113 protein-coding genes and 1 tRNA gene (1 of these 114 cut by a window edge) are annotated in these 112,840 nt (G+C 71.7%); 56 read left to right on the top strand and 58 right to left on the bottom strand.

Annotation, left to right across the window (positions count from 1 at the left end):
* Positions 1-167 precede the first annotated feature (167 nt).
* Together ACWEGE_RS30765 and ACWEGE_RS30770 are read right to left on the bottom strand one after the other, a co-directional pair.
* Positions 168-1,487, bottom strand: coding sequence for an MATE family efflux transporter (locus ACWEGE_RS30765; protein WP_449664093.1), 1,320 nt, complete (start codon positions 1,485-1,487; stop codon positions 168-170).
* A gap of 82 nt (positions 1,488-1,569) precedes the next feature.
* Positions 1,570-2,559: a DHH family phosphoesterase gene (locus ACWEGE_RS30770; protein WP_449663943.1), complete on the bottom strand. Its 990-nt coding sequence runs from the start codon at positions 2,557-2,559 to the stop codon at positions 1,570-1,572.
* A gap of 25 nt (positions 2,560-2,584) precedes the next feature.
* On the opposite strand from ACWEGE_RS30770, the gene ACWEGE_RS30775 reads away from it, so the two are divergent.
* Complete coding sequence (locus ACWEGE_RS30775) at positions 2,585-3,616, top strand: TRM11 family SAM-dependent methyltransferase (protein ID WP_449663944.1); 1,032 nt, start codon at positions 2,585-2,587, stop codon at positions 3,614-3,616.
* A 12-nt stretch (positions 3,617-3,628) separates the two neighbouring features.
* Here ACWEGE_RS30775 and ACWEGE_RS30780 read toward each other — a convergent pair whose 3' ends face one another.
* Both ACWEGE_RS30780 and ACWEGE_RS30785 read right to left on the bottom strand, forming a co-directional pair.
* A complete protein-coding gene (locus ACWEGE_RS30780; RefSeq protein WP_449663945.1) occupies positions 3,629-4,774 on the bottom strand; it encodes an SPFH domain-containing protein in 1,146 nt (381 codons plus the stop codon).
* Between the two features lie 17 nt (positions 4,775-4,791).
* Positions 4,792-5,022, bottom strand: a complete 231-nt coding sequence (locus tag ACWEGE_RS30785; protein ID WP_449663946.1) for a hypothetical protein — start codon at positions 5,020-5,022, stop codon at positions 4,792-4,794.
* A 154-nt stretch (positions 5,023-5,176) separates the two neighbouring features.
* Between ACWEGE_RS30785 and ACWEGE_RS30790 the strand changes: the two genes are divergently transcribed.
* From ACWEGE_RS30790 to ACWEGE_RS30800, 3 genes are read left to right on the top strand one after another with little or no spacing between them, the layout of a single operon-like run.
* A complete protein-coding gene (locus tag ACWEGE_RS30790) occupies positions 5,177-5,716 on the top strand; it encodes a TetR/AcrR family transcriptional regulator (RefSeq protein WP_449663947.1) in 540 nt (179 codons plus the stop codon).
* Positions 5,713-6,330: a class I SAM-dependent methyltransferase gene (locus tag ACWEGE_RS30795; RefSeq protein WP_449663948.1), complete on the top strand. Its 618-nt coding sequence runs from the start codon at positions 5,713-5,715 to the stop codon at positions 6,328-6,330. Before ACWEGE_RS30790 ends, ACWEGE_RS30795 begins: the two co-directional genes overlap by 4 nt.
* A gap of 25 nt (positions 6,331-6,355) precedes the next feature.
* The gene (locus ACWEGE_RS30800; protein WP_449663949.1) at positions 6,356-7,438 is read left to right on the top strand and encodes a hypothetical protein; all 1,083 of its coding nucleotides are present in this window, start codon (positions 6,356-6,358) and stop codon (positions 7,436-7,438) included.
* Position 7,439: 1 nt separating this feature from the next.
* On the opposite strand, the gene ACWEGE_RS30805 is transcribed toward ACWEGE_RS30800, so the two are convergent.
* From ACWEGE_RS30805 to rimP, 7 genes are all read right to left on the bottom strand, one after another.
* Positions 7,440-8,258 (bottom strand): alpha/beta hydrolase, encoded by an 819-nt coding sequence (locus ACWEGE_RS30805; RefSeq protein ID WP_449663950.1) that lies wholly within the window; start codon positions 8,256-8,258, stop codon positions 7,440-7,442.
* 3 nt (positions 8,259-8,261) lie between these two features.
* Positions 8,262-8,753 (bottom strand): 30S ribosome-binding factor RbfA, encoded by a 492-nt coding sequence (gene rbfA / locus ACWEGE_RS30810; RefSeq protein WP_449663951.1) that lies wholly within the window; start codon positions 8,751-8,753, stop codon positions 8,262-8,264.
* A 19-nt stretch (positions 8,754-8,772) separates the two neighbouring features.
* The gene (locus ACWEGE_RS30815; RefSeq protein ID WP_003083991.1) at positions 8,773-9,066 is read right to left on the bottom strand and encodes a DUF503 domain-containing protein; all 294 of its coding nucleotides are present in this window, start codon (positions 9,064-9,066) and stop codon (positions 8,773-8,775) included.
* 73 nt (positions 9,067-9,139) lie between these two features.
* Positions 9,140-12,154: a translation initiation factor IF-2 gene (infB, locus tag ACWEGE_RS30820; RefSeq protein ID WP_449663952.1), complete on the bottom strand. Its 3,015-nt coding sequence runs from the start codon at positions 12,152-12,154 to the stop codon at positions 9,140-9,142.
* Positions 12,155-12,232: 78 nt separating this feature from the next.
* Positions 12,233-12,562, bottom strand: coding sequence for a YlxR family protein (locus ACWEGE_RS30825; RefSeq protein WP_449663953.1), 330 nt, complete (start codon positions 12,560-12,562; stop codon positions 12,233-12,235).
* Between the two features lie 77 nt (positions 12,563-12,639).
* On the bottom strand, positions 12,640-13,686 hold the full coding sequence (gene nusA / locus ACWEGE_RS30830) for a transcription termination factor NusA (protein ID WP_043785288.1): 1,047 nt from the start codon (positions 13,684-13,686) through the stop codon (positions 12,640-12,642).
* Complete coding sequence (gene rimP, locus ACWEGE_RS30835; protein WP_449663954.1) at positions 13,683-14,216, bottom strand: ribosome maturation factor RimP; 534 nt, start codon at positions 14,214-14,216, stop codon at positions 13,683-13,685. Before rimP ends, nusA begins: the two co-directional genes overlap by 4 nt.
* A gap of 118 nt (positions 14,217-14,334) precedes the next feature.
* Between rimP and ACWEGE_RS30840 the strand changes: the two genes are divergently transcribed.
* Positions 14,335-15,270 (top strand): ferritin-like domain-containing protein, encoded by a 936-nt coding sequence (locus tag ACWEGE_RS30840; protein ID WP_449663955.1) that lies wholly within the window; start codon positions 14,335-14,337, stop codon positions 15,268-15,270.
* A gap of 161 nt (positions 15,271-15,431) precedes the next feature.
* Here ACWEGE_RS30840 and ACWEGE_RS30845 read toward each other — a convergent pair whose 3' ends face one another.
* From ACWEGE_RS30845 to ACWEGE_RS30865, 5 genes are all read right to left on the bottom strand, one after another.
* Entirely contained in the window at positions 15,432-16,028 is a 597-nt protein-coding gene (locus ACWEGE_RS30845; protein ID WP_449664094.1) for a hypothetical protein, read from the bottom strand.
* A 112-nt stretch (positions 16,029-16,140) separates the two neighbouring features.
* A complete protein-coding gene (locus tag ACWEGE_RS30850; protein ID WP_449663956.1) occupies positions 16,141-17,154 on the bottom strand; it encodes an aminotransferase class V-fold PLP-dependent enzyme in 1,014 nt (337 codons plus the stop codon).
* Between the two features lie 42 nt (positions 17,155-17,196).
* Positions 17,197-17,961: an isocitrate lyase/PEP mutase family protein gene (locus ACWEGE_RS30855; protein WP_449663957.1), complete on the bottom strand. Its 765-nt coding sequence runs from the start codon at positions 17,959-17,961 to the stop codon at positions 17,197-17,199.
* Between the two features lie 9 nt (positions 17,962-17,970).
* Entirely contained in the window at positions 17,971-19,365 is a 1,395-nt protein-coding gene (locus tag ACWEGE_RS30860) for a PH domain-containing protein (RefSeq protein WP_449664095.1), read from the bottom strand.
* A gap of 140 nt (positions 19,366-19,505) precedes the next feature.
* Positions 19,506-20,003: a PH domain-containing protein gene (locus ACWEGE_RS30865; protein ID WP_449663958.1), complete on the bottom strand. Its 498-nt coding sequence runs from the start codon at positions 20,001-20,003 to the stop codon at positions 19,506-19,508.
* Positions 20,004-20,104: 101 nt separating this feature from the next.
* Here ACWEGE_RS30865 and ACWEGE_RS30870 point away from each other — a divergent pair, with 101 nt between their 5' ends.
* A complete protein-coding gene (locus ACWEGE_RS30870) occupies positions 20,105-20,701 on the top strand; it encodes a TetR/AcrR family transcriptional regulator (protein ID WP_449663959.1) in 597 nt (198 codons plus the stop codon).
* 139 nt (positions 20,702-20,840) lie between these two features.
* On the opposite strand, the gene ACWEGE_RS30875 is transcribed toward ACWEGE_RS30870, so the two are convergent.
* Positions 20,841-21,494: a GOLPH3/VPS74 family protein gene (locus ACWEGE_RS30875; RefSeq protein WP_449663960.1), complete on the bottom strand. Its 654-nt coding sequence runs from the start codon at positions 21,492-21,494 to the stop codon at positions 20,841-20,843.
* Between the two features lie 169 nt (positions 21,495-21,663).
* On the opposite strand from ACWEGE_RS30875, the gene ACWEGE_RS30880 reads away from it, so the two are divergent.
* Both ACWEGE_RS30880 and ACWEGE_RS30885 read left to right on the top strand, forming a co-directional pair.
* A complete protein-coding gene (locus tag ACWEGE_RS30880; protein ID WP_449663961.1) occupies positions 21,664-22,899 on the top strand; it encodes a sensor histidine kinase in 1,236 nt (411 codons plus the stop codon).
* Positions 22,874-23,524, top strand: coding sequence for a response regulator (locus ACWEGE_RS30885; protein WP_449663962.1), 651 nt, complete (start codon positions 22,874-22,876; stop codon positions 23,522-23,524). The genes ACWEGE_RS30880 and ACWEGE_RS30885 overlap by 26 nt, the downstream gene beginning before the upstream one ends.
* Here the strand turns inward: ACWEGE_RS30885 and ACWEGE_RS30890 are convergent.
* The 3 genes from ACWEGE_RS30890 to ACWEGE_RS30900 all read right to left on the bottom strand — a co-directional run bounded on the left by ACWEGE_RS30890 (position 23,521) and on the right by ACWEGE_RS30900 (position 25,139).
* Positions 23,521-24,228 carry a M50 family metallopeptidase gene (locus tag ACWEGE_RS30890; protein WP_449663963.1) on the bottom strand — a complete coding sequence of 236 codons (708 nt, stop codon included), beginning with the start codon at positions 24,226-24,228 and terminating at the stop codon, positions 23,521-23,523. The genes ACWEGE_RS30885 and ACWEGE_RS30890 overlap by 4 nt on opposite strands.
* 75 nt (positions 24,229-24,303) lie before the next feature.
* Positions 24,304-24,675 carry a winged helix-turn-helix transcriptional regulator gene (locus ACWEGE_RS30895; protein ID WP_449663964.1) on the bottom strand — a complete coding sequence of 124 codons (372 nt, stop codon included), beginning with the start codon at positions 24,673-24,675 and terminating at the stop codon, positions 24,304-24,306.
* Between the two features lie 38 nt (positions 24,676-24,713).
* Entirely contained in the window at positions 24,714-25,139 is a 426-nt protein-coding gene (locus ACWEGE_RS30900; protein WP_449663965.1) for an SRPBCC family protein, read from the bottom strand.
* Between the two features lie 23 nt (positions 25,140-25,162).
* On the opposite strand from ACWEGE_RS30900, the gene ACWEGE_RS30905 reads away from it, so the two are divergent.
* The 12 genes from ACWEGE_RS30905 (at position 25,163) to ACWEGE_RS30960 (ending at position 36,307) form a co-directional block, all read left to right on the top strand.
* The gene (locus ACWEGE_RS30905) at positions 25,163-25,693 is read left to right on the top strand and encodes a TetR/AcrR family transcriptional regulator (protein ID WP_449663966.1); all 531 of its coding nucleotides are present in this window, start codon (positions 25,163-25,165) and stop codon (positions 25,691-25,693) included.
* A 12-nt stretch (positions 25,694-25,705) separates the two neighbouring features.
* The gene (locus ACWEGE_RS30910; RefSeq protein WP_449663967.1) at positions 25,706-27,451 is read left to right on the top strand and encodes a CocE/NonD family hydrolase; all 1,746 of its coding nucleotides are present in this window, start codon (positions 25,706-25,708) and stop codon (positions 27,449-27,451) included.
* Positions 27,452-27,520: 69 nt separating this feature from the next.
* Positions 27,521-27,919 carry a hypothetical protein gene (locus tag ACWEGE_RS30915; protein WP_449663968.1) on the top strand — a complete coding sequence of 133 codons (399 nt, stop codon included), beginning with the start codon at positions 27,521-27,523 and terminating at the stop codon, positions 27,917-27,919.
* On the top strand, positions 27,916-28,116 hold the full coding sequence (locus ACWEGE_RS30920) for a hypothetical protein (RefSeq protein WP_449663969.1): 201 nt from the start codon (positions 27,916-27,918) through the stop codon (positions 28,114-28,116). Before ACWEGE_RS30915 ends, ACWEGE_RS30920 begins: the two co-directional genes overlap by 4 nt.
* 45 nt (positions 28,117-28,161) lie before the next feature.
* Entirely contained in the window at positions 28,162-28,848 is a 687-nt protein-coding gene (locus ACWEGE_RS30925; protein ID WP_449663970.1) for a response regulator, read from the top strand.
* Positions 28,845-30,203, top strand: a complete 1,359-nt coding sequence (locus ACWEGE_RS30930; protein WP_449663971.1) for a sensor histidine kinase — start codon at positions 28,845-28,847, stop codon at positions 30,201-30,203. The genes ACWEGE_RS30925 and ACWEGE_RS30930 overlap by 4 nt, the downstream gene beginning before the upstream one ends.
* Before the next feature lie 339 nt (positions 30,204-30,542).
* Positions 30,543-31,448 carry a LysR family transcriptional regulator gene (locus tag ACWEGE_RS30935; protein ID WP_449663972.1) on the top strand — a complete coding sequence of 302 codons (906 nt, stop codon included), beginning with the start codon at positions 30,543-30,545 and terminating at the stop codon, positions 31,446-31,448.
* Positions 31,449-31,566: 118 nt separating this feature from the next.
* Positions 31,567-32,703 carry a CaiB/BaiF CoA transferase family protein gene (locus ACWEGE_RS30940; RefSeq protein WP_449663973.1) on the top strand — a complete coding sequence of 379 codons (1,137 nt, stop codon included), beginning with the start codon at positions 31,567-31,569 and terminating at the stop codon, positions 32,701-32,703.
* 14 nt (positions 32,704-32,717) lie between these two features.
* Positions 32,718-33,461 carry a crotonase/enoyl-CoA hydratase family protein gene (locus ACWEGE_RS30945; protein WP_449663974.1) on the top strand — a complete coding sequence of 248 codons (744 nt, stop codon included), beginning with the start codon at positions 32,718-32,720 and terminating at the stop codon, positions 33,459-33,461.
* Positions 33,458-34,204 (top strand): acetoacetate decarboxylase, encoded by a 747-nt coding sequence (locus ACWEGE_RS30950; protein WP_449663975.1) that lies wholly within the window; start codon positions 33,458-33,460, stop codon positions 34,202-34,204. Before ACWEGE_RS30945 ends, ACWEGE_RS30950 begins: the two co-directional genes overlap by 4 nt.
* Positions 34,201-35,109, top strand: coding sequence for a 3-hydroxyacyl-CoA dehydrogenase NAD-binding domain-containing protein (locus ACWEGE_RS30955; protein WP_449663976.1), 909 nt, complete (start codon positions 34,201-34,203; stop codon positions 35,107-35,109). Before ACWEGE_RS30950 ends, ACWEGE_RS30955 begins: the two co-directional genes overlap by 4 nt.
* Position 35,110: 1 nt before the next feature.
* Positions 35,111-36,307, top strand: a complete 1,197-nt coding sequence (locus tag ACWEGE_RS30960) for an acyl-CoA dehydrogenase family protein (RefSeq protein WP_449663977.1) — start codon at positions 35,111-35,113, stop codon at positions 36,305-36,307.
* Between the two features lie 4 nt (positions 36,308-36,311).
* On the opposite strand, the gene ACWEGE_RS30965 is transcribed toward ACWEGE_RS30960, so the two are convergent.
* Both ACWEGE_RS30965 and ACWEGE_RS30970 read right to left on the bottom strand, forming a co-directional pair.
* A complete protein-coding gene (locus tag ACWEGE_RS30965; protein WP_449663978.1) occupies positions 36,312-37,532 on the bottom strand; it encodes an LCP family protein in 1,221 nt (406 codons plus the stop codon).
* A 206-nt stretch (positions 37,533-37,738) separates the two neighbouring features.
* Complete coding sequence (locus tag ACWEGE_RS30970; RefSeq protein WP_449663979.1) at positions 37,739-38,482, bottom strand: SDR family NAD(P)-dependent oxidoreductase; 744 nt, start codon at positions 38,480-38,482, stop codon at positions 37,739-37,741.
* Between the two features lie 103 nt (positions 38,483-38,585).
* On the opposite strand from ACWEGE_RS30970, the gene ACWEGE_RS30975 reads away from it, so the two are divergent.
* A complete protein-coding gene (locus ACWEGE_RS30975; protein ID WP_449663980.1) occupies positions 38,586-39,569 on the top strand; it encodes an RNA polymerase subunit sigma-70 in 984 nt (327 codons plus the stop codon).
* A 176-nt stretch (positions 39,570-39,745) separates the two neighbouring features.
* Here ACWEGE_RS30975 and ACWEGE_RS30980 read toward each other — a convergent pair whose 3' ends face one another.
* Positions 39,746-40,009: a WhiB family transcriptional regulator gene (locus ACWEGE_RS30980; protein WP_449663981.1), complete on the bottom strand. Its 264-nt coding sequence runs from the start codon at positions 40,007-40,009 to the stop codon at positions 39,746-39,748.
* A 524-nt stretch (positions 40,010-40,533) separates the two neighbouring features.
* Between ACWEGE_RS30980 and ACWEGE_RS30985 the strand changes: the two genes are divergently transcribed.
* Both ACWEGE_RS30985 and shbA read left to right on the top strand, forming a co-directional pair.
* Positions 40,534-41,022 (top strand): RNA polymerase sigma factor, encoded by a 489-nt coding sequence (locus tag ACWEGE_RS30985; RefSeq protein ID WP_449663982.1) that lies wholly within the window; start codon positions 40,534-40,536, stop codon positions 41,020-41,022.
* Between the two features lie 146 nt (positions 41,023-41,168).
* Positions 41,169-41,765: an RNA polymerase sigma factor ShbA gene (gene shbA / locus ACWEGE_RS30990; RefSeq protein WP_449664096.1), complete on the top strand. Its 597-nt coding sequence runs from the start codon at positions 41,169-41,171 to the stop codon at positions 41,763-41,765.
* On the opposite strand, the gene ACWEGE_RS30995 is transcribed toward shbA, so the two are convergent.
* Positions 41,762-42,595, bottom strand: coding sequence for a LysR substrate-binding domain-containing protein (locus ACWEGE_RS30995; RefSeq protein ID WP_449663983.1), 834 nt, complete (start codon positions 42,593-42,595; stop codon positions 41,762-41,764). The genes shbA and ACWEGE_RS30995 overlap by 4 nt on opposite strands.
* A gap of 96 nt (positions 42,596-42,691) precedes the next feature.
* Here ACWEGE_RS30995 and ACWEGE_RS31000 point away from each other — a divergent pair, with 96 nt between their 5' ends.
* Positions 42,692-43,666 carry a bile acid:sodium symporter family protein gene (locus ACWEGE_RS31000; protein ID WP_449663984.1) on the top strand — a complete coding sequence of 325 codons (975 nt, stop codon included), beginning with the start codon at positions 42,692-42,694 and terminating at the stop codon, positions 43,664-43,666.
* Positions 43,667-43,917: 251 nt separating this feature from the next.
* Positions 43,918-44,250 carry a dihydrofolate reductase family protein gene (locus ACWEGE_RS31005; protein ID WP_449663985.1) on the top strand — a complete coding sequence of 111 codons (333 nt, stop codon included), beginning with the start codon at positions 43,918-43,920 and terminating at the stop codon, positions 44,248-44,250.
* Between the two features lie 16 nt (positions 44,251-44,266).
* On the opposite strand, the gene ACWEGE_RS31010 is transcribed toward ACWEGE_RS31005, so the two are convergent.
* The 3 genes from ACWEGE_RS31010 to ACWEGE_RS31020 all read right to left on the bottom strand — a co-directional run bounded on the left by ACWEGE_RS31010 (position 44,267) and on the right by ACWEGE_RS31020 (position 46,546).
* Positions 44,267-45,085, bottom strand: a complete 819-nt coding sequence (locus tag ACWEGE_RS31010; protein WP_449663986.1) for a hypothetical protein — start codon at positions 45,083-45,085, stop codon at positions 44,267-44,269.
* Between the two features lie 5 nt (positions 45,086-45,090).
* On the bottom strand, positions 45,091-46,086 hold the full coding sequence (locus ACWEGE_RS31015) for a phage baseplate protein (protein WP_449663987.1): 996 nt from the start codon (positions 46,084-46,086) through the stop codon (positions 45,091-45,093).
* Positions 46,087-46,276: 190 nt separating this feature from the next.
* On the bottom strand, positions 46,277-46,546 hold the full coding sequence (locus ACWEGE_RS31020; protein ID WP_449663988.1) for a hypothetical protein: 270 nt from the start codon (positions 46,544-46,546) through the stop codon (positions 46,277-46,279).
* Positions 46,547-46,731: 185 nt separating this feature from the next.
* Between ACWEGE_RS31020 and ACWEGE_RS31025 the strand changes: the two genes are divergently transcribed.
* Positions 46,732-46,805: transfer RNA gene (locus ACWEGE_RS31025), tRNA-Ile, on the top strand.
* 250 nt (positions 46,806-47,055) lie between these two features.
* Here the strand turns inward: ACWEGE_RS31025 and ACWEGE_RS31030 are convergent.
* The 6 genes from ACWEGE_RS31030 to ACWEGE_RS31055 form a co-directional block, all read right to left on the bottom strand.
* A complete protein-coding gene (locus tag ACWEGE_RS31030) occupies positions 47,056-48,966 on the bottom strand; it encodes a multicopper oxidase family protein (protein ID WP_449663989.1) in 1,911 nt (636 codons plus the stop codon).
* A 5-nt stretch (positions 48,967-48,971) separates the two neighbouring features.
* Complete coding sequence (locus tag ACWEGE_RS31035) at positions 48,972-50,183, bottom strand: cytochrome P450 (protein WP_449663990.1); 1,212 nt, start codon at positions 50,181-50,183, stop codon at positions 48,972-48,974.
* A gap of 208 nt (positions 50,184-50,391) precedes the next feature.
* Complete coding sequence (locus ACWEGE_RS31040; protein WP_449663991.1) at positions 50,392-51,279, bottom strand: NAD(P)H-binding protein; 888 nt, start codon at positions 51,277-51,279, stop codon at positions 50,392-50,394.
* Between the two features lie 129 nt (positions 51,280-51,408).
* Positions 51,409-52,008 carry a dihydrofolate reductase family protein gene (locus tag ACWEGE_RS31045; RefSeq protein WP_449663992.1) on the bottom strand — a complete coding sequence of 200 codons (600 nt, stop codon included), beginning with the start codon at positions 52,006-52,008 and terminating at the stop codon, positions 51,409-51,411.
* Positions 52,005-52,805 carry a metalloregulator ArsR/SmtB family transcription factor gene (locus ACWEGE_RS31050; RefSeq protein ID WP_449663993.1) on the bottom strand — a complete coding sequence of 267 codons (801 nt, stop codon included), beginning with the start codon at positions 52,803-52,805 and terminating at the stop codon, positions 52,005-52,007. The genes ACWEGE_RS31045 and ACWEGE_RS31050 overlap by 4 nt, the downstream gene beginning before the upstream one ends.
* Positions 52,806-52,838: 33 nt before the next feature.
* Positions 52,839-53,810 carry a hypothetical protein gene (locus ACWEGE_RS31055; protein ID WP_449663994.1) on the bottom strand — a complete coding sequence of 324 codons (972 nt, stop codon included), beginning with the start codon at positions 53,808-53,810 and terminating at the stop codon, positions 52,839-52,841.
* A gap of 187 nt (positions 53,811-53,997) precedes the next feature.
* Between ACWEGE_RS31055 and ACWEGE_RS31060 the strand changes: the two genes are divergently transcribed.
* Positions 53,998-54,957 (top strand): hypothetical protein, encoded by a 960-nt coding sequence (locus ACWEGE_RS31060; protein ID WP_449663995.1) that lies wholly within the window; start codon positions 53,998-54,000, stop codon positions 54,955-54,957.
* Positions 54,958-55,040: 83 nt separating this feature from the next.
* On the opposite strand, the gene ACWEGE_RS31065 is transcribed toward ACWEGE_RS31060, so the two are convergent.
* Positions 55,041-58,013, bottom strand: coding sequence for a BTAD domain-containing putative transcriptional regulator (locus ACWEGE_RS31065; protein WP_449663996.1), 2,973 nt, complete (start codon positions 58,011-58,013; stop codon positions 55,041-55,043).
* Between the two features lie 236 nt (positions 58,014-58,249).
* Here ACWEGE_RS31065 and ACWEGE_RS31070 point away from each other — a divergent pair, with 236 nt between their 5' ends.
* Positions 58,250-59,047 carry an SdrD B-like domain-containing protein gene (locus tag ACWEGE_RS31070; RefSeq protein WP_449663997.1) on the top strand — a complete coding sequence of 266 codons (798 nt, stop codon included), beginning with the start codon at positions 58,250-58,252 and terminating at the stop codon, positions 59,045-59,047.
* Between the two features lie 72 nt (positions 59,048-59,119).
* Here the strand turns inward: ACWEGE_RS31070 and ACWEGE_RS31075 are convergent, their stop codons facing one another.
* Together ACWEGE_RS31075 and ACWEGE_RS31080 are read right to left on the bottom strand one after the other, a co-directional pair.
* Positions 59,120-59,287 (bottom strand): hypothetical protein, encoded by a 168-nt coding sequence (locus tag ACWEGE_RS31075; RefSeq protein ID WP_449663998.1) that lies wholly within the window; start codon positions 59,285-59,287, stop codon positions 59,120-59,122.
* 55 nt (positions 59,288-59,342) lie between these two features.
* Entirely contained in the window at positions 59,343-59,858 is a 516-nt protein-coding gene (locus ACWEGE_RS31080; protein ID WP_449663999.1) for a hypothetical protein, read from the bottom strand.
* 203 nt (positions 59,859-60,061) lie between these two features.
* Here ACWEGE_RS31080 and ACWEGE_RS31085 point away from each other — a divergent pair, with 203 nt between their 5' ends.
* Complete coding sequence (locus ACWEGE_RS31085) at positions 60,062-60,343, top strand: isoamylase (protein ID WP_449664000.1); 282 nt, start codon at positions 60,062-60,064, stop codon at positions 60,341-60,343.
* Between the two features lie 3 nt (positions 60,344-60,346).
* Here the strand turns inward: ACWEGE_RS31085 and ACWEGE_RS31090 are convergent, their stop codons facing one another.
* On the bottom strand, positions 60,347-61,039 hold the full coding sequence (locus tag ACWEGE_RS31090) for a LysR substrate-binding domain-containing protein (protein WP_449664001.1): 693 nt from the start codon (positions 61,037-61,039) through the stop codon (positions 60,347-60,349).
* A gap of 42 nt (positions 61,040-61,081) precedes the next feature.
* On the opposite strand from ACWEGE_RS31090, the gene ACWEGE_RS31095 reads away from it, so the two are divergent.
* The 3 genes from ACWEGE_RS31095 (at position 61,082) to ACWEGE_RS31105 (ending at position 63,998) form a co-directional block, all read left to right on the top strand.
* Positions 61,082-61,453: a DUF5997 family protein gene (locus ACWEGE_RS31095; protein WP_449664002.1), complete on the top strand. Its 372-nt coding sequence runs from the start codon at positions 61,082-61,084 to the stop codon at positions 61,451-61,453.
* Positions 61,450-62,649, top strand: coding sequence for a kynureninase (locus ACWEGE_RS31100; RefSeq protein ID WP_449664097.1), 1,200 nt, complete (start codon positions 61,450-61,452; stop codon positions 62,647-62,649). The genes ACWEGE_RS31095 and ACWEGE_RS31100 overlap by 4 nt, the downstream gene beginning before the upstream one ends.
* A gap of 71 nt (positions 62,650-62,720) precedes the next feature.
* Positions 62,721-63,998 (top strand): haloalkane dehalogenase, encoded by a 1,278-nt coding sequence (locus tag ACWEGE_RS31105; RefSeq protein WP_449664003.1) that lies wholly within the window; start codon positions 62,721-62,723, stop codon positions 63,996-63,998.
* On the opposite strand, the gene ACWEGE_RS31110 is transcribed toward ACWEGE_RS31105, so the two are convergent.
* On the bottom strand, positions 63,995-64,621 hold the full coding sequence (locus ACWEGE_RS31110; RefSeq protein WP_449664004.1) for a TetR family transcriptional regulator: 627 nt from the start codon (positions 64,619-64,621) through the stop codon (positions 63,995-63,997). The genes ACWEGE_RS31105 and ACWEGE_RS31110 overlap by 4 nt on opposite strands.
* 1 nt (position 64,622) lies before the next feature.
* On the bottom strand, positions 64,623-66,026 hold the full coding sequence (locus tag ACWEGE_RS31115) for a fatty acid desaturase (protein ID WP_449664005.1): 1,404 nt from the start codon (positions 66,024-66,026) through the stop codon (positions 64,623-64,625).
* Positions 66,027-66,547: 521 nt separating this feature from the next.
* Between ACWEGE_RS31115 and ACWEGE_RS31120 the strand changes: the two genes are divergently transcribed.
* The 7 genes from ACWEGE_RS31120 (at position 66,548) to ACWEGE_RS31150 (ending at position 73,097) form a co-directional block, all read left to right on the top strand.
* The gene (locus ACWEGE_RS31120) at positions 66,548-68,947 is read left to right on the top strand and encodes a nitrate- and nitrite sensing domain-containing protein (RefSeq protein ID WP_449664006.1); all 2,400 of its coding nucleotides are present in this window, start codon (positions 66,548-66,550) and stop codon (positions 68,945-68,947) included.
* Between the two features lie 53 nt (positions 68,948-69,000).
* On the top strand, positions 69,001-69,426 hold the full coding sequence (locus ACWEGE_RS31125) for a roadblock/LC7 domain-containing protein (RefSeq protein ID WP_086851216.1): 426 nt from the start codon (positions 69,001-69,003) through the stop codon (positions 69,424-69,426).
* Positions 69,423-69,794 (top strand): DUF742 domain-containing protein, encoded by a 372-nt coding sequence (locus ACWEGE_RS31130; protein WP_449664007.1) that lies wholly within the window; start codon positions 69,423-69,425, stop codon positions 69,792-69,794. The genes ACWEGE_RS31125 and ACWEGE_RS31130 overlap by 4 nt, the downstream gene beginning before the upstream one ends.
* 16 nt (positions 69,795-69,810) lie before the next feature.
* The gene (locus tag ACWEGE_RS31135) at positions 69,811-70,365 is read left to right on the top strand and encodes a GTP-binding protein (RefSeq protein WP_449664008.1); all 555 of its coding nucleotides are present in this window, start codon (positions 69,811-69,813) and stop codon (positions 70,363-70,365) included.
* Between the two features lie 162 nt (positions 70,366-70,527).
* On the top strand, positions 70,528-71,628 hold the full coding sequence (locus ACWEGE_RS31140) for a hypothetical protein (RefSeq protein WP_449664009.1): 1,101 nt from the start codon (positions 70,528-70,530) through the stop codon (positions 71,626-71,628).
* A gap of 21 nt (positions 71,629-71,649) precedes the next feature.
* Positions 71,650-72,279 (top strand): hypothetical protein, encoded by a 630-nt coding sequence (locus ACWEGE_RS31145; RefSeq protein WP_449664010.1) that lies wholly within the window; start codon positions 71,650-71,652, stop codon positions 72,277-72,279.
* On the top strand, positions 72,276-73,097 hold the full coding sequence (locus ACWEGE_RS31150) for a hypothetical protein (RefSeq protein WP_449664011.1): 822 nt from the start codon (positions 72,276-72,278) through the stop codon (positions 73,095-73,097). The genes ACWEGE_RS31145 and ACWEGE_RS31150 overlap by 4 nt, the downstream gene beginning before the upstream one ends.
* Positions 73,098-73,141: 44 nt before the next feature.
* On the opposite strand, the gene ACWEGE_RS31155 is transcribed toward ACWEGE_RS31150, so the two are convergent.
* The 3 genes from ACWEGE_RS31155 to ACWEGE_RS31165 all read right to left on the bottom strand — a co-directional run bounded on the left by ACWEGE_RS31155 (position 73,142) and on the right by ACWEGE_RS31165 (position 76,242).
* A complete protein-coding gene (locus tag ACWEGE_RS31155) occupies positions 73,142-74,839 on the bottom strand; it encodes an SdrD B-like domain-containing protein (RefSeq protein WP_449664012.1) in 1,698 nt (565 codons plus the stop codon).
* 138 nt (positions 74,840-74,977) lie between these two features.
* The gene (locus tag ACWEGE_RS31160; RefSeq protein WP_449664013.1) at positions 74,978-75,850 is read right to left on the bottom strand and encodes an RNA polymerase sigma-70 factor; all 873 of its coding nucleotides are present in this window, start codon (positions 75,848-75,850) and stop codon (positions 74,978-74,980) included.
* 14 nt (positions 75,851-75,864) lie between these two features.
* On the bottom strand, positions 75,865-76,242 hold the full coding sequence (locus tag ACWEGE_RS31165; RefSeq protein WP_449664014.1) for a DoxX family protein: 378 nt from the start codon (positions 76,240-76,242) through the stop codon (positions 75,865-75,867).
* A 100-nt stretch (positions 76,243-76,342) separates the two neighbouring features.
* Here ACWEGE_RS31165 and ACWEGE_RS31170 point away from each other — a divergent pair, with 100 nt between their 5' ends.
* From ACWEGE_RS31170 to ACWEGE_RS31185, 4 genes are all read left to right on the top strand, one after another.
* Entirely contained in the window at positions 76,343-76,900 is a 558-nt protein-coding gene (locus ACWEGE_RS31170; RefSeq protein ID WP_449664015.1) for a TetR/AcrR family transcriptional regulator, read from the top strand.
* A gap of 13 nt (positions 76,901-76,913) precedes the next feature.
* Entirely contained in the window at positions 76,914-77,642 is a 729-nt protein-coding gene (locus tag ACWEGE_RS31175; protein ID WP_449664016.1) for a cupin domain-containing protein, read from the top strand.
* Between the two features lie 266 nt (positions 77,643-77,908).
* Positions 77,909-79,678, top strand: coding sequence for a DUF1996 domain-containing protein (locus ACWEGE_RS31180; protein ID WP_449664017.1), 1,770 nt, complete (start codon positions 77,909-77,911; stop codon positions 79,676-79,678).
* 51 nt (positions 79,679-79,729) lie between these two features.
* Positions 79,730-81,193 carry a family 43 glycosylhydrolase gene (locus tag ACWEGE_RS31185; protein WP_449664018.1) on the top strand — a complete coding sequence of 488 codons (1,464 nt, stop codon included), beginning with the start codon at positions 79,730-79,732 and terminating at the stop codon, positions 81,191-81,193.
* Between the two features lie 19 nt (positions 81,194-81,212).
* Here the strand turns inward: ACWEGE_RS31185 and ACWEGE_RS31190 are convergent, their stop codons facing one another.
* The 3 genes from ACWEGE_RS31190 to ACWEGE_RS31200 form a co-directional block, all read right to left on the bottom strand.
* Positions 81,213-82,427 carry an RNA polymerase sigma factor gene (locus tag ACWEGE_RS31190; RefSeq protein ID WP_449664019.1) on the bottom strand — a complete coding sequence of 405 codons (1,215 nt, stop codon included), beginning with the start codon at positions 82,425-82,427 and terminating at the stop codon, positions 81,213-81,215.
* Positions 82,428-82,447: 20 nt separating this feature from the next.
* Entirely contained in the window at positions 82,448-82,810 is a 363-nt protein-coding gene (locus tag ACWEGE_RS31195) for a YciI family protein (protein ID WP_449664020.1), read from the bottom strand.
* Between the two features lie 166 nt (positions 82,811-82,976).
* Positions 82,977-83,864 (bottom strand): hypothetical protein, encoded by an 888-nt coding sequence (locus ACWEGE_RS31200; RefSeq protein ID WP_449664021.1) that lies wholly within the window; start codon positions 83,862-83,864, stop codon positions 82,977-82,979.
* 152 nt (positions 83,865-84,016) lie between these two features.
* Here ACWEGE_RS31200 and ACWEGE_RS31205 point away from each other — a divergent pair, with 152 nt between their 5' ends.
* Both ACWEGE_RS31205 and ACWEGE_RS31210 read left to right on the top strand, forming a co-directional pair.
* Positions 84,017-84,514 (top strand): SigE family RNA polymerase sigma factor, encoded by a 498-nt coding sequence (locus ACWEGE_RS31205; protein ID WP_449664022.1) that lies wholly within the window; start codon positions 84,017-84,019, stop codon positions 84,512-84,514.
* Between the two features lie 130 nt (positions 84,515-84,644).
* Positions 84,645-87,458, top strand: coding sequence for an nSTAND1 domain-containing NTPase (locus ACWEGE_RS31210; RefSeq protein ID WP_449664023.1), 2,814 nt, complete (start codon positions 84,645-84,647; stop codon positions 87,456-87,458).
* A 22-nt stretch (positions 87,459-87,480) separates the two neighbouring features.
* Here the strand turns inward: ACWEGE_RS31210 and ACWEGE_RS31215 are convergent, their stop codons facing one another.
* Genes ACWEGE_RS31215 through ACWEGE_RS31225 form a run of 3 tightly spaced genes read right to left on the bottom strand, consistent with a single transcriptional unit; the run spans position 87,481 to position 90,631 of the window.
* The gene (locus ACWEGE_RS31215) at positions 87,481-88,155 is read right to left on the bottom strand and encodes a hypothetical protein (RefSeq protein WP_449664024.1); all 675 of its coding nucleotides are present in this window, start codon (positions 88,153-88,155) and stop codon (positions 87,481-87,483) included.
* Positions 88,152-88,970, bottom strand: coding sequence for a 5'-methylthioadenosine/S-adenosylhomocysteine nucleosidase family protein (locus tag ACWEGE_RS31220; RefSeq protein WP_449664025.1), 819 nt, complete (start codon positions 88,968-88,970; stop codon positions 88,152-88,154). Before ACWEGE_RS31220 ends, ACWEGE_RS31215 begins: the two co-directional genes overlap by 4 nt.
* Positions 88,967-90,631, bottom strand: coding sequence for a hypothetical protein (locus ACWEGE_RS31225; protein ID WP_449664026.1), 1,665 nt, complete (start codon positions 90,629-90,631; stop codon positions 88,967-88,969). The genes ACWEGE_RS31220 and ACWEGE_RS31225 overlap by 4 nt, the downstream gene beginning before the upstream one ends.
* A gap of 87 nt (positions 90,632-90,718) precedes the next feature.
* Here ACWEGE_RS31225 and ACWEGE_RS31230 point away from each other — a divergent pair, with 87 nt between their 5' ends.
* From ACWEGE_RS31230 to ACWEGE_RS31245, 4 genes are all read left to right on the top strand, one after another.
* Positions 90,719-91,435: an NUDIX domain-containing protein gene (locus ACWEGE_RS31230; protein ID WP_449664027.1), complete on the top strand. Its 717-nt coding sequence runs from the start codon at positions 90,719-90,721 to the stop codon at positions 91,433-91,435.
* Between the two features lie 269 nt (positions 91,436-91,704).
* A complete protein-coding gene (locus ACWEGE_RS31235; protein WP_449664028.1) occupies positions 91,705-92,742 on the top strand; it encodes a pentapeptide repeat-containing protein in 1,038 nt (345 codons plus the stop codon).
* Between the two features lie 505 nt (positions 92,743-93,247).
* Positions 93,248-96,541 (top strand): hypothetical protein, encoded by a 3,294-nt coding sequence (locus ACWEGE_RS31240; protein WP_449664029.1) that lies wholly within the window; start codon positions 93,248-93,250, stop codon positions 96,539-96,541.
* 96 nt (positions 96,542-96,637) lie between these two features.
* Complete coding sequence (locus ACWEGE_RS31245; RefSeq protein ID WP_449664030.1) at positions 96,638-97,840, top strand: cytochrome P450; 1,203 nt, start codon at positions 96,638-96,640, stop codon at positions 97,838-97,840.
* A gap of 16 nt (positions 97,841-97,856) precedes the next feature.
* Here the strand turns inward: ACWEGE_RS31245 and ACWEGE_RS31250 are convergent, their stop codons facing one another.
* The gene (locus ACWEGE_RS31250; protein ID WP_449664031.1) at positions 97,857-98,480 is read right to left on the bottom strand and encodes a nucleoside deaminase; all 624 of its coding nucleotides are present in this window, start codon (positions 98,478-98,480) and stop codon (positions 97,857-97,859) included.
* 151 nt (positions 98,481-98,631) lie between these two features.
* Between ACWEGE_RS31250 and ACWEGE_RS31255 the strand changes: the two genes are divergently transcribed.
* The gene (locus tag ACWEGE_RS31255) at positions 98,632-99,375 is read left to right on the top strand and encodes a class I SAM-dependent methyltransferase (RefSeq protein WP_449664032.1); all 744 of its coding nucleotides are present in this window, start codon (positions 98,632-98,634) and stop codon (positions 99,373-99,375) included.
* Between the two features lie 70 nt (positions 99,376-99,445).
* Here the strand turns inward: ACWEGE_RS31255 and ACWEGE_RS31260 are convergent, their stop codons facing one another.
* From ACWEGE_RS31260 to ACWEGE_RS31275, 4 genes are all read right to left on the bottom strand, one after another.
* Entirely contained in the window at positions 99,446-100,486 is a 1,041-nt protein-coding gene (locus tag ACWEGE_RS31260; RefSeq protein ID WP_449664033.1) for a hypothetical protein, read from the bottom strand.
* A complete protein-coding gene (locus ACWEGE_RS31265) occupies positions 100,486-100,986 on the bottom strand; it encodes a SigE family RNA polymerase sigma factor (RefSeq protein WP_449664034.1) in 501 nt (166 codons plus the stop codon). Before ACWEGE_RS31265 ends, ACWEGE_RS31260 begins: the two co-directional genes overlap by 1 nt.
* Before the next feature lie 105 nt (positions 100,987-101,091).
* Positions 101,092-102,255 carry a hypothetical protein gene (locus tag ACWEGE_RS31270; protein WP_449664035.1) on the bottom strand — a complete coding sequence of 388 codons (1,164 nt, stop codon included), beginning with the start codon at positions 102,253-102,255 and terminating at the stop codon, positions 101,092-101,094.
* Positions 102,256-102,294: 39 nt separating this feature from the next.
* On the bottom strand, positions 102,295-102,894 hold the full coding sequence (locus tag ACWEGE_RS31275) for a TetR/AcrR family transcriptional regulator (protein ID WP_449664036.1): 600 nt from the start codon (positions 102,892-102,894) through the stop codon (positions 102,295-102,297).
* A 108-nt stretch (positions 102,895-103,002) separates the two neighbouring features.
* On the opposite strand from ACWEGE_RS31275, the gene ACWEGE_RS31280 reads away from it, so the two are divergent.
* On the top strand, positions 103,003-103,431 hold the full coding sequence (locus ACWEGE_RS31280; protein ID WP_449664037.1) for an iron chaperone: 429 nt from the start codon (positions 103,003-103,005) through the stop codon (positions 103,429-103,431).
* A gap of 135 nt (positions 103,432-103,566) precedes the next feature.
* Positions 103,567-104,253 (top strand): signal peptidase II, encoded by a 687-nt coding sequence (locus ACWEGE_RS31285; protein ID WP_449664038.1) that lies wholly within the window; start codon positions 103,567-103,569, stop codon positions 104,251-104,253.
* 172 nt (positions 104,254-104,425) lie between these two features.
* Here the strand turns inward: ACWEGE_RS31285 and ACWEGE_RS31290 are convergent, their stop codons facing one another.
* Positions 104,426-105,391 (bottom strand): Lrp/AsnC family transcriptional regulator, encoded by a 966-nt coding sequence (locus ACWEGE_RS31290; RefSeq protein WP_449664039.1) that lies wholly within the window; start codon positions 105,389-105,391, stop codon positions 104,426-104,428.
* Positions 105,392-105,504: 113 nt separating this feature from the next.
* On the opposite strand from ACWEGE_RS31290, the gene ACWEGE_RS31295 reads away from it, so the two are divergent.
* Entirely contained in the window at positions 105,505-106,944 is a 1,440-nt protein-coding gene (locus tag ACWEGE_RS31295; RefSeq protein ID WP_449664040.1) for an FAD-dependent monooxygenase, read from the top strand.
* Between the two features lie 55 nt (positions 106,945-106,999).
* On the opposite strand, the gene ACWEGE_RS31300 is transcribed toward ACWEGE_RS31295, so the two are convergent.
* A complete protein-coding gene (locus tag ACWEGE_RS31300) occupies positions 107,000-107,395 on the bottom strand; it encodes an Imm7 family immunity protein (RefSeq protein ID WP_449664041.1) in 396 nt (131 codons plus the stop codon).
* A gap of 113 nt (positions 107,396-107,508) precedes the next feature.
* Entirely contained in the window at positions 107,509-108,024 is a 516-nt protein-coding gene (locus ACWEGE_RS31305) for a hypothetical protein (protein WP_449664042.1), read from the bottom strand.
* 337 nt (positions 108,025-108,361) lie between these two features.
* On the opposite strand from ACWEGE_RS31305, the gene ACWEGE_RS31310 reads away from it, so the two are divergent.
* Positions 108,362-109,204 carry a phosphotransferase family protein gene (locus tag ACWEGE_RS31310; protein WP_449664098.1) on the top strand — a complete coding sequence of 281 codons (843 nt, stop codon included), beginning with the start codon at positions 108,362-108,364 and terminating at the stop codon, positions 109,202-109,204.
* 158 nt (positions 109,205-109,362) lie between these two features.
* On the top strand, positions 109,363-109,932 hold the full coding sequence (locus ACWEGE_RS31315) for a hypothetical protein (RefSeq protein ID WP_449664043.1): 570 nt from the start codon (positions 109,363-109,365) through the stop codon (positions 109,930-109,932).
* Between the two features lie 116 nt (positions 109,933-110,048).
* Here ACWEGE_RS31315 and ACWEGE_RS31320 read toward each other — a convergent pair whose 3' ends face one another.
* A complete protein-coding gene (locus ACWEGE_RS31320) occupies positions 110,049-111,068 on the bottom strand; it encodes an SHOCT domain-containing protein (RefSeq protein ID WP_449664044.1) in 1,020 nt (339 codons plus the stop codon).
* Positions 111,069-111,619: 551 nt separating this feature from the next.
* Positions 111,620-112,459, bottom strand: coding sequence for an SDR family oxidoreductase (locus ACWEGE_RS31325; protein ID WP_449664045.1), 840 nt, complete (start codon positions 112,457-112,459; stop codon positions 111,620-111,622).
* A gap of 188 nt (positions 112,460-112,647) precedes the next feature.
* Between ACWEGE_RS31325 and ACWEGE_RS31330 the strand changes: the two genes are divergently transcribed.
* On the top strand, positions 112,648-112,840 hold the 5' portion of the coding sequence (locus ACWEGE_RS31330) for a winged helix-turn-helix transcriptional regulator (RefSeq protein ID WP_449664046.1). 89 nt of this gene lie beyond the right edge of the window; the window shows 193 of its 282 coding nt (coding positions 1-193); it begins with the start codon at positions 112,648-112,650; its stop codon lies off the right edge, out of view.

The following is a 112,840-nucleotide window of genomic DNA, read 5'->3' on the forward strand; positions in this document are numbered from 1 at the left end:
TGTTCACCTGGCTGCGCTACTACAACCACCACCGACTGCACTCCACAGTCGGCCACCACACCCCAACCGAAACCCGAACCAACCACTACGCTCAAACCTCAGCTGCCTAAAACCCCGTGTCCGCCTCACCGGGGCAACTCCACACGGGTGATTCCCGTTGGCGCACGTCACGTGGGGCGGGTGGCGCCGGTCACCGCCCAGTTTCCGGAACGCCAGCGGGCCAGGACCGCGGCCAGGCGCAGGAGCATGAAGAGGGAGAGGCCGGTCCAGATGCCCGTGAGGCCCCAGCCGAAGCCGAGGGACGCCCAGATCAGCGGGAGGAAGCCCAACGCCGCGCTGCCGAGCGTCGCGTTGCGGAGGAAGGCTGCGTCGCCCGCTCCCAGCAGGACGCCGTCCAGGGCGAAGACCACGCCCGCGATCGGCTGCAACGCCACGAAGAACCACCACGCGTGCGGGATCTCCGCCAGCACGCCCGGGTCGGACGTGAACGCGTGCGGCAGCACCCACGACAGCGCCGCGAACAGCACACCGAGGAAGCAGCCCATCAGCAGGCCGTACCCGGTGATCTGCGACGCCACCCCGCGCGCCTGCCGGGCCGAGTTCGCCCCCAGGGCCGCCCCGACCAGCGACTGCGCGGCGATCGCCACCGAGTCCAGCACCAGCGCCAGGAACGTCCACAGCTGCAGCACCACCTGGTGGGCCCCGACCGCCTCGGTCGACGTCCGGGCCGCGACGGCCGCCGCCGAGACGAAGCACGCCTGGAACGCCAGGCTGCGCAGCACCAGGTCGCGGCCCAGGCCGAGCTGGGCGCGCATCACCTTGAAGTCCGGCCGCAGCCCGGCCTTCTCCTTCACCAGCGCCCAGAAGAACAACGACGCCGAGATCACCTGCGCGGCGACGTTCGCGATCGCCGAACCCTCCAGCCCCAGCCCGGCCCAGTAGACGAGGACCGGGCACAGCACGGCCGAGATCCCGTTGCCCGCCAGCACGTACCGCAACGGCTTCGCGGCGTCCTGCACCCCGCGCATCCAGCCGTTGCCCGCCATGGTGACCAGGATCAGCGGCGCCCCGAACAGGGCGATCCGCAGCCAGGACACCGCGGCGGACGCGATCTCGTCGCTGCCCGAAAGCACCCGCGCGATCGGCCAGGCCAGGAGTTGCCCCGCGGCCAGCACGACGAGCCCGACGAACACCGCCAGCCACGTCGCCTGCACGCCTTCGCGCACCGCGTCGGCCCGGCGGCCGGCGCCGTGCAGCCGGGCGGTGCGGGACGTCGTGCCGTAGGACAGGAACGTCAGCTGGCTCGACACCTGGGCCAGCACGACGCCGCCGAGCGCGAGCCCGGCCAGCGACAGCGCGTCGAGGTGACCGACCACCGCGGTGTCGACCAGCACGTACAGCGGCTCGGCGGCCAGCACCCCCAGCGCGGGCACGGCCAGGCCCAGCACGCGCTTCGCCGGGACCCGCTCGGTCTCCTCCACATTCACCACGAACCGGACTCTAACCGCCGCCACCGACAGTTCTGACCGGCGGGAACCCGGGAACTTTCCGGCCCCGCCCTCCGACGCGCTACAACAGCGGCGCCCGCTCCAAGGCGTCGCGCAGGCCGGCGACGACGTCCGGAGCCGAGCCCGCGATGGTGCAGCCCGCGGCCTGCCGGTGCCCGCCGCCGCCAAACTCCGCCGCCACCGCCGAGACGTCGATCCCGGTGCTGCGCAACGAGATCTGCCACTGCCCGGGCTGCGCCGGGTCCTGTTTGAGCACCGCCGCGACGGCCGCCTCGCGCACCGAGCGGACGACGTCGATGACCGACTCGACCTCCTCGCCGCGCACCGTCCGCGCGGCTTCGGCGGACACCACCGCGTACACGAAACCCCGGCCCTGCGCGGCTTCCGGCTCCAGCCGGGCCTCGCGCAGCACCGCCGACAGCATCGGCAGCCACGAGAACGGGCGCTCGTCGACGATCCGGCGCACGATCGCCTCCGCGTCGGCGCCCGCTTCCAGCAGCCGGGCCGCCATCCGGTGCGTCTCCGGGCTCGCCCGGCGGAACCCGCTCGTGTCGGTGACGATCCCCGCGTACAGCCCGCGCGCGATCGGCTCGTCCAGCTCGGTGCCCAGTGCCTCCAGGACCCGGAAGACGAGCACCGCGCTGGCCTCGGCGCGCTCGTCGACGACGTGGCAGGTGCCGTAGAAGGTGTTCGTCGCGTGGTGGTCGATCACCAGCACCGCCCCGGCGAGCTCGACGCGCCCGGCGAGCCGGCCCAGCCGCTTCGGCGTCGGCGTGTCGACGCAGACGAGCAGGCCGTCGGCGTCCGGGAGGGCGTCCGGGTGCGTCAGCAGGCCGTCTTCGTCGAGCCAGCGGAGCGTCTCCGGGGCCTCGTCGGGCTCGCCGAAGGAGACACGCACCTTCGCGCCGCGCCGGAGCAGCGCCCGGCCGAGGGCGAGGGCGCTGCCCAGCGCGTCCGCGTCCGGCCGCACGTGGCCGAGGATCGTCACGTCGCCGGCCGCCGCGAGCAGGGCCGCCGCGTCCCGGATGTCCTGCGCCGAAGTAGGGGTCACAGTGCGTCACGCTACGCTCTGCGGGATGCCTGAGTACGCGATGCTGGTCTACCCGTCGGCCAACCGGGTCTACGCCGCCTCCTCCCCCGCGCTGCTGCGCGCCGAGCTGGCGGTGTTCGGCGCGGGCCTGGCGGCCGAGCTGTCCGCGATCGAGGAGGTCGAGCTCGGTGGCGTCGGTTACGTCCGGTTCACCAGCTCGGCGCCGCTCGGCGAGGCCGATCTCGCGCTCCTGTCGAACGTCTCGTCGTTGTACGCGCTGTTCGAGCTGGGTGACGGCGTCCTCCGCCCGGTGCCCGTGACACCGCTGGCCAAGGCCGACTCGGACCTGCTGACCATCCAGAAGTACGCGGGCAAGACGAACGAGCTGTTCACCAAGCTGCTGGTGAACGTGACGCTGCTGGCGACGGCGGACCCGTTCTCGGACCGGCCGAAGTACCTGCTCGACCCGCTGTGCGGCCGCGGCACCACGCTGAACCAGGCGATGATGTACGGCCTGCACGCGACCGGCCTGGACGTCGACGCGAAGGACTTCGAGGCGTACGAGGCGTTCATCAAGACCTGGCTGCGGAACAAGCGCGTGAAGCACACTGCCGAGTCGGGCCAGCTGCGGCGCAACAAGGTCCGCCTCGGCCGCCGGCTCGACATCGAGTACGCGTTCGGCAAGGAAGCGTACAAAGCGGGCGACACGCGCAAGCTGACCTACTTCAACGCCGACACGCTGACGACCGACGAGGTGCTGCGGGCGAACTCCTGCGACGTGATCGTCACCGACGCGCCGTACGGCGTCCAGCACGGGAGCCACCGCGAGGCGGGGTTGCAGCGCAGCCCGCGCGACCTGCTCGCGGCGGCCGTTCCGGTGTGGACCCGGGTGCTGAAGCCCGGCGGCGCGCTCGGGATCTCCTGGAACACGACCGTGCTGCCGCGGGAGGAGCTGGTCGCGGTGCTCCGGAAGGCCGGGCTGGACGTCCGCGAAGGCGGGCCGTGGGAGGAGTTCGCCCACCGCGTCGACCAGGCCATCCTGCGCGACCTGGTCGTCGCGGCGAAACCGGCGTCCTGAGCCGGCACCGCCCTACTGGGTGAGCTCCGCCGGGGCCTGACCGTTCTCCACCGGCGCCACCGCGGGAGCGGGCGAGGGCGGCGTGCTCAGGCCGCGCTTCACCGAGTCCAGAATGGACAGTCCCTGGCCGACGAGCCCGGCGGCCATCTCGCCGAGGCCGTCGGCACCGTTGAGGATGTTGACGTTCGCCCCCGACAGGCCCCGGCCGGCTTCCTTGACGATCTGCGGCAGCTGGTCGATCAGCATCCGGTCGAGCGCGACCCGGTTGTGCGACGCGGCCGCCTCTGCCTGGATGCGCATCTTCTCCGCCTCGGCGACCGCCAGGATGCGGATCCGCTCGGCCTCGGCGTCGGCCGGCTTGATCACCTCGGCGACCAGCTGCTGCTGCCGCAGCTCGGCTTCGCGCTGGGCCAGCTCGGTCCGCGCGTCGATGACCTCCTGCTGCGCCTTCGCCTGCGCGAGCGGGCCGGCCTGGGCGGCCTCGGCCTGCGCCGCTTCGACCTCGGCGCGGTACTGCGCCTGCACGATCGACGTCTGCCGGGCGTACTCGGCCTGCGTCCGCTGCGACTTCTGCTCGGCTTCGGCCGCGGTCTGGTTCGCCACGGCCTGGGCGATCTGCGCGTCCCGCTGGATGGCGGCGTTGTGCGGCGCGGCCATCGCGGCGATGTAGCCGAGCTTCATGTCGTCGATCGACTGGATCTGCAGCGCGTCGACGGTCAGGCCGATCTTCGCCATCTCCACCGCCGAGCCGTCCAGCACCTCGGTGGCGAGCTTCTGCCGCTCGGTGATGATCTCCTCGACGGTCATCGACCCGATGATGGACCGCAGGTGCCCGGCGAAGATCCGGCCGGTCAGCACGGACATCTGGTCCTGGTCGGAGAGGAACCGCTGGCCGGCGTTGACGATGCTTTCGGTGTCGTTGCCGACCTTGAACGCGATCACCGCCCGCACCGTCAGGGCGATGGCCTGCTTGGTCACGCACACTTCGGTCACCTCCGCCTCGCACATGGCGAGGGTGAGGAACCGGACTTTCCGGAAAACCGGCATGACGAACGCACCGTGGCCGGTGACGACCCGGAACGGCGACGCGCCCTTGCTGCTCTTGCCCCCGGAGATCAGCATCGCCTCGTTGGGAGCGGGCACGCGGTAACCGAACATCGGCTGTCCTTTGGAAATCACTCAGAAATGGGATCCGAGGCGTCCCACGCCACGACGTCGACCGTGCGCCGTCCCCGGGATTCCACGACCAGGACGGTCGTGCCCTTCGGCAGCTCCGTGTCGGACCAGGCAAGGAAGGTTTCCAGGCCACCCCTGATCCTGATCAGCACCTCCCCGGGGCCCCGCTGCCCGCGGGTGCCGACCAGGAGGACTCCGGTGCGGCCGGACGGGGAGAGATCGGAGTGCACGGTGCCGACCTCCCCTCGGTGGCCGTCTCGGTGCGGGGTGACCCCCGCCACCCACCATTGTGCTCCCGGCGGACGCGCGAAGCGGGCACTGTGAGGTTCCGATCAGGAGGCAACCAGGCGGGCCGCTCAGGCGTACGCGGCTATACTCCGGTTCGTGAGCGTCGAGCAGCGTCCCCTGCGTGCGGACGCCCGGCGCAACCGGGAAGCGCTCGTCGCGGCGGCGCGGGAAGTCTTCGGCGCCAAGGGGGTCGACGCCCCGCTCGACGAGATCGCCCGGCGCGCCGAGGTCGCGATCGGCACCCTCTACAACCGGTTCCCGACGCGGGCCGACCTCGTCGAGGCCGCGTTCCTGCCGGCGCTGCAGGAAGCCGAGGCCGTGCTCGAGGAGGCCCTCGCGTGCGAGGACCCGTGGGCCGGTTTCGTCCTGTTCGTCGAGCGTTCGGTGCGGATGCAGGTCTCCGACCGCGGCTTCACCGAGGTGTGCTCGCGGACGTTCGACCCGGCGTCCGGGCTGGAAAAAGCCAAGCAGGCCAACGGTTCCCGGATGCAGCGGGTGGTCTCGCGCGCCCAGGACGCGGGCGTGCTGCGCCCGGACTTCGCGCTCGTGGACTTCGCGGTGGTGTTCGCGGCGGCCGCGGCGGCACAGGACTGGCGGCACGGGATCGCCCTGGTGCTCGACGGTCTGCGCCCGTGAGCTGGCTCGCCGACACGGCCACCTCCTACGACACGGTGGCTTCGAGCTACGCCGAGTTCGTGGCCGACGCACTCGAGAAGCAGCCGTACATGCGGGCGGCACTGGCGTTGTTCGCGGCGGAGGTCGACGGCCCGGCGGTCGACGTCGGCTGCGGGCCCGGGCAGTTCACGGCGCACCTGGCTTCGCTGGGCGTCGACGCGTCCGGCATCGACCTGTCACCCGAAATGGTGAACCTGGCCCGGCGCGCCCACCCGGAACTGCGGTTCGAGGTGGGGTCGATGACGGACCTCCCGCTCGGCGACGCGTCCATGGCGGGGGTGCTGGCGTTCTGGTCGCTGATCCACGTCCCGGACGAGGCGGTGCCGGTCGCGCTGGGCCACTTCCACCGCGTGCTGCGGCCGGGTGGCCTGCTGGTGATCGGCTACCACGTCGGCGTGGGGACGCGGCGGAAGACCTCGGGCTACGGCGGGCACCCGATGCGGGTCGACGTCCACCTGCGGCAGCCGTGGTGGCTGGCGCGGCGGGTGCGGGAGGCCGGGTTCACCGTGGACGCGGAGTGGCTGCTGAACCCCGGGGCCGAGGTCGCCCAGGCGATTCTCTTCGCTTCACGCTGAGTCGTTGGTGAGTTACGCTCCATCCATGAAGATGGGGGTTTTCCGCCGGTTCGGCGTGTTCGTGACTGTTGTCCTCTCGACGCTGGTGTTCTGCGCGTCCGCCGCGCACGCCGCGCCGACGCCGCTGGGCAAGCAGAACTGGGTGGTCAGCGTCGCCGGGTTCACCGACGCCGTCGGCAGCAACTACCTGCGGCTCGGCTACCTGGTGTTCGACCCGTCGAGCAACGCCGTCCAGCACAACTTCTGGACCTGGAGCCAGCGTGACTACCCCGTCCCGGTGAGCAGCGGGGACGTCTACTACTGCGGCGAGTTCCAGCCGGGCACCAACCCGCGTAACAACTGCCCGATCAAGACCGCGCCCGGGTTCACCGGCGACCCGAACGGCCACTTCACCGGCACGTACAACTACGACTCGACGTCCGGCCAGGTGGCGATCACCTGGACGAGCAGCACGATCAACGGCTCGACGACCGCGGTGAACCTCGGCGAGACCTGGGCGGTGTCGGAGCTGCACCCGGGCCTGGGCCGGATGCAGCTGGTCGGCGACACGTACTCGATCACCGGTGGTTACGCCTACGGCAGCAACGCCTCGCTGGCCCAGACCAGCAAGGCGTCGATGAGCACGCTCCGGGCGACGCAGCGTTCGTACGTGTACGAGGCGCAGAGCTGGAACAACAAGAAGATCACCACCGTGGCCCGCGGGTCGGCGGGCAGCTTCACCGTGGGCCCCACGTGGAACGCCTGCACGGACGGTTCGTGCCTCGGGTACGTCCAGAAGAAAGCGGGCTGCGACGCGGCGTCCTGCTGCGGAACACCGAGCACCCCCGGCTACGCGGCGTGCGTGCAGAAGCTGGCCGACACGGGCGACCGCCGGTTCTACTACCTGACCGGCGACTTCGGCGGCCGGCGCAACAGCTACGAGTTCTGGTGCGAGTGCCTGTCTTACGACGGGTGCTACCTGCTGAACAGCCACGTGCGGCCGATGCTGCAGGTGATCGACGACTCGGGGACGTTCCAGGGCTGGGTGGGTGCCGAGGTCAGCCCTGACCGGAGCGGGACCCGGACGCAGGAGGGTGAGTACTACGGGGCGTTCGCGATGGTCGCTTAGGTCACGACAGGCGCTCCCCCACGAACTTCACGATCTCCGGCAGTGCTCCCCGCCAGTACTCGTCGTCGTGCTTGCCCGGCGAGAAGCGGGACACCTGCGGGTTCACGGCCTTCACCAGCTTGCGGTCCGCACCCAGGAACGGGTCCGACTCGCCGCACCACACGCCGAGGCCGGTGGGGCGCAGCTCTGCCGTGTGCAGCAAGGGCTCGGAGTCCCGCCAGTTCGCCTCGTCCGCGAACACCTTGCGGCTGCGGGCGTCCGGCCAGCTGACGAACAACGCCGCGCTCGCCGTGGCCACCGCCTTCAGGTCCGGGTGCGCCCGGGCGAACCGCAACGCTCCGAAGCCGCCCATCGAAATGCCGAACACCGCCGACGGCGGGCGCAGGTCGCGGGCCGCCAGCCAGGCCGGGACTTCGTCGGTGAGCATGCGCTGCGGGTCGTCCGGGCCGTCGGTTTTCACCCAGTAGTGGTCGCCGTCGAGGGCCGCGATGGCGAAGGGCGGGGTTCCGGCGCGGACCGCCGCCGTCAGGACGTCGGGGACACCGAGGGAGAGGAACGTCCGGGCCCGGGCGCCGCGGCCGTGCAGGGCCAGGCACACCGGCAACCCCGCGGCCGGCACCCCGGACGGGGTGATCAGCACCAGGTCGACGTCGGTGCCGCGGGCCGCCGAGCGCATGCGCTGGACCGTGACCGGCTCGGTCACGCCCGACGGCCGGGTCGGCGCGGGTACCGGAGGGGGTCCGGGCGGAGGCTCGGACGGCGAGCAGCCCGCCAGCAGCGCCAAGGCACTGCCGGCGAGCAAGCCGCGGCGGGAGAGCACGGGTCAGCCCCGGCTCTCCTCCTCCGCGAACTCGTCGTCTGCGGAGTCTTCGGCGTCTTCGGCTTCGCGAGGGGCCTTGTACGGGTCGGCGTCGCCCGCGTGCTGGGCGCCCGTCGCGCGGCGGGCGACCTCGGCGTCGGCCTCACGGGCCTTGGCCAGCAGGTCCTCGATCCGCTTCGACTCCTCGGGAATCGTGTCGGCGACGAAGGTCAGCGTCGGGGTGTAGCGGACGCCGGTGCCCTGCCCGACCTTCGTGCGCAGCACACCGCGCGCCGATTCGAGCGCGGCCGCCGCGCCGGCGAAGTCCGGGACGGAGTCCAGCTTCTCGCCGAGGACCGTGTAGTACACCGTGGCGTCGTGCAGGTCGCCGGTGACCTTCGTGTCCGTGATGGTCACGTAGTCCAGCCGGGGGTCCTTGACCTCGTGTTCGATCGCGGACGCCACGATCTGCGAGATCCGCTTCGCGAGCTTGCGAGCCCGAGCCGGATCAGCCATGTCGTTCTCCTAGGAAGATCTAATCGTCTGGACCGAGCAGCCGGCGGCGGGCGGAGAGCAGTTCGAACTCCGGCCGGCTCGCCACGTACCGCTCACACGAGTCGAGCACGTCCCGGACGTGCTCGCCACCTTCGGCCACCACGGCCACCCCGATGAGGGTCCGGCGGTGCAGGTCGGTGTGCCCGGCTTCGGCCACCGATACGGCGAAGCGCTTGCGCACCTCGGCCAGCACCGGACGGACCACGGATCGCTTCTGCTTCAGCGAATGGACGTCGCCGAGCAGGATGTCGAGCTCGAGAGCTCCGACGAACATAGGCAAATTTTGGTGTGTAGTAGGGAAGCGCCGGGTGCGCGCGGGGTTTCCCGCACGCACCCGGCCCCGAACATCAGGAACGCGGCTTCTCGCGCTGCTCGTACGTCTCGATGATGTCGTCGACCTTGATGTCGCCGTACGAACCGAGCGTCAGACCGCACTCGTAGCCCTCGCGGACCTCGACCACGTCGTCCTTGAACCGCCGCAGCGAGCTGATCGGCAGGTTCTCCGCCACGACGGTGCCGTCGCGGAGCAGACGGGCCCGGGCGTTGCGCCGGATCTCGCCGGACATGACCAGGCAACCCGCGATCGTGCCGATCTTGGAGGACTTGAAGACCTCGCGGACCTCCGCGCGGCCCAGCTCGACCTCTTCGTACTCCGGCTTGAGCATGCCCTTGAGGGCCTGCTCGATCTCGTCGATCGCCTGGTAGATGACCGTGTAGTACCGGACGTCGACGCCCTCGCGGGTGGCCCGCTCGGTCGCCTTGCCCTGGGCGCGGACGTTGAACCCGAGGACGATCGCGTCGGACGCGGTCGCCAGGTCGATGTCCGACTCGGTCACGCCACCGACACCGCGGTGGACCACGTTCAGCTCGACCTCGTCGCCGACGTCCAGCTGGAGCAGCGAGGCTTCGAGGGCCTCGACCGTACCCGAGTTGTCACCCTTGATGATCAGGTTGAGGCTGTTCGTCTCCTTCAAGGCGGAGTCGAGGTCCTCGAGGCTGACCCGCTTGCGGCGCGACGCGTTGAGCGCGTTGCGCGTGCGAGCCGACCGGCGCTCGGCGATCTGCCGGGCGACGCGGTCCTCGTCGACCACCAGGAAGGTGTCACCCGCGCCCGGCACCGACGTGAAGCCGATGACCTGGACGGGCCGCGACGGCAGCGCCTCGGTGACGTCGACGTTGTGCTCGTCGACCATCCGGCGGACGCGGCCGTAGGCGTCACCCGCCACGACCGAGTCACCGACGCGCAGCGTGCCGCGCTGGACCAGGACGGTGGCCACCGGGCCGCGGCCGCGGTCGAGGTGCGCCTCGATCGCGACACCCTGGGCCTCCATGTCCGGGTTGGCCCGGAGGTCCAGAGCGGCGTCGGCGGTCAGCAGGATCGCCTCGAGCAGGCCGTCGATGTTGATGTTCTGCCGCGCGGAGATCTCGACGAACATCGTGTCGCCGCCGTACTCCTCGGCGACCAGGCCGTACTCGGTCAGCTGCTGCCGGATCTTGTCCGGGTTCGCGCCTTCCTTGTCGATCTTGTTGATCGCGACCACGATCGGGGCCTTGGCGGCCTGCGCGTGGTTGATCGCCTCGACCGTCTGCGGCATCACACCGTCGTCGGCCGCCACCACGATCACCGCGATGTCGGTCGAGTTCGCACCACGGGCACGCATGGCGGTGAACGCCTCGTGACCCGGGGTGTCGATGAAGGTGATCAGCCGCGGGTTGCCGTCGAGCTCGGTCTCGATCTGGTACGCACCGATGTGCTGCGTGATGCCGCCGGCCTCGCTCTCGCGGACCTTCGTCTTCCGGATCGTGTCGAGCAGGCGGGTCTTACCGTGGTCGACGTGACCCATGATGGTCACGACGGGCGGCCGGACCTGCAGGTCCTCTTCCTCGCCGGAGTCTTCGCCATACGTGATGTCGAAGGTCTCCAGGAGTTCGCGGTCCTCCTCCTCGGGGCTGACGACCTGAACGTTGTAGTTCATTTCGCCGCCGAGCAGCTCGAGGATGTCGTCCGACACGGACTGCGTCGCGGTGACCATCTCGCCGAGGTGGAAGAGCACCTGCACCAGCGAAGCCGGGTTGGCGTCGATCTTCTCGGCGAAGTCGGTCAGCGAGGCACCGCGCGGCAGCCGGATCGTCTCGCCCTGGCCCTTGGGCAGGCGGACGCCGCCGACGCTGGGCGCCTGCATGTTGTCCATGTACTCCTGGCGCTTCTGCCGCTTCGACTTGCGGCCCTTGCGCGAGGGACCACCGGGACGCCCGAAGGCACCCGCGGTACCGCCACGGCCACCGGGGCCGCCACGACCGCCGCCGCCACCGCGGAAGCCGCCGCCACCGGCCGGGGCGCCGCCCCCACCGGGACCGCCGCCACCCGGGCGGAAGCCGCCGCCACCGCCGCCGCCACCGGGGCCGCCGCGGAAGCCACCGCCGCCGCCACCGCCACCGGGACCGCCGCGGAAACCGCCGCCGCCACCGGGACGACCGCCGCCGCCGGGGCCGCCACGGGCACCGCCACCGGGGCCACCGCGGGCGCCGCCACCGGGACCGGCGGGACGCTGCGTGCGGCCCGGCATCATGCCGGGGTTCGGCCGCGGGGGCATGTTGCCCGGGCTCGGCCGGTTGCCACCGGCGCCACCGCCCGGCCGCGGGGCCGGACGGTCACCGCCGGCGCCACCGCCGGGACGCGGGGGCCGGTTGTCGCCGCCCTGGCCGCCACCGGGGCGCGGAGCCTGCGGACGCGGGGCCGGGGCGCCGGAACCGACGCCGAACGGGTTGTTGCCGACGCGCGGGGTGCGCGGGCCGGGCTTGGGACCGCCGGGCTTGGGGCCCTGCGGCTTCGGCGGGACGACCGAACCGGTGCCGCCCGAGGAGGACACAGGGGGCGTGGCCGGGGTGTCCTGCTTGGGAGCGGCGGGCGCGTCCGCTTTCGCGGCCGGGACCTGCTGCTGGGGTGCGGGCGCAGCGGGCTGCTGACGCGGGCCGGGCCGCGGACCGGGGCGCTGCCCCGGGGTGGCCGGCTTCGCCGCCGCGGGCGCCTGCTGCTGGGGTGCCGCCGGAGCCGACGTAGCCGACACAGCCGGAGCGGGCGCCGCCTGGGCCGCCGGAGCCTGCTGGGCAGGCGCGGGGGGCTTCGGGGCGGCGGGCCCGGGCTTGGCGGCCGGCGGGCCGGGGCGCGCCGACGGGCCGGGGGTGGGCTTCTTGGCGCCCTTGGGCGCATACGCGTCGCGGAGACGACGGGCGACGGGCGCCTCGACCGTGGACGACGCGGACTTGACGAACTCGCCCTGTTCCTTCAACTTCGCGAGCACGTCCTTGCTGGTGATGCCGAGCTCCTTCGCGAGCTCGTGTACGCGGGCCTTGCCTGGCACAACTCTCCTCATCTAGGGGAGGCCAGGCGGAAAACCCGCTGACCTCGTCCTTATTGTCTGACGCTCATGGCTTCAGCTTCACGGCTGACTCATGACGGGTCGACCTGCTTCCTTGCTTCCTCGCGACCCCGGGGACGTCCCGGGTTCGTGGTGCTGGGTTCGTGGTGCTTCAGTGCGCCCGACGTACTCGCGGACCTCGCGGGCGTCGAGCGCCCCGGGAGCCCGCAGGGCCCTCGGGAAAGCTCGCCGCCGCTCGGCCTTGGCCAGGCAGTCCGGGTCGGGGTGCAGCCAAGCCCCCCGGCCCGGCAGCCGCCGACGCTCGTCGACGACCACCCGCCCGGCCACCGCGACCACGCGCAGCAGCTCACCGATCAATGCCCGCCGCTTGCAGCCGACACAAGTCCGCACCGGGGAATTCCGGTGGGGCTGGTGCTCGGCTACCCGCCGCGGGCTTCGAACCACTCCTGAGTCTAGCGCTTCGACCTTCACTCAGCCGAACCGGTTGTCGCGGCGGGCCGCGGCGGACGGGCGTGGTCTTGATCACCCTCGTCGTCCGCCGGTGCGGCGTCGCTGCGGATGTCGATCCGCCAGCCGGTCAGGCGGGCGGCGAGGCGGGCGTTCTGGCCCTCCTTGCCGATCGCCAGCGACAGCTGGAAGTCCGGCACCACGACACGGGCGGTCTTCGCCCGCTCGTCCACGACTCGTACCGAAACAACCTTCGCGGGCGAGAGGGCATTCCCGACGAACCGAGCGGGATCCTCGGAGTAGTCGATGATGTCGATCTTCTCGCCGGCCAGCTCGCTCATCACGTTGCGCACCCGCGCGCCGACCGGGCCGATGCAGGCACCCTTGGCGTTGACGCCCGGCACGGTGGACTTGACCGCGATCTTCGTGCGGTGCCCGGGCTCGCGCGCCACGGCGGCGATCTCGACCGTGCCGTCGGCGATCTCCGGCACCTCGAGCGCGAACAGCTTGCGCACCAGGTTCGGGTGCGAGCGCGAGAGCGTGATCTGCGGGCCGCGGTTGCTGCGCGAGACCGTGACCACGTACGCCTTGATCCGGCTGCCGTGCTCGTAGGACTCCCCGGCGACCTGCTCGCCGGAGGGCAGCACGCCCTCGGTGTCACCCACCTGGACGACGACCATGCCGCGCGCGTTCGCCCGGGCGTCGCGCTGGATGACGCCGGCGACGATCTCGCCCTCCTTGGTGGAGAACTCGCCGAAGGTCTTCTCGTGCTCGGCGTCGCGCAGCCGCTGCAGGATGACCTGGCGCGCGGTGGTGGCGGCGATCCGGCCGAAGCCCTCCGGGGTGTCGTCCCACTCCTCGTCGACCTGGCCGTCGTGGGTCAGCGTGTGCGCGAGCACGCGCACCAGGCCCGTCTTGCGGTCGATGTCGATGCGGGCGTGCGGCTGGTGGCCCTCGGTGTGCTTGTACGCGGTGAGCAAGGCCGTCTCGATGGCCTCGATCACCGTTTCGAAGGGGATGTCCTTGTCCCGTTCGATCGCCCGCAGCGCGGCGATGTCGACGTTCACTTCGACCCCTTCTCCGTCTCGGCCGCGATCAAGCCGGACGCGTCGTCTTCGAGCAGTTTCAGGTCCTCGGCGGGCGGCTGCTTGAACTCGATCTCCACGACCGCCTTCGCCACGTCGGCGTAGCGGACGTCGCGGATCTTGCCGCCTTCGAGGACGCGGGCAGCGTGCTCGCCCGCGTGGCCGACCCGGCCGATGAAGGCCGCGCCGTCGGCCGGGGTGACCTTGACCAACCGGAACCGCGCGCGCCGCCAGTGCCGCTGCTGGGTGAGCGGGCGGTCGAGCCCCGGCGAGGTGACCTCCAGCGTGTAGGCGCTCGCCAGCACGTGGTCGTTCTCGTCGAGCGCCGCCGAGACCTTGCGGCTGACCTCGGCGACCTCGTCCAGCCCGACACCGTCGTCGGCGTCGACGACGACCTTGACCAGCTGCCGCCGGCCGGCCTGCTGCACCTCGAACGAATCGAGGTCGAAACCCGCGGCGGTGACGGCTTCGGCCACTATCGGCTGAAGCCGGCTGGCGAGTTCTCCTGGCACGTGGGGGTCTCCTTGCTCGGGCTGGGTGGTCGGGTCGGTGGTGGACCAGCTTATCCGGTCGCCCGCTCACCCCGCGCGAGCGGCGGGGCCGCCCCGGGGCCTGGCAGGATGGGGCGGCGTGACCGGAAGACCGACCGAGCTGACCCGTCGTACCGCCCTCCGCGCGGGGGCGCTGGCCGCGCTGGCCGTCCCCCTCGCCGCCTGCGGGCCCGGCTACGACGAAAGCCCCGACCCGCTGCAGCCGCTGCTGGCCGCCGCCCAGGCCGACGCCGACGCGGCACGAGCGCTGGCCAAGGGCGCGGACGCCGACGTCGCCGGCCAGCTGGCCGATGCGCGCGCGGCACACGCGGCCGCCCTCAAGTCCGAAGTGGACCGCTTGAACCGGCCCAAGCCGACACCGGCACCGGCGCCGCCTGCCCCTGCGGCGCTGGGCGGCCTGAAGGAGCGGCTGGCGACGGCGCGCAAGCAGGCCGAAGACCTCGTCGGCGGGTTGCCGCGCTACCGCGCCGGGCTGGTCGCCGCGGTGGCGGCGGGCTGCGCGGCGCTGCAGCGCACCGCCCCGGCGCTGGGTCCGGGCGAGGACGCCCCGAAGGTGGGCACCGCCCCGGCCGGCGCGGTGCCGCCGGAGGCGGTGGACCCGCTGCAGGTGGCGCTGGCGGCCGAGCACGCGGCCGTGTGGGTGTACGGACTGGTCAGCGCGTTCCTGCCGGGCGAATTCGGCGACGCGGAGAAGAGCGGCGCGGCCGAACACGCCCTGCGCCGCGACTACCTGCAGACGACGCTCTCGGCGGCCGGGGCGACCCCGGTGGCACCCGAGGCGGCGTACGTGCCGAAGAACCCGGTGACGGACGCGAAGTCGGCGTCCCAGGTGGTGGCGACGGCCGAAGCGGACTGCGCGGCGGCGTGGCTCGCGGTGATCGACCACACCGACGACGCGGGCCTGCGGACCACGGCGCTGCACGCGTTGGTCGCGGCTTCGCGGCGAGGCACGCCGTGGCGCTCCGAGGCCGGCGCGAAGCCGGTCGCGATCGCGATGCCCGGCCAGTCGAGCTGACCCCGGCTCAAGCGCCCCAAGGCGGCCTTGGTTGCGTCCAGCGCACCGACGGCCGCCTTGGGCGCTCCATCCATGCCCCCACCACCACCCTCAATGGAGGCGCTTCGCGCCGCAGTGCTGGTTCAACGCACCGAAGACCACATCGGGGCGCTTGGGGCGGGTCAGGGGTGGAGGTCGGCCGAGAGGCGGAGCGCGTCGTCGGCGATCGACTCGATCAGGTCCTTGTCCTGGTGCTTGGCGTAGAAGTCGGCCAGCACGATCGTCGTGTCCGTGCCCTCGACCTTCGACGCGTACGCCGCGTCATCGCTGCTCACGCTCGGGGCGCCGGCGCCGGTGAACGTCTTGTCCTTCACCATGTCGGTGACGTTGCCGGTGCCGTCCTTCTCGGTCAGCGCCTTGAGCGCCTTCGCCTTCGCCGAGTCCGGCATGCCGACCACCACCACGGACACCAGTGCCTTCGCCCCGCCCGACTCCGTCGTGTACAGCGCGCGGACCAGCGACCGGCACGGGTTGTCCTGGAAGAACTCCTTGGTCTTGGTGTAGGACTTCGCGACGCAGTCGTCGGACTTCTCCGGCCCGGCGACCTTGGTGAACTTGAACTGCCCGGTGTTCTGCGCCGGGGGCTGCGCGACCGGCTTGTCCGGGGTCGAGTCGTGCCGGATCAGGAACCACAGCAGCCCGGAGACGACGGCGATCGCGACCAGTCCGGCGCCCTTGAGGAGCACGGACCGGTTGTCGCGAGCCGGCGGTCCCGGCACGGGCGGGCGGGGCTGCGGGGGCACCGCGCCCAGCGGGGCCGTGTCGGACGGGCCTGGGGTGAAATGCGCACCAACCACGGGTGCATACGGTAGTTCACCCTCCCCCGGCGGTTCACTCGAATGCGGGTAAGAGGCGTTCGACGTCGTCAAGCGTGTTGTAGAGGTGGAAGCCCACCCGCACCCGGCCGCCGCGGACGCTCGACACGACGCCCGCCGCGGCCACCCGCTCCGGGTCCGCGTCGAGCGCCACGATCGCGGTGCCGCGCGGCGGCCGCCCGAGCTTCTCCAGCAACGTGTCGGCGAGGCCGGTGTCGTGCGCCCGGACCTGGGCGAGGTCCAGGCCGGCGAAGTACTCCAGTGCCACGGCGGAGCCGACCTGGGCCAGCCAGACGGGTGAGAGGTCGAACGCGCGGGCGTCCGCGGCCAGGCGCAGCGGGAGGCCGTAGACGGTGGCCCACGGGTCCTCCCCCGCGTACCAGTTCGCCGCGACCGCGCGGGTGCGCTCCTGGGCGTCCGGCCGCACCGCGAGCCACGCGCTGCCGCGCGGCGCGCAGAGCCACTTGTAGCCCGCCCCGGCCACCCAGTCCGCCCAGCCGAGGTCCAGCGGCAGCCAGCCGACCGCCTGGGTCGCGTCGAGCAGCACGGCCGCCCCGGCGGCTTCGGCCGCGGCCCGCAGCGCCGGGAGGTCGGCGATCCGGCCGTCGGCGGACTGGACGACGCTCACCGCGACGACGTCGTGGCCCTCGACCCGCGACGGCAGCACGTCCAGGGGCACCTCGGTCACGGTGACACCGGGGTTCGCCGCGAAGGGGAAGGTCACGCTGGTGAAGTCGCCTTCCGCGGCGAGCACGCGCGTGCCGGCGGGCAGCGCGGCGGCGACGTTCGCGACGAGCTGCGAGACCGACGCACCGCTCGCGACGCGCCCGGGTTCGACGCCGACCAGCCGCGCGAACGCGGCCCGCGCCCGCGAGACGTACTCGTCGAACTCCCCCGGCCGGGTCGCCCCGGTCCGCCACCGTTCCACCGAGCCGGCCACGGCTTCGGCCACCGGTGCGGGCGGGACGCCCACGCTGGGCGTGTTCAGGTATCCGGGCGGGGCGGCGAACTCGGTTCCGAAGGCACGCATGCCCCCGAGCCAAGCAGATCGGGCCGGGCCGGCTCACCCGATTTACGGCAGCAGCGCCGTGACGTCGGCGTAGGAGGGCGGCGTCAGCGGCAGGTCACGGCCGTCGCGCACGGCCAGCGCGGTCGCGGTCGCGGCGGCGAGCGCCACCCGGTACGGCAGCGACCCCAGGCTGACCCGCGCGACGCCCAGCTCCGCCAGCCCGGCCAGGGTGCCCTTCCCGGGCAGGAACAGCAGGTTGAGCGGCACGCCGACGGCGACGATCCGCTCGACGCCGTCCGGCTCGGCGAGACCGGGCACGAAGACGCCGTCCGCGCCCGCCGCCGCGTACGCCCGCACCCGCCGTTCGGCTTCGGCGAGCGAGCGGTCGCCCGACCAGTGCGTGTCGGTCCGGGCGTTGACGAACAGGCCGGGCACCCGGTCCTTCACCGCCGTGACCAGGGCGCACTGGACGTCGACCGGGGCGAGCGAGCCGTCGGCCCGGCCGTCTTCGAGGTTGACGCCCACCGCGCCCGCGCCGGCCAGCTCGGCCGCGAGATCGGCGACGGCGGCCGGGTCCGCGCTGAAGCCGTCGGCGACGTCGACGCTGACGAGCACGTCCAGCCGCGCCAGGCGGGTGGCGAGTGCGACGGTCGCGTCGCGCGTCGACGGGGCGCCGTCGGGCTCCCCCGCCGCCGCGGAGACGCCGAGGCTGGTCGTGCCCAGTGCGCGGAAGCCCTGCGCGGCGAGGAAGGCGCCGACGCCGAACTCCCACGCGTTGGGCAGCAGCAGCGGCGAGCCGGGGACGTGCAGGGCACGGAATTCGTCCATGGTCCGAACCTAGGCCCGCGACGCTTCGGCGGGCACCGAAGCGAACTGCGCCAGCACACCCGGGACGGCTTCGACCGCGAACGCGAGCCCCTCGGCGGCATCGGCGTCGCGGACCGCGTAGGCGCCGGAGCCCGCCGCGGTGGTCGCGGTGAACGTCGCGAGACCGCGGCGGCGCTGGAACACCGACTGCTTCACGGTCCAGCCGATCACCCCGTCCCGGCTCAGCACGGCCGTGCTCCGCCGGACCGAGCCCGCGCGCGTCACCAGGTGGCGGCCGCGCAGGCCGTGCCCGAGGCCGCGGTAGGCGTCGAGGGCGAGCAGGACCGCGACCGGCAGCGCGACGACGGCAAGGGCCGCGGCGAGCACCAGCAGGACGTCGGTGAGCAGCGCGCCGAGCAGCACCAGGACGAGCACCGGCGTGAGCGCGGTGAGCAGGGCCCACCGCAGGCGTCGTCCGCGGGCGGCCACCGGGTGCGGCGTCAGCCCGGCCGTTTCGACGCGCTCGCCCAGCACCTGCGCGGCGACGTTGTGGGCGACGGCTTTCGGCGCCGCGGGCAGCAGGGTCTTGGCCTCGGTCTTGTCGTCCTCGCGCCGCAGGCCGGTGGCGATGGCGTCCACGCGGGCGGCACCGGCGAGCCGGACGCCGAGCGGCTCCACCAGTTCGACGCCGCGCAGGCGCCGTTCCTCGACGGTGGTCGACCGGGTGGTGAACAGCCCGCGGCGGACGCGCAGGGTGCCGCCCGGTTCGCGGTCGAGCCGGTAGTGCCACCACATTTCGGCGAACAGGCCGACGGCACCGGCCACGCCGGCGACCACCGCCAGGACGAGCAGGAGCAGGATGCTCACGGCGAGCGGCAGGTCGCCGAAGAGGTGGAGCAGCCACTTCAGCAGCCCGCCGCCGGCACCGAACCAGTCCGCGATCTTGAACAGTGTGCCGAAGGCGGCAAACCCGAGCGCCGGCGCGACGAACGAGACCGGGGCGTAACGGATCCACCGTGGGTCGAGTGTCGCGAGTGGACCGTCTTGGATGGACGGTTCCGGGAGCCGGTGCAGGAGCTCGGCGCGCAGGGCTTCGGCGTCCGCCCTGGCGAGCGGGGACAGGGCGATCCGGTCGTGCTGCCCGGTGCCGATGGACAGCGCGGCGACGCCGAACGCGCGGTGCAGCGGGTTGGCCGTCAGGTCGACGGTGCGGATCCGGTCGCGCGGCAGGGATTTGCGCGTGTGGACGACGAAGCGGAATTCGATCTCGAGGCGTTCCGCCGTGCAGCGGAAGCGGGTGTGGCGCCAGCGGACGTACTCGGCGAGCACGCCCGCGCCGACGAGGAGCGCGGCGGCCGGGACGAGCCAGAGGGCCCGGGTGCCGATGGCGACCGGGGTGCCGGCGGAGACGGCGACGCCGGCCATGAGGATCGCCGCGACGCCGATCGCGCGCCGGTCCAGGCGTCGCCAGCCGGCCGCGGCGGGACTGCGCCGGTCCTCGACCGCCCGGGCGTGCGGTTCGCGGGAGCCGGTTTCGCCACCCGGGACGTGCGCGCCGCCGCCGGTCACGTCGCGTCCCCGGGCGTGGCGCCCGTGCGTTCGGTCAGCTGTTCGGCCACGTCGGCCGCGACCTGCGCGTCGAGGCCGGTGAGCCGGACCGCGCCGCGGGCCGAGGCCGTCGTCACCGTGACCGTCGCGAGGCCGAAGCGCTGCTGGAGCGGGCCGCGCAGGGTGTCGACCGTCTGGACGCGCGACAGCGGCGCCACCCGCCACTCCTGCCACAGGAATCCCGAGCGCGCGTACACCGCCGTGTCCGTCACCTCCCAGCGGTGCAGGCCGAACCACCACCGCGGCAGGACCGCGCACCACGCGGCACCGAGCACGGCGAGCACGGCCGCCGGGACCAGCAGCCAGCACGCGGCCGGCGGGATCAGCAGGCCGAGGACGGCGAGCACGAGCACCGCGGGCCCGAACGTCAGCGCTCCTTGCGTGCGCCACCAGGCGATCGCGCGGCGGTCGAGTGCGTGGCGCGGCGGCCGCAGCCGCGGTTTTCCGGTCTCCACCGGACCCCCCAGGTCGTTCTCCGGTTGTTTTACAATGCGGTCGCATCGTAACGGCGAAGCTCCCGTTTTCGCAATGCGATCGCATGACAACAGGAGCGGACGTGCCCAAACAGGTGGACCACGAGCAGCGCCGGGTGCAGATCGCCGAGGCGCTGCAACGGCTGACCACGCGCGCCGGGCTGGAAGGCGTCAGCCTCCGCCAGGTCGCGGCCGAGGCGGGCATGTCCATGGGCTCGGTGCAGCACTACTTCAGGACCAAGGACGAAATGCTGAAGTACGCCCTCGAGCACCGCCACCGGCTGCGCAGCGAGCGGATCACCGCGAAGGTCCTGGCCGCGGGCCCGCCGACACCGCGGTCGATCCTCCGCGCGTGCCTGGTGGAGATCCTGCCGCGCGACCCCGACAGCGAGGCCGACTTCCTCATCGGCGTCGCGTACTTCATCCGCGCGGTGGCGGACCCGGCGATGGCGAAGGCCTTCGGCGAAGGCATGCCGGAACTCCTGGACTTCTTCGCCGGCCAGGTCCGCCAGGCCCAGGAGGCGGGCGACGTCGCCGCCTCGGCCGACCCGGCCACCGAAGCCGCCCTGCTGTGGGCGATCGCGGACTCTCAGGGCTCGGAAATCCTGATGGGCCACCGCACCCCGGCCGAAGCCATCGCCACCGTCGACTACTACCTGAACCGCCTCTTCACCCCCTGACGTCGTGTCGTCCCCCCAATCACGCGTGCCGGCTCCTCAATCACGCGGGTCGACCCTCCGGACCCGAACCGGGCGGGTGGGAAGGGTCGACACGCGTGATCCCGGGGTCGGCACGCGTGATCAGGAGGTCGACACGGCGTCAGCCGCCACCACCGCCGGAGGCCGCGGCGATGCGGGCCGTGCGGGCGGCGCGGAGTTCGCGGGTCACCTTGCGCACGGCCGGGGCCGCGGCGCCCGCCTGCTCGTCCAGCCGCGCGAGCCGGTCGCGGTGGCGGCGGCGCTCACCCCGCGAGAGCACCGCCGCCGGCTCGACCGCCGCGACCAGCGACGTCAGCGCCGCGACGTCCGCGGGCACCGGCGCGTCCCCCCGCACGGCCGCCCGCACCTCGTCGCGGAGCGCGGCCGCCACCGCGGGCTCGCGGACCTCCGGACGGCGGCGCGGGAACAGCCCCAGCACCCGGGACGTCCGCAGCGCGATCACGCCCGCCGCGTCGAGCTGGGCCTCCAGCGACTGCAGCGTCCCGCCGGCGCCACGACGCACCCGGGCACGCCACGCCGGGTGCGGGTCGGCGGCGAGCTCGGCGAGCAGGTCGTCGAGCACCAGGTGGCCGGTGCCGCCGTCGCCGGTCACCGCCGGACGGCCGCCGTCGTCGACGACCCGGCCGCGCAGCACCAGGTCCGTCAGCGCCGCCGCGCGGACCAGCAAGGCCACCCGCTCGCGGTCCGGCAGCCGGTCGCGTGCGGTGTCGCACGCCAGCAGGTAGGCCCGGGCGGGCAAGGACAGCTCGCTCATCTCACATCCGTCCCTCGTCGTGTGTCCCCAGTCCACCGGTTCCCCGGGCACCGGCGATACCGGACGACGAAGGTGATCGCGGCGACGAACGTTGCGCACCGGCACGACCGGGCGCAACCAAAGTTGCGCATCCGGGGCGGCGGCCCGCGCCGGCGGTTACCGTGACCGCGTGACCACCGCCCGGGGGCCGTTGTGGCCGAGCCGCACCGACGGCTTCTGGCTGTTCCTGCCGGCGGTCGTGTTCACCGGGCTCAACGTCCTCTACCAGGTCCTCGGCGACCGGACCACCGGCGTGCTCGGCCCCGCCGCCGGACTGGTGCTACAGGTGGTCTGCGACCTGTCGCTGGTGCTGCTGTTCCGGTTCCCGGCACTGGTGGCCGGGCTCGTCACGGCGGCGGCGTTCGCGATGCTCGCCTCCGACCTGTTCGCCCCCGGCCTGCTGGTGCCGGTGAACCCGATCGCGCTGACGACCGTGCCGACCATCACCCCGGTGGTGCTGGCCCAGCTGGTGCGGGTGCTGGACCGGCGGACCGTCCTGTGGCTGGCCGGGATCCTCGCGGTCGTGGCCATGCGGCCGTGGGCGCCGAGCTGGGCCGTCACGCCGTTCGGGCTGCTCAGCACCGCACTGCCGGTCGCGATCACGCTCTACGTCGAGGCGCGCAAGCAGCTGCTCCAGTCCCTGCGCGACCGGGCGGAACGCGCCGAACGCGAGCAGCACCTCCTGGCCGAGCAGGCCCGGGCGGCGGAACGGCGGCGGCTCGCCGGCGAGATGCACGACGTCGTCACGCACCGGCTCAGCCTGATGGTGCTGCACGCCGGCGCGCTCGGCGTGACGTCGGCCGACCCGGCCGCGCGCACGGCGGCCGAGGACATCCGCCGGGAAGGCGCGCTGGCCCTGGACGAACTGCGCGACCTGGTCGGCGTCCTGCGCAACGGCGCCGAGACCGGGCCCCGGACGCTCAGCCCGGCCGAGCCCGGCGACCCGGCGCGGCTGGTCGAGGAGTCGCGGTCGGTCGGGGTGGCGACCGGCCTCGTGGTGGACGGCGACCCGGCGCAGGTGTCGCCGACGGTCGCGCGCACCGCGTACCGGCTCGTGCAGGAGGCGCTGACGAACGTGCGCAAGCACGCGCCGGGCGCGTCCGCGGCGGTGTCGCTGCGCTACCACCCGGGTGGCCTGGACGTCTCGGTGACCAGCACGGCGGCCACGCGCCCGGTCGACCCGGCGCTGGCGGGCAGCGGGTCCGGCGCCGGGCTGGCCGGGCTGCGGCAGCGCGTCGAACTGGTCGGCGGGCGCTTCGACGCGGGCCCGCGACCCGGCGGCGGGTTCGGGGTCGGTGCGATACTGCCCGCCTACGTCCCGACGGCGGAAGGCACGCACTGTGATCCCGGTGCTCGTGGTCGATGACGAGCCGATGGTGTGCGCGCACCTGCGCACGATCCTGGGCTCGGCGGACGACATCGAGGTCGTCGCCCAGGCCGGCGACGGCGCCGAAGCCGTCGAGGCCGTGGTCCGGCACCGGCCGCGGGTGGTGCTGATGGACCTGCGGATGCCGGGCGTCGACGGGTTGACGGCGATCGCGCGCATCACGGCAATGCCGGACCCGCCGGCGGTGGTGGCGCTGACGACGTTCGACGCGGACACCTACGTGATCCGGGCGCTGCGCGCGGGCGCCGCGGGCTTCCTGGTGAAGTCGACGCCCCCGGAGGACCTGATCGGCCTGGTCCGCGTGGCGGCGGACGGCCACACGGTGCTGTCGCCCTCGGCCGCGCGCCGGCTGGTGGCGTTGTCTTCGGACGGCCGCGAACGCGGCGAAGACGCGCGACGGCGCATCACGGGTCTCACCGAACGCGAGCGGGACGTGCTGGCCTGCCTGGGCGGCGGACTGTCCAATGCGGACATAGCGGCGCGGCTGCACCTGGCCGAGGCGACGGTGAAGAGCTACGTCTCGCGGATGCTCGTGAAGCTGGACTGCGCGAACCGGACGCAGGCCGGGCTGCTGGCCCACGAGGCGGGATTGGTGCCGCGCTAGGCGAACAGCAGCGGGACGGCGTGCCACAACGCCCAGCCGTTGAGCACGAACCACCCGACGATCCACAGGGGTGAGGGCATTTTCGTCCGCTTGGCCAGCGCTGCCGCGTCGTCCAACTGGCCGGCGAACCCGTTGTGGCGCCGGTTCAGGACGAGGATCTGCACGCCGCCGAGCTCACTGATCAGCAGCAGCCACGCTTCGGCGTACGCGATGGCGGTGCGCAGCCACCCCGGGGCGTAGCGCAGAGCGGACCACACGACCGCCCCCACCGCGACGAGGACGACGAGGGTGAGCAGATCCCGCGTGAACAGCAGGATGAACACCAGCGCGGCGAGGGTCAGGACGAGCACCGCCGACACATGGCCGCGGTGCAGCAGCGCGGCCGCCCCCAGCCCGGCCAGCGGCGGCATCGCGTACCCGGCGGCGGTGGCCAGGACGTCGCCGAGCGCCGAGTCGGGCTTTTGGTGGGTGGCACCGCCACCGGTGCCGGCGATGGCGACGCGGGAGACGTCGCCGCCGGTCAGCAGGCTCACCGCGGCGTGGCCGCCTTCGTGGAAGATGGCGGCCAGGACGTTCCCCGTGCGCAAGAGACTGCGCCGTCCGTTGGGTGCCGTGGTGAGCGCGGTCAGCGACACCGCGAAGGCGAACAACGCGGTGAGGACAACGACTCCCCAGCCCGGCGCCGGGACGGTCTCGTTGAGCACCGCGACAGTGTCCCTGCGGGCGGGACGAACGAACCCGTACCGGGACGGATTGTCCAGGAGCTGTCCAGTGGGCGGCTACGCGGACGCGGGCGTGTGCTCCGCGTCGTAGGCGTCCCGGGCCTCCTGGACCGAGGACATGTGCTGCCGGGCCCAGCGGTCGAGCATGTCCAGCGGCTCGGACAGGTTGCGGCCCAGGGACGTCAGCTCGTACTCGACCTTCGGCGGGATCGTCGGGTACGCCGTGCGGGTGAGGATGCCGTCGCGGACCAGGCTGCGCAGCGTCTGCGTCAGGACCTTCTGGGAGATCCCGTCCACGCGGCGGCCGATCTCGGTGAACCGCAGCGGGCCGCCGGAGAGCGCGCCGACGATGAGCACCGTCCACTGGTCGCCGATCCGGTCGAGCAGCTGGCGGGTCGGGCAGTTGCGGTCGTACGGATCGGGCCCCACGGCGTCTCCTCACTCTCCCGGGGAGAGTAACACGCCGATCAGGCGGTGACACCGGCCAGTCCGGCGGCCACCCGCTTGATGAAGGCGCCGAGGAACCACCGGTAGAACCAGCCCGTGCCGGGGATCTTCGGCGTGAACGTCGAGTGCCAGTGGATGTCCGTACCGCCGTCGCGCGGGGCGAGATCGACGTAGGCGACGTAGTCCCGCAGCGGCAGGCCGTGCTCCAGCGCGTAGCCGAACCGGCGGCCCGGCTCGAGCGCCACGATCCGTTCGTACGAGCGCACGCCGTTGGTCTTGAACAACCGGACCGCGCCGAGCCCCTCCGGCTCGCCTTCCCCTTCGCGGACCAGCTCGAACGACCCCAGCGGCGACCACTCCGGCCAGCTCGCGCCGTCCCGCAGCAGCGCGTACAGATCGGCGGCCGAAGCGGCCGAGGAGGCGTGCACCGAGATTCTTTGTACCATTTGGTACGTGTACCATCCGGTACATGATCGGCACAAGCCCGCGCGCCAAGCTGCTCGACGCGGCGATCGACCACATCGCCCACCACGGCGGCGCGGACCGGAGCCTGCGGGCGCTGGCCGCGGACCTCGGCACCAGCCACCGCATGCTGATCTACCACTTCGGGTCGAAGGAAGGCCTGCTCACGGCGGTGGCGCGGGAGGTGGAAGCCCGCCAGCGCGCCGCGCTCGCCGACCTCGATCCGGTGGACTTCTGGCGCCGGCTCTCCGACGACGACCTGCGCGCCAACGAAAAGCTGTTCTTCCAGCTCTACGGCCAGGCCCTCGGTGGCGCCCCGGGCACGGCGGAGTTCCTCGACGGCGTGATCGACGACTGGCTCGGCCCCATCGAAGCCCGGCTCGCCCGGCTCGGCGTCCCGGAGGCCGACCGGCCCGCCCACGCCCGGCTCGGGCTCGCCGTGACCCGCGGGCTGCTGCTCGACCTCGTCACGACCGGCGACCGCGAAGCCGTCGACGCCGCGATGGAGAAGTTCTTGGCGATGTACGAAAAAACGTGATCCCCTGTCCGGATGCGACTGATACTGGGGTTCTTGGCCGCTCTGCTCACGACCGCGGGGCTCGCAGCCCCGGCCGCCGCCGCGGAAAGCCGGCCGGTCTATTCCTACGCCGACGCGATCCGTGAGACGGCGTGGGTGGAAACCGGCACGGACAACGACCACGACGGCAAGCCCGACCGGATCGCCGCCGACGTCATCCGGCCCGACGCGCGCGTGCGGGTGCCGGTGATCCTCGACGTCAGCCCGTACTACGCGTGCTGCGGCCGCGGTAACGAGCAGCAAAAGAAGACGTACGCGCCGGACGGCACACCGCAGCAGTTCCCGCTGTTCTACGACAACTACTTCGTGCCGCGCGGCTACGCCGTCGTACTGGCCGACGTCGGCGGGACGAACCGGTCGTCCGGCTGCTTCGACGACGTCGGCTCCGGCAACGCGGTCGTGAACTGGCTGAACGGGCGGGCGAAGGCCTTCGACGCCCCCGACGGCGGGCGTCCGGTGACCGCGGGCTGGGCCACCGGGGACGTCGGCGCGATCGGCAAGTCGCAGGACGGCGCCACCGCGATCGGGATGGCCGCCTCGGGCGTCGCCGGGCTGAAGACCATCGTGCCGATCGAAGGCGTGGCGGACAACTACGCCCAGCTCGTCGCGAACGGCGCGCCACTGGCCACGCCGGAGAACACCGGGTCGGCCTTCACCTACAACGAGCGCGCCGCCGAGCTGTGCCAGCCGTTCGAAGCGGACGTCAAGGCGCGCGCGGGCACGAACGGGGACTACAACGACTACTGGCGGAGCGTGCACTATGTCCCGCGCCCCGGACAGGCGAGCGTGCTCATCGCGCAGGGTTTCGGGGACTGGGTCGTCGCGCCGAACCAGTTCGCCGGCTACTGGGCCGCGCTCGGCCGGGCCGGCGTCCCGCGCAAGGCGTGGCTGAGCCAGGCCGGCCACACCGACCCCTTCGACCTGCAGCGGGCGCAGTGGGTCGAGACGCTGCACCGCTGGTTCGACCGCTGGCTGCTCGGGCTGCGCAACGGCGTCGAGCGGGAGCCCGCCGTGCACCTCGAAACCGCGCCGGACCGCTGGACCGACGTCCGGAGCTGGCCGCCCGCCACGCTGCCGGCGACTTTCCGCCCGTCGGCCGACGGCACGTTGGGGCCGACCGGGTCCGGCACGGCGGCCGTCGTCGACGACCCCGGCGTCAGCCGCGAGCAGTGGGCGGCCGGGGTGTCGGCCGCGAAGTTCACCGGTCCCGTCCTCCCCGCGCCGGTGCGGCTCGCCGGGTCGCCATCGGTGACGATCACCGCGTCGTCGGACCAGGCCGCCGCCCGGGTCGGCGTCGCGCTCGTCGACTACGGGCCGGCCGACCTGCGCAACACCGCGGAGTACGGCAGCGGCGTGCGCAACCTCGCGACACGGTCGTGCTGGGGCGCCAGTGCCGAGGGCGACAGCGCGTGCTTCCTCGACACGGCCGCCGACGTCGTGCCGGTCGACCACCGGATCGTCGCGGCCGGCTGGGCCGACCTCGGGCACCACGCGTCGCTGCGGCACGGCGAACCGCTGGTCCCCGGTCGGGCGTACTCGATGACGTTCGACCTCACCGCGCTCGACCACGTCGTCCCGGCCGGGCACCGGCTCGGGCTGCTCCTCGGCGGCACCGACGGGCTGCTGTTCGACCCGGCGCTGCCGCGCCTCGGCGACACGCTGACGTTCGACCTCGCGCGAACGTCGGTCACCGTCGGCCTTACAAAGCCCGAACACTAGGCGGACGACCTCCGAACACCGCCCGGCCAGAGTTCTCCTCGTACCCCCGAACGGATACGAGGAGAGAAGATGCGAGGAACCACCTGGACGCGGCTGGCGCTGGCGGGCGGCGCGAGCGCGGTCTGCCTGCTGGTGGCGGCGCCGCTGGCTTCGGCCGAGACGCCGACGCCGGTGGCACCGATCACGCTCAGCCCCGAGGAGTCGCAGCAGGTCTGCTCGGACTGGGTGCCGAAGCTGCAGAAGAAGGCCGACAACCTGAAGAAGCGGATCAACGGCGGCGCCGAGGTCAAGGGCTCGGTGGCCAACCTCAAGGCGCGCGCGGCCGACCAGCGGGCGGCCGGGCACACCGCCCGTGCCGACCAGCTGGACCAGCGCGCCACCAAGCGGCAGGGCCGCATCGGCGAGCTGGACGCGGCCAAGCAGAAGCTCGACGCCTTCGCGTCCGCGCACTGCAAGCCGGCCAAGTGAGGGGCGCGCGGATCGCGGCAGCGGTCGGGGCCGCCGCGCTCATCGCGCTCGGCTGCTCGGGCTGCCGCGACAACCTGATGGGCTCGCCTTCGGACAGCGCGCCGTCGTCGTCGGTTTCGCCGTCCGGCGAGCTGAGCGGGATCGAGTCGACGCTGAACGGCATCGAGTCGGACATGAACAGCGATGGCTCGCCCTGACCGGCTAGCGTCTCCCCGTCAGTGACGGTGGAGACGGGAGCAGGCATGGGGTCACCGGGACGCGGCCTCGTCCTCGTGGTCGAGGACGAGGCCGCGATCGCCGAGCTGGCGGCGCTCTACCTCAAGCGCGACGGCTTCGGCGTGCACGTCGAGGCCGACGGCGGCCGGGCGCTGGACGCGGTGCGGCGCCTCAAGCCGGTGGCGATCGTGCTCGACATCGGACTGTCCGGAATGGACGGTATCGAGATCTGCAAGGCGCTGCGCGCGGCCGGTGACTGGACGCCGGTGCTGTTCGTCACCGCCCGTGACGACGAGCTCGACCGCCTGCTCGGCCTGGAGATCGGCGCGGACGACTACCTCACCAAGCCGTTCAGCCCGCGCGAGCTGGCGGCCCGGGTGCGGACGGTGCTGCGCCGGGCCTCCGGGGCGACACCGGTCGCCTCGGTGCTGACCGTCGGCGGGGCGCGGGTGGACCTCACCAGCCGCCGCGCCTGGGCGGGCGACGTCGAAATCTCCCTGACGTCGACGGAGTTCGACCTGCTGACGCACCTGCTCCGGCACCCGGGGCAGGTGCTTTCGCGCGACCAGCTGCTGAGCGCGGTCTGGGGGTACGCCGCGGCGGCGGGGACGCGCACGGTGGACGTCCACGTGGCTCAGCTGCGGGCGAAGCTCGGCGCGTCGAGTCCGATCCGGACGGTGCGGGGCATCGGGTACGCGGCGGATCCGGCATGAAGTTCCGGGGCTCGCTGGCCGGGCGGATCACGCTGGTGTGCCTGGCCGTCGCGGGCGTCGCGGTGATCGTGGCGGGGCTGGTCGCGTCCCGGCTGATCCGGACGACGGCGGACAACGTGCTGCAGTCGTCGCTGTCCGCGCAGGCCGACGTCATGGCGTCGCAACTGGACGAAACGGGCATCGGCAACCGGCTGGGGGCCGGCAAGGTGGCCGACGTCGTGCGCGGGCAGGGCATCTCGGTGGTGGTCCGCCGGGCGGGCGGGCAGCCGCTCGGGGACGGTGTCGCGGTGCAGGCCGCCGTCAAGGCCGGTCTCGGGTCCGACAAGTCGCAGCGCGTCACGGTCGCGGGGGCGCAGTACCTGGTCGAGACGCGGGTGGTCGGTACGCGCGGGGCGGCGTTCGCGCTGGTCCTGCCCGCGCGGAACGCTCAGGCGACGCAGCGGGCGCTGGTGCGCAACATCCTCTTGGCGCTCGGCATCGGGCTGCTGGTGGCGGCGGTCGCGGGCTTCGTCTCGGGCCGGCTGCTGGGCCGCCCGCTGCGCCGGGCCGCGCTGGCCGCGGGCTCGCTGCGGGCGGGGCGGCGGGACGTGCGGGTGCCGGTGCAGGGGCCGCGCGAGGTGGCGGAGGTGGCCGGGTCGCTGAACTCGCTGGCCGACGCGCTGGCCGTCAGCGAGGCGCGGCAGCGGGAGTTCCTGCTGTCGGTGTCCCACGAGCTGCGGACCCCGCTGACGGCGGTGACCGGCTTCGCCGAGGCGATCGCGGACGGCGTCGCCTCGGGCTCCGACGCGGTCCGGGCCGGCCAGACGATCCAGCGGGAGGCGGCGCGGCTTTCGCGGCTGGTCGAGGACCTGCTGGAGCTGGCCCGCCTGGGCGCGGACGAGTTCCGGCTGGACATGGCTCCGCTGGACCTGGCTTCTTTGGTGCGCGACTGTGCGGAGGTGTGGGCCCTGCGGTGCGCGCGGGAGGAGGTTTCGCTTTCCGTCTCCGCGCCGCCTTCGCCGGTGCTGGTGCTGGCGGACGCGCGCCGGCTGCGTCAGGTGGTCGACGGGCTGGCGGAGAACGCCCTGCGCGTCACCCCTTCGGGGGCGCCGATGGTGTTCGCGCTCGTCGTGTCCGGTTCGTCGGCTTCGCTGGCGGTCCGCGACGGCGGGCCTGGCCTGGCGCCGGAGGACTACCCGGTGGCGTTCGAGCGCGGGGTCTTGAACGCGCGCTACCGCGACCGCCGTCCGGTCGGCTCGGGCATCGGCCTCGCGTTGGTCCACGCCCTGGTCACCCGCATGGGCGGCACCCTCACCGCCGGCCCGGCCCCCGAGGGCGGCGCCGCCTTCACCCTCACCCTCCCCCTCACCCCCTGACCCGTGTCGCCCCTCCAATCACGCGAGATCGCTCCCCAATCACGCGAGATGCGCCCCGGATCACACCGACCGACCCTCCAGGCACGCGAGTCGTCCATCTGAGTACGCGAGTCGTCCGTCCAGGTACGCGAGTTCGCCGGTCCGGTACACGGGACTCGCGTGATCGGAGACGGAACTCACGTGATTGGGCGCGTAACTCGCGTGATTGGAGGGGCATCTCGCGTGATTGAGGGGGCATCACTCGTGATTGGAGGGACGACACTCGTACCTGGAGGGACGACTCTCGTACCTGGATGGACGACTCGCGTGTCTGGAGGGTCGGGTGGTTAGGGTCGGGGGATGGAGATGTTGCACCTGCGGTACTTCGTCGCGGTTGCCGAGGAACTGAACTTTTCCGCGGCCGCGCGGAAGCTGCACATGGCCGCCTCTCCGCTCAGCCAGCGGATCAAGGACCTCGAGCACGAGCTGGGGCAGCAGCTGTTCGACCGGAGCACCCACCACGTCACGCTCACCGAAGCCGGGGCTGCGCTGCTGCCGCTTGCGCGGGACGTCCTCGAGCAGGTCAGCGCCATCCCGTGGAAGCTCAAAGAGGCGGCGAAGCCGCAGCGCAGCACCCTTTTCCTCGGCATGCCCGCCGGGGTGCACCCCGATCTGCGGGAACGCGTCAACGCCCTCGCCGAGCGGGTCAAGGACCAGTACGAGCTCAAGCGCTGGCCCGGCACCAGCGCCGATCTCGTGCAGGGCGTGCACGACGGGAAACTGGCCCTCACCCTCGCCCGGCTGCCGGTCACCGATCCGGCGCTGGAGCAGCTGCCCGTGATGACCGAACGGCTCGGTGCCGTCGTGCCCGCCGACCTGTTCGCCGGGCGGGACTCCGTGAGCCTGGCCGAGCTCACCGAATTCCCGTACGTCGCCTCACCAGGCGAAATCGTCCCCGCCTATTTCGAACAGCTCGATCACCAATTGAACGAGCTCGGCGTCAAGAAACGCATTCGATTGACCAACACCGGGTACGGCGGGACGTCCGAAATCATCTCCAGCGGCGAGGCCTTCTCCATTTCCATGCTCGACGCCAAGAGCCCGATGCACGGCTACCGGCTCGACAACGTCACCGTGCTCCCCTTCACGGATTTCCGCCCCCAGCTGGACACCGGCCTCCTCTGGCGCCGCGACCGCGTCGATGGCGACCTGAAAAAGCTCGTCGACGCCGCAAAAGCGATCTTCGCCGAACCGCTCAGCAGCTAGAACAATGGTATGACCACCAGAGTCATACCATTGTTCGCATCATGATCATTCCCTTTCCAGCCGGACGCGCCTACGTTCGCAAGTAGAGCGAAACAGCAAGGCGCGAAAGGACGGAAAGATGACGACCGGACCTCTGGACGGCGTGCGCGTGATCGATCTCTCGACCGTGGTCATGGGCCCGTACGCGGCCCAGATCCTCGGCGACCTGGGCGCCGACGTGATCAAGATCGAGTCCCCCGCCGACACCGTGCGGGTGGGCGAGTACCGCACCACGCCGGGCATGACCGCGCTGAACCTCAACGTCAACCGCAACAAGCGCAGCGTGGCCCTCAACCTCAAGGACGAGACCGAGCGCGAGCAGGCGCTGAAGCTGATCGACACCGCCGACGTGCTGATCACCAACATGCGCCCCGGCGCGCTGGCCCGCCTCGGCCTGAACTACGCCGACGTCGCCGCGCGCAACCCGCGGCTGGTCTACGCCCACGCGCAGGGCTTCCGCGGCGACTCCCCGCAGGCAGGCAACGCCGCCTACGACGAGACCGTGCAGGCCTCCTCCGGCCTGGTCGACGTGGCCAACCGGGCCCTGGGCGAGCCGGTCTACCTGCCGACGATCATCGGCGACAAGGTGTCGTCGCTGACCATCGCCTACAGCGTGCTCGCCGCGCTGGTCCACCGGGACAAGACCGGGCAGGGCCAGCAGATCGAGATCCCGATGACCGACACGCTGATCGCGTTCAACCTGGTCGAGCACCTCGCCGGCCACACCTTCGAGCCGGCCGAAAGCCCCACCGGGTTCGCGCTGTCGATGACGAAGGGCCACGCGGCGGTCCGCACCAAGGACGGCCTCGCCTGCGTCATCCCCTACAACCCGCAGAACTTCCGCGACTTCTTCGCCGCGGCCGAGCGCCCCGACCTCGCCGCGGACCCGCGCGTGAACGGCGACGCCATCAACCGGGCCGACAACGAGTGGCTGACCGAGCAGATCGCCGCGTGCGCCCCGGCGCTGACCACCGAGGAGTGGGCCGAAGTCTGCGCGAAGCACAGCATCCCGATGGCCCCGGTGCTCGAGCTGGACCGCGCCCACGAAGACCCGTACGTCCGCGACGGCCACCTGCTCGACACCGTCGAGCACCCGAGCGAGGGCACCATCCGCACGGTCGGCATCCCGGTGAAGTTCTCCGCGACGCCCGGCTCGATCCGCCGCCTGGCCCCGCTGGCCGGCCAGGACACCGCCGAAGTCCTCGCGGAACTCTGAAAGAAGCGAAAGTCATGAGTGAAGTACGCACCGAACGGATCGGCAGCACCCTGCTGATCACGATCGACCGCCCGCAGGCCCGCAACGCGGTCAACGCCGCCGTCGCGACCCAGCTGGCCGCCGCCCTCGACGAACTCGAGAGCGACCCCACGCTCCGGGCCGGCGTCCTCACCGGCGCCGAGAACACCTTCAGCGCCGGGATGGACCTCAAAGCCGCCCTCAAGGGTGAGTCGCCGGAAATCCCCGGGCGCGGGTTCGGCGGCCTGACCGACGCCGAACTCGCCAAGCCGCTGATCGCCGCCGTCGAAGGGTTCGCCATGGGCGGCGGGTTCGAACTCGCGCTGGGCTGCGACCTGATCGTCGCCGCCGAAGACGCGACGTTCGGCCTCCCCGAGGTCAAGCGCGGCCTGATCGCCGCCGGTGGCGGGGTGATCCGGCTGCCCCAGCGGATCCCGCACCACCTGGCGATGGAGTTCCTGCTCACCGGCGAGCCCGTCACCGGCCGCCGCGCCGGCGAGCTGGGCCTGGTCAACCGCGTGACCGCGCCCGGTGACGCCGCCGCCGTCGCGGTCGGCCTGGCCGAGAAGCTCGCGGAGAACGCGCCGCTCGCGCTCACCGCCGTGAAGAAGATTGTGCGGGCCGCGGATCCGAAAGCCGTGCAGCGCGAGGAAATCAAGAAGCTGATGCAGTCGAACGACGTCCGCGAGGGCATGACCGCCTTCGCCGAGCGCCGCATTCCGAAGTGGACAGGCGAATGAAGATCGAAGAAGTCCGCCGGCACGTGACGACCCCGCTGACCGCCCCGGCGTTCGCGCCCGTGGTCCCGAGGTTCACCGACCGCGAGTACCTCAACATCGTCTACCGCACCGACGCCGACGCCCTGCGCGCAGTCGTCCCGGAGCCGCTGCGGGTCGAGGAACCGCTGGTGCGCTTCGAGGTCATGAAGATGGGCGACGTCTCCGGCTACGGCCCGTACACCGAGTCCGGCCAGGCGATCGAGGTCAGCTTCGACGGCGAGCGCGGCGAGTACCTGCACGCGATGTACCTCGACAACTTCCCGGCGACGGCGTCCGGCCGCGAGGTCAGCGCCTACCCGAAGACCGTCGGGTCGCCGAAGCTCTATGTCGACAACGGCGTCCTCGTCGGCACCCTGGACCACGGGACCCTCCGGGTGGCGACCGCGACCATGGGCTACAAGCACCACGAGCTGGACGCACGCGAGGCCGAGCGCCAGATCACCGTGCCGACGTTCATGCTCAAGACGATCCCGGGCTACGACGGCGCCCCGCGGGTGCAGGAGCTGGTCCGCACCGAGATCACCGACGTGGTGGTCAAGGAGGCCTACACCGGCCCCGCCCGGCTCCAGCTGTTCCAGCACGTCCTGGCCCCGCTGGCCGACCTGCCCGTGCTGGAGGTCGTCTCCGCGAGCCACCTCCGCACCGACCTGACCCTCGCCCCGGTCAAGCCGGTCTTCGACTACCTGAAGGGAGCCCAGCGATGAAGAACGCGGCAGTCATCGGTGCCGGCACCATCGGCCTGTCCTGGACGGCGCTGTTCGCCCACCACGGCCTGACCGTCCGGGTCACCGACCCCCGCCCTGACCTCGCCGAGGCCGTCTCGCAGGCACTGGCCCGGTTCGCCCCGCACCTCGGCACCACGGCCGACGAGCTGGCGAGCCGCGTCCACATCGCCGCCGACGTCACCGAAGCCGTGCGGGACGCGGACGTGGTGCAGGAGAACGGGCCGGAGAACGTCGAGTTCAAAAAGGACCTGTTCCGGCAGCTCGTCGAGGAGGCGCCCGCGCACGCGCTGCTGCTGAGCTCGTCGAGCGCCATCCCCTCCACGGCCTTCACCGGGGAGCTGGGAGACGCGAGCCGGGTCCTCATCGGACACCCGTTCAACCCGCCGCACCTGATCCCTTTGGTCGAGGTCGTCCCCGGCGAGCGCACCAGCGACGAGTCCGTGCAGCTGGCCGTCGATTTCTACACCTCACTCGGCCGCACCCCGGTCGTGGAGCGCAAGGAGATCCCCGGTTTCGTCGGCAACCGGCTGCAGAACGCGCTCAGCCGCGAGGCGATCTACCTCGTCGAGCAGGGTGTCGTGACGCCGGAGGACCTCGACAAGGTGATGACGAATTCGCTCGGGATCCGCTGGGCCACGGTCGGGCCGTTCCTCGGCTCGCACCTCGGTGGCGGCCCCGGCGGCTACCGGCACATGGCCGAGCACATCGGCAAGTCCATGAAGAAGATGTGGGCCGAGCTGGGCACCCCCAGCCAGCGCCCCGAAGAGCAGGAACAGCTCATCGAAGCTGTCGAAAAGGCTTACGGCTCCTCCACGTACTCGGAACTCGCCGAGACGCGCGACCGCAAGCAGCTCGCCGTCCTGTCCGCAGTGGAGGAGAACTGACATGTCCGTGGAAGCACTCGAAGGCCAGCTGACCGCCGACTTCTACAACTACGAGACGCTGCTGGGCGACGAGGAGCGCAAGCTGCTCGTGAAGGCGCGCGAGTTCATGACGAACGACGTCAAGCCGCTGGTGAACGAGAACTGGGAGGCCGGCACCTTCCCGAAGGAGCTCATCGGGATGTTCCGCGAGAGCGGTCTCGCCGGCCTGCCCTACGAGGGTTACGGCGAGCACAGGCCGGCGGTCAGCCACCTGCTCACCGGCATGATGGCGATGGAGATGAGCCGCACGGACGCTTCGGTGGCCACGTTCTTCGGCGTCCACAACGGACTCGCGATGTACTCCATCCACAGTGGAGGGAGCCAGGAGCAGCGCGACCGCTGGCTGCCGGAGATGGCCGCGATGGACAAGATCGGCGCGTTCGCGATGACCGAGCCGCTCGGTGGCTCGGACGTCGCGGGCGGCATGCGCACCACCGCAAAGCGTGACGGGAACAGCTGGGTCCTCAACGGCGCCAAGAAGTGGATCGGCAACGCGACCTTCGCCGACTACGTCGTGGTGTGGGCCCGTGACCTCGACGACAACCACGTGAAGGGCTTCGTCGTCGAGAAGGGCACGCCGGGCTTCGTGGCGGAAAAGATCCAGGGCAAGACGGCCTTCCGGATCGTCGAAAACGCCGAAATCACCCTGACCGACGTGCGCGTCCCGGAGGAGAACCGCCTGCAGGGCATCAACTCCTTCCGCGACGTCGCCGAGATCCTGCGTGCCACCCGCGGCGGCGTGGCCTGGCAGGCGCTGGGCGTGATGGTGGGCGCCTACGAGCTCGCGCTGGACTACGCCAAGGAGCGCAGGCAGTTCGGCCGTCCGATCGCCCGCTTCCAGCTGGTGCAGGACCTGCTCGTGAAGAGCCTCGGCAACATCACCGCCTCCTGGGGCATGCTGGTGCAGCTGGCCCGTCTGCAGGACGCGGGGATCTTCCGGGACGAGCACTCGTCGCTGGCCAAGGCGTTCGTCACCGCGCGGATGCGCGAGGTCGTCGCCTGGAGCCGGGAGATCTTCGGCGGCAACGGGATCGTGCTCGAATACGACGTCGCGCGGTTCTTCGCCGACGCCGAGGCGATCTACTCCTTCGAGGGCACGCGCGAGATGAACACCCTGATCGTCGGCAAGGCGATCACGGGACAGTCCGCGTTCGTGTGACCGGCTAGTTCACGCAGCCGGCGGCCGTACTGGTCGCCGGCTGCTTCGGGTTCGGCGCGGTGTTCGACGCAGTGTCCGGCGTCCTCGTGCCGGTGGCGGCCACCGGCTTCACGCCGCCGGTCGGGTCGTCGCCCGAAGCCTGCACGGCCGCGGTGCTGATCGCCGTGCGGACGAACTGCTGGACCTGCGCCGGGTCGACCTTGACCGCGTCGCCGTCGGACGGCGTGGCCAGCGAGAGGCTCAGCACCGGGATGGTGGCGAACGCGATCGCGCCCGAGGTCATCCCCCGCAGCTGCTGCGCGAAGCTCAGGATGTCCCAGCCCTTGTCCAGCACCACCGCGCCCTGCACCGCGCTGACCAGCGAACCGAGCTTCGCCGGGTCGGTGAACGTGCCCGCGCTCAGCACCTTCTTCGCCATCCCCGACAGGAACGCCTGCTGCCGGGCGATGCGGTCGAGGTCGCCGTTGGTCAGCCCGTGGCGCTGGCGGACGAAGGCGAGCGCCTGGGCACCCGAGAGCGTCTGCGGGCCGGCCGCGAAGTCCGCACCGGAGTAGCTGTCGTGCACCGGCGCCTTGAGGCAGACCTCGACGCCACCGACAGCCTGCGACAGCGCGTCGAAACCGGCGAGGTTGATCGCCGCGTAGTGGTTGATCGTCAGCCCGGTGAACATCTCCACCGTCTGGATCGCCGTCTTCGCGCCCGCCTCGTTCGCCGCCACCTCCAGCTGCGCGCCGGAAAGCCCCTGAGCGCGCAAACCGGACATCGCGGCGTTCTTGCCGCGGCTGTAGGCCGAGTTGATCTTGTGCTTGCCGTAGCCGCCCGCGATGTCCACATAGGAATCACGCGGGATCGAGATCGCGGTGGCCGCGGCGCCGCCCGCCGGGATGTGCACGACGATCATCGTGTCGGTGGTGTCGCCGCCGTCTTCGCCGCTCCCGGCGTGCAGCGCGTCGAGCACGTTCTGCGGCAACGGGTTGCCGTACGTGTCGGTCCGCGCGTCGATCCCGACGAGCAGGATGTTCTGGGCGACCTTCAGCGGCTCGCCGGGCGGGGTGTCTTCGGTGTCGATCTGCGCGGCCGGCGGGATGACGTCGGCGGTGACGATGCCGTCGTCGAGCGAGCTCAGCTGCGTCCACAGGTAGCCGGTGGCGCCGAGCACCACCGTCGAGACGACGCCGAGCGTGACCCGGCGGCCGATCCGGTGCCCCCGCGACGACAACAGCACGGCTTTCCCCTTGCTTCCCTGTGGTTCCCCTGCTTCGAGGATCACCGCGTTAGCTGGGAATCAGCTGAGAAAGTTGTTGAAAGCTTGTGACGCTGCCCGATCGGCCGAGCGAAATCCGGCCCATCGGCCGGTTTCTGCCACGCAGGGTAGGGATCTGCGTACGGGAAAGCGCTGTGGCACCGGCCACAGCGGCCCGGGCTATCGCGTCACCGCGGCAGCTTGCGCCAGATCGCCCGCGGCAGAAGGCGCATTCCGAAGAAGACCGGCCGGAGCATTCCGGGCACCCAGACGACCCCGCGGCCCCGGCGCAGCGCCGCGACCGTCGCCTCGGCGACCTGATCCGGGGTGCTGGAGAACGGCGCGGGCGTCATGCCTTCGGTCATCCGGCCGATCACGAAGCCGGGCCGGACGAGCAGGAGGTGGACGCCGGAGCCGTGCAGCGCGTCGGCGAGGCCGCTCGCGAAGCCGTCGAGGCCGGCCTTGGCCGAACCGTAGACGTAGTTGGCGCGTCGCACGCGCATCCCGGCCACCGACGAGAACACGACGAGCCGGCCGTGTCCCTGCGCGCGCAGCAGGTTCGCGGCGTGGGTGAGCACGCCGACCTGGGCGACGTAGTCGGTGTGCACGATCGCGGCGGCGTGGGCCGCGTCGCGCTCCGCGAGCTCCTGGTCGCCGAGGATGCCGAAGGCGAGCACGACGGTCTCGAGCGGGCCGTGCTCGGCCGCCACCTTCTCCAGGAACGGGCCGTGCGCGGCGAGGTCGTCGGCGTCGAAGTCCGCGGTCTCGACCGTCTCGGCGCCGGCCTCGCGCAAGGTGGCGACCTCCGCGGTCAGGTCCGTGCCCGGCCGGGCGGCCAGCACGAACCGCCGCACGTCGCCGCTGACCAGGCGTTTTGCCACGGCCAGGCCGATCTCGCTGCGTCCGCCGAGGACCAGAACCGTTCCGCTCATGACCGCACTTTCGTTCGGGGGTTCCGGGTGGCGGCGCCCCCGGCCCGGGGCGAGGCCCCGGTTTCGCCACAGTCTTCCAGTCCGGGTGCGCTAGCGTGCGGGGGTGGGTCACGCGGGCGACTTCGAGACGGTGGTCGAACGGCACCGCCGGGAGATCCAGGTGCACTGCTACCGGATGCTCGGCTCACTGGCCGACGCCGAAGACCTCACGCAGGAGACGTTCCTGCGCGCTTGGAAGGCCCGGGACGGGTTCGAGGGCCGGGCGAGCGTGCGCACCTGGCTCTACCGGATCGCGACGAACGCCTGCCTCGACGTCCTCGCCCGCCGTCCGCGGCGCGTGCTGCCCGACCAGCTCGGCCCGGCCGGGGAGCCGGCCGGCCCGATCGAGGCCGCCGACCTGCCGTGGCTCGAGCCGTACCCGGACCGGCTGCTCGACAGCGCGGCTCCCGACAACGCCGTCGTCGAGCGGGAGACCATCGAGCTGGCCTACCTCGCCGCCGTCCAGTACCTGCCGCCGCGCCAGCGGGCGGTGCTGGTCCTGCGGGACGTGCTCGGCTGGCCGGCCAAGGAGACGGCGGCGGCGCTGGAGACGAGCGTGGCGTCGGCGAACAGCGCGCTCCAGCGGGCGCGGGCGACGCTGCGTGAGCGGTTGCCCGCCCGGCGTGCAGAGTGGACGGTCGGCGCCTCGACGGCCGAGGAAACGGCGCTGCTGAAGCGGTTCATCGCCGCGTACGAAGCCGGCGACCCGGCCGCGGTCGCCCGGCTGCTGCACGAAGACGCCCAGGCGATCATGCCGCCGTACACGCTGTGGTTCGGCAGCCGCGCTTCGATCGTCCGGGCGCTCTCGCTTTCGCTGGACCCGGCGTCGCCGGAGTGCGTCGGACGGTTCCGGATGGTGCCGGTGCACGCCAACCGCCAGCCCGCTGTGGCGACCTACCTGAAGCGCCAAGGAGAGCACGATCACCGGTGGTTCGGGGTCACCTTGCTCACCGTGGAGGCCGGGTCGATCACGGCGATGGCCGCGTTCGAGTCGGCCACGGCGGCGGCGTTCGCGCTGCCGGAGACCTGGCCGGGAGGCCCGCGATGACCACGGGCCGCCGGGAACGATGCAAAACGGCGCATAGTTTTCGCGCGGTGAAAAAAAGCCCGGGTGGGTGATTCACAGGGAATCACCCACCCGGGCGCGCACACGGCCGGAATCGGATTTCTTCCGTATTCGGTGGTGCTGCTCGAGGCCGCCGGGGAGAGGTCACCGGCAGGCGGTCAGGCCACTCGGTGCCGCTCCGGCGCGGTGCGGACCAGCCGGCGGCGTTCGTCCGCGGTGGTGCCGCCGAAGACGCCGTGGTCAAGGCCGTTGTCGAGCGCGTAGCCGAGGCATTCGGCGCGCACGGGGCAGCGCGCGCACACGGCCTTCGCCTGTGCCGTCTGCCGGGCGCCGGGGCCCATCTCGGAGATCGGGAAGAACAGTTCCGGGTCCTCGTCCTTGCAGGCCGCGAGTTCCGCCCAGCCCGTCATCGTGGCTTCCATTTCCTTCGTTCACCTCCTTCTCGCTACTTCTTACTGCTTCCCATTGTTGGGGCGCGTCAACCGACTTAACTCCGGCGGGCGCGCGAGCGCATCCGCCTGGGTCAAGGGGGTTTTGGCTTCGGTCCCCGGCTCACCCTCCGGGCAACCAAGACTGCAACACATGAGAGTACGCCTTTCTTCCGGGGATCTCGATGTCGATCACGTCACCCGATCGGCGAACCCCGCGGGCCGCCGGACGGCTCCGGGCCGGCCGCAACCGGTCCGCTTCTGCTGTCCGATGCGGGTTTCCGCCTCGGTCGTGATCGAAACGCGGCAGTCGGTGCCGGGCCGGCCGCGTGTCCGGAACCCGCCGTTCGCGGACTTCGGCGTCGCCGGGCGCGGAGCCGGCCACGCTCGTTGGTCACGAGCCGTCACCGAGGCAACGCGGTCCATTACTCCCATCGAGCAGTCTTGACCCAATCGTTACACGTAGCGGGCGGCTCAGCGCACCTGTCCTGTTGAGGGCGAGGGGTGGTGGGGTTGCCGTGTGCGGTCACGACGAGTTCGACGCGTTCTTCCGCGCCGACTTCCCGGCGCTCGTGGCGTTCCTCTGCAAGGCCGGGTTCGAGGTCGAGACCGCGCGCGACGTCGCCGCCGAGGCGATGCTGCACGCGCTGGAGGCGTGGCCGGTCGCCGGGGACCCGCGCGCGTGGGTGCGCCGGGTCGCCGGGCGGCTGATCGAGGCCCCGGGCGACGCGCGTGCGGACTGGACCCTGGCGGGCGACCCGCGGGCCGACGAGGAGCTCACCGGGCTGGTCGAGCAGCACGCGGGGCTCATCGAGCTGCTCGCCGCGCTGCCGGGCAAGCAGCGGATGGTGCTGGCGTGGTCGCTCGACGGGTTCGCGCCGTCCCAGATCGCGGAGGCGCTGCGGATCGCTCCCGCGACCGTCCGGTCCACCCTCCGCCACGTGCGGGAACGCCTCCGGCGACTCCGGGCCGTCCGGCCCGGTGACCAGCGGGACAGGGAAAGGTGAGGGAGATGCCGGCAACCGAGTACGGGGATCGGGTGATCACCGAGCAGCTGCGGGAGTCCAACGCCGCGCTGCACGACTCGCTGCGCGCCGGGCTCGACGTGGAGGGCGCCCTGCTGCGGGTGCGCAGCCGGGCGCTGGTCCGGCAGATCGCCGCGACGCAGCCTGCCGAAGCCTTCCCGCCGCACTGGCGGCGCCACGACGAGCCGGTCGCCGCCGCGACCGCCGGCGACGACGCCGCGACCGCGCGCCTGCTCGCGACCATCCGGCCGCTGGTGGTCCGCTACTGCCGGGCCCGCGTCGGCCGCCACGAGCGGTCGTTCGCTTCGGCGGACGACGTCGCCCAGGAGGTCTGCCTCGCCGTGCTCACCGCGCTGCCGTCCTACCACGACCAGGGCCGCCCGTTCCTGGCGTTCGTCTACGGCATCGCCCAGCACAAGGTGGCCGACGCCCACCGGGCCGCGGCCCGCAACCGCAGCGACCCGGTGCCGGAGGTGCCGGACGGCGTGAGCGAAACGGCCGGCCCGGAGCAGCGGGCCCTGCGGTTCGAGCTGAACGAGCGGCTGTCCCGGCTGCTGGACGTGCTGCCGGCGAAGCAGCGGGAGATCGTCGTGCTGCGGGTGGTGGTCGGGTTGTCGGCGGAGGAGACGGCCTCGGCGGTCGGCTCGACGCCCGGGGCGGTCCGGGTCGCCCAGCACCGCGCGCTGGGCCGCCTGCGCCGGCTGCTCACCGGGGAAGAGGCTTAGCGCCGGACCCGCTCCAGGACGAACTCCGCCAGCGCCGCCGCCGGGCCCTCGATCGACTCGCGGGCCAGCAGCATGAACTCGATGTCGCCCGGCTCCGGCAGGCCGTCGAGCTCGATCAGGTCGGCCGGCACCAGGCTGCGCGCGTGCAGGGTCACCCCCAGGCCGGCCGCCGCCGCGGCGCGCAGGCCCGTCAGGCTCGACGTCTGGCACGCCGCGCGCCACTCCAGACCCGCGCGTTCGAGGCACTCCACCGCCAGCTGCCGCGTGATCGACGGCATCGGGTACTGCACCAGCGGCACCGGACGGCCGGGCTCCAGCACCGTGGCGGCCGAGCCGATCCAGACCAGCGGCTCGCGCCAGAGCAGCCGGCCGTGGTGCGCGCCCGGGCGGCGCTTGCCCAGCACCAGGTCGAGCCGGCCGGAGCGCAGCCGCTGCGTCAGGACGTCCGACAGCTCGACCGTGAGCTCGACGTCCACGAGCGGGTGACTGCGGCGCAGCCGGTGCAGGATCTCCGGCAGCTCCCCGAGCGCGAAGTCCTCGGAGACGCCGAAGCGCACGCGGCCACGCAGTTCGGCACCGCGGAAGTGCCGCTCGGCGCGCTCTTCGGTGTCGACGACGGTCTGCGCGAAGCCGAGCATCGCCTGCCCGCGCTCGGTGAGCTCCACCGTGTGGGTGTCGCGGGCGAACAGCAGGCCGCCGGCGTCGCGCTCCAGCCTTCGCACGTGCTGGCTGACGGTCGGCTGGCCGACCCCGAGCCGCCGCGCGGCCGCGGTGAAGCTGCGCGTCTCGGCGACGGCGAGGAACGAACGGCACAGGCGCGGGTCCAGCACCCGGTCAGCTTATCGCGATTCGCGATGACAGTCAGTCCGGTCATCGGGGTTCACAATGAGCGCGCGGGCACCGAGAATGGCCGTGGAAGGAGATCCATGTCCCGCTTGCGTCTCGACCCCTTCGTCCTCGCCATCCTCGCCACCGTCGGAGTGGCCACCCTGCTGCCCGCGTCGGGCGCGGTGGCCGGCGGCTTCGGCGTCGCCACCACGATCGCCGTCGGCCTGCTGTTCTTCCTGTACGGCGCCCGGCTGTCGACGCAGGAAGCCCTCGAAGGGCTGCGGCACTGGCGGCTGCACGCGGTGGTGCTCGCGGCGACGTTCGTCCTGTTCCCGCTGCTCGGGCTCGCGCTGTTCCTGCTCCCCGCCTCGGTGCTGCCGGCCCCGCTGGCGGCGGGGGTGCTGTTCCTGGCGGTGCTGCCCTCGACGGTCCAGTCGTCGATCGCGTTCACCTCGATCGCCCGCGGCAACGTGGCGGCGGCGATCTGCAGCGCGTCCCTGTCCAACCTGGCGGGCATCGTGCTGACGCCGCTGCTGGTCGCCCTGCTGTTGGCCGGGGAGGGCGCGGGGGTCGACGGGTCGGCGGTGCTCGGGATCGTGCTGCAGCTGCTCGCGCCGTTCGTGGCGGGCCAGCTGGCCCGCCGCTGGATCGGCGGCTGGATCACCCGCCACGCGGCGCCGCTGAGGCTGGTCGACCGCGGTTCGATCCTGCTGGTGGTGTACACGGCGTTCAGCGCGGGCATGACCGAGGGCATCTGGCACCGGCTCGACCTGGGACACCTCCTGGTGCTGGTCGTGGTGTGCGGCGCGCTGCTCGCGGCGGTGCTGGGCGCGACGGGGTGGGGCGCCCGCGTGCTGGGCTTCGCCCGCGCGGACCGGATCACCATCGTGTTCTGCGGGTCGAAGAAGAGCCTGGCCAGCGGCCTCCCGATGGCGACGGTGCTGTTCGGGCACGCCCAGGTGGGGCTGATCGTGCTGCCGCTGATGCTGTTCCACCAGCTCCAGCTGATCGTCTGCGCCACCTTGGCCCGGCGCTACGCGGCCGAAGAAGACCGGGAGCTCGTGCCGGCCTGACCGATGAGTTTTCCGGACCGGTCCGGTCGGTACGGGTGACGTCCCCGACCGGAAGGCGGCCCCATGGCCAAGCTCCTCTACCACATCACGATGTCCCTCGACGGCTTCGTCGCCGGTCCCGCCGACGACATGACGTGGCTCGCCGGCGTGGGTGCCGGGCCGAACCCGGTCGTCGAGCGGGTGATCGGCGGGATCGGTGCGGTGGTGATGGGCCACCGCACCTCGCCCCGGCGACCGCCGCGGAGGGCCGCGTGTACGGCGGCCGCTGGCAGGGCCCGATCTTCGTGGTCACCCGCGACGCCGCGCCGTCGGACGGGTTCACCCTGGTCGAGGAGCTGACCGACGCCGTGTCGGCCGCCTCGGCCGCCGCCGGCGACGGTTACGTCGCGGTGCTCGGCGCCGCGACCGCGCGGCGGTGCCTCGACGCCGGATTGCTCGACGAGGTGCTGGTCCACGTGGCACCGGTCCTGCTCGGCGACGGCGTCCGGCTGTTCGACCACCCCGGCGGGACCCGGGTGCGGCTGGAGCCCCTGGAGCTGAGCCACGCCGGGCCCGTCGCCAACCTCTGGTACCGGGTCGGGTGAAGTCCGGAGTGGACGGTCAGGAACACCGGCCGGCGAGCCACTTCCGGTAGTCGGCCGTCCAGCTGGTCGCCACCCGCTTCGGAGCCGTCGCCAGGTTCGCCTGCCAGCTCGCCGCGTTCCCGCTCCACGACGGCGGCGGCTCCTCCCACTTCACCGTGTCCGGCCACGACGGACCGCCGCCCAGCACGGCCGGGAACGTCCCCGCCGCCACGCGGGACTTCAGCGCCGCGGCGATGTCCGGGTCGTGCGAGTACACCGTGATCGCCTGCTGCTGGTAGCGCTCGCGCACCGGGTCGGTGATCTCGCTCCACGCCTTCGCCCTCACCGCCGCGGAACCGTCGATCAGGAACACCTTCGTCTCGGGCTTGACCTCCAGCTCGGCGTACGCCCCCTTGGCCGCGACGTGGTCCAGCCACTGCCGCAGCGAGTAGACCCCTTCCCCCTGGTAGGGGCCCCACTGCAGGGTCCGGCCCTCCAGCTTGTCGCTGCCCGAGGACCAGTAGACGTCGGTGATGTTCTTCTTGACGCCGGTCAGCCCGTGCGTCGACGTGTTGTGCCACATCACCGCCTTGCCGCTGACCGTCCCGTCCGAGCCCACCGCGACCTTGGTCAGCTGGACGTCGGCCTCGAACCCGCCGGCGCCCTGGCCGATCAGCGCGTCGACCGCCTTGACGTTGTTCGGCGCGCGCAGCTGGTCGCGGTCCCACGGGTTCGCACCCGTCGGGTAGCCGCCGTGGCTGACGATCACCGGGCAGGCCGGCAGCGCCTGCGCGGCGACGCCGGTGAAGGAAGCCGCCGCGAGAGCGCCGGCGAAGAGTGCGGTAGCCGGTTTCACGCCGCTCACCCCACCAGGACGTTCTTGTAGAAGAGGTTGGCGTAGCGGTTGACGTTGTCCATGCTGCTGCGCGAACCGAAGCCGAGGAACAGGCGGGTCTCGCCGTCGGCCGTGCGGTAGACGGCCAGGCCCTCGGGTTCGCGGTAGACGAGCGTCGAGCCGGCCCGGGTGAGGTCGCGGTCCTGCACCGTTCCCGTGTTCATGTCGATGCGCGTCACGTAGGAGTCGATGTCGGCGGCGTCGGCGTGGCCCGATCCGTCCAATGTGTACAGGCTGCTGCCGAGGATCGTGTAGCCCTGGAAAACGACGCTCTTCGTGCTCAACGCGGGTTGGGGAAAGTGCACCAGCGGCTTCGAGAAGTCGCCGGCGGCGGCACTCGCGAGCGGGAACACGCTGTACCACATCTGGCCGCCTTCGCTGCGGCGCACGGCGATCCGCTGGTACACCGGGTCGGTCGCGCAGGTGATCGTCTTGCTCCCGGTGAGGAACTTCTTCACCGACGGCGTACCGCCGTTGACGAACTTGAAGCGCGCCAGCGCGGTGCCGCGGGCGTCGGTGGTCGTGCCGTCGGCGTCGCACTCCATCCAGATGTAGGACGCGGTCCCGACCGGCTCCACACCGATCGACACGCCGTGCCCGGCGTGGGCCACGTGCATCGAACCGAGCACTTCGCCGGAGAAGCCGAGCTGGTTGATGCAGAGGTCGTCGCCGGAGGTGCCGTTCTGCGCCTGGACGACGAAGAGGCGCCGGTTCACGTTGTCGAAGGCGAAACCCTGCATCACGTGGTGCGACTCGTGCAGCATCTTGCTGCGGAACAGGTCCGTGGACGGCTGGGTGATGTCGATGTGGGGCGACACCGGGATGCCGTCGCCCTCGGCCGCGGCGGTGCCGGTGAGCAGGGCACCGGTCCCGACCGCGACGGCGGCCGCCGCTCCGGCGCGGAACAGCGAGCGCCGGGAAAGCGCTCTCGCGGTGATGCACTGGACGGGGTTCTGCGACACGGGCTCGCCTCCTGGTTCGAACGTCGGCGAGAGCCTCCATCGAGCGCGTACAGGCGCCGTACAAGGCGGATACACGGGTAACGGCGCCGGCCCGCCAGGCCCGTGCTCCCGCCGGCGTCGATTTCCCGACGTCCACCCCCGGAAACCGAGCGAAATCCGCGTCTTCAGCCCGGCCCGCCGGGGCTTTCCGTCACCGCGGGCGGGGCGACGGCTTGTTTTCCAGCTCTTCCGCGAAAATCGCGTCGACGCGCGAACCCGCCCGCCGCAACGCCCGCACGACCACGCGGACCAGATAGCCGAGAGCGAACAAGAGCAGCAGCGCCAAGCCGATGACCCCGGGATTCGCCACGACGACCTCCCGGTACTCGTGTGCGAGGTAACCCAGACCGGCCCCCGCGGCGAACGCGTCCAGCAACGCCAGCCAGGCTGCCCGGCAACGGGACGGGGTGGCAGCGCCCATGCTTCCTCCCGCCGTTCCGGTCAGCGGTGACGCCCTTGCAACCTAGACGAGCCTGCGCCGGTCGGTGGCCACTTCAACCTGTTTGGCCTACCGGATCTCCCCGGATGGCCGCTGTGATAACTTGAAGCGAACTGAGTGTTCTGTGCACATGCAAACCCTCGGGTGCCTGTGCACGCCGTGCTGAGGGGGCGGTAGCTCAGTTGGTTAGAGCAGGGGACTCATAATCCCTTGGCCGCGGGTTCGAGCCCCGCCCGCCCCACCCGAGCGAGTGGGAGAGGTGTGCCCGCGGAAAGCGCGGGCCCTTCTCGCTCGTTCGTGTTTTCTGGGGGTGCAACCCCCAGACCCCGCCCGGCGGGCTCCGCCCCCGGACCCCCGTCGTGGTTGCCTTGCGCTTGGACGTGCCGGTTGGTGGTGGGTGAGGGCACCTCGTTGGGAAGACCCGTTGCTCAGGGCCGGGGGGCAGTTGTGCGCTGCCCCGAGGGCGTTGATCGGTGGCCGTTGGCTGTTGGTCAATGGGGGTTGTGGGTGGGGTGGTGTGTGGTTCCCGGGGGTTTGTGGAAGCGGCTTATCTGCGGGGGGTGGACCACGAACGGGCGCATCATGCCCTCGTCCTCGTGGTCCAGGATGTGGCAGTGGTACATGAACTGCCCCGTCGCGTCCTCGAAACGGCCGGCGATGCGCAGCCACTCCCCCGCCCACACCGTGAACGTGTCCTTCCAGCCCTCCTCGTGCTTCTCGATCGGCGGACCGTCCCCCGGCGCGGGCAGGGGGCGGGACGTGCCGCCCGCCGCGATGTCGAACGCCGTCACGTCCGGGAACCTGCGCCTGGTCAACAGCTGGAAACGCGCCATGTGGACGTGCATCGGATGCGGTGCCCCGCCCAGCAGGAGCAGGTTCCACACCACCCAGCGACCCCGGTCGACGAAGATCGACGTCGCGTCGTCGAACAGACGGGCCACCCTGCGGAACGTCCGCACCCGCCCGGTCGCCGGATCGGTCAGCTGCAGGACACCCTCCTCCGGCAACCGCGCAGGCACCCCCGCCGGATCCGTGATCTCCTTCAGCTCCCACATTTCCGGATGCGGCCGGCCCGCCACCCCCGGCGGGGTCGACACCACGAACACCTCGTCGTGCTCCGCCGGCACCTGCTCCACCCGGACGTACGAAGCCGACAACCGGGCCGGCAACCGGAACGGTTCGGGACGACGACGGCTCTCGACGCGGAACTCCATGATGTCCGGCTCGACCGACGCCCCCGTGTTCACCAGCCGCAGCCGCTGCCCCGCGAACCGGCCGAAGTCCACCATCAGATCGGCCCGCTCGGCAGGCGCCAGCGTCAGCCCGCCCGCCGGTACCGCCGCCGGCGCGGGCAGCAGACCCGCGTCCGTGCCGGCGATCCGCACCGCGTCGTTGTGCACGACACCCGCTTCGTCGACCAGGTCGAGCCGGAAGAACCGGCCGTTCGCCGTGTTCAGCACCCGGAAGCGGTACCAGCGCGCGTCGACGTCCAGGTGCGGCCAGACACCGCCGTTGACCAGCGTGAACGGCCCGGTGACCGGCGCGGTCGTGCCGGACGCGGGCAGGTACTGGAACTTGAACAGCAACCGCCCGGTGAGCGCCCCCGTCGCCGGGTCGGTGTCGAAGTTGCGGTCGGCCAGGACCAGCGGGATTTCGTGGTCGCCACCGGGCAACCGCAGCCGGTCCTCCTCCTCGTCCCGGACCAGGTACAGCCCGGCGAGTCCGGAGTGGACGGTGAAGCGCGTGACGGCCATCGCGTGGTCGTGGTACCAGAGCGCGGCGGCGGCCTGGCGGTTCGGGTACTCGGCGAGCTGCGCGTGCCCCGGCGAGATCCCGTTGTGCGCCCAGCCGTCGTTGCCCGCGTTCGTCAGCGCGCCGTGCAGGTGCACGACGTTCCACGGCGGCAGCTCGGCGACGCCCTCGACCAGCTCCACCCCGGCGGGCAGGCTGCCGTCCGCGGCGCGGTAGCCGGGCCGGTTCGCCGGCGTCGGCACCTCGTACGGGGCCCGCACCGCGACCAGCGGGACCGTGCCCGTCAGCTCGTTGGCCCACGCGACCCGCAGCCGCTGGTGAGCACGCACCTCGATGGTCGGCCCGGGGAAGTGGCCGTCGTAGGTCCACAGCGTCGTCTCCGGCAGCTGGGAGTGCAGCCGCGCCCGCGCGGTGGTCATCGTGACGGTGAGCTCGCCCCGGTACCCCCGCGAATGCGCCCGGAGCACCGGCGGGATCCGCAACGGGTCGAGGAACTTGGTGAGCCCGAAGTTCGGCGCCGCAGGCCCGCCGGTCGCCGCCGACGCCGTGCGGGAGACCTCGGGACCGAGCAGGTTCACCCCCGCCACGACGCCCGCGGAGCCGAGCGCCGCGGCGGCGAGGAAGGTGCGCCGGTCGACGGAGTCGTCCACTTCCCCTACCAGGCAACCGGAAGCTCGGTCAGCACCTGGAACCCCGCGGTGGGGTTGAACGGGATCTCCTCCGCCGGGACCGCGAGCCGCAGACCGGGCAGGCGCTCCAGCAGCGTCCCGAGAGCGATCTCCATCGTGACCCGCGCGAGGTTCTGCCCGAGGCACTGGTGGGCGCCGAACCCGAACGAAACGTGGTCCCGGGCCGTGGTGCGGTGCCAGCCGAGGGAGTCCGGTTCCTCGTGGACGTCCTCGTCGCGGTTGATCAGCGAGGTGATGAAGAAGACGCCGTCGCCCTTGCGGATGGTGGTGCCCTCCACCTCGATGTCGGCGACGGCCAGCCGGGACACACCGTCCGGAATGGACAGTACGCGCAGCAGCTCGTCCACCGCGGTGGGCAGCAGCGACGGGTCGGCGCGCAGCTCGGCGAGCCGTTCGGGGTGCTGCAGCAGGACGAACGTGCTGAGCGAGATCATCGTCCCGGTCGTGCCGTGTCCCCCGGCCACCTGCAGGACCAGCGTCGACACCAGCTCTTCGCCGGCCTCGCCCCCGGTGCCGCGTTCGGCGGCGTTCTCGACGAGGTCGTCGAGAACGCTGTCGCCGGGGTTGCGCCGGCTCCGGGCGATCAGGTCGGCCATGTAGGCCATGAGCTCGTCGTAGGCCGCGTTGGCGTCCGGGCCGGCCGCGAGCTGGTGCGACTTCTCCTCGAAGTATTCGTGATCGCCGTCCGGGATGCCCATCAGGCGGTACAGCACGGTCACCGGCACCGGCCCGGCGAACGCCGGGATCAGGTCCGCGGGCGGCCCGGCCGCGACCAGCTCGGCCAGCTGCCGGTCGACGATCTCCTGGATCTTCGGGCGCAGGGCGTTGACCCGCCGGGTCGTGAAGCTCGGGATGAGCAGCTTGCGCCGGGCGTTGTGCACCGCGCCGTCGACCCCGACCAGCGCGGTGACGACCTTCATCACCTTCTGCTGGACGTCGCCGACCGTCGCGGCGATGCTCGCGAACATCATGGGCCACGCCGGATTGGTGCGGTCACTGGAGATCCGGGGGTCGATCAGCAGCCGCCGGGCCACGTCCCGGCTGGTGATCGCCCAGACGCGGCGGCCGTCGTAGAGCGCGACCTGGGCGAGCGGCTTCTGCGCGGCCAGCGGGAGGTAGGCCGGTGCCGGCCGGTAGGGACAGGTGCGGTCCTGGGGGAACACAACGGTTTCGGTCATGCGGGCACCTCCGGGCACGGGGAATACCGGCGATCCGCACGGCGCGCGGGGCGCGCTCGGTGCGGCTCGGATCCGGAACGTTAGCCAAGCGCCGGCCGGCCGCGCATCCCCTCACTTGGTATTCCTCGACGTCCCCGCGCCCCCGGCCCGGCGCGCAGCAAAAACCCCGCCGCCCCAAGGGAGGCGGCGGGGTGCGGTGCGCGTGGCGCTAGTTCGTGAAGTCCGCCTTGTGGTCCTCCGCCCACTCGGCGAAGGTGCGCGCCGGCTTGCCCAGCACCTTCTCGACCGTGTAGTCGATCTCCTCGGGCCCGTCGAGAGCTTCTTCGTAGTAGCGGATCCTCGTCTCGATGATGCTCGACGCGTCTGCGCGGCCGACCGTCCCCTCCTCGACCAGTTCTTCGAACCGCCCGCCGATCCGCGCCCGGAAGTCGGCCCGGGCGGCGTCGCCGGTGAGGTCCTCGAAGGGCAGCTCACGGCCGATCGCGCGGCCGATCAGGGCGAGCTGCTCGGCTTGGGTGATGCTTTCCCCGCCGGTGATGTGGTATTTCGCCCCGGCGTGGCCCTCCTGCAGCAGCGCGGTCGTGCTCACCTCGGCGATGTCCCGTTCGTGGATCGAGGACAGGTAGGAGTGCGCGTAGAGGATCGGCACCGGCTCGCCCCTCTTGACGAACTCGGCCCACTGCAAGGAGTTGACGGCGAACGCGCCCGGCCGCACGAACGTCCACGCCAGCCCGGACCGCTCGATCGCCGCTTCTTCGGCCAGGTGCCACCGCGCGATCCAGTGGTCCGGATCGCGCCCGGCGGCAGCCAGCGAGGACAGCAGGACGACGTGCCGGACACCGGCGGCCTTCGCGGCCTCGAGCACCCCTTCGACCCCGGACGGCTGGGTGTACAGGAAGAGTTTCTCCACGCCCCGCAGCGCCTGCCGGAACGTTTCCGGCTCGGCGAGGTCCGCCCGGCGGACGTCGACCTCCGGCGGCAGGTCGAGGGCGTCCGGGTCGCGCGAGGTCGCGCGGACGTCGGCACCCCCGCGCAGCAACAGGTCCACGACGTTGCGGCCGACGTTGCCGGTCGCACCGGTCACCAGGATCGTCATCTGTTTTCCCCAGTCGGCTAGGCTGATACGGGCCCTGCGTCCACTGTGGACACTGGCGGGCGCCGCCTCCGGTGAGCAAGTATCAGCCAGCCTCCGGAACCCGTCAACCAGCACCTACTGCCGCGCAGGTCAGCGCACGCGGTCGTAGACCACCGCCGTCTCGCCCAGCTCGCCGGTCTCGTGGCAGGTGAGCCGCCACCGCGACGACGGCAGCCCGTCTTCGAACAGCCGGGGCCCGCCGCCGGCGATTTCGGGGCAGACCATGAGGTACAGGCGGTCGAGCAGGTCCGCCGCGAGCAGCGGTTTGATGACGCTCGCGCTGCTGTTGACGAGGATGTCGCCCCCGGCCGCGGCCTTCAGCTCGGCGACGACGTCCGCGGCCGGCGCGTTCACCAGCCGAGTGCGCTCCCACGGGGCTTCGGCCAGCGTGGTGGAGAAGACCACCTTTTCCGCTTCCACCAGCCACTTCGCGTAGCCGCGGTCCCGCGGGTCGGCGGTCTCGTCGGCGGCGACGGCAGGCCAGAACCCGAGGAAGCCCTCCGCGTTGCGCCTGCCGAGCACCGCCGTCGTCGCTGCCTCCCAGATCCTCGTCAGGTGGCGCCGCGCGACTTCGGTGGTGGCGTACGGGAGGATCGCGCCCATGTCGGCGGGCCCGGCGGGGCCGTGGTAGCGCCCGTCGAGGGTGAGGCTCAGGTTCGCGGTCACCCGGCGGCCGGTCGGCTCGGTCACGGTGTTCGGTCCTTTCGTTCGGAGAGCACGTCGGTGAGGTGGTCGAGCACCTGGCCCCAGCCGGTTTCGATGCCGGCGACGAAGGGGACGGCGCCGACGGTGGTCGCGGTGATGCGCAGCCCCAGCCGCAGCCGGGTGCCGCCCGCGTCCGGGTGCAGCTCGAGGTCGTAGTGGCCGGTGAAGGAGGCGGGACCGGTCACCGCGAGGTCGAACGCGAGCCGGGCGGGCTCGTCCGCGACGCGCACCCGGCCTTCGGCGAGGTACTCGGCGTCGGCGTCGCGGTAGCCGAGCACGACCCGGCCGCCCGGCCGCGGTTCGAGGGCGCAGGCGGTGACGGTCATCGACGGCGGAACCCACCAGGACGCCAGCAGGCCGGGGTCCGTCCAGTGCCGCCAGACCGCGCCGGCCGTCGCGGGCAGCAGGCGGTCGAAGGCGAACCTGCGCCCGTCCGCCCAGCGGTCCCGGTCCGCGACCGCGGCATCCGCCTCGATGGTCGCGCGGTACCGGGCGACGGCGGCCCGCTCCTGCGCGTGCGCCTCGACGGCGCCGGCCAGCTCCCGCAGCCGCCCGGCGAGCGCGGCCAGGGGTTCGGCTTCGAGGGCGTGGACGCGCCGCTGCCCCAGCGGGAAGACGGTGACCAGGCCGGCGCGGGCGAGGGTCTGCAGGTGCTTGGTGGTCTGCGGCTGCCGCAGCCCGGTCAGTTCGGCCAGCTCCCCGACCGATCGGGGGCGCTCGGCGAGGAGTTCGACGATGCGCCACCGCGCGGCGTCCCCCAGTGCTGCGGCGATCCGGTCCATGGCGGCCAGTATTCACACAGGAGAATATTCACGTCAACGAATATCTTCGCCGGGGAGCCAGCGCAGCCCGTAGGCGTACCCCAGCTGCGGCGCGGCGAACTCCTGCGCCACCTCGCACGCGCCGTCCAGCGGCAGCGGCTCGCCGGGCTGGGGCGGGTCGGCGAGCACCGAGGGCGGGACGCGGTCCAGCCGCCACACCACCCGCGGCGGCTTCCGCGGGTCGAAGCGGACGCGCACCTCGAACGACTCGCACGTCACCAACGGCACGAACACGTACGACGGCCGGGTCGGGAGGCCGTCGCGGATGCGGTACACCAGCGAATACGTGTGGGTGTCGCCGCGGTCGAGGGCGTGGGGCAGCTCGAGCAGCCAGCGGAAGTGCCGCTGGCCCTCCCGGGTGCCGTCGCTGATCCGGACGCCGTGCCGGGCGTCCGCGGCGACGTCGCGCTCGCCGTCGCGGCCGTCCTCGGTGCGCGGCACCGTGAACTGCGCGGAGATCCGGCCGAGGGCGTCGCGGGTGGCCACGATCAGGCGTTCCTCGGTCACCTCCGGCTCGGCGGTGTCGAGCCGGACGAGCACCTTGAGCCGCTTGACGAACCAGCCCTCGTCGGGGTCGGGCGCGCCGGCGGCGGGCCGCCTGCCGGCTTCGATCTCCGCGGCGAGCCGGGCGAACGACCGGTCGACGCGGCGGCGGGCGGTGCGCTCCGAGACGCGCAGCTGATCCGCGAGGACGCCGATCCGGTCACTCAGCAGGGCGTGCTGCGCGCCGGGGGCGATGCCCAGGGCGACGTTGACCGCCAGCCTGTCTTCGTCCGGGAATTCCGCGATCGCGACCGAAATCGCTTCGCGCAGAACGCGGCGCGCATCGCGATCGCTGGTCGTCCGGTGGATTTCGCACCAGCCGGAAACGAGCGGCCCGAGCCGGCTGCGCAACCGGTCGGCTTCCAATCCCCAGCCGCGCCGCAACGTGGTGAGCTCGCGGAGCAGCCCGTCCTCCTGTGCCATGGGATTTCCATTGTGCCATGCGGACTTCCCGGCGATCGGCGGCACCGGCTGCGCCGATCAGGTGATTCCGGAGTGGCCAGGGATTGGCCAGTTCGCGGCGATTTCGGCCCGCGCGTGACCTTTTCCGCTTCGCCGGCTGCCCGACCATTTCCCCGTCGACTTCCGGCGTCGGCATCGGGGAGGAAGGGTGCTCGACACTACCGGGCCGGCCGAGGTCGCCGGCGTCCGGCGGCTCGCCCGCGACGGCCTGCTCGCCGGCTCGGCGGCGGCCGCGCGGCCCCGCGCACTCGCCCGCCTGCGCGGCGGGGTCTACACCGTGGCGTGGCCGCTGGTCTTCACGCGGATCACCAGGCCGCTGGAACACCGGCGCCGCCACGCGGACTGCGCCCGCGGGCTCGAATGGCTGCGCCCCGACTGCCTCGACCGCTTCCACGACGACGTCGAGGCGGTGGTGGACCACGCGCTGCGGCGTGCGACCGGGCCGATCGAGAACCTCGAGGGCTGGCTGGCGACCCGGCTCACCCCGGCCACGGTCGACGCGCACCGGCGCCGCCGCGGCGAACTCGGGGCGCTGCAGCGGCCGCGCCTCCCGGCGTGGCTGGCCGAGGCGCTCGACGGCGATCCGTGGCTGTGCGACCTGGCGGTGCAGATCCTGATCTGGGTCGGTGTCCCGGCGACGGCCGGCGCCGAGCTGTGGCCCCTGGACGGCTGGGCGGCGCGGCGCACCGAGATCACGGGCGAGCCACCGGCCGGCCGCGACCCGCTCGACCGCGAGGTCGACCGGGTGCTGGCCGCGATGCGCACCCGGCCGGCGTGGTACGCCGAGCACGTCGAGCGCCCGCTGGGGCACAAGCAGGCCCCGGTCGCCCCGATGCCGGCCGAGCTCCCGGCGCTCGAGCTGGTCGCCGAGCACGAGCTGGCGGACGCGCGGCTGGCGGGACTGGCCGAGCAGGCCCTGCTGGCGATCGAGGCGAAACTGGACCGGGGCGAAACGCCCGCCGCGGCGGTGACGACGGTGGTCCGCACGGTGTTCGGCGAGCACGCACCGGCCGGCCCGGCCGGCGACGACTGGCTGGCGGCGGCGCTGGCGGACCAGGAGCGCGTGGCGGAGATCGTGGCCACGGTCCTGGCGATCCTGGACCGCTGACCCACCCGCCTCCGCACGGCTCCCGGCGACCGCCCCAAGGTGGCCTTCGGTGCGTCAGACGCACCCAAGGTGGCCTTGGGGCGCTACCGGACCCGCCGGGGTTGCTTCGGCGCGGCCGGGAGCGGCAGCGGTTCGCCGGCCTCGCGGCAGCCGTACCGCACGAACAGCGCCTGCGCCTGGTCGCGCAGCTCGGTGGCGCGGTGTCCGTTCCCGGACAACGCCGCCGCGGTCGCCAGGTCGCGGAGGGTCCTCGCCTGCCAGACCGGCAGGCCCAGCGCGTGCCACCACTCCAGCGACCGCTGCAGGTGCACGGACGCCGCCGCCGGCTCGCCGCCCGCGAGGTCGAGCTCGCCGAGGGTGCGCAGGACCAGCGCCTGGCCGAAGCCGTCCTGGAGTTCGTTGCACGTGCTCAGGGCCTCGTCGAGCGAAGCACGGACCTCCTCGCCCCGGCCCTGCCGGATCCGCACCTTCGCCAGCGCCTGGTCGGCGTAGGCGACGACGAGCCTGCTGCCGACGATCCGCAGTTCGTCCGCCGCCCGGGCGCAGCAGTCGGCGGCTTCGTCGAGCCGGCCCGCCGCGCGGTGGATGATGCCGATCGACCGCAGGGCCAGTGCCGCGCCGCGGCGGTTGCCCGACGCGCGCCAGTACGCCAGCGCCTTGGCCACGGACTCCGCCGCGTGGCCGAGGTCGCCGGCTTCGGTGAGGATCATGCCGAGGTTGTGCTCGGCCCGGGCGAGCTCCTCGTCGGTCCCTTCGCGCCGCAACACCGGGACCGCTTCGGTCAACGCCTGCTCGGCCTCGGCGAACGAGCCGCGTTCGCGCAGCACGAAGCTCAGGCTCAGCCAGGTCCGGGCCCGGCCGAGGCGGTCGCCGACGGTCGCGTACGCGGCGAGCGCCTGGTGGTAGTACGCCAGCGACTCGTCGAACCGGTCCTGCTCGAAGTAGAGCGTCGCGATCCCGTGCAGCACCAGCCCTTCGGCCGCGCGGTCACCCGCCCGCCGGGCCGCGGCCAGCGCGGCGGTGTGCGTGCGCCGCCACTGGCCGAACTGGTTGCGGGCGGCGAAGGTCGAGGCGGACAACGCCGAAGCCAGCTCGGCCGCGGTGGCCACCAGGTCCAGTTCGCCGGTCCGTTCGACCACGCCGACCAGCAGCTCCTCCTCGGTCTCGAACCAGGCTTCCGGATCGGCGCGGAGGCCGTCGAGCGTGGCCTGGTCCAGCCGTCCCGACCCCGCCGGCGGGGGTGTCCGGCCGGACGCGTGCCGGACCAGGTGCAGCGCGTCGGTGCCCACGCGCTCCAGCGCCGCGCGGATCTCTTCGGCGGTCTCCTCGGCTTCGCACAGCTCAACGGCGTACGCCATGGTCAAGTCGTGGATGCGGTACCGGCCCAGCCCGGTGACGTCGGTGCCGGCGGGGTCGAGCAGCTGCGCGTCGACCAGCCTTTCGACCACGTCCTCGGCTTCGGCGACGGGTACGTCCAGCAGCGGGGCCGCCAGCCAGCCGGCGAACTCCTGGACACCGGTCAGGCCCAGGCGGCGCAGCGCGGTGCGCTCCGGCTCGCCGAGGCCGTCGTAGCTCACCGCGAGACTGCCCCTGACCTCCAGGTCGCCGAGGACGAGTTCGTTGAGCAGCCGCTGCTTCCGGCCCAGCCGCTGCGCCAGGCGGGCCACCGGCCACTCCGGCCGGGCGGCCAGCCGGGCACCGGCGATGCGGACCGCCAGCGGCAGGTGCCCGCACAGCCGCACGATCTCCAGCGCGGCACCGGGTTCGGCCGCCAGCCTCGGCCCGACCAGCCCGGCCAGCAGTTCGAGGGTCTCCGCCTCGGGCAGTTCGGGCAGGTCGAGCAGCGTGACGCCCTCCAGCGCGGCCGGCCGGACCCGGCTGGTGACCAGCACCGCGCAGCCGGCACCCGCGGGCAGCAACGGCCGGATCTGCTTCTCGCCTGCCGCGTCGTCGAGCACCACGAGCACCCGCCGGTCGGCGAGCAGGGACCGGTACAGGTCGACGCGCTCCGCCGTCCCGCCGGGGATCGCCGCGTCGGCCACCCCGAGCGCCCGCAGGAACCGGGCGAGCACCTCGGCCGGGTCGGCGGGCGCCGGCTGGTTGCCGTGGAGGGTGGCGTAGAGCTGCCCGTCGGGGAACTGCTCGCGGATCAGGTGGGCGATGTGCACGGCGAGGGTGGTCTTGCCCGACCCCGGCTTGCCGGAGACGGCGCAGACCCGGGCGGCCGAACCGGCCGGGCGCAGCCCCTTCAGCACGAGGTCGATCTCCTCGCGCCGGCCGGTGAAGTCCGGGATGGTGGCGGGCAGCAGGCTCGGCGTCGGTGCCGCGACCGGTGCCGCCGCTTCGCCGCCGGGTTCGGCGAGCACCGTCTGGAAGGCCGCCTGCAGCTGGGGTCCCGGTTCCACGCCGAGTTCGTCGTCGAGCAGCCGGCGTGCTTCGTGGAAGGTGGCCAGCGCGTCGGCCTGCCGGCCCGCCTGGTGCAGCGCCAGCACCAGCTTGGCGCGCAACGGTTCGCGCAGCGGGTGTTCGGCGGCCAGCGCGGTCAGCTCGCCGGCCAGTGCGCCGCCGCGGCCGAGCTCGAAGTCCGCCTCCAGCCGTGCTTCCACCGCGGACAGCCGGGCCTCGGCCAGCTTCGTCCGTTCCCGCTCGGCCCATTCACCTTCGGCTCCGCCGAGCGGCGGCCCGCTCCACAGGGCGAGTGCCTCGGCCAACGTCTCCGCAGCCACCTGCGCGTCACCGGCCGCGAGCGCTCGACGGCCCGCGCCCACCGCCCGCTCGAACCGGACCAGGTCGATCGACTCGGGGGCGACGTCGAGGATGTAACCCGGCGCCTGTCTTCGCAGGGCGTCGTCCCGGTCGCCGAGCATCCGGCGCAGCGTGGAGACGTACGTGTGGACGACCGAACGAGCGCTGTTCGGCGGGTTTTCGCCCCACAGCGCGGCGAGCAGGGTGTCGACGGACACCACGCGCCCGGCGTTGACCAGCAGCACCGCCAGCAGCGTGCGCGGCTTCGGGCCGCCGAGCGGGACCTGTTCGCCCGCAACGAGTACCGCCATCGAGCCCAGCAACCGGAATTCCACGTTCGCCCCCACAGTCCGGAAAACCCTCCCTACAGACGGAAAGCGCGCGGTGCCGTTGTCCCCATCATCCCCGCCGTGACGATCCTGTGATCCTCCCGCACACGGCGGCCTCCAGAAAAGCTCAAAAGCCACCTGGAGGTTCCCTGGAGACCCGCCCGGCAGAGTTCTGGTTGTCGCAAGCAGCAGAACGAATCCCGAGGGGGAACACCGCAATGAAGAACATCGCTCGCCTGACCGCTCTCGCTCTCGCCGTCGCCGCGCCGCTCGTGCTCGCCGGCCCGGCGCACGCCGCCGACACCGGCTCCATCTCCGGCGACGTGTGGCTCGACAGCAACAGCAACGGCCTGCGGGAGGTGGGTGAGCCGGCGATCGCGGGCCACTACATGCTGCTCGAGGGCACCAACACCGTGGTGCAGACGGACGCCAAGGGCCAGTACGAGTTCAAGAACCTCCCGCCGGGCAGCTACTCGGTGAAGTCGACCGACCGCGCCGGCTTCGGTCAGGGCTGGACGACGGTGGGTGGCGACTCGGAGTTCGCCGGAGCCGACGGCAGGCACTGGGACCCGGTGGTCCTGACCGCCGGCCGGCGAGTGACGCACCTGGACAGCGGGTTCGCCACCGCCAAGGTCGACTACCGGGCCGGCCAGATCATCATCAGCAACCCGGCCCCGAAGGTCGGCGACGTGATCGACGTCATCGGTTCCGCGGTCCCGGTCGGCAACGTCTACGACCAGTTCGGCGGCCAGCTTTCGCTGCCGGACGGCCTGCGCGTCGTCGAGCGCCTCGGCGGCATGCCGAAGTACTACGCGACCGAGCCGGCCGGCAAGGTCACCGGGTTCTTCTACGACCGTCGTCACCCGGGTGCGTACGAGTTCGTCGGTGCGCGGGTGGTCGTCGAGAAGCCGCTGTCCGCCGCCGAGATCAAGATGACCGCGTGGAAGGGCCTGTTCGGAAGCACCGACCCCGACCTGGCCAACGACGTCCTCACGACGACGCTGACCACCAGCTGACCCAGCCGGGGGCAGGGGGGCAGGAGGGCCCGATTCCCGGGGGGAGGGAATCGGGCCTTCCTCGTGCGCCCGTCAGCCGTCCTCGACCGAACGGCGGCGGGCCTCGAACACCGCTGTCAGCACCTCGGGTGCGCAGCCCGCGGCTCGCGCCCGCCGTCCCGCCGCCGTCAGCTCGGCCAGCAGGAGGTCGCGCACGGCCGCGCGGGTTGCCTCCGGGAGTCTCGAACACGGGTCGGTCACCCTCTGCTCCTCTCTCCCTCCCCCCGACGCAGCCTTCACCTGACGGACACGCACCTCAGCGCCACCACGGCGGCGGGGGCACCGGAAGCCGCAGGGGGCAGCCGGTGTGGCGGCCCGTCCAGCAGTCGGCCAGCCAGCGGGTCAGCGCCACCGGGCCGAGCAGGCTGTCCTCCCACACCGGTGTCAGCTCGCCCGCCCGGCGCAGCACGCCTTCGGCCGTGCCGCAGAACGAGACCACCGCCGCGATCGCCGCGTCGGCGCGCTCGCCCGGCCAGGCGACCGCGGCTCCCGGCAGCCGGGCCGGGATGGCCAGGCCGGTGCCGATGGTGCAGTTCCGCGCCAGCTGCACGGCGAGATCGAACTCGACCGCTTCGGCGTGACGCTGTCTCGCCCGCCAGCGGGGCGATGCGGCCGCGGCGTACAGCCCGGCCAGGCGGGCGGCGACCAGCCCGTCCCACACCGTCAGGAGCACCGCTCGCGTGTCGGCCGGATGGGCGTCGGCGAGCTCGTGGGTGACGGCGCTGAGCCAGGCACACGGGTCCTTGACTTGACGATCAGCGGCGACGGTCACGGCAGTCAGTTTCCCACCGCCACGCGGAAGCAACCCCGAGATGATCATGGTTCACCCGAGCATCACCCGGTCAGTGGCGGGCCGTTGAGCGGCGCCGTAACCCAATCGGGCACTGGGCGTGACCAAATCGTCACAGCTGTGCGATCATGTCCGCGCTCAGTGCCGAGCACGCCCCGAACCCGTTCCCGCGAAAGGTCTCCTGAGTGATCAAGATCAGCAAGAGCCGGGCCGGCACCCAGCGCGTCACCTTCAGCCTCCCGATCGGCGCGCCGCCCGGCCGGGTGAGCGTCGTGGGCTCGTTCAACGACTGGACCCCCGGCCGCCACCACCTCACGCCGCGGTCGAACGGCCGCCGGTCGGCGTCGGTGGACGTGGCACCGGGCACCGTCCTGCAGTTCCGCTACCTCGGCGAGGGCGGCCACTGGTTCGACGACCCCGACCTGCCCGACCGCGCCGACGGCAACTGCGTCTGCTCGGCGTCGTGACGCTCAGCCCCGGCGGCGCCGCTTCCCGGCGCCCCCGGTGCGCCGGGCCGGTTTCGCCGCGGCGGGCTTGCGCTCCGGGCGCTTGCGCTCCGCCGGCGCCGGCGGGCGCCCGCGCGTGCTGTTCACCGTCCGGCCGCGGACGATCCCGATGAACTGCTCCATCAGGTCGCTCGTCTCCTCCTCCAGCCACGACAGCGCCACGCTCGACTGCGGCGCGTCCGCGACCGGCCGGTAGGTGAGGTCGCGGCGGTGGTGCAGCCGGGCCAGCGACTGCGGGACGACGAGCACCCCGACCCCGGCCGCGACGAGCTCGATCGCGTCCGCCGTCGTCTCGGGCCGCGACACCGCCGGGCGGCCGGGCCGGGCCGCCCACTCCAGCGTGTCGTCGAGCGGGTGCAGCACGACCTCCTCCGCCAGATCCACGGTGGACACTTCGTCGGCCGCCGCGATCAGGTGGTCCTTGGGCACCACGACGACCGTCGTCTCGGTGTAGAGCGGGATCGCGTGCAGGCCGTCCCGGTCGATCGGCGACCGCAGCAGCGCGGCGTCGGCGTCCCGGGCGCGCAGCAGCCCGGTGGCGTCGGCGGCGGCGACCGGGACGAGGGTCAGCGGCACCTCCGGCACCCGCTCGCCCCAGGTCCGCACCCACTTGGCGGGCGTCGCCCCCGGGACGTACGCGAGCTTGAAAGAGGTCACCGGGTCAGGTTACCGGGAGTGACGCTGGCTACCCTGGACGGCATGACGTCGCACAAGACCGCCCAGACGATGAAGCCCGCGACGGCGGCGAAGAAGCTGGGCGTGTACCTCGAAGCCACCCCCGCGGAGTTCCGGGAGGGCGTCGTGACGCGCGACGAGCTCAACGCGCTGCAGGCCGACCCGCCGGAGTGGCTGCGCGAGCTGCGCCGCACCGGCCCCCACCCGCGGCCGGTGGTCGCGGCGAAGCTGGGCGTCTCCATCGGCGGCCTCACCCGCGGCGGCATCACCGAGCCGCTCACCACCGAGCAGATCGACGAGCTGAAGGCGGAAAGCCCGGACTGGCTGGTGCGAGAGCGCGCGACACAGGCCGAGGTGCGCAAGGAAGCCGTACGGGTGAAGGAAAAGCACCGCTGAGCGCCGCCGACATCTCGCCCGAGGAGGCGGACCGCCTCGACGCCGCGGACGAACTCGCCGGCTTCCGTGAGCGGTTCGTGCCGATCACCGATCCGGGTGTCGTCGCCTACCTCGACGGGAACTCGCTCGGCCGTCCGCTGCGGGCCACCGCGCGGCGGCTGCAGGAGCTCGTCGCCCACGAGTGGGGTGCGCGGCTCATCCGGTCCTGGGACGAACGCTGGCTCACGCTGCCCGAAGAGATCGGGGACGAGCTCGGCCGCGTCGCGCTCGGGGCCGCGCCGGGGCAGACCATCGTCGCCGACTCGACGTCGGTGTGCCTCTACAAGGCGCTGCGGGCCGCCGTCGCGCTGCGGCCCGGGCGCGACGAGATCGTCACCGACCGCGCGAACTTCCCCACCGACCGGTTCCTCGTCGAGAGCGTCGCCGCCGAACTCGGGCTCACCGTGCGGTGGGCCGAAGGCGACGACGTCGCCGCGGTCACCGGGCCGCGGACCGCGGTGGTCACGCTGTCCCATGTGGACTACCGGACGGCCGCGATCACCGATCTGGCCGCCGTCACGCGGACGGTGCACGAGCGTGGCGGGCTCGTCGTCTGGGACCTCTGCCACAGCGTCGGTTCGCTCCCGGTCGAGCTGGACGCCGCCGAAGCCGACTTCGCCGTCGGCTGCACGTACAAGTTCCTCAACGCCGGGCCCGGCGCACCCGCCTTCCTCTACGTCAACGCGCGCCACCACGCGGTGTTCGGCCAGCCGATCACCGGCTGGATGGGCGCGGCCGACACCTTCGGCATGGCCGCGGAGTACGTGCCGGCCCCCGGTATCCGGCGGGCGCTGTCCGGCACGCCGCCGGTGCTCGGCATGGCAGGCGTCCAGGAAGGCGTGGCGCTGCTGGCGGAAGCGGGCATCGACCGGGTGCGGGCCAAGGCCGTCGCACTCGGCCGGTGGGTGATCGCCCTGGCCGACGCGTGGCTCGTCCCGCTCGGGTTCACGGTCGCTTCGCCGCGCGAGGACGACCGCCGGGGCGGCCACGTCACCCTCCGCCACCCGGACGCTGAACGGCTCGCGCGCGTCCTGATCGAGCACGGCGTGCTCATCGACTTCCGCCGCCCCGACGGCATCCGCATCGGCTTGAGCCCGCTCACCACCGGCTTCGCCGAGGTCCGGCGGGCGATGGAGCGCATCCGCGAGCTCGCCTGAGACACATCGCCCGGCGCCGGGCCTCTCCCAAATAGTAGCCATGTACTTAGTAGCCATGTATAGTATCTGGCATGAGCACTCCCGGCCACCTCGTCTGGCGCCTCTCCACGAAGTGGCGGGTCGCCGTGGACCGCGCCCTCGCCCCGATCGGGCTGACGCACGCGCAGTACGTCTTCCTGTCCTCGCTCTCCGGCCTGGAGCGCGCCGGAGCGAGCCCGAGCCAGCGCGAACTGGCCGACCACACCGGCCTGGAAGCGCTCTACGTCTCCAAGCTCGCCCGCACGCTCGACGCCGACGGGCTCGTCGAGCGCACCCGCGACCCGGCCGACACCCGGACCGTCCGGCTGCGCCTGACCACCCGCGGGCGCGAGGTGACCGAGCCGGCCATCGCCACCGTGGCCGAGCTGCTCGACCGGCTCCTCGCCCCGCTCGGCGGCCGGGCCGGCGAGCGCACCACGGCGCTGGCGCGTGAGCTCACCCTGCTGCTCGAAACTCCGCTTGAGTCCGAAAGGACAGTCATGTTGCACCACGAGGAAACCGGTTCCGGCACCCCGATCGTCTTCCTGCACGGCAACCCCGGCTCGTCGCACGGCTGGCGGCACGTCCTCCCGCACGTCGGCGGCGGACGGCTGCTGGCCCCCGACCTGATCGGGATGGGCCGCTCGCCCAAGCCGGACATCGCGTACACCTTCGCCGACCACGCCCGCCACCTCGACGCCTGGTTCGACGCGCTCGGCCTGGACGACGTCGTCCTCGTCGGGCACGACTGGGGTGGCGCGCTCGCCTTCGACTGGGCGGCGCGCAACCCCGGCCGGGTGCGCGGGCTCGCCTTCTTCGAGACCATCGTGAAACCCATGGCCTGGGCCGACCTGACCCCGCAGGCGGCCGAGCGCTCGCGGAAGATCCGCACGCCGGGGGTCGGCGAGGACCTGGTGCTGACGCAGGACCTGTTCATCCGCCAGGCGTTCACCGGCGGCGTGCGCACCCCGGTCGCCGACGACGACCTGGCCGCCTACCTGGCCCCGTTCCCGACGCCGGAAAGCCGCCGCCCGGTGCTGGCCTGGGCCCGCCAGCTGCCCCTCGGCGGCGACCCGGCCGAGCTGGTCGAGCGCATCGAGGCCTACGACGAGTGGCTGGCCGCCAGTGAGCGCACCCCGAAGCTGCTCATGACGTTCGAAGGGTCACCGACGCTGCTCATCAGCGAGAAGACGGCGCAGTGGTGCGGCGAGCACATCACCGCGCTCGAGATCGTCGCGTGCGGGGAAGCCGGGCACCACGCGCAGGAGGACCGGCCGAAGGAGATCGCGGCGGAAATCGCGGCGTGGCTGGACCGGCACGGGCTGCGCTAGGTGTGCCGCAGCGGCGGGCTCGCCGACACCCCCAGCACCCGCCCGGCCACCCACGCCAGGGCGTCCGCGGTCCGGGCGGGGGTGTCCGACGGCTGCATGACGTGGCTGAGGACCGTGCGGACGACCAGGTCGATCACCACCGTGACCTGCTCGTCCGCCAGCGGGGGCCGGTACGCCGCCACGCGGACGGCCAGCATCGCCTTCGCCTGGGTGAGCAGCGCGTCCGCGTCGGTGGTCAGCAACGGGAGGAGCTCGGGGGCGGTGCCGTGCGTCGCGGAGGCGATCGCGCGCAGCAGCGTGTTGTCGTCCGCAAGCTCCAGGACCCCGCGGACGGCGTCGTAGATCGCCTCGACCAGGTCGTCCGGGTGGCGGTCGAAGGCCGTGCCGACGACCGAGAGGAACCGGTCGAGCTCGTGCGCGACCATCGCCTCGGCCAGCGCGGCCTTGGAACCGATCTCGTTGTACACGGTCTGGCGGCTGACGCCGGCCAGCTCGGCCAGCCGGGCCATCGTGACCGCCTGCCAGCCGGACCGCGCGGTCAGCTCGATCGCCGCGGCGATGATCGGCCGCCGGTGCTGACCACCTTCCGGCGGCACCGGAACCGCGCTGCTCATGATCGGCATTCTAGGCCGGGCCCACCCGGTCCGGGGCGACGAAGTCGACCTTCTCGCGCACGCCGCAGTCCGGGCAGCACCAGGAGTCCGGGATCGCCCCCCACGGCGTGCCGGCCGGGAAGCCCTCCCGCGGGTCGCCGCGCCGCTCGTCGTAGACGTACCCGCAGCCGGGGCACCGGCCGCCCGCCGTGGCGTCGCCGTGGGTGTCGGCGAGCTCGGGTGCGGCCGCCGTGACGCGGGTTCCGTAGCGCGCCAGGACCTTCGCCCGCTTGCCCGGCTGGATGTTGGCGCGCGAGATGTCCCCGCCGTAGTGCGCCAGCACCCGCGGGTCCATCACCCGGCGCCAGAGCGGCGGGACGAGCGCCAGCACGATCATCCCGGCGTAGCCGGTGGGCAGCACCGGCGACTCGGCGAAGTCGCGCAGCGTCTGGTACCGGCGGGTCGGGTTGGCGTGGTGGTCGCTGTGCCGCTGCAGGTGGTAGAGCAGGACGTTGGTGGCGATGTTGTTGGAGTTCCAGCTGTGGCTGGGGTCCACGCGCTCGTACCGGCGCCGGCCGGGCGCACCCACCCGCTGCCGCAGCATGCCGTAGTGCTCCATGTAGTTGACGACCTCCAGCAGCGAAAACCCGACGACGGCCTGGATCACGAGGTAGGGCAGGATGCCCGCGCCGAGCCAGGCGACCATCGCCGCCCACAGCACCGCGGACATCAGCCAGGCGTTGAGCACGTCGTTGCCGAGCCGGTAGGGGTGGCGGTTCCGGCGGGCGTAGCGCTTGCGCTCCAGCCGCCACGCCGACTTGAGCGAGCCGAACACCGTGCGCGGCCAGAAGCGGTAGAAGCTTTCGCCGACGCGGCTGCTCGCCGGGTCCTCCGGTGTCGCCACGCGGACGTGGTGGCCGCGGTTGTGCTCGATGTAGAAGTGCCCGTAGCAGCTCTGCGCCAGCGCGATCTTCGACAGCCAGCGTTCGTGGCTCTCCTTCTTGTGCCCCAGTTCGTGCGCGGTGTTGATGCCGATCCCGCCGATGCACCCGATGGAAACGGCGAGCCCGATCTTGTCCGCCACGCCGAGCTCGCCCCGCGCGATCAGCCAGCACGCCGCCACGAAGCCGAGGTACTGGACGGGCAGGAAGGCGAAGGTGATCCAGCGGTAGTAGCGGTCGTTCTCCAGCCGCGCGATGACGTCGTCGGGCGGATTGCTCCGGTCCAGCCCGGCGACGAGGTCGATGAGCGGCACGACCACGAGGATCACGACCGGCCCGATCCAGAACCAGCCGCCCCACCCGGTGGCGGCGTGCAGCCCGATGGCGAGGAACGCCAGGGACGGCACGACCAGGCCGATCAGCCACAGGTACCGCTTGCGGTCGCGCCACACCTCGGTCGAGCCGGCGGGCAGGGTCCCGGTCGCTTCGCTCATCACACCCTCCTTGGCGGACTGCGTTGACAGGAGGTTAGTCGATGTCCAGGTTGTTTGACAATAGATCATCCAATGTAAAGCTACCGAGCGTTGCGGCCACCCCGCTCCAGCCGCGCGAGCCCGGTCGCCGGGAGTACTTCCAGGCAGCGGCCGTTCCCCTTCTTCCCTCGCCGCGAACCACCGCACACACCGATCCGGCGGAATTCACTTTCACCCGTTCGGCCCAGTGATCGACAGCTCGAATTAACCTCCAGCGCCGGTACCAGAGCAAATGCCGGTAATCGCCTCGGCGCACACGGTAAACACCGTTCGCCACCAGCCGGACGAGTGTCCGAAAGCCGGGTCGCGCCGAACGGGTGTCAGAGGTTCGTGGTAAAAAACGGACCCTGATCGATTCCGCGGCAACACGGAGGGTGAGGCGAAGACGGGTGACGGCGGCCGCTGTGTCCCATCGTCGTGTCCGCTTCCTCGTCCGAGTCCCCATTCCTCGCCGACCGTCACTCAGGAGTTCGTGAACCGCCGTGCTGAACAAAGACCCCCGGGACGAGTCGGACAAGCCGTACGACAAGTCGATCCGCAAAAGGCTGACCAGGACCGTTCTCATTCCCAGCGTCACGTTGCTGGTGCTGTGGATCGCGGTCTCGTCCTACTTCCTCTTCAACGGCGTTTACGTCCGGTTGGTCGCGGCTTCCGTGCGCGAAGTCTCGATCCCCGCCGCGACCGCGCTGGCCGAGTTCCAGAAGGAACGCCAGACCGCGCTGCAGTACCTCGACGACCCGGCGCTGGGCCCGGCCCGGCTCCAGCAGCAGCAGAAGGCCACCGACGAAAAGCTCTCGACGCTGAAGGACGCGTTCGCCGCGACCATCTCGAACGCGCCGGACGAGATCGCGTCCAAGGTGAACGCGCTGAAGGCCCAGTTCGACCAGCTGCCCGTGCTGCGCTCGCAGATCAGCTTCCGCAGCATCGACCGCGCGCAGGTCAACTCCTACTACAACGGCGTGATGGACACCGCGTCCAACCTCTTCGACACCCAGGCCCGGATCGTCCCCGACTCCGAAGCCGCCACCGGCGGCATCACGGCGACCTCGGTCTTCCGCGCCGGCGACATGATGTCGCGTGAGACATCGCTGGTCTCGACGGCCTTCTCCGCCGGCACGTTCGCGCCCGGCGACTTCGCCCAGTTCGCGCAGCTGTCCGGGCTCTACCGGACGCAGCTGGCGCAGGTCGCGCCGTTCCTCGACCCGGGCGTCCGCCAGAAGTACCAGGCACTGACCACCAGCACGGCCTGGCGCCAGCTGGCGACCGCCGAAGAGGCGCTCGTCAAGCACGGCCCGTGGTCGGCCGGGGAGCAGAAGTCGGTGCCGGTGTCCGAAACGGACTGGGAGAACGCCACGACGCAGGTCGCCCAGAGCCTGAACGACCTCGCGATCACCCAGGCGGACAAGGTTTCGGCCGCCGCGATCGACGCCGGCGACGCCCAGCTGCGCAACGTCATCATCGGCAGCATCGTGGCCCTGCTCGCGTCGCTGGCGGCGATCATCGTCGCGGTCCGGGTGTCCCGCTCGCTCGTCGACCGCGCACTGATGACGCGTCTCGCCCGGCTGCGCAACGACTCGCTCGACCTCGCCCGCAACCGGCTGCCGGACATCGTGGAGCGGCTGAAGAGCGGCGAAGCCGTCGACCTGAAGGAAGAGCTCCCCCGGCTCGACCACGGCCGCGACGAGATCGGGCAGGTGGCCGAGGCGTTCAACGTCGCCCAGCTGACCGCGGTCAACGCCGCGGCGAGCGAGGCCAAGGCCCGCAGCGGTGTGCACAACGTGTTCCTCGGCATCGCGCACCGCAACCAGGTCCTGGTCCACCAGCAGCTGCAGATCCTCGACGAGATGGAAGCGCGCGAGGACGACTCGACGCAGCTGGCGGCGTTGTTCCAGCTCGACCACCTCGCCGCCCGCGCCCGCCGCACCACCGAAAACCTGATCATCCTGGGCGGCAAGCAGCCCGGCCGCCGCTGGCGCAAGCCGGTCGCGCTGATGGAGGTCCTGCGCGCCGCCGTCTCGGAAACCGAGCAGTACGCGCGGGTCCAGGTCGAGCAGGTGGCCGACGTCGCCATCGTCGGCGCCGCGGTGGCCGACACGATCCACCTGGTCGCCGAGCTGGTCGACAACGCGACGTCGTTCTCGCCGCCCGGCTCGCCAGTCGAGGTGACCAGCCGGATGGTCGCGCGCGGCGTCGTCGTCGACGTCTCGGACCAAGGGCTCGGCATGAAGGACGGCGTCCGCGAGTGGGCGAACGCGATGATGGCCGAAGCACCCGAGTTCGACGCGATGGCGCTGCGGGCCGACTCCAGCCTCGGCCTGTTCGTGGTCGCCCGGCTGGCGGCTCGGCTCGGCATCACCGTGACCTTCGACCCGTCCCGCTACGGCGGCCTGCGCGCCACCGTCCTCATCCCCACCCAGCACCTGGCCGGCGAGCACGCCGACCAGGCCGGGGAAACGACCTCACCGGCGGAGACCACCGCGGTCCTCGCCCCGGTGGGCGCCCCGGCGCCGCAGGCGGCAGAAAGCTCGCTCCGCACGATGGACACGCCCAGCTCGTTCAGCGGTCAGATCCCGATGAAGCGAGACACCAAGCCGAGGCCGTACCCGGCACGTGCCCTCACCCCGCCCGATGCCCTGCCCTCCGTGCCGGCGGCGGCGCCGGAGACGGCGGTCGTCACCCCGGCAACGGACGTGCGGCCGACCGACGACCGGCCCCGGCTGCCCCGGCGCGAGCCGCAGCAGAACCTCGTCGCCCAGCTCGAGAACGAACCCGACGACAGCGCCGACGAAGTCGTGGCGCCGGGGGAAGGCACCGCGCGCACGCTCGCGGCGTTCCACAAGGGCACCCGCCGCGGGCGCGGCGGACCGGACGACGACTCGTAGTCCCCGGCACACACACGAAAAGTCCACACAGGAAAGTCAGGGTCTGAAGTCGAATGAACGAGTACGGGAACCCCAAACCCGATCTCAACTGGCTGCTCGACGACATGGTGAACCGCGTGGTCGGCGCGCAGAACGCCATCGTGCTCTCCGCCGACGGGCTGCTGATCGGCAAGTCGGCCGGGATGAGTAAGGACGACTCGGACCAGCTTTCGGCCATCGCCTCCAGCCTGCAGAGCCTCGCCAAGGGGGTGAGCAAGCAGTTCAACCGCGGCCCGGTGCTGCAGAACATGATCGAGATGGAACGCGGCTACCTGTTCGTCTCGGCGGCCGGGCAGGGTGCCTGCCTCGCCGTGCTGGCCGCGGACAACGTCGACGTCGAGATGATCGCCTACGAGATGAGCCGGCTCGTCAAGCGCGTCGGTGACTACATGGCGTCCGCGCCGCGGGAAGCGGCGTCGGTGCTGCGGGAGGCCACATGAGTGCCGAAGACGGCTGGTACGACGAGGCCGCCGGGCCACTGGTCCGGCCGTACACGATCACCAGCGGCCGGACACCGGCCGGTACCGCGCGGCTGGACCTGTCGACGCAGGTGATGACCCTGCGCTCGGAGCAGGAGCCGGCCGGGCTGGGGCCGGAGCACGTGGCGATCGTGCAGCTGTGCCGCCACCCGGTGTCCGTCGCCGAGATCGCCGTCTACGTGAAGATCCCGCTGGGGGTCGTGCGCGTGCTCGTCGGCGACCTGATCGAACGCGGCCTCGTCATCACGCGGTCCCCTGCCCACCACCCGGCGCAGTCGCCGGACCTCGAAACACTCCAGGCGGTTCTCGATGGCCTCATCAAGTACTGACGGCACGGGGGCGGACATGGTCCCCACGCCGGTCAAGATCATCATCGCGGGCGGTTTCGGCGCGGGGAAGACCACGATGGTCGGTTCGGTCAGCGAGATCCCGCCGCTGACCACCGAAGAGGTGCTCACCGAGGCGAGCGCCGGCGTCGACGACCTGTCCGGCGTCGAGCGGAAGACGACCACCACGGTCGCGCTGGACTTCGGCCGGATCACCATCTCGCCGCGGCACGTGCTGTACCTGTTCGGGACACCGGGCCAGGCGCGCTTCTGGTTCATGTGGGACGACCTCGCCCGCGGGGCGATCGGGACGGTCGTGCTGGTCGACACCCGGCGGCTGGAGACCAGCTTCGCCGCGATCGACTTCTTCGAGCGCCGGAAGATCCCGTTCGTCGTCGCGGTGAACTGCTTCGACAACGCGCCGCGCTACACCGCCGAAGAGATCCGCGAAGCCCTGGTCGTCCCGGACCGTGTGCCCATCGTCATGTGTGACGCACGCGACCGTGACTCCAGCAAGCTCGCGCTGATCCGGTTGGTCAAGCACGCGATGACGGTGGTGCCCGCGCGGGTCTGAGACCTGCGCGTTGTCCGCTTTTGTCTCCTCTGGACACCGCCGGTGTCCGTTGTGGCCCTCCGTGGCCGCAACGGTCACCGGCGTACCCACATGGCCCAATTGACTGGACCACCCGGGTGCAGCCTTTTAGTTGAGCATGCATCCAACTGATAGCATCCGATCGTGACGAGTCGGGTGCCGGAGTTTCCTGAATATATAAGGGAAAACTATCCGGCTCAGGGTCGTCTCTTCGGCGACTTCCTGGGTGGGCTGTGGTCCACCGCGTGCGAAGCGCTGGAGATCCCCCTGGAGCAGTCCGTCCGGACCACCCGGATGCTGCGCTCCCTGCTGCCGCCGTGGGCGCACGAACGGATCGGCCCGGTCCCCGCCCAGCCGTCCTATGTGGCGGACGACGGCTTCCCGGCCGAGATGTCGGTCAACTGGTCCGGGGCGCGGCCGGAGCTGCGCATCCTGTTCGACAGCCTCGGCCACGACGTGGTTTGGCCTGGTGAGAGCGTTTTCCGCACCCGGCGCCTCGACCACGTCCGCGAAACTTTCACCCCGCGCGCGGGCCGGCCGTCGCCGGCGCCGCTGTGGCATTCGATCGCCTGGCGGCCACCGTCCGGAGTGGTCCACAAGACGTACTTCGGCCTGTACTCGTGGCCGCACACGCACCGCGAAGCCGCGGTGGCCGAAGCGATGGCGCGGCTCGGCCTGGCCGAAGCCTGGGCCGACACCCGCCGTCGCGTCGAAACCGTCGAAGGCGATCGCGAGATCGAGTTCTTCGCCGTCGACCTGACCGACGACGCGCAGGCCCGCGTGAAAATCTACTACCGCAACCACGATGCGAACCTCGCCGAGGTCGAGCGCGTCGCCGCGGTTGCGCTCCACCACGACTCCCGCCAGGCGCAAGCCGCCTACCGGACGCTGGCCGGCGCGGACGCCGAAGCCGGGGAAGCGGCGTTGAGCTGCCTGGCGTTCCGGTCCGGCCTGGACCGTGCCGCCGAGTCCACGACGTACCTGCGGCTGCCCGCCCTCGTGCCCGACGACGGCGAAGCGGTGGAGCGCACGGCCGCGCTGCTGCACGACCAGGGCGTCGACCCCGGCCGGTTCCGCGCCCTCGCCGCCGCGCTGGTGCCCGGGCCGCTGAGCGGCAGCCGCGGCGTGCTGGAGCTGGTGAGCTTCCGCGCCGCGGGCCGGCCGGGCGACGTCACCACCTACTTCCGGTTCCCGGTCTTCGACCGGCCGCCGCCCGCCCCCCTTTCGCCGGTCGATCTCGGATGAACCACCGTTAAGGAGCAGAACGTGACCGAGCAGGACGTCGAGCGCGTGGCCCGCCACAACGAGCAGCGGCAACGGGAGTACGAGGCGTCGGACCTGATCCGGCTGCTGACCGACGAGCACACCACGGTGGAGACGAAGAAGGCGGTGCTCACCTACCTGCAGCCGTGGTCGAACGCCTTCCAGCGGATGATCAGCGCCCGGGTGACCTTCGAGAGCGACCCGGAACTGCGCGCACTCGCTTGTGAGCACCAGGCCGAAGAGGTCGGGCACGACAAGATCCTCGCCCGCAGCCGCGCGGACGACCGGGAGCTGGTCTGGGACCCGGTGATCGAGATGGGCGCGTCCTGGTTCGTCGACCAGTTCGCGATCCTGCCCGGGGTGCAGCGCGCGGTACTGGCCCACCTCGCCCTCGAGGCGGGCAGCCTGGTGTTCAGCCAGGCGGGCACGAAGGCGTTCCCCGACGACGAATACTTCGAGCTGCACGACGAAGCGGACGTCGAGCACCTCGAGATGGGCTACGACGTGCTGCGGCGGCGCGACGACTGGACGCCGGAAGCGGCGATCACGGTGCTGGACCGGGCGTGGCAGGTGATCGGGGTGGTTTCCGACCGCATCGCCGAGTGCGCCCGCCGCGATACCGTGGCGGCATGACGACCACCGAACCGGCCGCCGCGGCCAGGGAAATCGCTTTCGAGGCCGCCGGTGCGTACCAGGAAGCCTTGGGAGAGCGGCTGATCGGCGCGTACCTGCTGGGCAGCCTGGCGTACGGCGGCTACTCAGCGGCGGCCAGCGACATCGACCTGGCCCTGGTGCTCACCGCCGTCGACGACGGCACGCGCTCGTCGGTCGAGCGCACGACGGCGGCTCTGCAGGAACGAGGCCCGTTGCACCGCAAGCTTTCGGTGTTCTGGGCCTCGTTGCCGGCGTTGCGCGAAGGCCGTGAAGACGGCCGTTTCCCGGCGCTCGACCGCCTGCAGCTGGCCGACGAGGGCCGGGTGCTGGCCGGTTCGGACGTCCGCGCGGAGGTCGCCCGCCCGGAGGCCGCCGAACTGTTGCTGGAGAGCGCGCGCTTCGCGATCGCGGTGCTGGCCACGGACGAGGTGACGGCCGAGTTCCGCACGCCGAAACGCCTGCTGGTGGACAAGGTGTGGTTCACGAAGGCGGTGCTGTTCCCGGTCCGGTTCGGCTATTCGGGCACGACCCCGACGGGCCGGGCGGCGAACAACGACGAAGCGATCGAGTGGTACCTGGCGCAGCCGGACGCCCCCGCGGCGTCGTTGGTCCGGCTGGCCCGGCGCGTCCGGGCGGGACACCCGCTGGAGCCGGCCGAAGCGGAGCCGGAACTGGCGGCGGGGCTGATCCCGCTGTACCGGTACTACATCGAGGCGGAGACCCGGCGGCTGCGGGAGACCGGGGCGCCGCAGGACCTGGTCGACGCGTTCGCCGGCTGGGACGAGCGGCTGGGCTGAGGTACTCCCGGCGGCGTGCGGGGAAGCACACCGCCGGGACCTCATCAGTGGATCTGGACGTTCCCGCCGTCGAGCGTCTGGCCGTTGCCGGCCGCGTAGCCGGTGGCCAGCAGCAGTTCGAACCGGTCCGCTCGCCCGGGTTCACCGGCGTCCACGAGGTGGAGCCGGAAGCCCGTGGTCACCCCGTTCAGCACGGCGTGCCCGAACACGTAGGCGTCCGGTCCGGAGACCGAGATCCCGGTGATGTCCGAGGTGTGCAGGTCGATCCCGTTGCCGTGGTCGTTGTACTCGAGCGTGCCGCGCGGGCCTTCCTTGCGCTGCATGAACTCGAAGCCCGCGGTGGCGGTGCCCCCGGGCACGAGGATCCGGACCCCGCCGGTGATCTTGCCCGGCTGCGAGGTGACGAACGGCGGTGCGACCGCGGTCGTTGCGCACTCGGCGACCGTGACCGTCTTGACGATGGCGAACTTCCCGTCCAGCGACGTGAGGTCCGCGTCGGTGGTGAAGACGCCGTCCGGCAGGACCAGCGTGACCCGGTAGGTGCCGGGCAGCAGCCCGCCGACGGTTGCGCTGCCCGAAGCCGTACGCGGGGCCGGCGGGTCGTTCGCGAGAACACCCGGAACGGCGACCTCGTCGACCCGGGTGGTCACCCCGTCCGGAGCGGTCACCGCGATCGAGCCGAGGCAGACGTTGCCGAAGTCGACGCCCCCGGTGACCTGGCCGCTGGTGACGGTCACGGTCGTGCTCCCCGAGGCGGGCGTGGTCCGGCGCCAGCCGGCCTGGTCCCGCTCGCGGACGGTGTAGGTGCCCGGGCGCAGGCCGGAGAAGGCGTACCCGCCGTCGGTTCCGGTGACCGCGGAGGCGCCGTTGTCGAGGTCGAAGGTCCAGTTCGCCAGTCCGGGGTCACCGGCCCCGCTGCCGTCGGCGCCGTGGTCGTCGAACTTCCGGCCGCCGATCGTCGCCGGCCGGTAGTTCCCGAAGTCGTTCCCGCCGAAGTTCGCCTGCCCCACGCCGTACCCGACGGTGACGGGCGCCGGCGCGTGCGACTGGACCCAGCCGGCCTGAGGGCGCTCGGTGAGGGTGTACGTCCCCGCGCCGACCGGCATCGCGTTGGCGTTCAAGGAGAACGTGTAGGCGCCGCCGGCGTCCGTGACAGCCGTGTCCACCGGCGTGCCGTTGTAGGACAGGTCGATCGTCCAGCCGGGCAGGCCCGGCTCCCCCGGCTGCCGGACGCCGTCGCCGTTGACGTCCTCGTACTTCGTGCCGCCGAGCACCGGGATCGGGCCGGTGCCGCCGTGGTTGAAGTTCCCGCAGGCCACCCCGATGAAGGCGCCGTTCCAGTACTTGACGTGGATCTGTCCGGTCCCGATCTCGTCGTAGATCTGCTGGTTGCCGGGACGGACGTGCGGGCAGAGACCGCCGGTGTTCCCGTCGCACCCGTTCCAGAACTCGTGGGGCCGGTCGATCGCCACGATCGGCGCCCAGACCATGAAGTTGCGGTCGAAGCCGCCCTCGGCGCGGTAGAACGCGGTGACCGCGGGCCGGGCGAACTGCTCGTGGGAGATGGCGTGTCCCACGCCGACGTCGTAGAGGTACGAGTACCGGTAGGTGCTCGTGTTGATCATCGCCTGTTCGTCGGGCCAAAGGACCGTCGCCGAGGCCGCCGGCGCGAAACCGACCGCGAGCGCGAGCGCGCAGCACAACACCAACGGGATGCGGAGCACCCCGGAGATTCTTCGCATGGGTCAACCCTTCCCTGGCGTACCAGGATTCCGATCCGCCGAGGCCGGGGACGAGCCGTCGTGCACCGCGGGTTCGCGGTGCGCAGCCAGGGTCGTGCCGCGCCGGTTCCGCGTTACGGGAACCGGCGCCTTTCCCCCTCACCGCAGGGTCAGCGGCGTCTCCGATTCCACCCGCGTCAGCTTCTCCGGGTTCCGCACGAAGTACAGCCCGCTGATCCGCCCGCCCTCGACGCGGGCCGCCATGATGCCGTCGAACTCGCCGTTGACGTGCAGGGCCAGCGCCGGGTTTCCGTTGACCACCACCGGGATCCCGGTCACTTCCACCTCCGCCTTGCCGATGCCGCCGACGATGAACCGGCCCACCTTGTCCGCGCCCGACACCGGGCGCAGGGCCGCCTGCTTGACCCCGCCGCCGTCACTCATCAGCACCACGTCCGGGGCGAGCAGATCCATCAGCCCCTGCATGTCGTGGCCTTCGAGGGCACGCTGGAACGACTCCAGCACCGCCCGGGTCTCGCGCGCCGAAACCGCTTCACGCGGCCTTCGCGCGTCCACGTGCCGGCGCGCCCGGCTCGCAATCTGCCGGACCGCGGCCGGGGACTTCCCCACCGCCTCCGCGATTTCGTCGTAACCGACGTCGAACACCTCGCGCAGCACGAACACCGCGCGTTCGGTCGGCGCCAGCGTCTCGAGCACCAGCATCAGCGCCATCGACACGCTTTCCGCCAGCTCGACGTCCTCGGCCACGTCCGGCGTCGTCAGCAGCGGCTCCGGCAGCCACGGCCCGACGTAGGCCTCCTTGCGGCGCTGCATCGTGCGCAGGCGGTTGAGCGACAGCCGGGTGGTGATGCGGACCAGGTACGCACGCTCGTCGCGCACCCCCTCCTGGTCGACCTCGGCCCAGCGCAACCACGTCTCCTGCAGGACGTCCTCCGCGTCGGCCGCCGAGCCGAGCATCTCGTACGCCACCGTGAACAGCAGGTTCCGGTGGGCGACGAACGCCTCGGTCATGACCTTTACCCCCCTCATGCGACGACGCCGCCGAAGCGCCCCCAGGCAACGAACGCCGCCACGGCCAGGTAGGCCAGGTTCAGCACGGCGAAGGCGGCGCTGCCGTGGCGGACGTGGGTGATCATCGCACCCACCATCAGCAGCACCCAGCAGACGGCGGTCACCGGCACCAGCACCGGCGCGATCCCGGTCACCGCGGGCAGCACCAGCCCGAGCGCGGCCAGCAGTTCCAGGACGCCGAGGCTCTTGACGAAGCCGGGCGCGGCGGCCGCCGTCCATTCGCCACCCGGGGCCGCCGCCAGCTTCTCCGGCCGCACGAACGCTTTGCCGACGCCTCCGGTCAGGGCCACGACGGCGAGCAGGCCGGCCGCGATCCACAGTGCCAGGTCCATGACGTTCTCCTCTCGGACGATCTCCGGCCTCAAGACACCGCCCGCCGCGAAGTTGTGACAGCGTTGATTCTGTACCTACTAGTATGTACAGTCAGCGCCCATGGGAACCCGGGACCAGCTCGTCGACAGCGCCCGCGCACTGCTGTGGGAACGCGGCTACGTCGGCACCAGCCCCAAGGCCATCCAGCAGCGCGCCGGCGCCGGCCAGGGCAGCATGTACCACCACTTCGCCGGCAAGAAGGACCTCGCGCTGGCCGCCGTGCAGCGCAGCGCCGAGGAACTGCTGGCCGCCGCCGAGGCGCAGCTGAACGCGCCCGGCACCGCCGTCGAGCGCATCGCCGCCTACCTGCGCCGCGAGCGCGAAGTCCTCAAGGGCTGCCCCATCGGACGGCTCGCCCAGGACCCCGACATCGTCGCCGACCCGGCCCTGCGCGCCCCGGTCGACGAGACGCTCACCCGCGTGCGCGTCCGGCTGGCCGAGGTCCTCGACGAAGGCCGCGCCGCGGGCGAGCTGCCCGCCACCCTGGACACCACCGCGCTGGCCGCCACGATCGTCGCCGTCCTGCAGGGCGGGTACGTGCTCGCCCGCGCCGCCGGTACCCCGGAACCGTTCGACCAGGCCGTTTCCGGCGTGCTCGCCCTGCTCGCCGCCCACTGACCCAGGAGTACCCGTGCACGTCCGCCGCGTTCCGTCCACCAGCACCGCCGCCCCCGCCGATGCGGTCACCGGCAGCGCGTGGATCACCTCGCTCGCCGTCCCGGAAGGCCCGTCACGAACCCGCGTCGACCGCGTCCAGTTCGCCCCCGGCGCCCGCACCCGCTGGCACCGGCACCCGCTCGGCCAGGTCCTCGTCGTCACCGAGGGCACCGGCTACGTCCAGCGCCGCGGCGGCCCGGCCCAGCTGATCCGGCCGGGCGACACGGTCCGCGTCGCCGCCGGCGAGTGGCACTGGCACGGCGCCACCGACACGACGTCGATGACCCACCTGGCGATCGAGGAACTATCCGCCGACGGCACCCCGACCGAGCTCGGCGACCCGGCGGGCGACGGCGAGCCCGCCGCCGTCCCGGCCTTCACCCGTACCCTGCTGCTCGACCAGCGGCTCCCGGCGCCCCGCGTGATCGATCACGTCGAAATCCGCCGGATCACCATCGCCCCCGGCGCACACCTCGGCCTGCACGTCCACAACGGACCGGTGTTCGGCAGCATCGAAACCGGCTCGGCCGTTTACCAGATCGACGGGGAACCGGAAACCGTGCTCACCCCCGGCGACGTCTTCCACGAACCCGAATCGACGCGGATCGCCCGGTTCGACCCGCAGGGCGACGGGGTCACCTTCCTCGCCTACTTCCCGGCCGGACCAGGCGAGACACCGAGCCTGACCATGCTGGACAGCTGACCGGCGCACTCCACGCCTCACCGAGGTACACGGCTCCCGGTTCACGGCGGTTCACCACATTTCCGAACTCTTTCCTCACGCGACAAAGTTCTGGACAACGGGCCGCGCACGGGTCACGATTACGCCGTGCCCGCCGCCCGTTGATCTCCCGGAAACAATCGGTTGACTCTTCACAAGGCGGACATTGTTATCGCTAACAGAGAACCACGCCACTGGTGTCGGGCCAGTGGAATCTCTGTCCCCTTTGAACCTCATGGAGTCACTTCATGCCCGGAAACGCGGGAAAGCACCGCATCTCCCGACGCACCAAGATCGCCACCGGCGTCCTCGCGCTGGCCGTGGCCGCCGGCGGCATCGCGGTGGCGACCACCTTCGGCGCGTCCGACCAGGCCAGCGCCGACGAGGCCGATCCGTCGCTCTACATCGACATCCTGAAGGTGAAGCCGAACAACTTCGCGCCCGCGAACTCGCGCGGCGCGTCCACCGGCACCTTCACCGTGGACTGCGGCCGCAACGAGAACCAGCACTTCAACCCGGACAACTTCGTCGCGCAGCCCGGGGTGCGCAACGGCGCCCAGCACCTGCACGACTACGTCGGCAACCTCTCGTCGAACGCGGACTCGAACAACAAGAGCCTCGAAGCCGCCGGGACCACGTGCAAAAACGGCGACAAATCCGCCTATTTCTGGCCGGTCGTGCGCATCGACACCGGGGACGAAGAGAAGAACCCGCCCGCGAAGTCCCCACAGGGTGACCGCGACAAGGCGGCCCAGGACGCGGTCTCCCCGGTGATCACCTGCCCGGACGTCGCCAGCCGCCTGCCCGACGTCCCCGACTCGGCGATGGCCGAGGTGAACCGCAACCTGGACCTGCTCGACACGCAGCTCGACGAAGCCAACAAGCGGCTGGTCAGCACGCGCGGCCAGGGCGGCCCGAACTTCGTGCAGAACGCCATCCTCGGCCCGCTCAAGGACAAGCGCGTCGCCACCATCGACCGCATCGCGATCGCGATCGGCCGCACCGCCGCCCGGCCACAGGGCCTCGACGTCCTCGCCCCGTGCACGCTCAAGGAGCAGGCCGGCAGCGGCGGCAACCCCGCGAGCAACGGCGGTGGCGCCCCCGGCGGCGCGGTGCAGCAGATCACCTGCCCGGACGTCGCGAGCAAGCTGCCCGCCGTCCCGGCGTCGGCCAAGGCCGAAGTGGACCGCAACCTCCAGCTGCTGAACACGCAGCTCCAGGAGGCGAACCAGCGCCTGGTCAGCACCCAGGGCCAGGGCGGCCCCAACTTCGTCCAGAACGCCATCCTCGGCCCGCTCAAGGACAAGCGCGTCGCCACCATCGACCGGATGGCCATCGCCATCGGCCGCACCGCCGCCAAGCCGCAGGGTCTCGACGCCCTGGCGCCGTGCAGCCTCGGCCAGGGCGGCAACAACGGCGGCAACGGTGGGGCGACGGCGACGCCGCCGCTGCCCGGCCCGGACGCCAACAACGAACTCCCCGACAACGACGGCCAGATCCAGCGCCCGGCGAAGGTCGGCATCACCTTCCGCGGCAGCCCGGCCGGCCAGGTCGTCGCGATGCCGAAGTTCCTGCGGGCCCTCAGCGGTGACGCCAAGCCGTCCATCAACGGCACCAAGAACACCCGGGCCGCGTGGACCTGCACCGGCTTCGAGAACCGGCTGACCGACAAGTACCCGATCTGCCCGCAGGGCAGCAAGGTGGAGCGGATCCACGACTTCCCGAGCTGCTGGGACGGCAAGAACACCGACAGCGCCAACCACCGCACGCACATCGTGTTCCCGGACAAGAACGGCCGCTGCGCCGCCGGGTTCAAGGCGGTGCCGCAGCTGCGGACCACGCTGGTCTACGACATCCCGCACGACGTCCAGGTCAAGAAGCAGTACAAAGTGGACTCGTTCCCGTCCGAAAAGCACAACCCGCTGTCCGACCACGACGACTTCGCCAACGTGATGTCGCAGCGCATCATGAACCAGGTCGTCAACTGCATCAACCGCAACAAGACCTGCAACGCCTGACCCGCGCGGGTGCCCGCCGCGGACGGCGGCGGGCACCCGTGAGGAGTCTCAATGACGGTTCCGATCGTGCCGGGCTTCCACCCCGACCCGTCGATCTGCCGGGCCGCCGGCACGTACTACCTGGCGAACTCGAGCTTCGAATACGTGCCGGGCGTCCCGATCCGGCGCAGCACGGACCTCGTCACCTGGGAGCTCATCGGGAACGCACTGACCCGGCCGAGCCAGCTGCCGCCGAGCGAGGGCGCCGCGAACACCGGCGTCTTCGCGCCGACGCTGCGGCACCACGACGGCCGCTTTTACCTGGTCACCACGAACATCCTCGACGACCGCGGCCAGCTGATCGTGACCGCGGAGGACCCGGCCGGTCCGTGGTCCGACCCGGTCCACGTGCCCGGCACCACCGGCATCGACCCGGACCTCTGCTGGGACGACGACGGCGGCTGCCACCTCACGTGGGCGTCCTTCCGGCCCGACCTGCCGGGCATCGCGAGCGTCCCGATCGACCCGGCCACGGGCGCGGCGCTCGCCGAGCCGCGGCTGCTGTGGAACGGCACCGGCCTGGCCGCGCCGGAGGGCCCGCACCTGTACCGCGTCGACGGCTGGTGGTACCTGCTGCTCGCCGAAGGCGGCACCGAACGCGGCCACGCCGTCACCATCGCGCGCGCCAGGACGCTGGAAGGCCCGTACGAACCGGCGCCCTCGAACCCGATCCTGACCTACCGCAGCACGACGCACCCGGTGCAGAACACCGGGCACGCCGATCTCCTCCGGTGCGCCGACGGCAGCTGGGCGATGGTGTACCTGGGCGTCCGGCCCCGCGGCAAGACACCGCAGTTCCACGTCAACGGCCGCGAAACCTTCCTGGCCGGCGTGGACTGGGTCGACGGCTGGCCCGTCGTGGCCGAGGACCGGTACCCGGTCCCGCCGTCGGACCACGGCTTCACCGACGACTTCGCCGAGCCGCACCCGCGCTGGGTGGCCCCGGGCGCCGGACCCGAGACGTTCACCCGCCGGGTCCGGCCGGGCGAGCTGGTCCTCACCGCCGGACGTCCGCTGCTGACCCGCGCGCTCGACGAGCACTGGACGGCGGAGGCCCGCATCGACGTTTCCCGCGGCACCGCTTCGTTCGTCGTGCGCATCGACGACCGGCACTCCTACGGCCTCACGGCCGACGGCACCAAGGTCACGGCGGTGCTGGCGATCGGCCCGGTCGTCCAGGCCGTCACCGAGGTCGCGGCGGGTCCGGTGGTGTCGCTGCGGATCCGGGCACTGCGGCCGGAACCCTCCGGTCCGCTGCGGGAAGCGGACGAGCCGGACCTCGTCGAGCTGTCCGTGCTCGGCGAGGAAACCCGGGTGCTCGGCGCGTTCGACGGACGCTACCTGTCCACCGAGGTCGCCGCGGGCTTCACGGGCCGCATGATCGGCGTCGAAGCCCTCGCCGGAACGGTGTCCCTGCAGGAGTTCCGCTACTCGACCGACCGAGCGGGACACCGGGAGCCCGCCGAAACGTCGTGAATCCGCAGAAGCCGGATCTTCAGGTCAGCTCGGCCGCCTTCCGCAGCAGCACCGAACGTTCCCGCTCGTTGGCGCACAGCCGGGCCGCCAGCTCCAGCTCGGCGCGGGCTTCCGGGAGCCGGCCGAGGCGGGTCAGCAGCTCGCCGCGCACGGCCGGGACCAGGTGCGAACCGGACAGCCGGTCGGAGACGACCAGCTCGTCCACCATGGCCAGTGCCTCCGCCGGACTCGAAGCCATGGCCACGGCCACCGCGCGGTTGAGCTCGACCACCGGCGACGGCGCGACCCGGCCCAACGCCTCGTAGAGCAGCACGATCCGGTCCCAGTCGGTCGCCTCGACCGAAGGCGCCGCCGCGTGCGTGGCCGCGATCGCCGCCTGCAGACCGTACGGGCCGAGGCCGCCCGCGGACGCCTTGGCCAGCGCCGCCAGCCCGCGGTGGATCGCCGAGACGTCCCACCGGCGCCGGTCCTGGTCCTCGAGCAGGACCGGCGAACCGTCCGAGGCGGTCCGGGCCGGGAAGCGCGCGGCCGTCAGCTCGCACAACGCGAGCAGGCCGTGCACCTCCGGCTCGGCCGGCAGCAGCGCGGCCAGCGTGCGGGCCAGCCGGATCGCCTCGTACGCCACTTCGGGACGCATCAGGCGGTCCCCCGAAGTGGCCGTCGACCCCTCGGTGAAGATGACGTAGATGACGCTGAGCACGCCGCCCAGCCGCTCCCGGCGTTCGGCGGGCGGTGGCAGCTCGAACGGCACCCCGGCCGCCGCGATGGTCTTCTTGCCGCGGGTGATGCGGGCCTGCACGGTCGGCACGGAGACCAGGAACGCCCGCGCGATCTCCTGGCTCGACAGCCCGGCGACGACCCGCAGGGTCAGCGCCACCCGTGCCTCGGGCGAGAGCACCGGGTGGCAGCTGACGAACATCAGCGCCAGCACGTCGTCGTCGATCCGCTCGGGGTCGGCCTCTTCGGCCACGGACCCGACGGCCGCCAGCACGGCGTACTTGTCCCGCAGGGCGACCCGGCGGCGGATCACGTCGATCGCCCGCCGCCGGGCGGTGGCCATCAGCCAGCCCGCCGGATCGGCGGGCGGGGTGCGCGGCCACGACACCAGCGCCTCGGCCACGGCTTCCTGGGCGGCGTCTTCGGCCAGCCCGAAATCGCCGGTGAACCGGGTCAGCGCGGCCACGATCCGCGCCGACTCGATCCGCCAGACGGCTTCCACGTCGGGGGTGCGCATCGGGTCACTGTTTCGCCGGGTCACTGCGGGATTTCGTCGCTGCCGGGCACCCGCCGCACCTCGACCTTGGCCCCGGGAGCCGCGGGCACCCGCTTGGCCCACTCGACGGCCTCCTCCTTCGAAGCGACGTCGATCAGGAAGAAGCCCCCGAAGAGCTCCTTGGTCTCCCCGTACGGCCCGTCGGTGACCACCGGGGTCTCGCCGCCGAAGTCGACGACGACCCCTTTGGCGGGGTCGTCGAGCCCCTCGGCCGCGACGTGGACACCGGCCTTGAACAGGTCCTCGATGAACCGGCGGCTGGTGGCCACCATCTCGTCGATGTTCGCCATCATGGCCGCGTTCGACTCGTCGGTGCCCCGCATGATCAGCATGTACTTCGGCAACTCGGTCTCCTCGTCCGGCGGGCCGCTTCCCGGCCCGTGCGCCCTCAGGTCGAACGGGCGGCGCGCGGATCGACACGGCGACGGAGGAAGTTTTTCACGCCCGGCCGGGTGTCGTTCGGCGCCGCGGGGACGGACCTGGCCACCGGGTTCGGCGGCGCACCGCGGTTCACCGCTTGAGCTGCACCGAGTCGAGCAACGCCTGCGCCGCCTGGCCGTTGGCGGCCGAGCTGGCGATTTCGACGGTGTAGGCCCCGAGGGTCCGCGACCGGCGCGCGGGGAGCGGGTCCCCGGGGAAGGCGTCACCCCCGGCCGCTCCCCGGCTGGTCAGCGACACGGTCAGGGCGAAGCACGCGGTGTCGAGGGGAACTTTCGCCACCTCGGACCCGGGACAGAGCACCAAGGTGTTGGTTTCGGGCTCGCTGGTGAACGTGGCCACCTTCTGCCCGTCGGGGACGCGCACCGACTTCAGCGGGGAGTCGATCACCGGCGGTGTGGCGCGGATCTTCCCCAGCAGCGCGAGCATTTCCGCGGACGTCACCGGCTTCGAGGTCTGCACCCGGATCCAGCGGTCCGGTCCGTCCTGCCACATGACCGACTGCGGGTGCGGGATCTGCCCGGCCTCCGAAGGCTTCGCCGCCGAAGCGCTGCGCGGTGCCGTGCCGTCACGGAGTTCGATCTCGAAGCCGTAGTGCCGGGCCTGCCCGTACTGCACGCTGGCGAAGTGCGGGCGGGTGGCCCACGCCGACAGCTTCCAGGAGCTGTCGTCGAGGCTGACCGCCGGGGCGGACGGCGGCACCTGCTCGGCGACCGGCAGCGCGGCGGGCGGGGGATTCACCCGCGACGCCGGGGGAACCGCCGCCGTCCCCCGGGCCAGCACACCGGCGGCCACCGCGCCCACGGCGCCCAGTGCGGCCACCGCGAGCACGACCGCGGCGACGGCGGCCGTGCGGCGACGGCGGATCCGGCGGGTGGCGACGGCGAGGACGGCATCGGGGTCGGGCGCCAGCGACTCCTGTGCGCGCAGGGTGCGGCGCAACGCGTCGAGGTCGGTCATCATGCTCTCCTTCGGCCCGGATCCCTTCGGCTGCACACACTTAAGATGCCGCTGCCGGGCGCATCCGTTGCGGTCGCGTCCGAAGCCGGGCAACTCGGCGAAATTCCGGCGGCGGCGCAACGGCAGAGCGGGGTTCGGGCATCTAACTTGATGTGCACTTCGAAGAGTTCGCGCGCGAGGAGCTGCCCGAATTGGTGCGGTTCGCGGCCGTCCTGACGGGCGACCGCGACCTCGCGCAGGACGTGGTGCAGGACGCGCTGGTGCGCGCCCACCAGCACTGGCGGCGGGTGACCGCGGCCGAACGCCCGGAGCTGTACTTGCGGAAAATGGTGGTCAACGGCTACCTCTCCTGGCGCCGCCGCTGGTACCAGCGGTCCGTGCAGCCCACCGAGGACGTCACGAGGTTCACCGAGACGGCCGTTCCCGATCACGCGGAGAGGATCGCCGACGCCGGGCAGCTCGCCGAATTGCTGGCCACCCTCTCGCGATCACAGCGGGCCGCGATCGTGCTGCGCTTTTACGAAGACCTCGACGACCGCGAAATCGCCGAACTGCTCGAATGCGCGGTCGGGACCGTCCGCAGCCACATTTCCCGCGGACTCGGCGTCCTCCGCCTCCGGATCGGCAACGGCAAGCAGGCCGTGGGCTGACCGGAACCGGCCGCCGGAAATCCCGCCGGAACCCGTAGTCCCCCACCCGGTCGCCACCCACACGAGTTCAGGCGCTGGACGCCGGAAGAGCACGCCAGAACAATGGTGGCAACCGGGGAGGGGGACACCATTGCCGCGTCGTGAGCGACCGCTTGATCCGGACGGTGACGCGCTGACCCGGTTCGCGGTGGATCTGCGACGGCTGCGCCAGGCGGCAGGCACGCCGACGTACCGGGATCTCGCGCGGCGGGCGCACTACGCGGCGGGCACGCTCTCCGACGCGGCCGGTGGCCGCAAGCTGCCGACGCTCGCGGTGACCCTGGCCTACGTCAAAGCCTGTGGTGGCGACGCCGAAGAGTGGGAGCGACGCTGGCACGCCGTCGCCGCGGAGGCCGATCCTCCGGCGCCCGCCGAGGCGGACGGCACAGAGTGCCCGTACGTCGGGCTGGCGGCGTTCCAGCCGGAGGACGCCGATCGCTTCTTCGGGCGGGACGGGGCCATCGAGGCGCTCGCGCGGCAGGTGGCCGCACGGCGCTTGGTCGCGGTGTTCGGTGCCTCGGGTGCCGGCAAGTCGTCGCTGCTGCGGGCCGGGCTGTTGCCGGCGGCCCGCACCGGTGCCCTCGGCGACGGCAACCCCTGGCCCGCCGTGCTGCTGACGCCGGGGGCGCACCCGCTGGAGGAGTGCGCCATCCGCTTCGCGCGGCTCACCGGGAGCACCCCGGGGCGGCTGAAGGCCGAGTTCGCCGCCGAGCCGCGGAACCTGCACCTGATCGTCCGGCAGGTCGTCGACGCGCACCCGGCGGGCGTCGATCTCCTGCTCGTGGTCGACCAGTTCGAAGAGGTCTTCACCCAGTGCACCGACGACGGCGAGCGCGCCGCGTTCCTCCGGGCGGTCCTGGCCGCGACGCAGGAGGACGGCAGCCGGTGCCGGGTGGTGCTCGGGATCCGGACCGACTTCTACACCCACTGCGCCCAGCAGCGGGATCTCGCCGACGCGATCGAAGGTGCGCAGCAGCTGCTGGGGCCGATGCGTCCGGACGAGTTGCGAGCCGCCGTGACCGGGCCCGCCGCGCGTGCCGGGCTCATCGTGGAGAACGCGCTGATGGACCGGATCGTCGCCGACACCACCGGCCGGCCCGGCTCGCTGCCCCTGCTGTCGCACGCCCTGCTCGAGACCTGGCGCCGCCGCCACGGGCACGCCCTGACCCTGTCCGGCTACGAGAAGGCCGGCGGCATCCACGGCGCCATCGCCCGGACGGCCGAGCACACCTACACGACGTTGAGCGGCGACCAGCGGCAGCGGGCGCGGCAGATCCTGCTGCGTTCGGTCGCGCTGGGCGAGGGAACCGAGGACACCCGGCGCCGGATCGCGGGCCGGGAGCTCGACCTGACGCCCGACACGGTCGTGGTCTTGGACGCGCTGGCCCGGGCCCGCCTGCTGACCCTCGACCACGACGCGGTGGAGATCGCGCACGAGGCGCTGATCCGCGCGTGGCCGCGGCTGCGCGGCTGGCTGGACGAAGACCGCGACGGCCTGCGGCTGCAACGCCGGCTCACCGACGACGCCGCCGTCTGGCGGGACCTGGACCACGACCCCGGCGTGCTCTACCGCGGTACCCGGCTCACGGTCGTCCGGGAGTGGGCTCGCGACTCCCGCACCCTGCTCACCACCGACGAGCAGGAGTTCCTCGACGCCGGTCTGGCCGCGGACACCGCCGAGCAGTCGGTGTGGCGGCGGCGCACGCGGCAGTTGCGGTGGCTCGCCGCGACTCTCGCCGTCCTGCTCGTCGCGGCTGCGGCGGTGGCCGCGGTGGCGGTGCGGCAGCGCGAACGAGCGAGCGCGCTGGAGCGGATCGCCACGTCCCGGCAGCTGGCGGCCGACGCCCGCGGGTTCTACGCGAACAACGACACCACGCACGCGGCACAGCTCGGCCTGGCCGCGTACCGGCTCGCCCCGACCGACGAGGCCCGCGACATCCTCGTGTCGGCCGCTGCCCGGCGGGTGCGCCTCCCGCCGGACGTGGAGACGGTCCGCAGCGAGCTGAGCCCGGACGGCCGCCTGCTGGCGACAACGGGTTTCGCCGGCGGCGTCCAGTTGTGGGGCCTGCCGTCGGCGGCCAAGCTGGCTTCGATCGCCACCGACCCCAGCCGCACCCCGTCACTCGCCTTCAGCCCCGACGGCCGGTTGCTGGTGGTGGGGGACGGATCCGGCACCACCCGGCTCATCGACGTCAGCGATCCCCGGCGGCCGCTGGTGCTGGCGGGCATCCCCCTCTCCGGTCCGGCCGCGGTCAGTCCCGACGGCGACCTGCTGTCCATTGCGGGCACCGAGTCCACCGAACCGCGGCTCTGGTCCATCAAGTCCCCTCGCGAACCTCGTGGCATCTCGGGATTTCCGCAGTATTCCGACGAAATGACTCTCGGCGTCGACGGCATCATCCTGATCCGGCAACGAGAGTACGAGTACTACCAGGTCTGGAAGGTCGACCAAGGGTCGTCCTCACTGACCGAAATCTCCAGGCTGCCACCCGAAATCGGCCAGATATCGACGTCGAGCCGAGACGGTCGCACACTCGTCACCCGCGACCTCGCCGACACCACGGCGACAACGCTGCGGCTGTGGGACGTCCCCGACTTCACGGTTCCCCACCCCCGGCAGCTCGCCTCGATCGCGGTGGCCCCGGGCAGCGGCAACGCCCAGTTCAGCGCGGACGGCAACGCACTGGCCATCCCGGGTCCGGCGCCCGGCATCCAGCTCCTCGACGTGTCGGACCCCGGACATCCCCGCAAGCACCTCGACTTCGCCGATCCCGGACTGTTCGCCTCCATGGCCTTCAACCCGGGCGGCCGGCAACTGGTATCGACGGACCTGAACCGGTTCGTCTACTTCTGGGACACCGACGTCGACCGCGCGATCGGCCGGGTGGAGCGGCGCGGGCCGTAGCTCGCCGGTGTCGCGGGCACGCCTACGAGGAGAGTCTCTCCGGCGAGCTCTGCTCCCATGCCGTGCTGAACAGCGACAGCGCAAGGTCGTAGAGCAAGCCGGGACGCCGGGCGGCGATGCACGGCGAGTGACGGCCGTGCACCGATCCGCCGTACAGCGTCAGGTACGCCATCTCGTTGGTGATGACCACCCGGTGCGTGTTCGGGAGGTTGTACAGGCGCAACGACACGTTGCCGTGGTGCCGGGCCGCCGCGGTCACGAAGTTCGTGTTCGTGCGGACCTGTTCGGCCAGGAACCCGGCCGAGAAGGTCGGGTCCGCGCGGCGCAGGTCCTCCTCGCGCCTGGCGAGCCATGAGCCCGGCCCGGGCCGCGGATCGGGCAACAGGACCTCGACGAACTGCGGTGGCCGCCGCGTTCCCCCCGTCCACACGGGCGTGAAGGTGTCACGGGTCAGCTCGTTCCCGCGGCCCGTCAGAACGCGGATCCACTGGGCGTTGACCAGATCGCGGGCCAGATCCGGACTGGCGAGTTCCTGGCGCTCGTACACCTGCTGGACCCGTAGGCCCGCGAGCCGTGAGAACACCGCGGTCAGCACCCGCCGGAGCCGTTTGGAGAACACCCATCCACCGGCGACGGTGAGCAAGGTCGCGGCCAGCGAGCTGATCACCCCAACGACGAAGTCGGCCACGTCGCTCACCGAACCAGGTAGGGGATCAGTTCGCGGACCACGCCGGCGGCATTGTCCGCCGCCGACGGCTGGGCGTCGTCGTTCTTCCGCTCGTCGGCGAAGTCCGAAATTCCCCGGACCACCACCCAGGGCAGGGCACCACTCCCGCGGCAGAACTGCGCCAGCCCATCGGACTCCATGTCCACCGCCAGGATCTTGTCGCTGAATGCCCGCAGGTACCTCAGCACCTCCGCGTCCCCATGGGCGATGACGCCGTTCCCGGAGCCGATCAGGCCGGACCGCGCCTTGAAACCGGGGAACACGGCAGGCTCACCTCGCGCGGAGAAGAACTCGCCGACGGCCCGTCGGATGGTCTCCGGGGCCTCCCGGCACCGGCCGCGGCGTTGCGTGCCCGCCGGTGTCTCCTTGTGCAGGTCGTATCCCACGACCTCGGTGGCGACCACGACGTCGCCGAGGCACAGGCACGGATCGATGCCGCCGGCGATTCCGGACAGCACCAGCACCTTCGGCGCGAAGCGCTCGACGAGCTTGCGCGCCGCGTCCATCGCGGCACCTTGGCCTTGGCCTTGGGTTCGCACGGCCGCGACGCGGGCGAACCGGTCACCGGTGTGGAAGTCGTCGTCGAGCGGTGACAGTTCGAGCACCCGGCGGACAGCACGGGTCTCGTCCACGGTCATGGTGATCACCCCGACTTCGCAACCGGTCTGCGGAGTCTCGACCGGAGCGGGTGCCGTGTTGACCGACGAGTGCGGGCCGATGGCCACGTATTTCAATTCGGCGGCGTCGTTGAACCACGGGCCGTGAACGTTGATGTTCGTGCTCATTGGTCTGCTCCTGGTTTGCTCGCCGGGTTGTCCGGAGTCGGCTGGTTCACCTGGGCGTTCGGGCCGATCGCCGAATTGTCGATCTTGAGGTCTCCGGTGCTGAAGACGTTGGCGTTGATGATGGTGGTGACCTGCCGCTCAACCGCGGAGACGTCCATTCCCTTCTCCTTGAGGAAGTCGACGATCGAGTCGAGCAAGGTGTTGAGGATGACGTTCTTGTTCTCCTCGATCTCCTGGCGGTCGAACTCGACGTGCCGGCGCCGGTCGACCCGTTCGACCTCCTGGCGCAGGCTGAAGCGCGGGCCGACACCCCTGCGCCGTCGTGGCTTCGCCGCACGCTCCTGCCGTGCGTAGAGCGCCCGGGCGACCACCCACGGGGCGGTGGTCAGGCGCCACGTGTCGCCGGCCTCGCGAGGAAGGTCGGCCAGTGCGCGGAGCGCCGAGCGGACCACCGCACCCGCGCCGTGCTCCCGGTGGGCGTCGACGGAGAGGAACTCGTACGGCAGGCTTGTGAGCATGCCGAGCGCCATGTCGACGTTCAACGTGCGTGCTCGCAATGTCAAGCCCACGAACAGGGTGGTCACCACTTCACCGGTCTTGCTGACACTGACTTCCAGGTAGTGCTGCAGACGCCGGTCCGGATCGTTGGTGATGTCGTCCATCTCGTCGGGTGTCGGTTCGACGGCCACCAGGTGCCGGGCCGACAGCACCCTGTCCTGTGGGATGAACAGCCGATCGCGCACGCGCAGGCCCGGCAGCCCCGGCCCTTCGTGCGGTCTGCTCAGCTCGGTGGCCTTCTTCCGGAGGAACCGCATCAGCTCCGCGGCGTCGAAACGGGGTTCGTCGCTCGTGATGAACTCGGCCTTCCTCGCTTCGTCGCGAACCAGCTGGATGGACCACTGCGGCCACCTGTGCACTGCTCCACTGCCCACGAACGGACTCGGAGTGCCGAAGGTCGAATATTCGTGGCTGTACACCACCAACGTGCTCGTCTGTTGTGCGTCAACCACTTTCGCCCGCTCGGACAGGCGCGCGGGGCGAAGGTTCGCGGCGAGGTGCAAGCGGTTCACGGCGAGTTGCCGGACCGCGCCCGCGGCGGCCGTGAGCACTGCCGCCACCGACAGCAGGATGCCGCCTTGCGGGAGGGAAGCCGCAAGGGAGGCGTGGGCGGAGCGCGCGATGAACACCACTCCGGCGGCGAGGGCCGAGCAGCCGGCGAGCTCGAGGAGGAACCGGCGGGTTTGTTCCTTCAGTTCTTGTTCCTCTTCGTCCGGCACCTTTCTGCCCAACCACTTCCGCCCCAGCGAAAGCCCCTTGAGCTGCACCGCTTTCAGGAACGTGCGCGGTACGTCCACCACCAGCGGCATCGCCGCGATGGCACACCCGGCCAGCGCAGTCGCAGTGATGTCGGTGAGAAGGCCGGCGGCGAACACCGTGAGGGTGCCGATCTGGTGCACGGTGCCGAGCACCCACGCCCGCCGGGCGTGCTCCAGGACCGGAACGAGATCGAACCCGTAGGACGGCGGCACGCGATGCCGGCAGTCGTTGTGCACCCGGCGGATGACCAGGTCACGGAAGCGGCGGTTGAGGTAGACGCCGGCGCACAGACGCCGGGTGGCCGTCTCCGGTCGGCTGCCGGGTGCTGTCGAAGTCCTGCCCATGGTGCCACCTCCGCATTATGGGTCACTCTGACCATAAGTGCCCCTGTCGTTAAGGTCAACCCGACCATTAGGGGGTATGGTGGGGTCGTGATCAGTGAAGCTGCCCGAAAGCCCCACGCCACCGGCGTGGCCGTGACGGTCGACCTGGTGATCTTCACCATCAGGACCGACCGGCTCCAGGTCTTGCTGGTCGAGAGGGGCAAGGAGCCGTTCCTCGGCAGACCGGCCCTGCCCGGCGGGTACGTTCGTGAAGGGGAGACGCTGAACGGCACGGCACTGCGAGAGCTGAGCGAGGAGACCGGGCTCGACGGCCGGCGACTCCACTTGGAACAGCTGAAGACCTACGGTGACCCCGGCCGCGACCCGCGCGGCAGGGTGATCACGGTGGCCTACCTGGCACTGGTGCCGAACCTGTCCACCCCGGTGGCAGGCACCGACGCCCGGGCGGCGAACTGGGTGCCAGTGGATTCGGTCGATTTCGGCGAGCTCGCCTTCGACCACGCCGCAATCCTGCACGAAGCGCTCGAATGGGCACGTTCTCAGCTGGAATACACGACCGTCGCCGCGGCTTTCTGCGTGGAGCCTTTCACCATCAGCGACCTCCGGCAGGTGTATGAGGTGGTGTGGGGATTTTCCCTCGACCCGAGCAACTTTCGTCGAAAAGTCACCGGCGCAGAGCAGTTCCTCATTCCCACAGGTGAGCGCAGGGCTTCGGAAGTCGGCCGGCCGGCCGCGCTCTATCGACGGGGGCCGGCTCGGTTGCTCTTTCCCCCGTTGATGCGTTCCGCAAGCAAAACGCGGTAGCGAGCCTGAGCCGGTCGACCGGGCAACCCGACAACTCCTGCCGGCGCTCATGTCGGCTCCCCTCGTGGAGATGTCGCTACGGCACGTTCGGAGTCGTTCCGATAATCGGGGCTGTTACGGCAGCACCCGGCGTTGCATCCAGCGGGAACCGGCGCCTGGGCCGACACGAGTACAGCCGCGGCGCCGGCGAACCTCCGACGGCTCGATGCCGAACGCGGTCCGCGCGTGGACAACACCGAGAAGAATCGAAAGTATGTCATAATGTAGCGGTGCCAAACGAAATCGACAGCAACAACGTTCACAATGCCATACAGGCGGAGATAATCAACGGGAACGTCAACTTCAGCTCTCCGCGCAGTTCTTTCGTGGACCAGAAGCAAAAGGCGGTTGATCATCTGGCGTCAGCCCAGGCACGTACGCGAATGGGCGGAATCCGCACCCTTGGCGAGCTCGGTCAAGACTATCCCGCCCGCAGGCAAACAATGGTCGACATGATCTGCGACTACCTCCGGCTTCCGTTCGAAGAGAGCGATCGCGGCGAGGCGGAGGTCCGCCGCACGGCACAGAAGGTTCTCGCCGATCACCTTCGTCCCGAACGAAACGCGGACGGCGAGGCGTCAGACCCGTTGTTCTGGCCCAACATGAATGTCGACCTGAAGGGAGCCAAGCTCATAGATGCCAATTTCTCTCTCTGCGAGTTCGACAGCGCAGACTTCGAAGACGCCAGCTTCATGGGCGACACCTGGTTCCTCGGAGCGAGATTCAGCGATGAAGCACGATTCGTGTCCGCAACCTTCGACGGATGGATGACCTCCTTCCAGCGCGCCAGGTTCGAAAAGGTGAGCTGGTTCAGATGGACGACGTTCAACGCCGAGGCCGACTTCAGCCAGGCGCATTTCGGAATCAATGCAGAGTTCTCGCGAGCGCATTTCAAAAAATCAGCAAACTTCACCTACGTCAGCGTTGCCGGATGCGGCTGGTTCACGCATAATCGCTTCGAAAGGGGCGCTTATTTCAATTCGGCGACTTTCAAAGCCGCGAACTTCATCGAAGTATACTTCCGCGACGAGGCCGACTTCAGGGGCGCAACGTTCACCGGCGCACCACCCGGATGTGAGGCCGTGCATTTCAACCCCGACAAGGACAGCAACCTCTACCACTGGCCCAGTGGCTGGAAGCGGACGTGTGATGAGCGCGAGCCCGGTAGCCCGGGCGAAGGACAACCCCTCCGCGAGAGTCGCGACACACCGCAGAGCCCGCAGCTCCACGACCTCGCCCGCGCCGACGATGACGAAAGTGATCGCTGAGCAGTCCGCCTGGATCTGGTTCACGCCCGCCCCGACGGCTGCGACGAAGGCATGCACATCGGCACCGCATTCATCCCCCGTCCTCCCCCGCCGAGGTCTCAGCCGCCGCGGCTGATGCCGTCGGTCGTGGTCTCCGCAGCTTCTGGACCAACCAGAACGCCGGTGGCTGGGACCCGCTCACCCTGCTCGCCGACCTCGGCCGACGGCCCGCCGAGGTCGGCACCGCCATCTTCGCCACCTACCCCCACGCCCGCGCCGGCTTCGCCGAACAACTCGCCGCGATCGGCAAGATTCCCGCGTACCGCGCCTCACCCGGCCGCGCCGGACTCGCCGACCCGCCGGCAGACCGGCCTCCAGCGCGGGTGGCCGAGCCGTAACCCGTGCGAAGGAGCGCGGCAACCCGTCACCGCACGGTTCCCCGAATACCGCTGCGGCGGGGCGAACCCCCCTCCGGTCAAGCGGAATTGCGTTGGTGCCGGCCTGGTGATCGGGAACAATCGCCGGAATGGACATGCACGCCCTTCTCCGCCGGGTCGACCCACTGGCCGCGCCGGCACGGCGGCGGGTCCTCGCCGATACCGCCCGCGCGCTCGCCGGCTCGCCGGAGCTGGCCGTCCTGCTCGCGGAACTGGACGCCGTCCCCGGGCCTCCGCGTGCCTGGGCCGCGATGATGGCCGTCATCGCCGGCGACGACACGCACCTGCGCCGCACCCTCGTCTCGGCCGACTCCCGGATCGCCGGGCTCGCGATGGACCACTGCGCCCGCCGCCGCCTGTACTTCGACGTCCTCACCGCGGCGCTGCCGGTCGCTCCCCTCGCCTGGCGGCACACCCTCTACCGCACCGTGCGCGCCACCGGCGCCACCGAGTGGGCCGAAGCGCTCCTGCCCTCCGTGCGCGCCCGCTTCGGCGACCACGAGGCCGCCGCTGTGCTACCGGCCTGCGAAGCCGGCACCGTGGCGGCCTTGCTGCCGGACCTGGACTTCGCCGTGCCCAACCTCGCCGCGCTGGCCCGGCGGCACCCTGCCGTCGTGCTCGCACACCTGCGCCGCCGCCTGGCCGAAACCGGCGACGGGGGCCGCAAGGCCGTGTGGGCACAGTTCGGTCCCGCCCTGCGGCACCTGCTCGAGCACGACTCCGGGCCGGTCGTCGACCTGCTCGCGCGCTCGGGGCCGCTCGCCGGGCTCCCGGCAGGCTCGGACCGGTGGCTGGCCACGGCGATCGCGGCCGATCCGGACCGGGTCGTGGCGATCCTCGCCGATCCCCTGCGCCGTATCACCTTCCGGCCGGGCCGAAGCACCGAACGCGCCCTGCGGCGAGCTTCGAACGAGTCCCTGACCTCGCTCGTGCACACTTCCTTCGGCTACGCGCCCAGGTTGACGGCGTTGCTGCGGGCGCTGCCGCCTGCCCGGCGCGCGACCGTCCTCGGTGGCGCGCTGGGTGACCGGGACCTGCACCAGGCCGGGCTGCCGATCGCGCTGCTCGACGTCCTGCCGTGGCGGGCCCGGCACGAGCACGCCCGGCGGCTGCTCGCCTCCCGTCCCGTGGCCGACCACCCCGACCTGCGGTTGGCGGCGACCGCCCGGTTGCCGTGGCCGGAAGCCGAGCCCGTCCTGCGCACCGCGACCGCCCGGCCGACGGCTCTGGAGCGAGCCCGCGGCTACCCGCTGCTGATCGGCGCGGCAGCCGCGACCCGGGACCCCGGCGTCCTCGCCCGGGTGCTGACGTCGCTGACCCGGCTGCCCAACGAGCAGGATCCGGTCCGGTGCGCCGCACTCACCACCACCGCCGCGCTCCCGGGGTGGCTGCTGTGCTCAGCCGATCCGGCCGCGGTGGTCAAGCTGGCCACGGACGCCGTCCAGGCGCGGGACGCGTCCTGGGGCACCCGCCAGGCGGTCGGCACGCTGGCCGTCACCCTGGTCCGGCAGGGCACGCTCACGGCCGAACCCGGCCTGGTCGAAAGCGGGCTGCAGATCCTCGCGCTGTCCGGTGGCCACGCGCACACCGTCACCCTGCACCGGCTCGACCGGGCCCTGCCCCGCGGCGCCGAGCACGCCGTGTGGTCCGCGCTGCGGCCGCGCATCACCGCCGACGCCCGCGCCGGCCGCTACGGCCTGGTCCTGTCCCTGGCCTCGGGCCTGTGCCGGCGCGCGTGGACGATGCCCGATCTCCAGGCCCTCGTGGGCGAAGCGACCGGCGCGGCCGACGACAGCACGGTGCGGCGGGCCATCGAGCTGTGGCTGGCCCCACCCGCGACCCGGGACGAACGCGTCGAAACGGTGCTCCGCCGCGATCCGTCCACCATCACGGTGGCCGCGGTGGCGGACGCGATCAGCGAGCGCCGGACCGACCTGCTCGACCTCGTGCTGGACCGGCCACCGCACGGCCGGTTCGCCACCCGGAGCGTCCGGCTGGTCCCGACGTTCGGCGGGTCGCTGCGGCACTGGCTGCCCCGCCAGGTCGCCCGGTACGCCGAGTTGCTGGCCGACCTCGCCACCGCTCCCCGCAAGCCGGTCTGGGAGCGGGTGTCGGCCGTGCACCGCCTGGCGAACCTGCCCGGCGCCGTCCTCGACGACGTGGAACCGTTCCGCCACGACGACGAGGTCGCCGTGGTCGAGGCCGCGCTGGCCGGCCTGGCCCGGACCGACCGGCCCGGCGCCGCTCTGGGCACGTTGCTCGGCTACGTCGACACCGACCGCGCCCGGGTCGCCGTCTACGCGGCTCGCCAGGCCGCCCGGGCCATCCCGCCTGCCGAACTGGGTGCTGCGCTCCGGCCCGTGCTGGCCGGGAAGAAGCTCACCTCGCGCAAGGAAGCGATCCGGTTGCTCGCCGAGCACCGCGTGCCCGGCGCGGCCGCCGAACTGGCCACCCTGTGGGCGTCCCCGGAGCTGCACCGCGATCTCCGCCGCGCCATCGTGTCGGCCGCACGCCAGCTGCTCGACGACGACCGTGCGTGGCGATGGCTCACCGAAGCGTCCACTGTGGACGCTGTGGCCACGGCGGTCACCGAGGCGCACCCGCTGACCATCGCCGAGCGGTACCGGGCGCGCTACGGCGCGCTGGTGCGGACCGTGGCGAGCAGCACCGACCCGGACACCGCGCAGATCGGCTTGACCGCCTGGCCCGCGTGGAGCGCCTGGGACCGCGAAGGACTCCTTGCGCTGGTCGCCGTGATCGCCGACCTGTCCGGCACCGCGACCTGGCAGACCGCGGTCGAAGTGGTGCTCACGGCGTGCGCGGTCACCGGTGATCCGGAGCCGTTGCACGCGGTGGTCACGACCCTCGCCGGCATGGACGACGTCGCCGCCGACGGCCGGGACCAGCCGGCGAGGCAACGACTGCGCCGCTTCGCCGGTCGTTTCGCGGGCCGCCTGGAGCCCGCCGACGAGGCCATGCGTGAAGCGGCGGAGAGGCTGTCGACGGAATTGGCGCGCTGGGCGGAGTACCGCACGGACGCGCTGGTGCTCGCCATCGCCGCCCTGCCCCACCGTGGCGAGCTGCTGCCGGGCGTCCGCCGGATCGCGGCCCTCGCCGATCGTCCCGCGCTGGCTTGGCAGGCAGCGGACCGGTTGGCGGCCTGGCTGGCCGAGCACGACCCGGGCCGGCCCGAGCTGCTGGACACCGCTCGTGCCCTCACCGCCGGTTCCGCGGAGGCGTCGCTGGCGGCGAGCATCGCGAGCGCGGCCGGTTCCCACGCCGGATGGCCACGTCCGTGGCGTGAGCTGGTGTCGGCGCTGCGCGGCCACCCCGACGCCGATGTCCGCGAACGCGCGTCGCGTATCGTCCTCGCTCCCGAGTGAGGAGCCGGGCCCTTTACAGCCCGAACGGAACCGGATCACACTGTCGACGGACACAGCAGGCCATCGTCGCTTCGGCACGGCTACGGGGAGAGCGCGATGACAGCGCACGGTCAGCCACCACTGTTCCCGTTCGACGAACCGCCCTCGACCGACCCGGCTGCCGAAACGATCCGCATGCTGCACGCCGACCCGGTGCCGTTGGTCCGGTTGGCCGCCGGGCACGAGGTGCGGCTGGTCACCCGCTACGACGACGTCCAGCGCGCGATGGCCGATCCGCGGATGAGCCGGGCCGCGCTGGCGACACCGGACGCACCCACCATCGTCCCCGGCCTGCAGGCGCCGGACATGATGCCGAACATGGACCCGCCCGACCACACGAGACTGCGCCGCCTGGTGGCCAAGGCGTTCACCACCGGCAAGGTGGAGCTCCTGCGGCCGCGGGTGGAGGCGGTCGCGGCCGGCCTGATGGACCGGATGCTGGCCGCCGGACCGCCGGCGGACCTGGTCGGCGCGCTGGCCGAACCGCTGCCCGGCATCGTGATCTGCGAACTGCTCGGCATCGCCCACGACGAACGCGGCCCCCTGCTCGCCTTCACCGGAGCCATGTCCATCACCACCACGTTCGATGAAGAGGCGGTCGCGGCAACCGGCGCCGTCGCCGCGTCGCACCTGCTCGGGTTGATCGAGCGCAAGCGGCACGACCCCAGCGACGACCTGCTCTCCCGGCTGACCCAGGTGCACGACGAAGACGGCGATCGGCTCAGCGAAGCCGAACTGCTGATCACCGTGATGCTGCTGATCGGCGCCGGCCAGGAGACCACCATGGCCCAGCTGGCCAAGTCCGTGCTGCTGCTGTCCCGCCACCCGGACCAGTGGGAGCGGCTGGTGGCGGCGCCGGAGCTGGTGCCGAACGCGGTCGAGGAACTGCTGCGGGTCGTGGCACTGGGACACGCCGGGCAGCCGCGAATGGCCCGTCAGGACGTGGAATTCTCCGGCCGGACGGTCGAAGCGGGCACCACGGTGTTCCCGGTCGTCAACGCGGCCAACCGGGACCCGGCCGTCTTCCCCGACCCGGACCGGTTCGACGTGCACCGCCCCGAGGCGGCCCACCACCTGTCGTTCGGCCGGGGTGCGCACTTCTGCCTCGGCGCGCCGCTGGCCAGGATGGAACTGCAGGTCGCGTTGCACGCTCTGGTGACCAGGATGCCCGGCCTACGGGTGGCCGAACGCGACGACGAGCTCGCGTGGCAGCCCGAGAGCCTGACCCGGGGACTGCGGCGGCTCCTGATCACGTGGTGAAACCCCGGGCGGCACGTCAACCGCCGACGCGGCGCCGACGCTCGTGCGCTGCGTCGACGACGCCCGGCCAGATGGGGCCCAGCGCGTCCAGCAGGGTCGCGGCCCGCCACTGTTGTGGCGCAACCGCGTCGAGCAGGCCGGTGGTCTCCGGCTCACGGTCGCGGGCTCGCCGGAGCATCGGTGCCTCGGCACCGGAGTACGCGCGGATTCCGGCGAGGAAGAGCAGGTTCGCGACGATCAGCCACCGGCCGTCCACGCCGCTCGGATCGGGACCGGCCTGATCGTCGGAAGGATCCGGCGCCACGAACCGAACCTGCCCCACGCCGGTGAATTCGCACGCTGCCGCGCACATCCCGCACGGGCGGTGGGAGCTCCACAAGACGGCCGTGGACAGCTCCGCACCGGTGGCGACGCGGGCCAACGCGTTCATCTCCGCATGGGCGATCGGGCTGCCCTGCAACGGGTCGTCGCCACCGGGCGGGTCGTACGCCCGGTTACGGCCTTCCGCCACGACCGAACCATCGGCGCCCAGCACCACGGCGCCGACCGGCAGGCCACCGGCGAGCAGAGACCGGTGAGCGAGCTCCAGGCTCCGGGTGACCCCCGAACCGGCGCCGTGCCACGCGGCGATCGAGTCCACCGCGGCATCATGTCACGTCCGCGGCGCCGGGTGGCACTCACCGGCCGAGCCCGGATTCACCCCGCCGAGTAGTTCCGGGGGTCTGCGCTGGCCGCGCCGGCCGCCGGTGGCGAAGATCATCTTCGTTGCCGACCCGACCCCGAGGTGTCACTTGACCGAAGCCACCTTCGACCCGATCGCCGAGCTGTACGACAAGTTCGCCGAACTCAGCCACGCCCGGTACCGGCGGTGGCTGGAACAGGTGCTGCCCGCCCACGGCGAACGGGCCGTGGACCTGGGTTGCGGCTCCGGGCGGTTCCTCGAGCTGCTCGCCGACCGCTACGAGAACGTGCTGGCCGTCGACGCCGCGGCCCGCATGGTCGACCTCGCCCGCGAACGGCATCCGCGGCCGCACATCCGTTACCGCGTCGGCGACCTGTGGGAGGTCACCCCCGAGGCGGAGGGGACATTCGACCTCGTCTTCAGCGTCAACACCCTGCACCACCTCGGCCCGGACCCGGCCGGCTACCTCGGCCACGTCCGCCGGCTGCTCCGGCCCGGCGGCCACGTCGTGGTGATCGACTGCGTCCGGCACACCCCCGGCTGGGCGTCGAACGCCCTGACCTACCGCGTGTACCGCTTCTCGCGCACGATGACGGGCGCGGTCCGGGCGGGACTCACCCGCCGGTCGGTGACCGACGCACTGGCCAGCTACCGGTTGCGCCGCCACCCGAATTGGCGCAACCTGGCCGCCCAAGCCCCGACGCTCATCCGCGCGGAGTTCCACCACCACTACGCGACGGCGTTTCCCGGCGCCTCGTTCACCGACTCCCTCGACCCGGCGGTGTGCGCGGTTTCCGGTGCGGTGCAGGCGGATCCCGTCTTGCCGCACCCGCGCGACCCCCGGACGCAATGAGCGCACCGCCAAGCCGCGGACGTTCCGGGTGGGTCCTCCTCGGCCGAGTCCGAAAAGGACCCACGGAACCTCAGCGGGGCAGGACGAGGTGGTCGGCGATGGCGTAGAGCTCCGCCCGCGCGCCGGAACCCGCGACGGCGATCGGCTCTCCATGGACGGCCTTGAGGATCCAGAGCGTGCGGTAACCCTTCTCGTCCAGGTAACGGGTTTCGTGCCCTTGGACCGGTTCCCCCGCGGTGCCACCCACCTGGCCCGCCTCGTCGCTGCGCACCTGGACCGCCGGCCAGGTGCTGCACGTGCCCACCGAGTAGCTCGTGCGCAACTCGCTCGGACCGCCCGGGCCGCCCTTCTCGACGCCGAACGTGCACATCCGCAGGCCGGCGGGCAGCGTGCCGAGGCCGTACGCCGGGGTGACGGTGGTCGTGCCCGGGAAGGTGACGTTCTCCGCGACGCGGCGGCCCGCGTCGGTCAGTTCCTGCGCCGACGCCGTGCTGCCCGGCCGCGCGGACACGTTGACGTACAGCGAGCCACCCTCGGGGTGGGTCAGGTACACCTCGTACCCGCCCGGGCCACCGGAGTTCGAGCTCTCCACCCCGGCCCGCCCGCCGAGGGTGACGGGCCGGCCCGGGCCGGACTTGAACATGGCCTGCTCGGCCGGCACCATCCGCATTTCCTGCACGTCCACCATCAGCACCTGACGCCCGGAGGTGACGGTCAGCAGGTACTCCCCGCCGTACACCGGCTTGTCCGGCTCGGCCGCGCTGCCGCCCGTGTTGATCCGCCGTGCGAGGTAGTCGGCCTTGCCCGGCGGCAGCCAGCCGAGCGAGAAGGGCATGGGCAGCTCCGCGATGGCCGCCTTGGCCGGTGCCGCGACAGCGACGGGGCCGGCGCCGGTGGCGACCTGGGGCTCGTGCGTGGGCCGGTCCAGCGCGACGACGGCGCCGGCGGCCAATACCAGCAGGACCACCCCGGCGCCGACCGCGAGCGGGCGGCTCACCACAGCGCGCTTGCGGTCGAGACGCCGGCGGGTGGCCGCCAGCACCTGCTCGCTGTCGGGGGCGTCGGGCTCGTGCGCGGTGAAGGTGTCCTTGATCAGCTTCTCGATGTCCATCAGCTCTCCTTCACCTGGGCCATCCGGTCGATGTTCAGGCCGTGTCGCAGGGTCGTCAGTGCTTTGCGGGCGTGGGCCCGCACGGTGGCCTGGGCGCAGCCGAGCAGGTCGGCGATGTCGGCGTCGGCGAGCTGCTCGTAGTACCGGAGCACCACGACCGCGCGCTGCCGCCGCGGCAACCGCGCCAGGCGCTGCCACATGTCCTCGCGCACCGCGTGCTCCGCCGCGAAGTCGTCCGGCCGCGCCTCGTCCGGAGCGTCGCCCACGGCGATCAGCCGCGCCGATCGGCTGCGCCGCCAGGACAGGTGGTCGTTGGTCACCATCCGCAGGACGTACCGGTCGGGGTGGTCGGCATCGCTGACCCGCGACCACCGTCGGTACACCTTGACCAGCACGTCCTGCACCAGATCCGCGGCCTGTTCCCGCTCCCCGGTCAGCATCGTCGCGTAGCGCAGCAACCGCGGCAGGTGCGCCCGGACGAAGTCCTCGTAGTCAGCCATCACCATGAAGACGGCCGCCGCGCGAGATCCGTGTACCTCCACGCAGAACTTCGCCGCGGACCGACGGCGGACCGCCGGGAGGGGCGTCTCGGCCTGCGGGCAGGTTCAGCCGAGTTCGCTCGGCACGACGGCAGCCCGGATGAGGGGCAAGGGCTGCTGGTGGTGGGGATTGGGCCCGAGGCGGGCGAACAGGTCCGCGGGCAGCCAGCGGTCCAGCGGTTCCGTCCGGTCTCGCGGGAGGGGCTCGGTTGCGGACTCGAAGAACACCCCGTTCGAGGTCGGCCTACGTCGGTCGCCGGGGAGCAGTCCGGCGACCGATGCGTACGGCGAACCGAACCACGACCACCACGTCGGATGGGGCGGCAGACCCAGCCAGCCATCCTGGTGCCGCAAGGTGCGCACCGTCATCTCGGTCTGGCCGTCAGCCAACGCCGACCTACCCGACCAGAGGTGGTCGCGGGTGACCTCGGCGGAGGCGTAGAAGGTGCCGAGGGTGTCGGCGAGTGCGGTGAACAGGTCCCGGACCGCGTCTCGCCACGGCGCCTGCCGCAGCGGTTCGGCAAGCAGCGTGAGGGACATCGACCAGAAGCGGTCCGGGAACTGCTGCCCGGGCCCGCCGCCGAGGTACCCACCGGTACACGGCCCGGAGCCGGAAAAGAACAGCATCGAGGACGTCACCTCAAGCCACGCCTTGGTGAAGCCTTCCTCACCCGTTTCGGAGTACTTGCCTTGGAACGGTTCATAGTCCCCGAAGCGGCGTGGCAGTGCTTCCGGCAGGTGACGTTCGGCCGCCGCGATGAACAACGCAGGTGCGTCGGCCGGGACCTGCTCACGCAGGCAGTTCCACACGAGACCGACCATGGGGACACGTGTCTTCCGCGGCGGTCTCACGATGGCCCGCGACTTGGAACGCGACCACGTCCGGCCGGTCTGCTGGTCGAGCAGCACGCCGTTGAGCGCGGCCGCGAGCTGCTTGGCGAAGCGCAGGGCGTGCGGGATCTCCGATTCGCTGCTGCCCTCCACCAGCACCGAGTACAGATAGCGCGCCCCGAGAAGGAGGCCGGTCACCTCGACCGGCACATCTTCGGGGCCGACCCGGTCGGGCCCGTCGACGGTGAACGAGCAGCGCCGGCGGATACCGCGTACGACGGTCAGTGATCGCCGGCTGTCGACGCCCTCGATCTCCAGGCCCGAGGTTGCGTTCACCAGGCTCCGCAGCGCGGCGGCGTCGAGCTGGTCCGGCGTGTAGACCTGCAGGTCGTATGACATGGACGAATGCTGCCACAACGATCTCCGGCGGCGCGCCGATCATGCCCGCGTGGCAGTGTTCGCCGGACGCCCGTACGCGGCCATGAACATGTCCAGCAACGCGTCCACGGCCTTTTCGTCGGCGATGCGGGTCGAGAGCAGGTAGCGGTAGTACAACGTGCCGCACAGGACTTCGGCCGGGAAGGTCAGGTCGACGCCGGCCACGAGCTCCCCGGCCTGCTGGGCCCGGACGATCCGGGCGAGCGTGCGTTCCTCGACGGTGCGGAGGAACCGGTCGTGCAGCGTGGCCCGCAGGGTTTCGTCGGACTGGGCTTCGGCGATCAGCGCGCGGTAGACCGGCCCGATCGGCGGCGCGGCGAGCGCGGGGGCCGACCGCAGGAACTGCTCGCGCAGGTCGGCGCGGACGTCGCCGGTGTCGTGGTAGTCGAGGCCGGTGGTCCACACGCGACTGAGCGCGTCCAGCAGCAGCGCCGCCATCGACGGCCAGCGCCGGTAGATCGTGTGCTTCCCGACGCCCGCCCGGCGCGCGACGGCCTCGATGCTCAGGGCGGCGTAGCCCCCCTCGGTGACGAGCTCGAGAGTCGTCCGGAGCAGCTCGTCGGTGCGGGCAGCGCCTCGCCGCCGCGGTTCCTCGGCCATGCACCCGAGCTTATCGACACGCACCGTGCCATTGACAGCCCACCGGCTCGGCGATCATGATGACACTAACGGCACGACCCGTGCCGAAAGGACGCGAGGAGGACTTTCATGAGCATGTTCACGGCCGAAGAGCGCGCCGCGATGAAGGACCACGCCAAGGAGCTGAAGACCGCCGCCCGGCGTGCGTCGCAGGCCGACAAGGCAGCACAGGCGGAGCGGGACGTCCTCGCGAAGATCGCCGAGATGGCCCCGGCGGACCGGGTGCTGGCCGAGCGCGTCCACGCAATCGTCACCGCCCACGCGCCGGCCCTGGAACCGAAGCTGTGGTACGGCATGCCGTCCTACGCCCTCGAGGGCAAGGTCGTCTGCTTCTTCCAGAGCGCGGAGAAGTTCAAGGCGCGCTACGCCACCCTCGGCTTCAGCGACCAGGCCACCCTCGACGACGGCCCGATGTGGCCGACGGGCTTCGCACTCACCGACGTCACACCCGCGGTGGAGAAGAGAATCGCCGCGCTGGTGACGCAAGCGGTGCGATGAACGAACCCACCGGTGCCCGGCCGGCTTGTGGACAGTTGGCACACAGAAGGTTACAGATCGTAAAGATTTCGCAATAATTGCCAGTCACCCTGGGCGACGAGAAGCACACTGACCGCTACCCCAGGGGGCGCGATCATGAGCAACGACTCGACAGCCGCCGTTCACCCGGCCCAGGTGACCCGGATCGGCGGTTTGGCGCACCGACCCGCGGTCCTTGCCCTGCTTGCGGCGGTCACCGTGGTGGATCAGCTCGGCAAGTGGTGGGCCTGGCGGCACGCACCGCTGGCGAAGATCAACTACGGCGGCAACTTCCTCGTCGGCAACACGATCAGCCAGTGGTACGCCGATCCGACCACCGGCGCCCTGCTCGACCTGATGGACTTCGGTGTGCTGACCGCCGCCGCGATCGTGCTGATCCGCCGCCGGCCGTCAGCGGTCATCCTCGTTCCCGCGGGCCTGATGGTCGGCGGCTGGATCAGCAATCTGCTCGACCGCCTGGGGCTGCACTACCTGACCGCCCCGGGCAGCGTGCGCGGAGCCGTCGACTTCATCGCGCTCGGGCCGATTCGCTACAACCTGGCCGACGTGTTCATCGTCTGCGCCACGCTTCTGTTCATCCTCGCCGTGGTCGCAAGCACCTTGTCCACCCGCCGCCCCCCAGCCGCGTGCCCCGCACCTCCGGCACGACACCACCGACGTAGAACGTGGTTGTCCGGAGCCGCCACTGCCACCTGTCTCGTCCTCGTCGTCGGTTTCGGCGCGCTGAACTACGGCGGCGTGACCACACCGAACCCCTCCCCCGGCGCCAACAGGACCCGATGACCGCCGGCGCCGAGACAGCCGAGCGAGGCTATGCCGTAGAGCGTGCCCCAGCTGATCTCGCAGGCCTCGTCGGGGTCGGCCGGGACCACGCCGTGTGCGGCCGACCAGGTGACCAGCTTGAGCGGAACTTGCCCGGCTGGTCGGCGTGTCTCACGGGTGCGCGGCTTGGCCGCTACGTCCGGTTCGCGGCCTGCTTCACCGTCCTGATCACCGGCGCCGTCTCGATGTGCGTGATGGCGGGCAGCCCGGCCACCCGGGTGGTCAGGTAGTGGTACAGCTCGCGCTGGTCTGCGCAGACCACGGTCGCGTACAGGTTCGTCGGCCCGGTCGTGGCGGCGGCGAACGCGATCTCCGCGTGCCCGGCCAGCGCCGTCCCCACCTCCTCCAGGTGGGCCGGCGCGACCGAGAGCCACAGCAGCGTTCGCGGGCCGACGCCGAACAGGCTCACGTCGACGTCGATGTCCAGGTACAGCACCCCGCGTTCGCGCAGCTCGGTCATCCGGCGCCGGACCGTCGTCGGTGACCAGCCGGTCAGCACGGCCAGCCGCTCGACCTCGGTCCGGCCGTCGGCGGCCAGCGCGGCGAGGAGCCTGCGGTCCCCGTCGTCGAGCCGCACCGGTCCGGGCCGGTGCGGCACCGGGGGCGGGCGAAGCCGCTGGATCGCCGCCTCCTCCAGCGATCCGAGCTTGGCAACCAGGTTTTCCGGGCCACCGTAGAACGTGTGCAGCACGGAGTGCGCGCTCACCCCCTCCACTCGTGCGGTGCGGGGAAGCTTGGCCAGCAACAGGGTCTCGCTGTCGGCCACGCTTTCGGTCCGGACGGTACAGGTGATCTCCGTGCCGCCGGAGGTGATGCTCACCCAGGACGTGTCGGGACGCCGGGCCAACGCCTCGGCGACCGGGACCGACGCCGAGGGCGCGCAACGCACCCGCAGGAACCACAGCACCGCGCCCAGTGCGGTCGGATCGACCCCGCCCAGCACCCGCACCGCCCCCGCCGCCCGCAGCCGGGCGTACCGGCGGGCGATGGTGCGATCCGACACGCCGAGAACCTCGGCGATCGCGCTGAACGGCGCCCGGCCGTTGACCTGCAGGGCGTGCACGAGCCGTCGATCCAGCTCGTCGTAGTCGGATTCCACCGCTCGAAGCCTAGCGGGTGTCGGATATCGACTCGATCAAGCTCGTTTCTGGCGCCTCGGTGCCGGCCGGTCGAGGGTGGCTCACGTCATGATCGGCAATCGAGGGAGAATCCATGGACACCGATGTGCTCGTCGTCGGCGCGGGGCCGACCGGCCTCACGCTGGCCAACGAACTGCGGGTGGCGGGGGTGCCGGCCGTACTGGTCGACAAGCTGGCGCAGCGCAGCGCGTTGTCGAAGGCGGGTGGCGTGCAATCCCGCACCCAGGAGGCCTTCGACCAACGTGGCCTGCTGGAGCCGTTGCTGGCCTACGGAAACCACCCGGCCGGCATCGCCCACTTCGCCGGGATCACGCTCCCGCTCACCCGTGGCAGGCACCGCCATCCGTGGCGGTCCATCCCCCAGGTCGAGATCGAGGGTTTCCTCGAGCAGTACCTTGCCGCACAAGGCATCCCCGTGCGCCGCGGCCACGAGCTGACCGGCATCACCCAGGACGAGGACGGCGTCACCGCGACGTTCGCGGGCGGCGGTGTGCTCCGCTCCCGGTACCTGGTTGCCGGTGACGGCGGCCGCAGCACGGTGCGGTCGCTGCTCGGGGCCGAGTTCCCCGGCAGGCCCGGCACGGTGACCACGGTCGCGGCCGACGTCCGGCTGAGCGGCGACGTCCGGGCGATGACGCACGCCCGGAACGAGGACGGGCACTGGGCGGCCGTGTTCCCGCTCGGCACCGATCCGCACGGCAGTCCGTTGCACCGGCTCTCGCTGGGCGGCCCGGGCCGGTCGCTGCCCCGGGAGGTCCCGGTCACCGAGGACGAGGTCCGCGAGGGGCTGCGTGCGGTGTTCGGCTCCCGGGTGGAACTGCTCGAACTGCGCTACGCCCGCCGCATCACCAACGCGGCCCGGCAGGCCGCGCGCTACCGGCACGGCCGGGTGTTCCTGGCCGGCGACGCCGCCCACGTGCACCTCCCGATCGGCGCGCAGGGCATGAACACCGGGATCCAGGACGCGCTCAACCTCGGGTGGAAGCTCGGTGCCGCGGTGCACGGCTGGGCCCCGGAGCACCTGCTCGACACCTACCACGCCGAACGCCACCCGGTCGCGGCCGCCGTGCTGCGCAACGTCCAGGCGCAGAGCCTGCTGATGGACCAGCAGGGCACCCGCGACCCGGATCTGCTGGCCGTCAAGGACCTGTTCGCGGCCCTGACGCGGCTGCCGCAGGTGCAGTACCACCTCGACGACACGCTGTCCGGGATGGGTATCCGCTACCCGATGCCGGGTGCCGAAGACCACCCGCTCGTCGGCCTGCCCGCGCCGGACCTGGACCTCGGCCCGGTTCGGTCCCACGAACTGCTCCGCTCCGGACGCGGCCTGCTGATCGATCCGGCCGGCCGGTTCGCCAAGATCGCCGCCCTCTGGCCGGATCGGATCGACCGCGCCGGTGAGGGCACCGCCACCGAGCCGATGCTGATCCGCCCGGACGGCTACGTGTGCTGGGCGGGCGACCCCGGCACCCTCGAACCGGCGCTCGCTCACTGGTTCGGCGAGCCGAACTGAGCAACGACGCCCACCGATGTCCGCAGGTGCGGAAGACCGGGCGTGGCTCTCGAGGTCAGCCCGTCTCCGCGTCTTCCAACGTGGGGATCACGGGTGACAAGAGGTGGTCGGCGTGCTCGGTCACCACGCCCCGGACCAGCCGGAAGACGCGGAAGTCCTGCCGGTGCTCGAGGTCTTCGTCGTCGTGGACGTACAACAGCCCGTAGGACCCGGGGGCAAGCCGACCGACCTTTGTGAACAAGTCGATCACCTCTCCTCCGTGCTGCCCGCGGTGATTCGGGCTGCCGCCCAGGTGAATGTAGTCCGTGCCGTTCATCGGCTGCAGATCCATCAACGCATAGCCGGCGAGCTCGTCGACCAGGGTTCGGATTTCGTCGAGGCGAACGGGTGGTTCGTCATCGAGCGCTTCAGCGGTCGAGCGAAGCGTTATCCAGCCGTGGTATTCGAACATGGCGAGAGCCTAGAAGGCCGGACCGACGGGCCGCCGCAGATTTCCGCTCATGCCGCTGATCACCAACCGGCTGGTGATCATGCGGCAGCGGAATCGGACGCGTCCGGGTGAGGTCAGGCCTGTCCGGCCTGCGCCCACGCGATCAGATCACGGACACGCCCCGCCTCCGGCACCGCGACCAGCCCCGTCGCCATCAGGGACCACAGCACAGGAAGGGATGGCAAAGGGGCGCGTGAGAGCCTGCCGAAGACGATGGTTCCGCTGCCGTCCTGCCGGATCCGGGCAACCGGTGGCGGCAGCGTGCCCAGACAAGCCGATGCCCGCGTGCTGCCGGAGAAGCGATCGGCCGGCACGATCCGCCGGTCGGTCACGACGTACTCCACACCGCGCCGCCCTCGCAACCTGGCAACGACCGGCACCCAGACGAACGCGACACCCCCCACCCCGACGGCCCACGCGAAAAACGACAGCGGTTGGTGCCTGGCCACCGGGACCACGATGGTCGCGATCGCCCAGAGCAGACCGAAGCCGGACTGATACCAATCGAACCGAGCAAGGACGAGGCGCTGCGGCCGTCCAGACCACAGCAGCCGCTCACCCGGAAGCAGAACATTCGTCGGCACATCCACAGCGGCCCTCCCGGCGTTCTTTCCCGGACTGACGCCCGGCAGGGTGCTCTGGGTTGCTCCCGGTGTGGGCCGAACTGCCCGGTTCCGACTGAGCCGGCCCCGGGTTTCGGAAGATCATTCCGTTCGTGGCGGGAGGCCGGAGAAGATTGTCAGCCCGCGGTGGCGTTCTCTTCGGTAGGTTTCGGGAATGCCTCAATTCGCTGACCTAGACGGTCTCTCGGGGCTCATACGTGATGCGCTGGGAGCGGGCTGCCGAGTGATCGCGGTCGACCGGTTGCGCGGTGGGAGCAAGAAAGGGGTGTACCGGATCCACCTCGAGGGAACCCGCTTGACCAGCGTGATCGTCTACAACTGGGCCGAAACCGAAAATTTCTGGCCCGGAGAACGAGCGACCGACCCGGCCGACCCGTTCGCGCCTGCCTCGGGCCTGGTCCCGTTCTTGGCCGCGCAGCGCAGCTTGGACGAACTCGGCGTCCGAATTCCACGGATCCACCTGGTGGACGACAGCCGTCGCCGCTGCCCGGCGGACGTCGCGGTGGTCGAGGACGTTCCCGGTGGCACGCTCGAAGCACTCTTCGAAACCGATTACTCGCGTGCCGCGAAAGCCTTGGGCGAACTCGCCGAGACGCTCGAAGTGATGCACCGGCACCGGAGCCGGCACTACGGCAGGATCGACCTGCTGAACCGGAGCGGATCGGTGCCCGAGGTCCCCTGCGAGCGGCGGGTTCTCGACCGCGCGCTGCGGGACCTCGAGGAGGCGGCGGAGCGCCACGGGCGCATCGCGGCGGCCGGCCGCGCGTTGCGCGACCGGCTGCAGGAATTGGCCGGCCTGGTCCGTCCTCGCGCGGAGTACGGGCTGATCCACGGAGAACTCGGACCCGACCACGTCCTGATCGAAGCCGGCGGGCACCCCGTGCTGATCGACATCGAGGGCCTGATGTACTTCGACGTCGAGTGGGAGCACGTCTTCCTGCGGCTCCGCTTCGGCACGCACTACACCACGCTGGTCCGGCCCGGCCTCGATCACCATCGGCTCGACTTCTACCTGCTCGCGATGCGGCTGTCGCTCGTAGCCGGTCCACTGCGTCTCCTCGACGGGGACTTCCCCGATCGTGCTTCCATGCGCGGGATCGCCGAACACAATGCGAAAGCGGCGCTGGCGCTGCTGCCCCCGGGGTAGTGCTCGGGCTGGACCGTTCCGGCAGGTGCACCAGCGTGATGTCGGCCCTAAACATCACTTTCAGGGGAATGTGCGGATGAGCCACCGAAAGGCGTTTTCGGTGCACCTATGGGTGAATTCGGTTTGCCGGTCCGCTCGATCTTGCGGACACTCGGTGCATGGAAAACACGGTTTCTGAACCCGAGACACTGCCGGAGTCCGACGTCCGATTCCCGATCGTCCTGCGGGGGTACGACCGCCGGCAGGTGGACGAGTACGTGCGGGTCGCGGAGAAGCGGGTGGACCGGCACGAGAAAGCGCGGCGGCTCGCGGAGCGCCGGCTGGCCAAGGCCCAGGTGCCCGCGCCGCGTTCCGGGGAACCGGACGGCGCCGCGGGCCTGGGCAAGCGGATCGAGAAGATCCTCCAGGTCGCGAAGTCCGAAGCCGCCGAGATCAAGGAACAGGCCCGCCAGGAGGGCGAGGCCCTGCGGGCGGCCGCCGAAAAGTCGGCCGCCGAGGCGGAGCGCGCGCGTGCGGAAACCGAGCGCGCCGCGCAGCGGGAGGCGGACCTGATCATCTCCCGCGCGGAAGAGGAAGCCGCCGCCATCCGGGCGACCCACCAGGCCGTGCTGGCCCAGCTGAGCCAGATCGCCGACGTGGTCAAGGAGGTGCACGACCGGTTCGGCGGCGAGGCCGAGAGCCCGGTCGAGGCGGCCCCCTCCGGCTCCGAGCCTTCGCTCGCGAGCTGACGGCCGAGGTGCCTGGACCGGCCGCCTGGGGGTTCCTGAGTCAACCCATCCGACCGCGCTTACGTCCTTCCCAGCGCCGATCTCGCATACTCTCTGCCCTGCGGGCAGCAGCGAGACTAATCTCCGGGAAGTAACTGCGACTTCAACCGGTCGAATTCTTCGCGGCTGATCAGTCCACGATCCAGCAACTTCGCGGCGTCGCCAAGTCGCTCGATAATGGAGGCGACATCCGGACTTTCCTCCGAAATATTGTCAACCCTAGCCGAGGAGAGAACTTCCCTGATCCTGCCGAGCACCGGCGACAGGTCTATTCGGAGTTGGCCTGGCTCAGTCACAGTGTACAGGAAGAACAACTCTGAATCCGTGGTGCGTACAGCGAGGATCGTCTTGGTGGTGCTGCGAGTTCCAGCCGCCTTCAAGCCTGCCGAGATCAGACTGTCGGCAACGTTCAGAAAACTGTCACTGATGCCCACTTGGGTGGCCCGAATGGCTGTGCCTATGATTTTTCCGGCGGAGTCAACAAAAGGGTTTATCGACTGAGTTTCACCCGGTCCGCCTATCTGAACATTCGTGAAGTCGCCATAAGGCAACTCGCCGACCAAATGCGGCGTTCCGACATTGAATACCGCAAGTTTGTCATCCATGAATCGCAAGTCATAAGCTGACTTGACCCTCAGGTTTCCGCATTTTCCGTGATCACCGCCCAAGAACACCACCGGAGTCAGCAACATCCGCGTCCCGCGTTCAATTTCTCGACGAAGTTCGTGATCATCAGTTCGGTTGCGGTAGGCAGCTTCATTGCGAGCGACAGCTCTACGGCATCTTTCGAAATCCCGCGGAGCAAGAGCCGCTAGGGTATCCCAGACTTCGTGCCACCCCCGCTCCGTGACCGGGAAGTACTCTGAAACGATCTTCTCGAACCCGCTCACAGAGGTTCGAGCGACAACCAAGCCTGGACCACCCTTCTTGGGCGGCCGATCCCGGAAGAAAACGAAGTACTTGCCTGCCGGATCACTATAACTGAGGAGTCGCTTCAACTCCGGAATGTCTACCGCCGGATATGGCGGCAGACGGGCTTCGGAAGGATCTTGTGTACTGTTTTCACCGCTCGATCCATCGGCTTCTACCGCAATCACCTCCGCGTTACCATACCTTCGCGATTAGCGAACGCGTGGAGTCTACCGTAAGTCTCCGCGGCTACGAACCGCTCCGCCCGTTCGGCGGTGCACGGGGTCAAGACGCTGAACGAAGTTCCGGCCACCGGCGAAGTAAACAAATCTGTTACAAACGCGCTGTAATGCCGCCGGTCCGGTATACGTCCGGCGAATCACCGACCGTGCTACAGCCGCTTGGTGGTGACCAAGGAGGCTCCGTGCAGCGCGAATCGCCTCCTCAAGCTCGGCAACGCTCGGACGCCCACCAGCATCGATCCGCCGATGCCGCGGCACTCGCGGATCACGTTCGACCCACAGCTCGCGCTGCACGACAGCCTCGGCCACCCGCCACGGTCGAAGCAGTAGACGATCGGTCTCGAGCACTACCTCACGTCCTGCGATCCCTCCGGCTGTCATGAAAACAGCCTCCCACGTGCACACGCCCGGTCATGCCGAAGAGCGGATGTTCCGCGGGCGCCCCTGCGGCCCGCCTCGGCAGGAGCGCCCGCGGTGCTCGCGAAGCCATCGGCCCCTCAGCGGAACGCGGCGACGTTGCGCGCGGCCCAGTCGGCGAAGGAGCGTGGGGCGCGGCCGAGGACCCGGTGGACGTCCGGGCTGACGCGCAGTTCGGCCGGGTTCGGGGAGCCGAGGATGTCCAAGGTGTCGTCGGCGAGCTCGGCCGGCATGCTCCGGGTCATCCCGGCCTTGGCCTCCTCGCGGGTGAGCTCATGGAACCGCACCGGTGCGCCGAGCGCGGCGGCGATGGCCTCCGTCTGCTGCCGCGGGGTGATCACCTCCGGGCCGGTCAGCTCGTACACCGCGCCGGTGTGCCGGTCGGCCGGCAGGCAGGCCGCGGCCACTTCGGCGATGTCCGCCGGGTCGATGATCGGCACGCCCGTGTCGCCGAAAGGCGCGGCGACGACCTGCCGCGTGCGGACGGATTCGGCCCACCACAGGGCGTTGGAGGCGAAGCCGCCCGGCCGGAGGATGGCCCAGTCCAGGCCGGACTCCCGCAGCAGATCCTCCAGCGCCCGCATGGCGATCCGCGTGGTGCCGAACGGCCTGGTTGCCACGCCGAGCGTGGACAGCAGGACGACCCGGCGGACCCCGGCGGCCGCGGCTCTGCCGATGAGGTCGGCCGGGTTGGCTCCGGCGGCGTGCAGGTCGCCGGACAGCAACAGGAACAACGCCTTCGCCCCCCTCAACGCGGGCTCGAGGCCGGCGGGCTCGGCCAGGTCGGCCGCCACGTGGCGGACGCCGTCCGGCACCGCCGCGGCGTGCCGCGACACCGCCGTCACCTGCTGCGCGCTCTCGGCCAGCGCCCGCGTCAACGGACGGCCCACGTTTCCGGTGGCCCCGGTCACCACGATCATGAACAGCTCCCTCGCGTTCGACGTCTTCCGTGGTCGTGACGCTAGGAGGCCGCGCTATCTCTTGGTAAGGACGTACCTTCGGGTAAGCTCACAACGTGGCGGGAGGCGCACAGCTCACACAGTCCGGCGGTGGGGCTCGGTATGAGGTGTTTCACACCGACTGCCCCGCGCGCGACGTGGTCGACCACGTGACCAGCCGCTGGGGCATCTGGGTCCTGATCTCCTTGCAGAGCAACGACCTTCGGTTCTACGAGCTGCGCGAGAGCATCCGGGGCATCAGCGAGAAGATGCTCGCCCAGTCCCTGCGCGCCCTGGTCGAGGACGGCCTCGTCTGGCGGCGGGTCGAGCCGACGACACCACCCCGGGTCACCTACGGGCTGA

The sequence above is a fragment of the Amycolatopsis sp. NPDC004747 genome (assembly GCF_053601335.1).

Coding starts and splice junctions, on each gene's coding strand:
- ACWEGE_RS30775 (WP_449663944.1), top strand. CDS start 2,585: ATGCCTGAGTACGCGATGCTGGTCTACCCGTCGGCCAACCGGGTCTAC.
- ACWEGE_RS31095 (WP_449664002.1), top strand. CDS start 61,082: ATGACGTCGCACAAGACCGCCCAGACGATGAAGCCCGCGACGGCGGCG.
- ACWEGE_RS31135 (WP_449664008.1), top strand. CDS start 69,811: ATGGTCCCCACGCCGGTCAAGATCATCATCGCGGGCGGTTTCGGCGCG.
- ACWEGE_RS31300 (WP_449664041.1), bottom strand. CDS start 107,395: ATGTTCGAATACCACGGCTGGATAACGCTTCGCTCGACCGCTGAAGCG.
- ACWEGE_RS30940 (WP_449663973.1), top strand. CDS start 31,567: ATGACGACCGGACCTCTGGACGGCGTGCGCGTGATCGATCTCTCGACC.
- ACWEGE_RS30815 (WP_003083991.1), bottom strand. CDS start 9,066: ATGTTCGTCGGAGCTCTCGAGCTCGACATCCTGCTCGGCGACGTCCAT.
- ACWEGE_RS31055 (WP_449663994.1), bottom strand. CDS start 53,810: ATGGCACAGGAGGACGGGCTGCTCCGCGAGCTCACCACGTTGCGGCGC.
- ACWEGE_RS31040 (WP_449663991.1), bottom strand. CDS start 51,279: ATGACGATCCTGGTGACCGGTGCGACCGGCAACGTCGGCCGCAACGTC.
- ACWEGE_RS31260 (WP_449664033.1), bottom strand. CDS start 100,486: ATGGACATCGAGAAGCTGATCAAGGACACCTTCACCGCGCACGAGCCC.
- ACWEGE_RS31240 (WP_449664029.1), top strand. CDS start 93,248: ATGGACATGCACGCCCTTCTCCGCCGGGTCGACCCACTGGCCGCGCCG.
- ACWEGE_RS30980 (WP_449663981.1), bottom strand. CDS start 40,009: ATGGAAGCCACGATGACGGGCTGGGCGGAACTCGCGGCCTGCAAGGAC.
- ACWEGE_RS31180 (WP_449664017.1), top strand. CDS start 77,909: ATGCCCGGAAACGCGGGAAAGCACCGCATCTCCCGACGCACCAAGATC.
- ACWEGE_RS31170 (WP_449664015.1), top strand. CDS start 76,343: ATGGGAACCCGGGACCAGCTCGTCGACAGCGCCCGCGCACTGCTGTGG.
- ACWEGE_RS31130 (WP_449664007.1), top strand. CDS start 69,423: ATGAGTGCCGAAGACGGCTGGTACGACGAGGCCGCCGGGCCACTGGTC.
- rbfA (WP_449663951.1), bottom strand. CDS start 8,753: ATGGCTGATCCGGCTCGGGCTCGCAAGCTCGCGAAGCGGATCTCGCAG.
- ACWEGE_RS30925 (WP_449663970.1), top strand. CDS start 28,162: ATGGGGTCACCGGGACGCGGCCTCGTCCTCGTGGTCGAGGACGAGGCC.
- ACWEGE_RS31115 (WP_449664005.1), bottom strand. CDS start 66,026: ATGAGCGAAGCGACCGGGACCCTGCCCGCCGGCTCGACCGAGGTGTGG.
- ACWEGE_RS31105 (WP_449664003.1), top strand. CDS start 62,721: ATGAGCACTCCCGGCCACCTCGTCTGGCGCCTCTCCACGAAGTGGCGG.
- ACWEGE_RS31065 (WP_449663996.1), bottom strand. CDS start 58,013: ATGGCGGTACTCGTTGCGGGCGAACAGGTCCCGCTCGGCGGCCCGAAG.
- ACWEGE_RS31050 (WP_449663993.1), bottom strand. CDS start 52,805: ATGGACCGGATCGCCGCAGCACTGGGGGACGCCGCGCGGTGGCGCATC.
- ACWEGE_RS31280 (WP_449664037.1), top strand. CDS start 103,003: ATGAGCATGTTCACGGCCGAAGAGCGCGCCGCGATGAAGGACCACGCC.
- ACWEGE_RS30855 (WP_449663957.1), bottom strand. CDS start 17,961: ATGGACGAATTCCGTGCCCTGCACGTCCCCGGCTCGCCGCTGCTGCTG.
- ACWEGE_RS31165 (WP_449664014.1), bottom strand. CDS start 76,242: ATGGACCTGGCACTGTGGATCGCGGCCGGCCTGCTCGCCGTCGTGGCC.
- ACWEGE_RS30970 (WP_449663979.1), bottom strand. CDS start 38,482: ATGAGCGGAACGGTTCTGGTCCTCGGCGGACGCAGCGAGATCGGCCTG.
- ACWEGE_RS30905 (WP_449663966.1), top strand. CDS start 25,163: ATGATCGGCACAAGCCCGCGCGCCAAGCTGCTCGACGCGGCGATCGAC.
- ACWEGE_RS31275 (WP_449664036.1), bottom strand. CDS start 102,894: ATGGCCGAGGAACCGCGGCGGCGAGGCGCTGCCCGCACCGACGAGCTG.
- ACWEGE_RS30900 (WP_449663965.1), bottom strand. CDS start 25,139: ATGGTACAAAGAATCTCGGTGCACGCCTCCTCGGCCGCTTCGGCCGCC.
- ACWEGE_RS30955 (WP_449663976.1), top strand. CDS start 34,201: ATGAAGAACGCGGCAGTCATCGGTGCCGGCACCATCGGCCTGTCCTGG.
- ACWEGE_RS31070 (WP_449663997.1), top strand. CDS start 58,250: ATGAAGAACATCGCTCGCCTGACCGCTCTCGCTCTCGCCGTCGCCGCG.
- ACWEGE_RS31325 (WP_449664045.1), bottom strand. CDS start 112,459: ATGATCGTGGTGACCGGGGCCACCGGAAACGTGGGCCGTCCGTTGACG.
- ACWEGE_RS31265 (WP_449664034.1), bottom strand. CDS start 100,986: ATGGCTGACTACGAGGACTTCGTCCGGGCGCACCTGCCGCGGTTGCTG.
- ACWEGE_RS30915 (WP_449663968.1), top strand. CDS start 27,521: ATGCGAGGAACCACCTGGACGCGGCTGGCGCTGGCGGGCGGCGCGAGC.
- ACWEGE_RS31245 (WP_449664030.1), top strand. CDS start 96,638: ATGACAGCGCACGGTCAGCCACCACTGTTCCCGTTCGACGAACCGCCC.
- ACWEGE_RS31200 (WP_449664021.1), bottom strand. CDS start 83,864: ATGACCGACCTCGACGCGTTGCGCCGCACCCTGCGCGCACAGGAGTCG.
- ACWEGE_RS31270 (WP_449664035.1), bottom strand. CDS start 102,255: ATGTCATACGACCTGCAGGTCTACACGCCGGACCAGCTCGACGCCGCC.
- ACWEGE_RS31020 (WP_449663988.1), bottom strand. CDS start 46,546: ATGGGCGCTGCCACCCCGTCCCGTTGCCGGGCAGCCTGGCTGGCGTTG.
- ACWEGE_RS31225 (WP_449664026.1), bottom strand. CDS start 90,631: ATGGGCAGGACTTCGACAGCACCCGGCAGCCGACCGGAGACGGCCACC.
- ACWEGE_RS31150 (WP_449664011.1), top strand. CDS start 72,276: ATGACGACCACCGAACCGGCCGCCGCGGCCAGGGAAATCGCTTTCGAG.
- ACWEGE_RS31220 (WP_449664025.1), bottom strand. CDS start 88,970: ATGAGCACGAACATCAACGTTCACGGCCCGTGGTTCAACGACGCCGCC.
- ACWEGE_RS30930 (WP_449663971.1), top strand. CDS start 28,845: ATGAAGTTCCGGGGCTCGCTGGCCGGGCGGATCACGCTGGTGTGCCTG.
- ACWEGE_RS30935 (WP_449663972.1), top strand. CDS start 30,543: ATGGAGATGTTGCACCTGCGGTACTTCGTCGCGGTTGCCGAGGAACTG.
- ACWEGE_RS30875 (WP_449663960.1), bottom strand. CDS start 21,494: ATGAGCGAGCTGTCCTTGCCCGCCCGGGCCTACCTGCTGGCGTGCGAC.
- ACWEGE_RS30850 (WP_449663956.1), bottom strand. CDS start 17,154: ATGCGTGCCTTCGGAACCGAGTTCGCCGCCCCGCCCGGATACCTGAAC.
- ACWEGE_RS31160 (WP_449664013.1), bottom strand. CDS start 75,850: ATGACCGAGGCGTTCGTCGCCCACCGGAACCTGCTGTTCACGGTGGCG.
- ACWEGE_RS31190 (WP_449664019.1), bottom strand. CDS start 82,427: ATGCGCACCCCCGACGTGGAAGCCGTCTGGCGGATCGAGTCGGCGCGG.
- ACWEGE_RS31155 (WP_449664012.1), bottom strand. CDS start 74,839: ATGCGAAGAATCTCCGGGGTGCTCCGCATCCCGTTGGTGTTGTGCTGC.
- ACWEGE_RS31110 (WP_449664004.1), bottom strand. CDS start 64,621: ATGCCGATCATGAGCAGCGCGGTTCCGGTGCCGCCGGAAGGTGGTCAG.
- ACWEGE_RS31315 (WP_449664043.1), top strand. CDS start 109,363: ATGGAAAACACGGTTTCTGAACCCGAGACACTGCCGGAGTCCGACGTC.
- ACWEGE_RS31035 (WP_449663990.1), bottom strand. CDS start 50,183: ATGACCGAAACCGTTGTGTTCCCCCAGGACCGCACCTGTCCCTACCGG.
- ACWEGE_RS30950 (WP_449663975.1), top strand. CDS start 33,458: ATGAAGATCGAAGAAGTCCGCCGGCACGTGACGACCCCGCTGACCGCC.
- ACWEGE_RS30945 (WP_449663974.1), top strand. CDS start 32,718: ATGAGTGAAGTACGCACCGAACGGATCGGCAGCACCCTGCTGATCACG.
- ACWEGE_RS31295 (WP_449664040.1), top strand. CDS start 105,505: ATGGACACCGATGTGCTCGTCGTCGGCGCGGGGCCGACCGGCCTCACG.
- ACWEGE_RS31185 (WP_449664018.1), top strand. CDS start 79,730: ATGACGGTTCCGATCGTGCCGGGCTTCCACCCCGACCCGTCGATCTGC.
- ACWEGE_RS31285 (WP_449664038.1), top strand. CDS start 103,567: ATGAGCAACGACTCGACAGCCGCCGTTCACCCGGCCCAGGTGACCCGG.
- ACWEGE_RS30910 (WP_449663967.1), top strand. CDS start 25,706: ATGCGACTGATACTGGGGTTCTTGGCCGCTCTGCTCACGACCGCGGGG.
- ACWEGE_RS30960 (WP_449663977.1), top strand. CDS start 35,111: ATGTCCGTGGAAGCACTCGAAGGCCAGCTGACCGCCGACTTCTACAAC.
- ACWEGE_RS30860 (WP_449664095.1), bottom strand. CDS start 19,365: ATGGCCGGCGTCGCCGTCTCCGCCGGCACCCCGGTCGCCATCGGCACC.
- ACWEGE_RS31000 (WP_449663984.1), top strand. CDS start 42,692: ATGTCCCGCTTGCGTCTCGACCCCTTCGTCCTCGCCATCCTCGCCACC.
- ACWEGE_RS30780 (WP_449663945.1), bottom strand. CDS start 4,774: ATGTTCGGTTACCGCGTGCCCGCTCCCAACGAGGCGATGCTGATCTCC.
- ACWEGE_RS31125 (WP_086851216.1), top strand. CDS start 69,001: ATGAACGAGTACGGGAACCCCAAACCCGATCTCAACTGGCTGCTCGAC.
- ACWEGE_RS30800 (WP_449663949.1), top strand. CDS start 6,356: ATGAAGATGGGGGTTTTCCGCCGGTTCGGCGTGTTCGTGACTGTTGTC.